Source organism: Haoranjiania flava (genome assembly GCF_025631005.1).
Classification (GTDB): Bacteria; Bacteroidota; Bacteroidia; order Chitinophagales; family Chitinophagaceae; genus Haoranjiania; species Haoranjiania flava.
The window spans coordinates 1-115,343 of sequence record NZ_JAOTPL010000004.1; the positions used below are offsets into that span (position 1 = coordinate 1).

Annotated in this window: 88 protein-coding genes and 1 tRNA gene (1 of these 89 running past the window's edge); 61 read left to right on the top strand and 28 right to left on the bottom strand. The window is 40.1% G+C overall.

Features of this window, described 5'->3' with window-relative positions:
* The first annotated feature begins 157 nt into the window (after nucleotides 1-157).
* A complete protein-coding gene (locus OD355_RS03885; protein WP_263037142.1) occupies nucleotides 158-2,761 on the top strand; it encodes a TonB dependent receptor in 2,604 nt (867 codons plus the stop codon).
* A 125-nt stretch (nucleotides 2,762-2,886) separates the two neighbouring features.
* Here OD355_RS03885 and OD355_RS03890 read toward each other — a convergent pair whose 3' ends face one another.
* Together OD355_RS03890 and OD355_RS03895 are read right to left on the bottom strand one after the other, a co-directional pair.
* The gene (locus OD355_RS03890) at nucleotides 2,887-4,263 is read right to left on the bottom strand and encodes an exonuclease domain-containing protein (RefSeq protein ID WP_263037143.1); all 1,377 of its coding nucleotides are present in this window, start codon (nucleotides 4,261-4,263) and stop codon (nucleotides 2,887-2,889) included.
* A gap of 60 nt (nucleotides 4,264-4,323) precedes the next feature.
* Nucleotides 4,324-5,232 carry an AraC family transcriptional regulator gene (locus tag OD355_RS03895; RefSeq protein ID WP_263037144.1) on the bottom strand — a complete coding sequence of 303 codons (909 nt, stop codon included), beginning with the start codon at nucleotides 5,230-5,232 and terminating at the stop codon, nucleotides 4,324-4,326.
* Between the two features lie 217 nt (nucleotides 5,233-5,449).
* On the opposite strand from OD355_RS03895, the gene OD355_RS03900 reads away from it, so the two are divergent.
* The 22 genes from OD355_RS03900 (at nucleotide 5,450) to OD355_RS04005 (ending at nucleotide 45,501) form a co-directional block, all read left to right on the top strand.
* On the top strand, nucleotides 5,450-8,671 hold the full coding sequence (locus tag OD355_RS03900) for a SusC/RagA family TonB-linked outer membrane protein (protein WP_263037145.1): 3,222 nt from the start codon (nucleotides 5,450-5,452) through the stop codon (nucleotides 8,669-8,671).
* A gap of 105 nt (nucleotides 8,672-8,776) precedes the next feature.
* Nucleotides 8,777-10,663 (top strand): RagB/SusD family nutrient uptake outer membrane protein, encoded by a 1,887-nt coding sequence (locus OD355_RS03905; RefSeq protein ID WP_263037146.1) that lies wholly within the window; start codon nucleotides 8,777-8,779, stop codon nucleotides 10,661-10,663.
* 30 nt (nucleotides 10,664-10,693) lie between these two features.
* Nucleotides 10,694-11,884 (top strand): DUF5000 domain-containing lipoprotein, encoded by a 1,191-nt coding sequence (locus OD355_RS03910; RefSeq protein WP_263037147.1) that lies wholly within the window; start codon nucleotides 10,694-10,696, stop codon nucleotides 11,882-11,884.
* A 14-nt stretch (nucleotides 11,885-11,898) separates the two neighbouring features.
* Nucleotides 11,899-13,515 carry a DUF4998 domain-containing protein gene (locus OD355_RS03915; protein ID WP_263037148.1) on the top strand — a complete coding sequence of 539 codons (1,617 nt, stop codon included), beginning with the start codon at nucleotides 11,899-11,901 and terminating at the stop codon, nucleotides 13,513-13,515.
* 42 nt (nucleotides 13,516-13,557) lie between these two features.
* Nucleotides 13,558-14,670 carry a DUF4998 domain-containing protein gene (locus OD355_RS03920; RefSeq protein ID WP_263037149.1) on the top strand — a complete coding sequence of 371 codons (1,113 nt, stop codon included), beginning with the start codon at nucleotides 13,558-13,560 and terminating at the stop codon, nucleotides 14,668-14,670.
* A 546-nt stretch (nucleotides 14,671-15,216) separates the two neighbouring features.
* Complete coding sequence (locus OD355_RS03925) at nucleotides 15,217-16,845, top strand: family 43 glycosylhydrolase (RefSeq protein ID WP_263037150.1); 1,629 nt, start codon at nucleotides 15,217-15,219, stop codon at nucleotides 16,843-16,845.
* Between the two features lie 49 nt (nucleotides 16,846-16,894).
* On the top strand, nucleotides 16,895-18,970 hold the full coding sequence (locus OD355_RS03930) for an alpha-glucuronidase family glycosyl hydrolase (protein ID WP_263037151.1): 2,076 nt from the start codon (nucleotides 16,895-16,897) through the stop codon (nucleotides 18,968-18,970).
* 115 nt (nucleotides 18,971-19,085) lie between these two features.
* On the top strand, nucleotides 19,086-20,315 hold the full coding sequence (locus tag OD355_RS03935) for a DUF2264 domain-containing protein (protein WP_263037152.1): 1,230 nt from the start codon (nucleotides 19,086-19,088) through the stop codon (nucleotides 20,313-20,315).
* Between the two features lie 375 nt (nucleotides 20,316-20,690).
* Nucleotides 20,691-21,158: a transposase gene (locus OD355_RS03940; protein WP_263037153.1), complete on the top strand. Its 468-nt coding sequence runs from the start codon at nucleotides 20,691-20,693 to the stop codon at nucleotides 21,156-21,158.
* Between the two features lie 278 nt (nucleotides 21,159-21,436).
* Nucleotides 21,437-23,434: a glycoside hydrolase family 127 protein gene (locus tag OD355_RS03945; RefSeq protein WP_263037154.1), complete on the top strand. Its 1,998-nt coding sequence runs from the start codon at nucleotides 21,437-21,439 to the stop codon at nucleotides 23,432-23,434.
* 125 nt (nucleotides 23,435-23,559) lie between these two features.
* On the top strand, nucleotides 23,560-24,759 hold the full coding sequence (gene uxuA / locus OD355_RS03950) for a mannonate dehydratase (protein ID WP_263037155.1): 1,200 nt from the start codon (nucleotides 23,560-23,562) through the stop codon (nucleotides 24,757-24,759).
* 11 nt (nucleotides 24,760-24,770) lie between these two features.
* Complete coding sequence (locus tag OD355_RS03955; RefSeq protein WP_263037156.1) at nucleotides 24,771-25,586, top strand: SDR family oxidoreductase; 816 nt, start codon at nucleotides 24,771-24,773, stop codon at nucleotides 25,584-25,586.
* Between the two features lie 112 nt (nucleotides 25,587-25,698).
* Nucleotides 25,699-28,812, top strand: a complete 3,114-nt coding sequence (locus OD355_RS03960) for a SusC/RagA family TonB-linked outer membrane protein (RefSeq protein WP_263037157.1) — start codon at nucleotides 25,699-25,701, stop codon at nucleotides 28,810-28,812.
* 306 nt (nucleotides 28,813-29,118) lie between these two features.
* Entirely contained in the window at nucleotides 29,119-30,906 is a 1,788-nt protein-coding gene (locus OD355_RS03965; RefSeq protein WP_263037158.1) for a RagB/SusD family nutrient uptake outer membrane protein, read from the top strand.
* A gap of 10 nt (nucleotides 30,907-30,916) precedes the next feature.
* Entirely contained in the window at nucleotides 30,917-32,275 is a 1,359-nt protein-coding gene (locus tag OD355_RS03970) for a glycosyltransferase WbsX family protein (RefSeq protein ID WP_263037159.1), read from the top strand.
* Between the two features lie 12 nt (nucleotides 32,276-32,287).
* Nucleotides 32,288-35,185 carry a glycosyl hydrolase 115 family protein gene (locus tag OD355_RS03975; RefSeq protein WP_263037160.1) on the top strand — a complete coding sequence of 966 codons (2,898 nt, stop codon included), beginning with the start codon at nucleotides 32,288-32,290 and terminating at the stop codon, nucleotides 35,183-35,185.
* Nucleotides 35,186-35,211: 26 nt separating this feature from the next.
* Nucleotides 35,212-38,142: a glycosyl hydrolase 115 family protein gene (locus tag OD355_RS03980; RefSeq protein WP_263037161.1), complete on the top strand. Its 2,931-nt coding sequence runs from the start codon at nucleotides 35,212-35,214 to the stop codon at nucleotides 38,140-38,142.
* A gap of 57 nt (nucleotides 38,143-38,199) precedes the next feature.
* On the top strand, nucleotides 38,200-39,699 hold the full coding sequence (locus tag OD355_RS03985) for a sulfatase (RefSeq protein ID WP_263037162.1): 1,500 nt from the start codon (nucleotides 38,200-38,202) through the stop codon (nucleotides 39,697-39,699).
* 2 nt (nucleotides 39,700-39,701) lie between these two features.
* Entirely contained in the window at nucleotides 39,702-41,213 is a 1,512-nt protein-coding gene (locus tag OD355_RS03990) for a family 43 glycosylhydrolase (RefSeq protein WP_263037163.1), read from the top strand.
* 19 nt (nucleotides 41,214-41,232) lie between these two features.
* Nucleotides 41,233-41,508 (top strand): hypothetical protein, encoded by a 276-nt coding sequence (locus OD355_RS03995; protein ID WP_263037164.1) that lies wholly within the window; start codon nucleotides 41,233-41,235, stop codon nucleotides 41,506-41,508.
* 16 nt (nucleotides 41,509-41,524) lie between these two features.
* Nucleotides 41,525-43,507: a glycoside hydrolase family 127 protein gene (locus OD355_RS04000; RefSeq protein ID WP_263037165.1), complete on the top strand. Its 1,983-nt coding sequence runs from the start codon at nucleotides 41,525-41,527 to the stop codon at nucleotides 43,505-43,507.
* Between the two features lie 14 nt (nucleotides 43,508-43,521).
* The gene (locus tag OD355_RS04005) at nucleotides 43,522-45,501 is read left to right on the top strand and encodes a sialate O-acetylesterase (protein ID WP_263037166.1); all 1,980 of its coding nucleotides are present in this window, start codon (nucleotides 43,522-43,524) and stop codon (nucleotides 45,499-45,501) included.
* A 75-nt stretch (nucleotides 45,502-45,576) separates the two neighbouring features.
* On the opposite strand, the gene OD355_RS04010 is transcribed toward OD355_RS04005, so the two are convergent.
* On the bottom strand, nucleotides 45,577-46,359 hold the full coding sequence (locus OD355_RS04010) for a response regulator transcription factor (protein WP_263037167.1): 783 nt from the start codon (nucleotides 46,357-46,359) through the stop codon (nucleotides 45,577-45,579).
* Nucleotides 46,356-49,385, bottom strand: a complete 3,030-nt coding sequence (locus OD355_RS04015; RefSeq protein WP_263037168.1) for a ligand-binding sensor domain-containing protein — start codon at nucleotides 49,383-49,385, stop codon at nucleotides 46,356-46,358. Before OD355_RS04015 ends, OD355_RS04010 begins: the two co-directional genes overlap by 4 nt.
* A 210-nt stretch (nucleotides 49,386-49,595) precedes the next feature.
* Between OD355_RS04015 and OD355_RS04020 the strand changes: the two genes are divergently transcribed.
* The 9 genes from OD355_RS04020 (at nucleotide 49,596) to OD355_RS04060 (ending at nucleotide 61,934) form a co-directional block, all read left to right on the top strand.
* Nucleotides 49,596-52,610 (top strand): SusC/RagA family TonB-linked outer membrane protein, encoded by a 3,015-nt coding sequence (locus OD355_RS04020; RefSeq protein ID WP_382303456.1) that lies wholly within the window; start codon nucleotides 49,596-49,598, stop codon nucleotides 52,608-52,610.
* Nucleotides 52,611-52,661: 51 nt separating this feature from the next.
* Entirely contained in the window at nucleotides 52,662-54,188 is a 1,527-nt protein-coding gene (locus tag OD355_RS04025; protein ID WP_263037169.1) for a RagB/SusD family nutrient uptake outer membrane protein, read from the top strand.
* 7 nt (nucleotides 54,189-54,195) lie between these two features.
* Nucleotides 54,196-55,365: a sialidase family protein gene (locus OD355_RS04030; protein ID WP_263037170.1), complete on the top strand. Its 1,170-nt coding sequence runs from the start codon at nucleotides 54,196-54,198 to the stop codon at nucleotides 55,363-55,365.
* Between the two features lie 2 nt (nucleotides 55,366-55,367).
* Nucleotides 55,368-56,444, top strand: coding sequence for a family 43 glycosylhydrolase (locus OD355_RS04035; RefSeq protein ID WP_263037171.1), 1,077 nt, complete (start codon nucleotides 55,368-55,370; stop codon nucleotides 56,442-56,444).
* 119 nt (nucleotides 56,445-56,563) lie between these two features.
* The gene (locus OD355_RS04040) at nucleotides 56,564-57,715 is read left to right on the top strand and encodes a cellulase family glycosylhydrolase (protein ID WP_263037172.1); all 1,152 of its coding nucleotides are present in this window, start codon (nucleotides 56,564-56,566) and stop codon (nucleotides 57,713-57,715) included.
* Nucleotides 57,712-58,653 carry a glycoside hydrolase family 43 protein gene (locus OD355_RS04045; RefSeq protein ID WP_263037173.1) on the top strand — a complete coding sequence of 314 codons (942 nt, stop codon included), beginning with the start codon at nucleotides 57,712-57,714 and terminating at the stop codon, nucleotides 58,651-58,653. Before OD355_RS04040 ends, OD355_RS04045 begins: the two co-directional genes overlap by 4 nt.
* A gap of 48 nt (nucleotides 58,654-58,701) precedes the next feature.
* The gene (locus OD355_RS04050; RefSeq protein WP_263037174.1) at nucleotides 58,702-59,736 is read left to right on the top strand and encodes a glycoside hydrolase family 43 protein; all 1,035 of its coding nucleotides are present in this window, start codon (nucleotides 58,702-58,704) and stop codon (nucleotides 59,734-59,736) included.
* A gap of 5 nt (nucleotides 59,737-59,741) precedes the next feature.
* Entirely contained in the window at nucleotides 59,742-60,704 is a 963-nt protein-coding gene (locus OD355_RS04055; protein ID WP_263037175.1) for a glycoside hydrolase family 43 protein, read from the top strand.
* Between the two features lie 66 nt (nucleotides 60,705-60,770).
* Nucleotides 60,771-61,934, top strand: coding sequence for an aldose epimerase family protein (locus tag OD355_RS04060; protein ID WP_263037176.1), 1,164 nt, complete (start codon nucleotides 60,771-60,773; stop codon nucleotides 61,932-61,934).
* Nucleotides 61,935-62,023: 89 nt separating this feature from the next.
* Here OD355_RS04060 and OD355_RS04065 read toward each other — a convergent pair whose 3' ends face one another.
* From OD355_RS04065 to OD355_RS04075, 3 genes are all read right to left on the bottom strand, one after another.
* Nucleotides 62,024-62,731: a hypothetical protein gene (locus OD355_RS04065; RefSeq protein ID WP_263037177.1), complete on the bottom strand. Its 708-nt coding sequence runs from the start codon at nucleotides 62,729-62,731 to the stop codon at nucleotides 62,024-62,026.
* A 171-nt stretch (nucleotides 62,732-62,902) separates the two neighbouring features.
* Nucleotides 62,903-63,280: a hypothetical protein gene (locus tag OD355_RS04070; RefSeq protein ID WP_263037178.1), complete on the bottom strand. Its 378-nt coding sequence runs from the start codon at nucleotides 63,278-63,280 to the stop codon at nucleotides 62,903-62,905.
* A 684-nt stretch (nucleotides 63,281-63,964) separates the two neighbouring features.
* Nucleotides 63,965-64,348: an acyl-CoA thioesterase gene (locus OD355_RS04075; protein ID WP_263037179.1), complete on the bottom strand. Its 384-nt coding sequence runs from the start codon at nucleotides 64,346-64,348 to the stop codon at nucleotides 63,965-63,967.
* An 80-nt stretch (nucleotides 64,349-64,428) separates the two neighbouring features.
* Here OD355_RS04075 and OD355_RS04080 point away from each other — a divergent pair, with 80 nt between their 5' ends.
* Together OD355_RS04080 and OD355_RS04085 are read left to right on the top strand one after the other, a co-directional pair.
* Nucleotides 64,429-64,836 (top strand): DUF134 domain-containing protein, encoded by a 408-nt coding sequence (locus tag OD355_RS04080; RefSeq protein ID WP_263037180.1) that lies wholly within the window; start codon nucleotides 64,429-64,431, stop codon nucleotides 64,834-64,836.
* A 101-nt stretch (nucleotides 64,837-64,937) separates the two neighbouring features.
* On the top strand, nucleotides 64,938-65,276 hold the full coding sequence (locus OD355_RS04085) for a NifB/NifX family molybdenum-iron cluster-binding protein (RefSeq protein WP_263037181.1): 339 nt from the start codon (nucleotides 64,938-64,940) through the stop codon (nucleotides 65,274-65,276).
* A gap of 169 nt (nucleotides 65,277-65,445) precedes the next feature.
* Here the strand turns inward: OD355_RS04085 and OD355_RS04090 are convergent.
* A tRNA-Asp gene (locus OD355_RS04090) sits at nucleotides 65,446-65,519 on the bottom strand.
* A 133-nt stretch (nucleotides 65,520-65,652) separates the two neighbouring features.
* Here OD355_RS04090 and OD355_RS04095 point away from each other — a divergent pair.
* From OD355_RS04095 to OD355_RS04115, 5 genes are all read left to right on the top strand, one after another.
* A complete protein-coding gene (locus OD355_RS04095; protein ID WP_263037182.1) occupies nucleotides 65,653-66,627 on the top strand; it encodes an acetyl-CoA carboxylase carboxyltransferase subunit alpha in 975 nt (324 codons plus the stop codon).
* A gap of 13 nt (nucleotides 66,628-66,640) precedes the next feature.
* Nucleotides 66,641-67,522: a 4-hydroxy-tetrahydrodipicolinate synthase gene (dapA, locus tag OD355_RS04100; RefSeq protein WP_263037183.1), complete on the top strand. Its 882-nt coding sequence runs from the start codon at nucleotides 66,641-66,643 to the stop codon at nucleotides 67,520-67,522.
* Nucleotides 67,523-67,701: 179 nt separating this feature from the next.
* A complete protein-coding gene (locus tag OD355_RS04105) occupies nucleotides 67,702-68,460 on the top strand; it encodes an MlaE family ABC transporter permease (protein WP_263037184.1) in 759 nt (252 codons plus the stop codon).
* A 12-nt stretch (nucleotides 68,461-68,472) separates the two neighbouring features.
* Complete coding sequence (locus OD355_RS04110; RefSeq protein ID WP_263037185.1) at nucleotides 68,473-69,273, top strand: undecaprenyl-diphosphate phosphatase; 801 nt, start codon at nucleotides 68,473-68,475, stop codon at nucleotides 69,271-69,273.
* A 9-nt stretch (nucleotides 69,274-69,282) separates the two neighbouring features.
* Nucleotides 69,283-70,578 (top strand): MFS transporter, encoded by a 1,296-nt coding sequence (locus OD355_RS04115; protein ID WP_263037186.1) that lies wholly within the window; start codon nucleotides 69,283-69,285, stop codon nucleotides 70,576-70,578.
* 151 nt (nucleotides 70,579-70,729) lie between these two features.
* Here OD355_RS04115 and OD355_RS04120 read toward each other — a convergent pair whose 3' ends face one another.
* Genes OD355_RS04120 through mqnC form a run of 3 tightly spaced genes read right to left on the bottom strand, consistent with a single transcriptional unit; the run spans nucleotide 70,730 to nucleotide 73,507 of the window.
* On the bottom strand, nucleotides 70,730-71,746 hold the full coding sequence (locus OD355_RS04120) for a glycosyltransferase family 9 protein (RefSeq protein ID WP_263037187.1): 1,017 nt from the start codon (nucleotides 71,744-71,746) through the stop codon (nucleotides 70,730-70,732).
* Nucleotides 71,746-72,345, bottom strand: coding sequence for a DUF4254 domain-containing protein (locus tag OD355_RS04125; RefSeq protein WP_263037188.1), 600 nt, complete (start codon nucleotides 72,343-72,345; stop codon nucleotides 71,746-71,748). Before OD355_RS04125 ends, OD355_RS04120 begins: the two co-directional genes overlap by 1 nt.
* Nucleotides 72,346-72,355: 10 nt before the next feature.
* A complete protein-coding gene (mqnC, locus tag OD355_RS04130; protein ID WP_263037189.1) occupies nucleotides 72,356-73,507 on the bottom strand; it encodes a cyclic dehypoxanthinyl futalosine synthase in 1,152 nt (383 codons plus the stop codon).
* A 172-nt stretch (nucleotides 73,508-73,679) separates the two neighbouring features.
* Between mqnC and OD355_RS04135 the strand changes: the two genes are divergently transcribed.
* From OD355_RS04135 to OD355_RS04160, 6 genes are all read left to right on the top strand, one after another.
* Entirely contained in the window at nucleotides 73,680-75,992 is a 2,313-nt protein-coding gene (locus tag OD355_RS04135; protein ID WP_263037190.1) for a glycoside hydrolase family 20 protein, read from the top strand.
* A gap of 124 nt (nucleotides 75,993-76,116) precedes the next feature.
* Nucleotides 76,117-77,697, top strand: a complete 1,581-nt coding sequence (locus OD355_RS04140) for a calcineurin-like phosphoesterase C-terminal domain-containing protein (protein ID WP_263037191.1) — start codon at nucleotides 76,117-76,119, stop codon at nucleotides 77,695-77,697.
* Nucleotides 77,698-77,823: 126 nt separating this feature from the next.
* On the top strand, nucleotides 77,824-79,467 hold the full coding sequence (locus tag OD355_RS04145; protein WP_263037192.1) for an ArnT family glycosyltransferase: 1,644 nt from the start codon (nucleotides 77,824-77,826) through the stop codon (nucleotides 79,465-79,467).
* Nucleotides 79,468-79,477: 10 nt separating this feature from the next.
* Nucleotides 79,478-80,095, top strand: coding sequence for a phosphatase PAP2 family protein (locus OD355_RS04150; protein ID WP_263037193.1), 618 nt, complete (start codon nucleotides 79,478-79,480; stop codon nucleotides 80,093-80,095).
* 330 nt (nucleotides 80,096-80,425) lie between these two features.
* The gene (locus OD355_RS04155; protein WP_263037194.1) at nucleotides 80,426-80,899 is read left to right on the top strand and encodes a 23S rRNA (pseudouridine(1915)-N(3))-methyltransferase RlmH; all 474 of its coding nucleotides are present in this window, start codon (nucleotides 80,426-80,428) and stop codon (nucleotides 80,897-80,899) included.
* Between the two features lie 48 nt (nucleotides 80,900-80,947).
* On the top strand, nucleotides 80,948-81,607 hold the full coding sequence (locus OD355_RS04160; RefSeq protein ID WP_263037195.1) for a rhomboid family intramembrane serine protease: 660 nt from the start codon (nucleotides 80,948-80,950) through the stop codon (nucleotides 81,605-81,607).
* Here OD355_RS04160 and OD355_RS04165 read toward each other — a convergent pair.
* The 4 genes from OD355_RS04165 to OD355_RS04180 form a co-directional block, all read right to left on the bottom strand.
* A complete protein-coding gene (locus tag OD355_RS04165) occupies nucleotides 81,578-82,132 on the bottom strand; it encodes an NUDIX domain-containing protein (RefSeq protein ID WP_263037196.1) in 555 nt (184 codons plus the stop codon). The two genes, OD355_RS04160 and OD355_RS04165, sit on opposite strands and share 30 nt — an antisense overlap.
* 25 nt (nucleotides 82,133-82,157) lie before the next feature.
* On the bottom strand, nucleotides 82,158-82,577 hold the full coding sequence (locus OD355_RS04170) for a hypothetical protein (protein ID WP_263037197.1): 420 nt from the start codon (nucleotides 82,575-82,577) through the stop codon (nucleotides 82,158-82,160).
* A 115-nt stretch (nucleotides 82,578-82,692) separates the two neighbouring features.
* The gene (locus OD355_RS04175; RefSeq protein ID WP_263037198.1) at nucleotides 82,693-83,799 is read right to left on the bottom strand and encodes a S1C family serine protease; all 1,107 of its coding nucleotides are present in this window, start codon (nucleotides 83,797-83,799) and stop codon (nucleotides 82,693-82,695) included.
* Nucleotides 83,799-84,371 carry an RNA polymerase sigma factor gene (locus tag OD355_RS04180; RefSeq protein WP_263037199.1) on the bottom strand — a complete coding sequence of 191 codons (573 nt, stop codon included), beginning with the start codon at nucleotides 84,369-84,371 and terminating at the stop codon, nucleotides 83,799-83,801. The genes OD355_RS04175 and OD355_RS04180 overlap by 1 nt, the downstream gene beginning before the upstream one ends.
* A 240-nt stretch (nucleotides 84,372-84,611) precedes the next feature.
* Between OD355_RS04180 and OD355_RS04185 the strand changes: the two genes are divergently transcribed.
* The 3 genes from OD355_RS04185 (at nucleotide 84,612) to OD355_RS04195 (ending at nucleotide 86,542) form a co-directional block, all read left to right on the top strand.
* A complete protein-coding gene (locus OD355_RS04185) occupies nucleotides 84,612-84,836 on the top strand; it encodes a hypothetical protein (RefSeq protein WP_263037200.1) in 225 nt (74 codons plus the stop codon).
* A 449-nt stretch (nucleotides 84,837-85,285) separates the two neighbouring features.
* On the top strand, nucleotides 85,286-85,426 hold the full coding sequence (locus tag OD355_RS04190; protein WP_263037201.1) for a hypothetical protein: 141 nt from the start codon (nucleotides 85,286-85,288) through the stop codon (nucleotides 85,424-85,426).
* Between the two features lie 105 nt (nucleotides 85,427-85,531).
* The gene (locus OD355_RS04195) at nucleotides 85,532-86,542 is read left to right on the top strand and encodes a PDDEXK nuclease domain-containing protein (RefSeq protein WP_263037202.1); all 1,011 of its coding nucleotides are present in this window, start codon (nucleotides 85,532-85,534) and stop codon (nucleotides 86,540-86,542) included.
* Nucleotides 86,543-87,268: 726 nt separating this feature from the next.
* On the opposite strand, the gene OD355_RS04200 is transcribed toward OD355_RS04195, so the two are convergent.
* Nucleotides 87,269-87,613: a hypothetical protein gene (locus OD355_RS04200; protein ID WP_263037203.1), complete on the bottom strand. Its 345-nt coding sequence runs from the start codon at nucleotides 87,611-87,613 to the stop codon at nucleotides 87,269-87,271.
* A 382-nt stretch (nucleotides 87,614-87,995) separates the two neighbouring features.
* Between OD355_RS04200 and OD355_RS04205 the strand changes: the two genes are divergently transcribed.
* Nucleotides 87,996-89,246 (top strand): competence/damage-inducible protein A, encoded by a 1,251-nt coding sequence (locus tag OD355_RS04205; protein WP_263037204.1) that lies wholly within the window; start codon nucleotides 87,996-87,998, stop codon nucleotides 89,244-89,246.
* Here the strand turns inward: OD355_RS04205 and OD355_RS04210 are convergent.
* Together OD355_RS04210 and rbfA are read right to left on the bottom strand one after the other, a co-directional pair.
* Nucleotides 89,243-90,463: an FtsX-like permease family protein gene (locus tag OD355_RS04210; RefSeq protein WP_263037205.1), complete on the bottom strand. Its 1,221-nt coding sequence runs from the start codon at nucleotides 90,461-90,463 to the stop codon at nucleotides 89,243-89,245. The two genes, OD355_RS04205 and OD355_RS04210, sit on opposite strands and share 4 nt — an antisense overlap.
* 27 nt (nucleotides 90,464-90,490) lie before the next feature.
* Nucleotides 90,491-90,862: a 30S ribosome-binding factor RbfA gene (rbfA, locus tag OD355_RS04215; RefSeq protein WP_263037206.1), complete on the bottom strand. Its 372-nt coding sequence runs from the start codon at nucleotides 90,860-90,862 to the stop codon at nucleotides 90,491-90,493.
* 78 nt (nucleotides 90,863-90,940) lie between these two features.
* Between rbfA and OD355_RS04220 the strand changes: the two genes are divergently transcribed.
* From OD355_RS04220 to OD355_RS04270, 11 genes are all read left to right on the top strand, one after another.
* Nucleotides 90,941-92,752 (top strand): ABC transporter ATP-binding protein, encoded by a 1,812-nt coding sequence (locus OD355_RS04220; RefSeq protein WP_263037207.1) that lies wholly within the window; start codon nucleotides 90,941-90,943, stop codon nucleotides 92,750-92,752.
* Nucleotides 92,753-93,337: 585 nt separating this feature from the next.
* A complete protein-coding gene (locus tag OD355_RS04225) occupies nucleotides 93,338-94,276 on the top strand; it encodes a hypothetical protein (RefSeq protein WP_263037208.1) in 939 nt (312 codons plus the stop codon).
* 1,080 nt (nucleotides 94,277-95,356) lie between these two features.
* Nucleotides 95,357-95,905 (top strand): hypothetical protein, encoded by a 549-nt coding sequence (locus tag OD355_RS04230; RefSeq protein ID WP_263037209.1) that lies wholly within the window; start codon nucleotides 95,357-95,359, stop codon nucleotides 95,903-95,905.
* Between the two features lie 174 nt (nucleotides 95,906-96,079).
* A complete protein-coding gene (locus tag OD355_RS04235) occupies nucleotides 96,080-96,826 on the top strand; it encodes a fimbrial biogenesis chaperone (protein ID WP_263037210.1) in 747 nt (248 codons plus the stop codon).
* Nucleotides 96,819-97,922: a hypothetical protein gene (locus OD355_RS04240; RefSeq protein WP_263037211.1), complete on the top strand. Its 1,104-nt coding sequence runs from the start codon at nucleotides 96,819-96,821 to the stop codon at nucleotides 97,920-97,922. The genes OD355_RS04235 and OD355_RS04240 overlap by 8 nt, the downstream gene beginning before the upstream one ends.
* Nucleotides 97,923-97,969: 47 nt before the next feature.
* Nucleotides 97,970-100,768, top strand: a complete 2,799-nt coding sequence (locus tag OD355_RS04245; protein ID WP_263037212.1) for a COG1470 family protein — start codon at nucleotides 97,970-97,972, stop codon at nucleotides 100,766-100,768.
* A gap of 998 nt (nucleotides 100,769-101,766) precedes the next feature.
* Nucleotides 101,767-102,345, top strand: coding sequence for a hypothetical protein (locus tag OD355_RS04250; protein WP_263037213.1), 579 nt, complete (start codon nucleotides 101,767-101,769; stop codon nucleotides 102,343-102,345).
* Between the two features lie 55 nt (nucleotides 102,346-102,400).
* Nucleotides 102,401-102,943: a hypothetical protein gene (locus tag OD355_RS04255; RefSeq protein WP_263037214.1), complete on the top strand. Its 543-nt coding sequence runs from the start codon at nucleotides 102,401-102,403 to the stop codon at nucleotides 102,941-102,943.
* 105 nt (nucleotides 102,944-103,048) lie between these two features.
* Nucleotides 103,049-103,852 (top strand): fimbrial biogenesis chaperone, encoded by an 804-nt coding sequence (locus tag OD355_RS04260; RefSeq protein WP_263037215.1) that lies wholly within the window; start codon nucleotides 103,049-103,051, stop codon nucleotides 103,850-103,852.
* Nucleotides 103,853-103,880: 28 nt separating this feature from the next.
* The gene (locus tag OD355_RS04265) at nucleotides 103,881-105,305 is read left to right on the top strand and encodes a hypothetical protein (protein ID WP_263037216.1); all 1,425 of its coding nucleotides are present in this window, start codon (nucleotides 103,881-103,883) and stop codon (nucleotides 105,303-105,305) included.
* Complete coding sequence (locus tag OD355_RS04270; RefSeq protein WP_263037217.1) at nucleotides 105,305-108,097, top strand: hypothetical protein; 2,793 nt, start codon at nucleotides 105,305-105,307, stop codon at nucleotides 108,095-108,097. Before OD355_RS04265 ends, OD355_RS04270 begins: the two co-directional genes overlap by 1 nt.
* Nucleotides 108,098-109,082: 985 nt before the next feature.
* On the opposite strand, the gene OD355_RS04275 is transcribed toward OD355_RS04270, so the two are convergent.
* From OD355_RS04275 to recA, 5 genes are all read right to left on the bottom strand, one after another.
* Nucleotides 109,083-109,370: a hypothetical protein gene (locus OD355_RS04275; RefSeq protein WP_263037218.1), complete on the bottom strand. Its 288-nt coding sequence runs from the start codon at nucleotides 109,368-109,370 to the stop codon at nucleotides 109,083-109,085.
* Nucleotides 109,371-109,391: 21 nt separating this feature from the next.
* Complete coding sequence (locus OD355_RS04280) at nucleotides 109,392-109,913, bottom strand: hypothetical protein (RefSeq protein ID WP_263037219.1); 522 nt, start codon at nucleotides 109,911-109,913, stop codon at nucleotides 109,392-109,394.
* A gap of 2 nt (nucleotides 109,914-109,915) precedes the next feature.
* On the bottom strand, nucleotides 109,916-110,203 hold the full coding sequence (locus tag OD355_RS04285; RefSeq protein WP_263037220.1) for a hypothetical protein: 288 nt from the start codon (nucleotides 110,201-110,203) through the stop codon (nucleotides 109,916-109,918).
* A 42-nt stretch (nucleotides 110,204-110,245) separates the two neighbouring features.
* Nucleotides 110,246-110,785, bottom strand: a complete 540-nt coding sequence (locus OD355_RS04290; protein WP_263037221.1) for an RNA polymerase sigma factor — start codon at nucleotides 110,783-110,785, stop codon at nucleotides 110,246-110,248.
* Between the two features lie 116 nt (nucleotides 110,786-110,901).
* A complete protein-coding gene (gene recA, locus OD355_RS04295; protein WP_263037222.1) occupies nucleotides 110,902-111,933 on the bottom strand; it encodes a recombinase RecA in 1,032 nt (343 codons plus the stop codon).
* Nucleotides 111,934-112,157: 224 nt separating this feature from the next.
* On the opposite strand from recA, the gene OD355_RS04300 reads away from it, so the two are divergent.
* Entirely contained in the window at nucleotides 112,158-112,553 is a 396-nt protein-coding gene (locus OD355_RS04300; RefSeq protein WP_263037223.1) for a hypothetical protein, read from the top strand.
* Between the two features lie 17 nt (nucleotides 112,554-112,570).
* Here OD355_RS04300 and OD355_RS04305 read toward each other — a convergent pair whose 3' ends face one another.
* From OD355_RS04305 to OD355_RS13880, 5 genes are all read right to left on the bottom strand, one after another.
* Complete coding sequence (locus tag OD355_RS04305; RefSeq protein ID WP_263037224.1) at nucleotides 112,571-112,900, bottom strand: helix-turn-helix domain-containing protein; 330 nt, start codon at nucleotides 112,898-112,900, stop codon at nucleotides 112,571-112,573.
* On the bottom strand, nucleotides 112,887-113,267 hold the full coding sequence (locus OD355_RS04310; protein ID WP_263037225.1) for a type II toxin-antitoxin system RelE/ParE family toxin: 381 nt from the start codon (nucleotides 113,265-113,267) through the stop codon (nucleotides 112,887-112,889). Before OD355_RS04310 ends, OD355_RS04305 begins: the two co-directional genes overlap by 14 nt.
* Before the next feature lie 58 nt (nucleotides 113,268-113,325).
* Nucleotides 113,326-113,679 carry an arsenate reductase (glutaredoxin) gene (gene arsC, locus OD355_RS04315; RefSeq protein WP_263037226.1) on the bottom strand — a complete coding sequence of 118 codons (354 nt, stop codon included), beginning with the start codon at nucleotides 113,677-113,679 and terminating at the stop codon, nucleotides 113,326-113,328.
* 114 nt (nucleotides 113,680-113,793) lie between these two features.
* Nucleotides 113,794-115,119, bottom strand: a complete 1,326-nt coding sequence (ahcY, locus tag OD355_RS04320; protein WP_263037227.1) for an adenosylhomocysteinase — start codon at nucleotides 115,117-115,119, stop codon at nucleotides 113,794-113,796.
* A gap of 46 nt (nucleotides 115,120-115,165) precedes the next feature.
* Nucleotides 115,166-115,343 carry the end of an FKBP-type peptidyl-prolyl cis-trans isomerase gene (locus OD355_RS13880; protein ID WP_317619104.1) on the bottom strand. Its footprint extends 533 nt past the window's final position, so only the last 178 of its 711 coding nucleotides appear in the window; the start codon falls outside the window, past its right edge; the stop codon is at nucleotides 115,166-115,168.

Genomic DNA, 115,343 nt, shown 5'->3' on the forward strand with positions numbered 1-115,343 from the left:
GCACTACATTGTCCATTGCCAATTCTCCGTTGTCAATTAATTGTCGTTTACCTAATATTTCGGGTGTTTAACCGATTTGCCAAGCGCCGATTGCCATAAAGCCGTGCTAACTTTTATCTTTGGCACCGCACCAAACTAAAAAAGGCAACTGATTTTTATGCGCAAATATCTATTTCTAAACGTATTATTTATTTTTTCTTGTCTATATACATATGCACAGATGCCACATGGCGCCGGCCGGCCGCCGGGCGCTATGGCTGGGCCGTCTCAAAACATTGGTAAAGTGTTCGGACGAGCCGTAGACAGTACTAACAAAGGTATTGATGCAGCAACGGTGCATGTGTTCAGGATCGTGACGGATTCTGCTACCAGAGCTAAACGTCAAATGCTACACACTTCAGCCATCACCAAAGCCAACGGAGATTTCTTTTTTGAAAATTTACCTACCGGTCAAAGGCTGATGGTACAGATAAGCGCTGTGGGTTACGATACCTACGACTCTCAGGAAATAATGATTTTACCTATGAACGCTGATGTAAATCTTGCGACTATACGCATGACAAGGAATGTAGCCAACCTGCAGGATGTGGTGGTTACTTCCAATGCAAGGCAGTTTATGGAAATGGGCGTGGACAGGAAAATATTCAATGTGCAGGACAATGTAATTACCGCCGGGCAGACAGCACAGGAGGTAATGAAACAAATACCATCCTTAAATGTGGATATTGATGGCAATGTAACCGTAAGAAATGCGGCGCCGCAGGTGTTTGTAGACGGCAGGCCTACGACGCTTACGCTGGAGCAGATACCGGCAGACATCATTGATAAAGTAGAGCTGATAACCAATCCCGGTGCCAAGTTTGATGCATCCGGCGGCGGGGCAGGCATACTGAATATTGTGCTTAAGAAGAACAAACGCATTGGCTACAACGGTGGCTTAATGGTTGGCGCAGACACACGCGGTAGTTATAATTTGGGTGGCGACATCAACCTGCGCCAGGGCAAATTCAACGTATTTGCCAGAGGCATGTACAGGAAAAGAAGCGGCCTCAGCAGGAACGAACTGGAAAGGAACAACCTCAACGATACCAGCCTGGTTCAAAAAGGTGAATCTGTCAATGGAGGTGAGTTTAAGTTCTTTAACCTGGGTACAGATTATTTTATAGACAACAGGAATACAATCACGCTTTCAGGGAATTATGTAAACGGTGTGTTCAACAACAGCAACAGCCGCTTTATTGATTCATTGTACCGTAAAAACCCATATGCTTATAATTTGGTTGAATCAAACTCAAATCATGAGTTTACAAATGTAGGCGGGCAATTCAGCTTCCGTCATAACTTTGACAGCGCCAGCCATTTTATATCTTTCGATGCTAACTACAACGAAGCTACTTCTACAAATTCATCGGATATCAATACAGGCATGTATTCCGATGCTGACAGAAAGATCCTGCGCCGGCCCCAGGTACTGCAATACAACAATGGCAAGGGCTACAACAAATTTTCTACCTTCCAGGTTGATTATGAAAACCCATTCAGCGCCAATGCTAAAATTGAAGGCGGCGTTCGCGCTAATTTCTCAAGTTTCGGAAACGATAACCTGCAATATGTAGATTCTACAGGTACCGGCGGCAACAGCTATATTTTCCAGCCGCTTATCTCGAGCAGATATAAATTCAATGATCAGGTGTATGCTGCTTATGCTACTTTTTCTTCAAAGATTGGCGATAAATTTAAATACCAGCTCGGGCTGCGTGCAGAAAGTTCAAAATATAATGCAGAGAACAATGCATACACAAGAAACGCTAAAGATACGCTCACTACTTTTCAGATTGATTATCCCATCAGCCTGTTTCCAAGCGCCTATCTTACTTACACTATCACCTCCTCGCAGGACCTGCAGTTAAATTATTCCCGCCGTATCAGGAGGCCAAACTTCTTCCAGTTGTTGCCGACTCCTGATCTTTCAGACCCGTACAATGTGCAGGTGGGTAATCCCGGGCTAAAACCGGAGTTTACTGACTCTTATGAATTGTCTTATAACAAAACATACAAAAACAGGGGAAATTTCCTGGCAACTGCATACCTCAGGAAAGGCAATGACCTGATCATCAATTACCAGTACATGGACACTACAATCAGCACAAGCCCGGTGACTTCGTACCTGAATGCCTCTAGCAGCCTTACTTACGGCCTGGAGCTCACCAATAAATTTAATCCCGCCAGGTTTTGGGAGCTTACTGTGAACCTGAATTTCTACAATGCCCGGATCAACAGTAAGCTTAACAGCAGTTCTATTTCCAGTGAGAGGTTCAGCTGGTTTGGCAAGATCAATAACAATTTCAAACTGCCTAAAAACTTTACCGTTCAGCTTTCTGCCGATTACCAGGCAAAAAGTGTGATACCGGTTTCAGGCGGCGGTGGCAGAGGCTTTATGGGCGGTGGCAATGCAGGCACTGCACAGGGGTATATTCTTCCAAGGTTTGATACAGATCTTGCTATCAGGAAAGATTTTAAATTTAAGAACAACAACACGCTTACAGCGTCCATGTCTGTGAGTGACCTTTTCGGCACTGCCAGGTTCAGATCCTACACAGAAACGCCGTTTATGACACAAACAAGTACCCGTTACAGGCAGCCGCAGGTAGTGAGGCTCAACCTCAGCTACCGCTTCGGAAGAATGGACACGTCCATATTTAAGCGCAGGAGCAAAGGCATCTCCGGCGATGACCGGGGCAGCATTTCATCAGAAGATTAAAACAACCAGACATAGACAACAACAAGAGGCTGCACGAAAAGCAGCCTCACAATTTTTATTAAACCTAATTACTATTTGCTGATACTACGCCTGTATGTTTTTGAGCTGCAAGCTTGGGAGGGTCTTTAATCATTATCTGCTGAAAGCGGTTGTTCGTGTTTGTGTATGATGCGGGCTTTGTCACATCCTTCCCGGTGTTTATCTATCAAACACATGATGTAATCAGTGGAAGGGTAGTTTTTAAGTTGTTGTTTTATATCTTCAAAGGATACGTTGTCATTGTGTGCAGAAATATAACCCATACCGAAAAATATTCCTTTATCAACGAGTATACAACTGTATTCATCATTGCTGCGGCCGTTTTCAATGATACAATAAGATGGCGCTTCGTGTGTAAGTGATGCTACCGCCTGCATCACCACCTTATTGTACAATTCCTGTGAATGCTTTTTACACTTTGCATCCCGGCAATTATCACAGCTGCCCATAAAACACAATTCATAACAAAGGCCAAACTTTTTTACCAGGTAATGAAGCCTGTTATATGCCTGTACCCGGTTTGAAAATATTTGTACGGGAATGTGGCTCTTGTTGAATTTACCGATTGCCAGCCTTGCAAAGCCGTTGAGGTCTTCATAAAGAAATAATCCGTACTTAGGCTCGAAGCGCTTGATGGCACGATTGTACTGCGGCCAGACGCGTTGTATTTCCACGGCTTCCAGGATCAGCGCCATGAGCTCTGTACTGCAAACTTCAAAATCTATTCGATGGATATATCTTAAAAAATGTTGACGCTGTGCCTGGGGATTAGTACCCGTAAAATGCGATAAAACTCTTTTGCGGAGATTTTTTGCTTTGCCAATGTATATAATTTTTCCCCTGCGGTCTTTAAAATAATATATACCAGGCGAAGAGGGCAGTTTATCAAAATCTTCTTTGACCACGTAAGGGGGCAATTGTTGTTCCTTAGAACCTTTCTTAAGCATCATGCTTATATGGCCATCTTTATCTCCCTCCAGCAATTTTGAAAAAAGTACGGCAGTAGCTTCTGCATCTCCACCGGCACGGTGCCGGTTGATAACCGGGATATTCAAAGCATGGCATAATTTACCCAAACTGTAGGTCAACATACCGGGAAATATTTTTCTTGCCATGCGTACAGTGCACAGTTTGGGTGCAGTGTAATTATAACCACTTTTTTCAAGGAAATGTTTTATGAAGGAATAATCGAAATTCACATTGTGAGCCACAAAAATTCTTCCTGAAAGCAGGTTGAAAATTTTAGCGGCTACATCCTCAAATGCAGGCGCATCTTCAACCATTTCGTCTGAAATGCCCGTCAATGCTTCTATATAGCGGGGGATACGTCTTTGCGGGTTTATCAGCGTTTCGTATTTGCCTACAATACTTTCACCATTGTGTATAAGAATGGCTATCTCGGTTATACCGCTTCCTGCAGCATATCCGCCTGTTGTTTCAATATCTACTATGGCATATTCCATGTTTAAAGAATCAGAAACAAAAATACTAATTATTTTAGTACGGAAGGTATTCTGATTTATTTATTGGCCTATCAGTATATTGGCGCTGTTTTCTTCTTCTTTTTTAAATTTCGCGATATATTCTTTAGGAGAAAGGCCGGTTATTTTTTTAAAATGCCTGTTGAAATTGGCTATATTGTTAAATCCTGATTCATAGCATATTTGCGAGATAGCCAGGTTGCCTTTCAACAATAATTTGCAGGCGCATCCTACTCTGAGCTCTGTAAGATATTCCATCAATGACTTGCCGGTTTTATTTTTAAAGAACCTGCAGAAGGAGGTTTCATTCATACACGCTACCTGTGCTACGGAGCTGAGTTTTACTTCATTTACATACTCCCGGTTTAAATAGGCCAGCACATTCATCAACCTGTTGCCTTCTGTATCTATCTGCTCATTATTTTCTGTAAAGTCTTCGCTTAACAATCGTTTTGTATTGGATGATGACATGAGCGATAATATTTTCAAACATTCCAGGAGCCTGCAGAGTCCATCCATATTTACGAGAGATAATATCCTTTTCCTGATTTCTTTATTTTCAGCATTATCAGTGAAATTGATACCATATTTAGCGTCTGCTAAAAGCGTTTTTATTTTAAGAAATTCCGGATACTTGTTAATTGCATCTTCAAACATGTGGCGTGAGAACTGAACGGTTACAGCATGTACACGCAACTTCGGATTTTTGTGGTAGTAAATATCATCGTTTCTATACATGTGCGGTAAGTAGCTGCCGAGTAAAGTAAGATCCTGCGGACCAAAGGATTCTATACTGTTTCCTACGAAACGTGTACCGATACTTTTTAAAATATACACGATTTCATATTCAGCATGAAAGTGCCATGGATATTTGAAATGGTCATAGTCGCACCACTTTATTTTCAGGGGTGTACCTGTAGGCATTTCGAGTTGTTCGTGCATTATTTTCATGCTGAAACAGTTTTTTTGCAAAGATAATAGCAATACTTGCAAATATAATACTTGTTAGCATTTTATTTGGATACTAACTTTACATAAATGTTAAAAACGTAATCTCTTTCTCAAAATTAACATAAATCAAAGGCTAATAATTCAGTTTTCAATTTAAAAAATTAAAAGGTTTCAAATAAATATAACAAACAAATATTCACCGCATATGAAACGAAGCATGGCAAATAAGACTCATTCCCTCAATGACCGGAATAATAGCAGAGCGTTGAACACAAAAGATAATCCGACATTTTCTGTGATCCGGCGGCCTGTAATGTTGCTTGTATTTATTTTTTGCATTACACTCGTTAATGCACAGATAGTAAGAGACACAACTGTAAGCGGCAAAGTCTTTAACGAACTAGGGGAGCCTTTAAACGGCGCTACTGTTTTGCACCCGGCTACCAATAGAGGAACGTTTACCAATAGTTTGGGAGAATTTTTTATAACTGTTCCTGATACAGCAGCTGTCAACATCTCTTATTCCGGTTATCAGCCTGTGTATGTTTTTATCAGGGACACCGCCATAAGGAATGTAGTACTTAACCCGGTTCTTGATGATGGAGAAATAGTGGTAGTAGCTTACGGCACACAGCGCAAACGGGAAGTAGTTGGTTCAGTTACCACCATTCAGCCCGAAGAATTGAAAGTGCCTTCCAGTAACCTTACAACAGCACTTGCCGGCAGGCTGGCGGGGGTAATTGCCTACCAGCGTACCGGCGAACCCGGTGCAGACAATGCGGAATTCTTTATAAGAGGTGTTACCACCTTCGGATATAAAAAAGATCCGTTGATTTTAATTGATAATATTGAACTAACCACAACCGATCTTGCCAGACTCAATCCTGACGACATTGCCAGCTTCTCTATCATGAAAGACGCGACGGCAACAGCCCTTTACGGTGCGCGCGGTGCCAACGGTGTTATAATGGTTACCACCAAAGAGGGCAGGGAAGGTAAAGCGAAAATATCATTCCGCTCAGAAGGGTCTTTTTCCATGCCTACTAAGAATGTAGAGCTGGCAGACCCTGTTACATACATGAAGCTGAATAATGAAGCCATTCTTACACGTGATCCGCTCGCTCCAGTTCTATATTCTGATGAAAAAATCGCGAATACGGTTCCCGGTTCCGGCTCTTATATCTTTCCTGCTACTGACTGGAGGCAGCAAATGTTCAAGGACTATGCTTTCAACCAACGGTTTAACCTGAATGTTAGCGGCGGCGGTAATATTGCCAGGTACTTCATCGCCGGGAATTTTAACCAGGACAACGGAGTATTAAAAGTGGACAACAAAAATAATTTTAACAACAATATCAACCTGAAAACTTATTCTCTGCGCTCCAACATCAACATTGACCTGTTTAAATCTACTGAAATGATCGTACGCCTGTCTGGTGTGTTCGATGATTACACAGGACCCATTCATGATGGTGGAGACTTTTATACCCGTGTTATGCGCTCTAATCCGGTGCTTTTTCCGTCATATTATCCACTGGATGATGATCATCCGTTTGTTACGCATACCATGTTCGGTAACTATGGGGTCGGCAATTATCTGAATCCATATGCAGAAATGGTGCGTGGTTATAAAGATTACAGCCGTTCGAATATGAATGCTCAGCTTGAAATCCGGCAGGACCTTAGTGCTATAACTCAGGGATTAAGAGGACGTGCACGTTTCAACACCACCCGCATATCTTTTTTTGACGTAGTGCGTAAATATGATCCTTTTTATTATGCATTGGGCAGTTACGACAGGCGTAATAACAGTTATCATGTAAATATTATCAATCCGGATGCAGGCACCGAATATCTTGATTACCAGGAAGGAGAAAAAAGGATCAATTCCACGGTTTATCTGGAGGGGGCACTGGAATATAACAGGCTGTTCGACAAAAAACACAGCATTAGCGGGCTGGCTGTTTATACTCTCCGCCAGTCATTAAACGCCAATGCAGGTAACCTGCAGAACTCTCTTCCATTCAGGAACCTTGGTCTTGCAGGAAGAGCTACATACGGTTACGATAACCGTTATTATGTAGAATTTAACTTCGGTTATAATGGCTCCGAGCGCTTCTATAAAACTCATCGCTGGGGTTTCTTCCCGTCTGCGGGTTTAGCGTGGAGTGTATCTAATGAGAAGTTTTTTGAGCCTATAAAAAAGACGGTTAATAACCTGAGGTTAAGAGCTACATACGGTTTAGTTGGTAATGATGCTATTGGCAGTGAAAATGAACGCTTTCTCTACTTGTCGCTGGTGAACATGAATAATCCTGTGAGGGGCGCTACTTTCGGAAGAGACCTTGCCTACAGCCGTTCTGGCATTTCTATTGCCCGCTATTCAGACATTGACATTACCTGGGAAACTTCCGTTAAATCCAACTTCGCCGTGGAAATAGGCATCTTACGCAAGCTGAACATCATTGCGGAGTATTTTCGTGAATACCGGTACAATATCCTTCAACCACGTGCATCCACACCTGCATCTATGGGTTTATGGGTTACCCCACGTGCTAACGTAGGAGAAGGCTTAGGGCACGGTATGGATATTTCCTTAGATTTTAACCACAACTTTAACAAAGACATGTGGCTACAGGCAAGAGGCAATTTTACCTACGCAACCAGCAAATACAAAGTTTTTGAAGAATATGATTTTCCCAATGCTCCCTGGAGGTCAAGAGTAGGCTATCCGATGAGTCAGCGGTGGGGATATATTGCAGAGAGCTTGTTTGCAGACGATGCCGAAGTAGCCAACTCTCCGGTACAGGGTTTTGGACAATATGCGGCCGGCGACATCAGATTCAGAGACATTAATGGCGATGGTAGGATTACGGAACTCGACATGGTGCCGATCGGTTATCCGACAGAACCTGAAATTGTATATGGCTTTGGCTTCTCTTACGGTTTCAAAAGTTTTGATGTTTCAGCCTTCTTCCAGGGTTTGGCAAGAGAATCATTCTGGATTGATCCGGAAGCAACCGCACCCTTTATTTCATTCAGGTATCAGAAGGAAATCGATAACGGCATACTCAGCAATACCGTTCTTACCAACCAGTTGTTAAAAGCCTATGCAGATAGTTACTGGTCAGAAGATAATCGTGATCTGTATGCCCTTTATCCCAGATTAAGCACTTACCCTATCGCCAACAATACACAATCCAGCACATGGTTTATGCGCAACGGCGCCTTTTTAAGACTAAAGCAGGTGGAGCTTGGCTATACATTCCGTAAATCGTTAACCCAAAGAGCAGGCATTTCCTCTGCACGTATTTATGCCAATGCTACCAACCTGTTTACTTGGAGCAAATTTAAACTGTGGGATATTGAAATGGCAGGCAATGGTCTGAGATACCCAATACAGAAGGTATATAACTTAGGCATCACTCTTTCCTTATAATAAAATCTATTACAATGAAATAGCCATAATCAAAGTTGCATACCAACTGTTAATGAATAAAGGCTATTCGATGTGGCAACTGAAAAACAAATAAAATATACACAAATGAAAAAATACATCATCCTTTTATTAATAGCGGCGGGCAGTGCCTCCTGTAACAAGTATCTGGATATTGTGCCGGATAACATCGCTACCATTGACTACGCATTCAACATGCGTACAACCGCCGAAAAATTTCTCTTCACGTGCTACAGCTATATGCCCCAGCACAGCAACATGAGCATGAACCCGGCATTGACAGCAGGAGATGAAATCTGGCTGCACGATTATTACACCACTCAGGGATTTCAGATACACCGTGGTTTTCAGAACGTGGTTAATCCATACCTCAACTTCTGGCAAGGCAACAACGGGGGCATAGACTTGTATCAGGGCATACGCGACTGTAATATTTTTCTGGAAAACATCGGCAGAGTACCCGATATGGAACAATATGAAAAAAACCGCTGGATAGCTGAGGTGAAATTCTTAAAAGCATATTATCACTTCTACCTTCTGAGGATGTACGGGCCGGTTCCGATTATTAAACAAAACCTACCCATAACAGCCAAACTGGAAGAGGTAAAAGTTTACCGCGACCCCGTTGATGAAGGATTTGCTTATGTGGTACAACTGCTGGATGAAGCAGCTGCAGAACTGCCAAAAGTAATTGTTTCAGAAGCTACGGAATTGGGCAGAATAACACGACCAATTGCGCTGTCCATAAAAGCATATGTGCTTGTAACCGCTGCAAGTCCATTGTTTAATGGTAATACTGATTATTCCAATTTTAAAGATAACCGAGGTGTGCAGTTATTCAGCCAAAAGGTTGATCCGGAAAAATGGGTGCGCGCTAAAAACGCGTGCAAAGAAGCCATTGATGCATGTGAAGAAGCAGGCAATAAATTATATTATTATAGCCAAAGCTCGCCACAATACAATGTTACTCCCCAAACAAGGGTAAAGATGAATGTGCGCAATACACTCGCAGCGAGATGGAATTATGAAGTTATCTGGGGAAACTCCAACAGCATGACCAACAACCTCCAGCTTCAGTCTACACCTCGCGGTTTAGACCCCGCCAAAAGGGCTAATAATAAAACGCCTGGCAACGCAGCAGTGCCTCTTAAAATTGCAGCATTATTCTATTCAAAAAACGGGGTACCTATCGAAGAAGATAAAAACTGGGATTATGGCCAGCGCTTCGCATTAAGGGTAGGAGATGCCGAAAATAAATACCTTATTAAGGAAGGTTATACCACCGTTAGACTCAACTTCGACAGAGAGCTGCGTTACTACGCAGATCTTGGCTTCGATGGAGGCATCTGGTACGGCCAGGGTAAATTTGATGACAATAACACCTGGTTTGTATCTGCTAAAAGAGGCGATCCGGCTTCTAACATTACCAACCAAACCTTTAACTCTACCGGAATTTGGCCCAAGAAATATGTGAATTATGTAAACGTAATCCAGGAAAACAGCTATACGGTAGAGCAATACCCATGGCCGGTAATGCGCCTGGGCAACCTGTACTTACTCTATGCAGAAGCGCTCAATGAGGCGGAAGGTCCCTCGGAGGAAGTATATAAATACCTTGATCTGATCAGGGAAAGAGCAGGATTAAAAGGAGTGGTTGAGTCATGGGCGAATCATTCTGTGAATCCTTCGAAGCCCACTACGAAAGAGGGTTTGAGGGAAATCATTCACAGGGAACGCACCATTGAAATGATGTTCGAAGGACAGCGCTACTGGGACCTCAGAAGGTGGAAGAAGGCAGTAGATGAGTTGAATAGACCGATCACCGGATGGGATATTGACCAGAAAACTGCGGAAGCCTACTACCGTGAAAGATTCCTTTTTCAACCTACTTTCTCAACCAAAGACTACCTGTGGCCGGTCCGCGAAAATGAAATCTTCGCCAACAGGAATACCGAACAGAATCCAGGATGGTAATCTCTGAACAATTAATAAAATAATTAATCTATGAAAAATTTAGTGATATTATACGTGCTACTGCTCTCTGTGTTATTCTTTTCCTGTTCAAAGGAAAAGTATGTAGAGCCACTGGTGAGCGACACGGCTCCCGCACCGGTAACTCAGGTAACCGTTGAACCCTTACCCGGAGCGGCAAAGATATCTTATAAACTTCCCAAGGACGAGAGTCTCCGCTATGTGAAAGCGGTATATGAAATAAGAAAAGGAGTGGAAAGAGAGGTTATCGGTTCACAATACAATAACTTTATTGTAGTGGATGGCTTTCCATCAACCAATGAATACGAGGTGAAACTTTATTCGGTAAGTTTCGGTGAGCAATACAGCGAACCTGTAAGCGTAAAAGTACAGCCCTCTACACCTCCCTTGTTAGAAGCTTACAATACTGTGAAGTTTTCTGAAACATTTGGCGGTACTACCCTAACATTTGAAAATAAGGGTGCGGCAAGCCTGGCAGTGATGATTCTTACACCGGATTCTTCAGGCAGGCTGTCTGAGGTAGAAACCTATTACACAAAGTCAACAGAAGGAAGAGTTTCGGTAAGGGGGTTTCCTGCGCAGCCAAGGCTTTTTGCAGCCGTCGTCAGAGACCGTTACGGTAACCTTTCTGATACCATAACCCAAACGGTTACACCTGTCTTCGAGGAAAAAATACCCAAAGATAAGTTCGTAGAAGTGCGTCTGGCCAATGATACTTATGAACCACATATTCCCAATGGTCAGATGTTTCAAATATGGGATGACCGTATTGCTCCCAATGGCGGTATAGGCGTTTTTCATACAAAACCCGGCTCCGGCATACCTCAATCTTTCACCTTCGACATGGGAAGGATAACTTTGCTTAGTCGCTACAAACTGTGGCACAGAGGTCCGGGAACACAATGGGCATACCAGCTGGGAGCACCTAAAAAATGGGAAGTGTGGGGCAGAACAACAGCGCCTGATCCCCAAGGCTCCTGGGAGGGCTGGACGAAGCTTATGGATTGCAACTCCTATAAACCTTCTGGCGAAGGTCCCGTAACCAATGAAGATGCCTTGTATGCTACTTCAACAGGAGAAGATTTTATTTTTCCTAATGACATACCACCCGTAAGATACCTGCGCTTCAATATAGTGGAAACCTGGGGATATCTGGATTATATTTATATACAGGAGCTAACGTTATGGGGACAACTGCAATAATTAAATTATTATCTATGATGAACAATCTATCAGGCGGATTCCTTTTTTTTCTTTTGCTGTTGTCGCTGGTTGTTGGATCGTGTGATAAAAAGGACCTGGAACTGGTCGATGAAGGGAATAACAAGCCTCATGTAACAAGAGCAGATCATGCCAAATTGTACGCAGGCAGAAACAGGGCGCTGATCTCCTGGCCACACAACAACAAAGAAGTGGTATTGACAAAGGTCTTCTGGAATAAACATGCAGATTCACTTGTGCTGGCTTTGACCCCTGAAATGGATTCGGTAAAATTAATGGTCAACAACCTTCAGGAAGGAGATCATTTATTCGAAATCTTTACTTACAATAAAGACAACCTAAATTCAGGAAAAACTTTGGTATCAGGTTTCATCTATGGCGATAGTTATGCCTCTAAATTGGTTAACCGCTCGCTATACCATTTATCCTACCTGGATAATACCCTGAAATTCAGTTGGAATAATCTGGATGATAAGGCCATCATAGGATCTGAAGTGGTTTATAAAGATGTAAATGGGATAGAGCGAACCGTACTGGTAGATAATGCACCAACCAATATTATCCACGGAGTATCTTCAGACAAGAGGGGTTTCATCAAGTACCGGACTGTGTATGCTCCAAATCAATTTGTGATTGATACGCTGTATACAAAATTTACCAGCTTACCTTACATCAACCGGAAAGCTGTATTTGATAGCCTGCCTGGTTGGAAATTCAGATGCAGGGTGATGGCAGAAGCAAAAACAATCGCAGATTACGGCGGCTCAGTAGCGTTTGCGCAAAAAATGGATGAGGCAATGGTAAAAGCGAGTAAGAAGTTTCAGGTGCAAGGGTTAAATGATGCGGGTAACAACGAAATTCATTTCTATATGATCGAAATGAACCCCTTTGAAGGAAGATCGAGCCAGTTTACCACCAAACAGTGGCTGAACGATAACACCTTAGACCTGATGCTGGTAGTGAACGACAATGCGGCACCGGACGATGACTCCTGGGGTTGGCGAAGATCGCCATACCTGACGCTAGGGCACGATTATAAAGGCTTGTTTGGTGCCAGTGCGATTGACGCCCTGGCGCATGAGTTTGGCCACGCCAGAGGAATGTACGACCTCTACCTCGGTGAAGTGCCCAAAGCATCTAATAACCCCATCAGTGGAGAGGCTTTTGAGTCAAAGACATGCATTATGAACTATCCCTACGGCGAAACCGTATGGTCTGAGTTTTCAAGATTCATCATCAATGCATCTGCCGGAAGTAAAGTAGCTAAAAAATACTGGGATTATTTTCCTGCAGTATTTAAGATTACCATCAAGCAAAAGAACGGTGCTGTAGCAAAAGATGCTAAACTCAGTTTCTATCCTGTTTTTGGAAACAGTAATGCGGTAAGAGAAACCGATGTAATCAAGTACAGGGGCACTACCGGTTCAACAGGCACATATACATTTCCGGATAACCCCTATGCCATTGATGGAAATCCTGCTAACAATGTGTATAATTATGTTGTGCAAATAGAATACAATGGGAAAAAGGAATACAGATTGATGCCTATGGATGATGCTCTGATTGCAGGTAGTAAAAACCAGGACTTTGTTCTTAATGTAACTTTAAAATAATTAGTAACCAGTCTTTCTTAATAGAAAGGAAAAAAAATTACAATGAAAAAAATATTTAAAAAAATTGGTCTGCTGACGCTGGTAGCAATGCTGGCAATTGCCTGCTCAAAGATGGACGCTACATACCGTCAATTCATCGAAAGTGGCCAGCTGAAATACGCAGGCAAGGCCGACTCTGTACAGGTGCTTTCAGGCAGAAACAGGATGATGCTAACCTGGAGGGCATCAGCTGATCCAAAAGTGAACCGTGCTGTGATTTATTGGAATAACAGGGCTGATTCCGTAGAAATCCAGATTAATCCGGAAGAAAAATTCATTTCTGTTCCCTTTAATGATATGGCAGAAGGAAAATATGTTTTTGAGATTATCACTTATGATAATGTTGGAAATCGCTCTTTGAAAGTAGAAAAGGTGGGAAAGGTATATGGAGATAAGTATCAGGCATCGCTGCTCCCCCGGCCGATTGAAAGCACCGTATTTTTAACAGATACCCTGCAGGTGAAATGGGGTAGCGCACCCGATACTTCAATAGTTAGAACTGAACTCATTTACAAAGATGCAAGAAATGTAGAACATACTATTCATATAACAAGGCAGGAGACAGTATCTTTTTTAATGAATTTTACCGGAGGCACTTTACAATACCGAACCCTCTACCTTCCGGACCGGCTGGCAATTGATACATTTTATACCCCATTTGAAAGCCGAAGAATTAAAGGAGCTCCAATTGAGTTAAGCAAGCAGGGATGGACGGCTACTGCTTCCAGCTATGATATCGCAGGTAACAGGCCGCCATCCAATGCTATTGATGACAAACCGTCTACTATTTGGGTAAACCAGACGAAAGATCCGGCCTACGTATATCCACACACCATAACTGTAGATATGGGAGTTGTTAAAGAGGAACTAGAAGGATTCGCTATAATCACCAGGGTAGGCGATGCGTCTGCAAGGCCAAGAACCATTGAACTTTACACCAGCGAAGATGGAAACGAGTGGGTAAAACATTTAACCTATGTCCTTGAAAATACAGGAGACAAACAATTCATCAATCTAAGCGCACCCGTGAAAGCTCGCTACTTCAGAATGATAGGCAAAGATGCCTTTAGTGGAAGTAATATTGCTCTTGCTGAAATAGGAATGTTTACACGTTAAGTTAAGTTGTTTGATTTCTAAATCTACTACATCAAATAACAACCAAAAAACAAATAAAATATACACATGGAAATAGCCATAAACAAATTTGCATACCAACCGCGAATGAATAAAGGCTATTCCATGTGACCATAAAGAAAAATAAAATATACATATGAAATAACCATAAAGATTAGGAATCTATACCAACCGTGAATGAATATTGAATCTAAAAAAAATGGTTATTCCATGTGGCAACTGAAAAACAAATAAATATATACACATGAAATAGCCATAACCAAAGTTGCATACCAACCGCGAATGAATAAAGGCTATTCCATGTGACCATAAAGAAAAATAAAATATACACACATGAAATAGCCATAAGCCAAGTTGCATACCAACTGTTGATGAATAAAGGCTATTCCATGTCACGATTAAAAACAGCCGCAAATCGGCGCACTAAAAATTATACACATGAAATAGCCATAAGCAAAGTTGCATACCAACCGCGAATGAATAAAGGCTATTCCATGTGACCATAAAGAAAAAATAAATTATATACACATGAAAAAATCATGGTTCAATATCACTAATTTTTTTCTGATTATACTCTCCATTACCTTTAGTGGGAATTGTAGAAAGAATGCAGTAATAAACGTTGACGACGCAAAAAAAGGTCCATACGTAACCCGGGCAGACGGCGCACATCTCTACTCCGGCCGCTACCGTGCCCAAATTCTTTGGCCCAATAAAGATCCCAATGTAAAAACTGCTAAAGTGTATTGGAACAATTATCAGGACTCCTTGACTTACCCGGTAACTGCCTCAATGGATTCTGTTAAGATCATCATCAACAACCTGGAAGAAGGAGATCATAAATTTGATATTTTTACTTACGATGCCAACCAGGTCAGCTCAGGCAAAACGGTAGTATCCGGGTATGTTTTTGGTGATTATTACTCAAAACTACGAAATAAGCCACTTAGCGACACATTGTATTATTCTAAGAAAAATACAGTAGAACTTACCTGGTCAAAGGAAAAAATCACTGATGCCATTTTTGCAGAAGTAATTTATAATGACACAGAAGGAAAAGAACAGCGGTTACTGATTAACAATAATGATTCTCTGACTGTTGTACCAAACATATCCAAAATATCCGGAGGATCTGTTAAATACCGTACAGCCTATTGGTTAAAAAATGTAATTGATACTCTGTATGCTCCTTATACCACTTTGCCGCCGGCGTCAACCACATTTACCAATCCGATTTTTAGAGGCGCCGATCCGTGGATTGCACAGAAAGACAGCATGTATTACATGACCTACACTGGCGGTCTCAGTATTTTGATTCGTGCTTCTAAAAAAGTATTCGGGCTGGGTAATGCCGAACCAATAAGGGTGTGGACACCACCTTCCGGCACGGCGTATTCTTCCAACATCTGGGCACCCGAATTGCATGAAATCAATGGAAAATGGTACATCTATTTCGCCGCAGATGACGGCAACAATGCCAACCATCGGATGTATGTGATAGAAAATGCTTCCGGCGATCCGCTTAGCAACAATTGGGTTTTTAAAGGGCAACTAACCGATCCAACCAATGAATGGGCGATTGACGGTTCCATATTCACTTATAAAAACCAAATGTACACTGTTTGGTCAGGCGGCATTGCAGGTGCGGCACCCCAATACATTTACATTGCTAAGATGAGCAATCCGTGGACAATTTCAGGCAATAGAGTAGCCATTTCTTCACCCACTTTAAGCTGGGAGAAAAACGGATCAGCTATCAATGAAGGCCCCCAGCCATTATTTAACCCATATGGAAAGCTGTTTATTGTTTATTCCGCCAGCGGCTTCTGGACTGACAACTATTGCCTTGGCTTGCTCACCCTGAAAGATAATGGTGATCCGATGAAAGCCTCTGATTGGACTAAAACACCTACGCCTGTGTTTGCTATGAACGCTGCCAGTAAGGCGTATGGGCCTGGCCACAATGGCTTCTTCAAATCTCCTGATGGCACAGAAGACTGGATTATTTATCATGCGCGTACGGATCCCGGCGGTGGCGACACCAACTACCGGAATATCAGGATGCAGAAATTCACGTGGAGTTCCACCGGGGCACCTGTATTTGGTACGCCGGTAGCCGTTGGTGTTCCTGTGGCAAAGCCCTCAGGAGCTTATTGATAAAGTCATAGGTAAAAATTATAACAGGAAGTGTTTTATGTTTCAATGTATGATAATAAAAAACCTCAGGCAGATTTTGTTTCTCACAGCCATGCTGTTTATGGGAGCCGGCACAATAGCCAGACAGAAGACTCCAACCAATGAAAATGGCTACAAGTTGTGGCTCCGATATGCGCCTGTTGCGGGTAAAAAAATTCAGGAACACGAAGAGACATTATCAAACATTTTCATCAGCTCACATGTATCAACTGCCGGAGTAATAGCTGAAGAACTTAAGAAAGGTCTTTCAGGGATGCTTGGAATAACCCCTGCCATTCATCAGTCTAAAAAAGATAGAAGCTATCTACGGATTGTAAAACAGCCGGGCAGTGAACACCTGAAAAATCTGGGAAAGGAAGGGTATACAATAAAAACAATACAGCAGAAAAACAATAAGATCATTTTTATCAAATCAGCCGGCGACGCAGGGCTTGTCTACGGCACTTTTCACCTGCTGCGACTGATACAGACACAGCAACCCCTGCACAATATCCATATTACTGAAAAACCTCAGATCATTTTTCGTATGTTGAATCATTGGGATAACCTGGACGGCAGCGTAGAAAGAGGTTACAGCGGGGCATCTATTTTCACATGGAACGACTTAACTAAAGACAATCTGCAGCGGATAAAAGATTACGCCCGCGCTAATGCATCTATTGGCATTAATGCAGTGGTGTTGAACAATGTAAATGCAGATCCGCGCATTCTGCGGAATGATTATTTACAGAAAATAGCCAGAGTTGCTGATGTTCTCCGGCCCTACAACATCCGGATATTTTTATCAGCCAATTATGCCAGTCCTTTACCGCCTTCTTCCACACCCGATGTGATCAAGAAGCAAGGTGGTATTGGTAATTTGGCTACTGCCGATCCCCTCAATGAACAAGTGCAACAGTGGTGGAAGCAAAAGGTTGATGAGATCTACCGGCTTATACCAGATTTCGGAGGTTTTCTGGTAAAAGCCAATTCGGAAGGAATGCCTGGCCCGCAGGATTATGGAAGAAGCCATGTGGAAGGCGCTAACATGCTGGCAAGGATCCTGCAACCACACAACGGTATCCTGATCTGGCGAGCGTTTGTCTATGCCCACAACAATAAGGAGCCCGATCGTGTCAAACAATCGTATGCAGAGTTTCAACCGCTGGATGGTCAGTTTGATCAGAATGTCATCCTTCAGGTAAAGAATGGCCCGCTTGATTTCCAGCCGCTCGAGCCGCCGCATCCCCTCTTCGGCGCTTTAGAAAAAACCAATCTTTTTGCTGAGCTACAGATCACCCAGGAATATCTGGGTCATTCTACCTATCTTGTCTATCTGGCACCTATGTGGAAAGACTTCCTGAACTTTGAAAATCATCAGCAAAAAATAGCCCATATCATCAGCAAAAAGAAAACAGTAAGAATTACAGGCATTGCTGGCGTCGCCAATATTGGAGACGATGAAAACTGGACAGGCCACCACTTTGCACAAGCCAACTGGTATGCTTACGGCAGGATTGCGTGGAATCCTGATTTACTTATAGACAGCATCACCAACGATTGGCTGAAGATGACCTTTTCACTGGATCCATCAGGCAATAAGAAACTACTGAATATAATGAATTCCTCCTGGATGCATTTTGCTGATCTTCAAACGCCTATTGGTCTGCCTGTCACCACAGATCCGGGTATGCATTATTATCCTGCATTGAAACAAAGGACTAATATGTACTGGAAAATCAATGCAAAGGGTATTGGCTACGACCGAACCGCTTCGGGCTCCGGTTACGCCAGCCAGTATGATGCTGTTAATGAACGCCTGTTCAATAATATACAAACCTGTCCTGAAAAATATCTTTTATTTTTTCATTTTGTGGATTGGAATTACAGGCTGCAGAACGGAAAAACGCTTCTGGAAAATTTGCTCCAGGGGTTTCAGCAAAGCATCAACAGTATTGACCGGTTGAAATTTACGTGGCACAGTTTAAAAGATCAGGTCGATGAACAACGTTATAAGGAGGTGCAGCAAAAAATTGACCTACAAAAGAAAGATGCTCTTGAATTTAAATATTATTTTGTTGGTTTTCTGCACACATTTCTTCAGTAGTTTTTTGATTGAAATATTACTGGTGCACATGATGCAATGTATATTTGGATTTAAAAAAAATTCCAATCGTATAACAAATTTGTGAATTTCCGAAATCATCTTAAATAACTTCAATATGAAGAGGTTTTTATTTTTCAGCAACTTCCTTATTTTTCTATGCTTTTACAGCTATGCGCAGCAACCATCGGTTTATTCTAACAATGCACAATTACAGCGGGAATATCTTGTAAACACACTGGTGAAGATTGCAGATCCCGTTTTACAAAATCTTGCAAATAACCAGTTGAAAAAGAATATACCGGTGAATGGTAAAAGAAATGACCGGCACAATTATACCTATCTCGAAGCATTCGGCCGGTTGCTGTCAGGTATGGCGCCGTGGATGGAGCTTGGTGCTGGTAACACGCCTGAAGGAAAATTGCGTACAAAATATATTCAAATGGCACGAGCAGCTTTAAAAAATGCTACCGATTCACTCTCTCCTGATTTCATGAATTTCAACAAGGGAGGGCAGCCGCTGGTTGATGCCGCCTTTCTTGCCCAGGCATTGCTGAGAGCGCCTACGCAGTTGTGGGAGCCACTTGACAGCCTAACTAAAAAAAATATTATTCGTGCGTTGCGTTCAACACGAGTTATCACACCAAGCCAAAGCAACTGGCTGCTATTCACGGCCATGGTGGAAGCAGCATTGCTGAAGTTCGATGGCGATTATGACAGGACCCGGATAGAATATGCGCTTAACATGCACCAGCTTTGGTACAAAGGCGACGGTGTTTATGGGGATGGAGCTAACTTTCATTGGGATTATTACAACAGCTTTGTTATACAGCCCATGCTGTTGGAAGTTACAGCTACATTAAAAGAGAAAAAAGGTTCCGCTAAAACAGACCAGCTTTATGCTCTGTTTTTAAAGTGTGCAAAAAGATATGCTGCTATTCAGGAAAGACTTATTTCTCCGGAAGGAACATATCCGCCAATCGGACGCTCCCTTGCATACAGGTTTGGCGCGTTTCAGCATTTGTCTAAAATGGCATTGATGCACATGTTGCCGCAAGAATTAAAGCCACAGCAGGTGCGGGCTGCATTATTCACTGTAATAAAAAAACAAGTTGAAGCCGAAGGCACATTTGATAAGAACGGATGGCTGCAGCCTGGGTTTTACGGCTATCAGCCCGGGCTTGGCGAAAATTATATTTCTACCGGAAGTCTTTATTTGTGTGCCCAGGCTTTTTTATTTTTAGGGCTTCCGCCTGATGATCCGTTGTGGAAAGGAAATGACCTCGATTGGACAGCCAAAAAAATATGGACAGGAATAGACGCAGAAGCAGATCATGCAATTGATTAATGGTAAGGCTTTTAAGAATTTTGTAAATACATTGAGATAGCGCTCCTGCGGAGCGCGCCAACAATGATTGGAAATTCTACACAGATTAGATTTCTCCGGAATCTTAAATGAAAGGATGTGGCCGTATAATCATTATTGTATAGAAAAATTGAAGAAATTATGAACTATATTTCTGCTCGGTAGGAACATATCTGTATAGAAAAACGATTAATAATAATCCGCTCTGTAGGAGCTACACGGTTTGATTGCTCCGGAATTATTGTATAGAAGTTGTTTGCTCCGCAGGAGCATAATCTGCGTAGAAAAATGTTGTAAAATAGACCCGCTCCACAGGAGCGGTATAATCATCTATAAACGATAAATAATACCACGCTAATGCCAAATACATATACACAAATATATATTCAACTGGTTTTTGCAGTAAAAGGGAGACAAATAAAAATACCCTCTTTTAACCGTGAAGAAATTGAAAAATACATTTGCGGTATTTTTAATAATAAGGAGCAAAAAGTTTTGGCTATTTACGCCAATCCTGATCATATTCATATATTTTTCAGCTATAAAAATCTGCGCATTTCTTTACCTGAATTAGTAAAGGTCGTCAAAACAGAATCTACAAAATTTATAAATGAAAAAAAATTGTCTTCAGGAACTTTTTTCTGGCAGGAGGGCTATGGCGCATTTTCATATAGCAAGAGTCAAAAAGATGCTGTAGTAAAATATGTATTAAACCAGGAAGAGCACCACCAAAGGAAAAGTTTCAAAGAAGAGTATATGGCATTTTTAGAAGCTTTTGAAATTGAATTTAAAGATCAATATTTATTTGATTTTTATGAACAATAAAGTAGCATTTTTTTTGAAGTTTATTTAAATGAATGTATAACTCTATGCATGATCATTAACTATGAAATAGCCAGAAAGATTAAACAATCTTTACCAATCGGGAATGAGTATTGAATCTAAAAGGATGGTTTTTCCATGTGGCAATTGAAAAACAAATAAAAATATACACATGAAGGAGCCATAAAGATGACGCATTTTTACCAACTAAGGATGATAATAAAGAATTAAGGTTTTGGTTATTCCATGGTGATCATAAAGAAAAAATAAAAAACCCACCCATGAAATCAGTAAAAAAAATTATTTTATTACTTATCATTTGTTCTCAGCAGGAAGCAAACGCCCAAAAGATAAAGCCCATAGAATTTAATGAAGTTATTATCCATGATAATTTCTGGAAACCTAGAATGGATATTCAGCAAAAAGTATTGTTGCCACATGCCTTTGAAAAAACCAGGCCTGCAGTTGAGAACTTAATCAAGACCGGGAACTTTTTAAGAGGAATAAAAGATGATTTGCCTTTTCCACACAGGTACGTGGTTTCAGACTTTTATAAAGTAATGGAAGGCGCATCTTATCTATTGATGAACAGGCGCGATAGCTCTCTGGAGAAAAAAATGGATGAGCTTATTACTATTATCGCATTGTCTCAGGCGCCGGATGGTTATATGTACGATGCCCACATTACGGGTTCATCGTCAAAGCATGAGCATTGGGGCGGTGCAGGTATGGGAGATAAGCCCTATTCCTGGGTGCTGCACAGCCACGAGTTGTATAACATGGGTCACATGTACGAGGCGGCTATTGCCTACTACAATGCCACAGGCAAAAGAAAATGGCTGGACGTGGCGGAGAAAAATGCACAGCACATCAATAAAGTTTTTTTTATTGGCGATAAAAATTACAACAACGGCAAACCTGTCATGCAGGCTCCGGGCCATGAAGAAATTGAATTAGCGCTTGTAAAATTATATCATGCTACTAATAACACTCTTTACCTGCAAATGGCAAAAAAGTTCCTGGATATACGCGGTGTTACTTATAAACCACAAGGTACAGGTGTTATGAGTGCAGCGTATGCGCAACAGCATGCTCCTGTTAGAGATCAGCGCAAGCCCACAGGCCATGCTGTTAGGGCTGCTTATCTGTATGCAGGCATGGCAGATGTAAGCGCTGCTGCCAGCAACGGATCTTACCTTATAGCATTAAATAATATCTGGAAAAATATTACAGATACACGCATGCACATTACCGGTGGGTTGGGAGCGGTACATGGCATTGAAGGCTTTGGTGCTGAATATGAATTGCCTAATAAAGAAGCTTATAATGAAACCTGTGCGGCTGTTGGGAATGTATTGTTTAACTACAGGATGTTTTTAATGACCGGCAACGCCAAATTTATAGATGTTGCAGAGGTGGCGCTTTACAACAATGTACTTGCCGGGGTAAACCTGGATGGTAATAAATTCTTTTATGTAAATCCTTTAGAATCTGATGGCGTTACTAAGTTCAATATGGGGTTAAGCGGGCGGTCTGAGTGGTTTGAGACTGCGTGTTGTCCCACAAATTTATCGAGATTAATTCCACAGGTTTCCGGTATGATGTATGCATTTTCACAGAATACGCTTTATTGTAATCTTTACGCAGGAAATACTACGACTATCCAGCTTGGCAGTGGAAAAGTTTTTTTAGAACAACAAACGAAATATCCGTTCGGAAATAAAATAGTTATTAAAGTTTATCCGGAAAATCATACACAAAAATTTTCATTAAACATGCGCATACCAACCTGGGCTACAAATCAGTTTGTGCCGGGAGAGCTTTATCAATATGTAAATAAAACCAATGCAAAATATACGGTTCGTGTGAACGGCAGAGTAATGGAGACAAAGAAAGAAAATGGATTTATTACGCTCCCACGTGTATGGAAAAAAGGTGATGTTATAGAGTTGGAACTGCCGATGCCGGTACGCTTTAACCAGGCGGATAGCCGTGTAAAAGCGAATGTTGGGAAGATAGCCGTAACGAAAGGCCCGCTGGTATATTGCGCAGAAGCGATAGACAATGCCGCGTCACCTCAAAAATTCATAATTAATCAATTTCCAGATATGGCACAAACAGGTTTTTTTAAAGACGGAGAATTGAAGAATATTCCATTCATCACGCTTCCCGCCGGGGTGGAAGGTAAAACCAGTGCATTAACATTAATACCTTACTATGCCTGGAACAATCGCGGCGATCACCCGATGGCTGTTTGGTTCTCTTATAAAAGTTTTTGACCGGACTTAAGGAAGATTAAGAGCCTATTTTTATTATTTGCAAAGAAAATACATGCAATTGCAAATATCGTATCTGTTATAGAAAAATTCATTCTGTAATTTTGATATTGATAAAACAATTGAATATGGCTCTTCTAAAAACCTGGCGTTGGTTTGGCCACGGCGATAAGGTTAGGTTAAGTGATCTTAAGCAAATGGGTGTACAAGGTGTTGTTACTTCATTGTATGATATTCCTGCCGGGGAAATATGGCCTGTAGAAAGAATACAATCTTTAAAAAATGAGATCAACGCGCATGGCATGGAATGGAGCGTGGTAGAAAGCCTGCCTGTATCTGAAGAGATAAAACTCAATACACCGCAAGGCAGGCAACACCTGGAAAATTATAAAGTATCACTTAAAAATTTAAGCAGCTGCGGTATATATATCATTTGCTACAACTTTATGCCCGTGCTGGATTGGGCAAGAACTGATTTGCAATTTATAGATGATAACGGATGCGAATCTATGTTGTTTGAATACGTAGTATTTGCTGCCTTTGACATGTACATTTTAAAGCGTGCCAATGCAGAAAAAGATTACCCGGAAAAAATAATAAAGCAGGCATATGCTCACTATAAAATGATGAGTGAAGAAGATAAGCGGGAATTGGCCCACAATATTATTGTCGTTACTCAGAAGTTTATAAACAGCGGCGTCGGAGATGTAGAGAACTACAAAGAAATATTCCTTCAGTTTTTAAAAAGATACCATCACGTAAGCAAAGAGGACCTGAGAAACAACCTGATGATTTTTTTGAATGACGTGATACCGGTAGCAGAAGAATATGGTGCTCGCCTTTGTATCCATCCTGATGATCCGCCATTCCCTCTTTTAGGATTACCGAGAATTGCAGGTACCGAAGAAGATTTTGACTGGATATTTTCTCGCAATACCTCACTTGCCAACGGCCTGACGTATTGCACAGGTTCTCTTTCTGTAAGGGAAGATAATGACCTGGAAAAGATAGCCTCGAAATTTGCAGACAGGATTCATTTTATTCATTTAAGAAATATAAAGAAAATCGACGATAAAAGTTTTTATGAGTCGCCGCATCTTGATGGAGTGGTTAACATGCCTGCTGTAGTAAAAATATTTTTACAGGAACAATTGAGGAGAAGAAAAGAAGGCAGGAAAGATGATCAGTTGCCTTTTCGTCCGGATCATGGCTTAAAAATGCTGGATGATTTTTCGAGACAGGCAAATCCCGGATATCCGCTCATTGGCCGATTGAAAGGTTTGGCAGAAATAGATGGTATACAAGCTGCAATGAAAGATAATTTATAAATATACAATACATGCAAAATAATTTTGACATTTCAGGCCAGGTAGCAGTAGTTACCGGTGCCGGCGGCGTGCTTGGCGGAAGCATTTCGCGCAGTCTTATGGAAGCCGGGGCTAAAGTAGTAGCCATAGACATCAGGGAAGAAAACCTGAATAAAAGAGTGGAAGAATTAAAAACCATTCACGAGCATGTTGTGGGGCTGATTGGCAATGTGCTTAATCTTGAGAGCCTGAAAAGCGTTGCAGAAAAAATCAAAGAAAAATGGGGCCGCATTGATATATTGGTGAATTGCGCAGGTGGTAATATTCCCGGTGCTACACTAACAGAAGAGCAAACAATCTTCGATATGAAAATAGAGGATTGGGAACAGGTTACTGATTTAAACTTGAACGGATCTGTGTATCCCTGCCTGGCATTTGGTGCAGTAATGGCAGAGCAGGGAAAAGGTTGCATGGTCAATATTTCTTCTATGGCTACTTACTCCTCTATTACAAGGGTTCCTGGCTATTCTGTTGCCAAGAACGGCATCAACATTTTTACGCAGTGGATGGCAACCGAAATGGCTTTAAAGTTTGGCGAAGGTATCAGGGTCAATGCGATAGCTCCTGGATTTTTTATAGGCGATCAGAATAGAAAAGTATTGATAAATGATGATGGCAGCTATACCGAACGAAGCGTAAAGGTATTAGCGAAAACGCCCATGAAAAGATTCGGAAATATTACAGAGCTCAATGGCGCAGTTCAATTTTTATGTTCCCCTGCTGCCAGCTTCATCACCGGCGTTATTTTGCCTATAGATGGCGGATTCTCTGCGTTTAGCGGGGTGTAAGGATTGCTTGCGAACTTGTTTATAAGAAGGGCGCTTATAATGTATAAATGACTTTAGACAATATTAAAGTCGGTTTATGATATATATATACTTCATCATAAAATTAATTCTTATGAAAACCTGTAAAAAGAAAAGACCAACACTTTTGTACTTTGGAATTCTTGGTGTTTTTATTTTGAGTTCTGTTTCTGCAACAGCACAGATTGCAGAGGATTTTACCGGAACAGTTGTTAATGCGCAAAATCAACCATTGGAAGGTGTTGCTGTTCAGGTTCAGGGGTCAGGTACGGGTGCTATTACCGGCGCATCCGGAACATTTTCCATACGTGCACAAAAAGGAAAAACCCTCATATTCACTATGCTGGGATATAATACACATTCTGAAGTGTTGGGCAACATAAAAGAACTAACAATTCAGTTATCCGAAGCTGGTGCCCAGGATTTAGATGAAGTAGTAGTAATCGGTTATGGAACAGTAAGGAAAAAAGATCTTACAGGCTCTGTAGCACATATTGGTCAGGAAGTAATGGAAACGCGTGTGGCTACTTCTGTAACAGACTTTCTCAAAGGCAGTATAGCCGGAGTAAATATCGGAGTAAATAACAATGCCTCTGGCGGCGGATCTATTCAGGTGAGAGGCCCTGCATCATTGCAGGCATCTACTTCTCCACTGATTGTGCTTGATGGAAATATTTACTATGGAAGTATGAGTGATATCAATCCCAATGACATTGAAAGTATTGATGTCTTAAAAGATGCAAGCTCTACAGCTATTTATGGATCTAAGGGTTCTGCCGGTGTAATTATGATTACGACAAAGAAAGGTAAAACAGAAAAACCAATTATTACATTCAACTCAAAAGTGGGATTTGCAAATCTTCTTAAAATTCCTGATCTTCCTACACCTGATCAATATGTTCAAAGAAGAGCTGATTATTGGAAAACAATTGATTATTTCAAACCTTCAAATACACAGAAAGGTAAAGGCTATTATGATAATCCGGACAATCTTCCGCAAGGAATTACGAGAGAACAATGGGCTGCATACGACAACGTTTTTTCTGGAGACTATGTTGAAACATGGCTTTCAAGATTACAATTTGCACCAGTTGAAATACAAAATTATAAAGCGGGAAAAACAGTTGACTGGCGTGATCAAGTTTATAGAACAGGATTGCGTATAGACAACAATATTTCTTTTTCGGGGAGATCTCCTAAAACAAATTATTATACATCATTTGGATACTTAAAAAATGAAGGGTTTATTAAAGGTGATAATTTTAATACCTTCAGAGGTAGAATTAATCTTGAAACCAATATTACAGATTGGCTCAAAATTGGCACAAATACACAGTTTTCAAACAGAGCTGATAATGATATTACAGTAAATGTCACAGATGCAGATGTAATAAGTCCTTTCGGTGATTTATATAATGAAGATGGAACTATAAAAAGATTTCCTACTGGTGATGCAAGAATCGCCAATCCGCTCCTCTCAGCTTCGGTTGATAAGTATTTTTACAGAGTACAGACGTTGAACTCTACTATTTTTGGAAAGTTGACACTACCATATGGTTTTAGTTTCCAAACAAACTTTAATAACAGATTTGGTTGGAGAAAAGACTATTATTATCATTCCGATGAAAAACCTGGTATTACAAAAGGTGGTCAAGCGAGCAGGAACGATTATTCAGATTATGAGTGGATAATAGATAATATTTTAAACTGGAATTACAGAATAGGCAAAGTACATAGTCTTGACGCTACTTTTGTTGCTACAGCAGAAAAATATCAATTTTGGAATAGTACAGGATCTAATGAAGGTTTCATTCCTAATAGTAATTTAATTTATCATAACCTTAATGCAGGCATCAACCCGGTTATTAATTCCGATGATCAAATGCAAACAGGCAATGCTATTTTGGGAAGAATCAATTATAGTCTGTTGAACAAATATTTATTTACTGCATCTCTAAGACGTGACGGTTTTTCTGCATTTGGTATAAATAATCCATACGGTGTTTATCCGGCATTTGCTTTTGCGTGGAGAATTTCTCAGGAAAAATTTATGGAAAACTCTGCTTTCAATGATTTGAAACTGCGTTTATCCTGGGGTGAAAGTGGTAATAGAGATATTGGACGATATGCAGCATTATCCAAATTAAATGTTACCGATAATATTATTGGTGGAGAGAATGTCAAAGGGATCTGGACAGATAATTTATCAAACCCCAATTTAAAATGGGAGCGTACACGAGCTGCCAACATTGGACTGGATTTCGCATTATTGAATAACCGGCTGAGTGGTATTATTGATGCTTATTATAACAAAACCACCGATTTGATATTGATGCGTTCATTGCCAACTATTACAGGATTTAGAAGTATAATCACGAATCTAGGCCAGGTGGATAACAAAGGGTTAGAGGTGACTTTGTCAAGCATTAATTTAAATATCCCTCACAAGTTTTTTTGGAAAACTTCGTTAATATTCAGTACAAACAAAAATGTGATCAGGCATTTGTACGGAGAAATGGTTGATGTGCTGGATGCGAATGGAAAGGTTATTGGTCAGAGAGAAGATGATGATGTTCAGAACGGCTGGTACATCGGTCATGGTATTAATGACATTTTTGATTATAAAATGATTGGTATTTGGCAATTAGGAGAAGAAGCAATTGCCAAAAAATACGGTAAAACGCCCGGAGATCCAAGAGTATTTGATGCAAATGGAGACAGTGTTCTTAATCAATTGGATAAGCAATGGCTTGGTTCTTCTGTCCCCCTGTTTAGAGCCTCTTTCAGAAGTGATCTTACTCTGTGGGAGAATATTGATTTTTCATTTGTTTTAAGAGGGGACTTTAATTATTTGGCAATAGACAATATGGCCAGAAATGAGGACAATAGGTTTTTTGACCGTTCCAACTCAATATATACAGAGTATTGGATGCCCGAAAAACCATCTAATGAATATGCTAAGTTAGGTGCAAATACATCGAATCCTAATATTAATATTTATAAAAGGAGGGATTATCTCAGGCTGCAAAATGCATCACTTTCATATAGAGTTCCTGCTGTTTATTTAAAAAGATTTTCTGTGCAAAGCTTACGGCTAAGCGCCAATGTGGACAATGCTTTCGTGATCAGTAACTGGACCTATTTCGATCCTGAAAACCGGGGCAGAACACCACGTATATTTACACTAGGACTTGATATTACATTGTAGTTTGCTACACTCATAATTATTAATACAGAGAAAATCGGCCATAAATAGCTCGCATACAATAAAAATGATTGAGCAAATTCCATCTGATAACAAAGGAAAAAAATACACACATGAAATAACCATAAAGATTAGGAATCTTTACCAACCGGGAATGAGTATTGAATCTAAAGAGCTGGTTATTCCATGTAACCATAAAGAAAAATAAAAAATACACACATGAAATAGCAATAAGCAAAGTTGCATACCAACCTCGGATGAATAAAGGCTATTCGATGTGAAAAATTAAAACAAATAAAATACACACACATGAAAAAGATAATAATTCCATGTTCAATATTGATTTTATTTTTAGAAGCTTCTTGTGTTAAACTCAATCCACAGCCTCTATCTTTTTTTGCACCTGAGAACACATTGGTAGACAAAGCAGGTTTAGAAGCACTATTGGTTACGTCTCGCAAGCAAATAAAATGGGAATGGTTCGGAGATGCGTTTGATGCAGGCACTTGCCGTACACCTTTGGTTTATGAATATGCATTTTCAGATATGCATGTAATGGGTGGACCGGAAGCCAAAGAAATTCATAATCTCGAAACACAACTTACACCTACTACCAACCAGAATTTGCATTTAACTTATTGGGATTTGGGTTGGAATGGTATAAAATATGCCAATACAGTGATTAGTAGAATTGATAATGCAACATTCGATACAGAAGCTGATAGAAATGCTATTCTTGGAGAAGGATATTTTCACAGGGCTTATTGGTATTACCTTCTTACACATCAGTGGGGAGATGTACCTCTTATCTTAGAAGAAATAACCGGGCCAAAACTCGATTTTGTTAGTAGCGCAAGAAAGACTGTACTTACACGAATGAAAGAAGATATGGAGTTTGCTGTTCAATGGCTGCCTAAAACAGTGTTACCCGGGGCAGTAAACAGAGCAGCAGGCGAACACCTGCTGACTAAGATTTATTTATCATTAGGAGAGTTTCAAAAAGCTGTGGAATCTGCAACAAGATGTATAAACGATTATGGTCTCAAGCTTATGGACACACGTTTTGGAGTAAACGCCGGCAGAACTGATCTGGATGTATTTAATGATCTCTTTAAAGAAGAAAATATTAGTGCTTCAGAAAATAAAGAAGCCATATTTGTTGTTCAGGAGCGTTTTGGAATACCGGGAAATGTATCCGACAATGGCTCAGCCAGAAAAAGAAATTTTGTGCCATACTGGAGCAATGGCGCCGTTGTAAAAACTCCCGATGGGAAGCAAGGAACTACTTATGATGCAGCCCCATATCCGGGCTATGAGTTATTGGATAGTTTAGGAAGAGGAATTGCTAAAATAAGACCATCCAATTATTATCAGTACGAGGTTTGGGTAAATGCTGCAACAGATATCAGATATAATAAAAATAATTGGTACGATAAGTCAAGGCTTTGGTATAACAGACCGGCATCAAATAATAAAGGTGGAAGTGCTACATGGTTTGGTAAGCCTATTCAACGACAATATGTACAGGATACTATGCGTTGCTATTTTTCTTTTCCAACAGTAAAAGTACTTATACATAAAGACGATATTAATAAAGGAAAAACACCTAGCGGCGGATTTACAGATCAATATGTTTTTCGTTTGGCAGAAACATATTTAATGCGAGCTGAGGCATATTTATGGCTCAACAAAATCAGTAATGCTACAAATGATATTAATACAGTCAGGGCAAGAGCAAAAGCTCAATTATTGTCAACAATTACTTTGGAAGACATTTTGGATGAAAGAGCGCGTGAACTTTTTCTTGAAGAGCATCGTAAAGTGGAACTTACAAGAATAGCTTTTATTATGGCACAATTGAATAGAGATGGCTATACTTTAGAGAATTTCAGTACAAAAAACTGGTATTATGACAGGGTAATGAAAAAAAATAATTTTTATGCAACCCAATATTTCTATTCAACGAATGCTTTTGTAATGAAGCCTTATCATGTTTTATATCCTGTGCCATTAACGGCTATTACCTCTAACAGCCAGGGACATATCAATCAAAACAAAGGTTATCCCGGTTCAGAAACAAATATTCCTGTAGAATAAATTACTTATAATGCATAGAAGAAAATTTCTAAATCAAACCAGCAAGACGGGTATAGCATTGGCGCTAGGCACTTCCGGCATCCGTTGGATGGCAAAAGCATCTGACAAAATTGAGCTAAGCAGGTTGCCCAAAGTGGTTTCAAATATGCCGGATGAAGCTCTGCGCCTGCCCCGCGACCTGGAGAAACTGGCCGGCAACAAAGCTTTGTTACAAAAGCCGCAGGGCCTCACTGTTGCTGCTTATCTTTTTCCTAATTATCATGCATCTGCTATTCATGACAGGCTGTATGGCAAAGGATGGACGGAATACAATTTGATCAGGAGCGCTCGCCCGTGGTTCCAGGGGCACCAGCAGCCGCGTACACCCTTACTGGGTGAGCTGGACGAAAGCCTGCCTTCAACCTGGGAAACATATAATAAACTGGCAAAGCAAAGCGGGATTGACGCGTACATATGGGATTGGTACTGGTACAACGGTGAGCCTGCTTTGCATGAAGCATTGGAAAATGGATTCCTCAGAGCTTCCAATACAAACGATGTAAAGTTCTGCTGCATGTGGACCAACCATCCCTGGTATATTTTATATCCCACGCTTCGAACAGATGGCAAGCCCAACTACCCGCCAAGCTATCAGCCTCCCGATGTTGACCTGCAGGAATGCTGGCGCAGCATGTCCTATATTATTTCCAGGTACTTTCATCAGCCCAATCACTGGAAAATTAACGGCAAACCGGTACTGTGCATTTGGGATCCCAACCGGCTTGAAAAGAATATCGGCGTACCGGCTACCAAAAAATTATTTGCCGACCTGCGTGCTTATGCAAAAACTTTAGGCCACAAAGGCATTCATATACATTCGTCAGGATTTTATACACCCAACAGTAAAGAAGTGGGCTACGACACAGCAGGTTCCTATAACCCTCTTGATTGGACCACCCGCCGTTTTCAACCCAAAGAAAATGAAATTTCTGATTATGAAGTAGCGGCCGCTGATGTAGCTTTTAAATTATGGCCGGAACATCATAAAGATTTTAAAGTGCCTTACATTCCTGCCTTGTCACCCGGCTGGGATTCCACACCGCGTTATGTGATGCCGCGTAAACGTCCTTCCGTTCCGAATCGTGATCAATGGCCCGGCTGTGTGATTTATGATAATGAAAGCCCTGCTGCCTTCAAAGCCTTTGTACAGGCGGGCTTCGCGTATCTGAATAAATATACCGATGTTCCTAAAATTATGACTATCGCCTGTTTTAATGAATGGTCGGAAGGGCACTATCTTTTACCCGATAACAGGTTTGGCTACGGCATGCTCGATGCACTGGCAGAAGCGCTGGAAATTAAAGGAAACCATTTGCTTCACGGGAAATAAAGTGATGATCGTATGAGAAAGTTGTACCTATTGTTATTTTTTATCAGCGCAACTGCTGAAGCACAGGTTTTAGTTTCCGGCAGCGCCGTTGGAAAAAATATTTTTCCCTTGGCAAGCGCATCGGTTGCAGCAATATATTATGATTCCCGCGATGCAGAACTTGTAAGAAGAACAGCATGGTTATTTGCACAGGATGTGTATAATGTAACAGGCAAAAAAATTGATGTTTTGAGTGAAAACGCGCGCCCGCAAAAGAATATGGTCGTTGTTGGAACGATCGGGCACAACAGGTTGATCGATCAGCTGGTTCATCAGAAGAAAATTGACGTCGGTAAAATAAAAAATGGCTGGGAGCAGTATGCAATAACGCTTGTTGAAAAACCATTTAAAGGAGTAGATAAAGCATTGGTAATTGCCGGCTGCGACAGGCGCGGTGCCGCTTACGGGCTTTTATCTGTTTCCGAGGCAATAGGGGTTCATCCCTGGTACTGGTGGGCGGATGTGCCGGTGAAAAAACATTCTTCCGTAAATCTTGAAGTTAAAGCATTTTCATCAAAAACTCCATCCGTAAAATACCGTGGTATTTTTATTAATGATGAAGACTGGGGATTGTTTCCCTGGTCGGCAAAAAATTTTGAGCCAGAGTTAAAAGACATAGGGCCTAAAACGTATGCTAAGATTTGTGAGTTGCTATTACGATTGAAAGCAAATTATCTCAGCCCGGCCATGCATTCCATCACCGGTGCTTTTAATAAATATCCTGATAATAAATTGGTGGCGGATAGCTTTGGAATTGTGATGGGTTCTATTCATGCAGAGCCTTTGCTGTTCAATAACGCTTCGGAATGGGATAAAAAAACAATGGGCGAATGGAATTATGTAAAAAATAAAGAAGGTATCAATAAGGTTTTAACACAGCGGGTGCAGGAAAACGGCATGTTCGAGAATGTTTATACGCTTGCATTACGCGGCATTCATGATGCAGTAATGGAAGGCGACTTGAATATGCAGGAGCGTGTGGAAGTATTGGGCAAAGCATTAGAGGATCAACGCGATATTTTGAAAAATGTATTGAAAAAACCGGTGGAAGAAGTGCCGCAAATATTTTATCCTTATAAAGAGGTACTGGATGTCTATAACGCCGGCCTTAAAGTTCCGGATGACGTAACCATTGTGTGGACAGATGATGATTATGGTTATATAAAGCGACTCAGCAATTCTCAGGAACAAAAGCGAAAAGGCCGTGCAGGCGTTTATTATCATATATCTTACTGGGGCCCGCCTAATGATAATTTATGGCTGTGCACCACCCCGCCGCAATTAATGTACCAGGAGTTAAGAAAAGCCTATGAAACCACGGCAGACAGGCTTTGGGTGGTGAATGTAGGCGATATTAAGCCCGCTGAATATCATATTTCGCTCTTCATGGAAATGGCATATGATATCCATCAATTCAATGACAAGAATATTGTAGAGCACCATGCGGATTTTCTTTCAGGTATTTATGGCCAACAATACCGCAATGATTTTTTAGATATTTCAAAGGTATATCACCAATTGGCTTTTGCACGCAAACCTGAATATATCAAAAACACAAGAAGCGATGCATTTTCTCTTTATAATTATAACGAACTTGATAATCGTGTGAATGAGTACACCCGTATTGCCAATAAAGCAAAAGCTATAATGAATAAGCTGGACGAAACGCAATACCCTTCTTACTTTCAGCTATTGTATTACCCAGTGAAAGGTTCTGCATTATTTAACCAGATTTGGCTGGGCGCCCAAAAAGTAAATGATTATGCTTCAAAAAAGAATGTAACAGCAAACCAGTTACGGAAAAACGTTATTGCTTACGGAGATACTTTACAAAAGATAACAGATGAATACAATTCCTTATTAAACGGCAAGTGGAAATACATGATGTCGTTGAGTAATGGCGGCGGGCGTTTCTCCATCCCTGAATTAGCAACGGTTGCTCCTGCCTCTTCACCGCAATTAGGCATTTCGGCAGAAGGTGAAGTGAACACAAAAGGACGTATCCATCAGCATATATTGCCTGCGTTCAATAAATATGTGCGCCAAACCTACTATATAGATATTTTTAATAAGGGCAATGCATCTTTGAACTGGGCAGCAACAACATCACACCCCTGGCTGGTCTTAGATAAGCACAACGGCAATGCTGCAACGCAGGAAAGAATATATGTTTCCATAGACTGGAATAAAGTTCCGGCCGGTGAAAATATCAAAAGCGAAATTATTTTTTCAGCAAACGACATGCATGAAAAAGTGCTTGTCTCGGTTTTCAACCCTGCAAATCCATCAGTAAATGAATTAAAAGATTTATATGTGGAGGATAACGGCGTAGTATCCATTGATGCAACGCGCTATCACCGCAAAAAAGAAACGGCTGATATAAAATTTAAAGTCCTGGATGGATTGGGTTTCGATGATAAAGTGGTGCAGCTTGGCGACCCTTTTGCAAAGTACCAATTTTACCCCTCGCTTGAGCTAACTTCTAATTACGTAGCGCCGGTGCGATCCAGTGATTTTCCTGTGCTTGAATATGATTTTTATTCCTTCAACAGCGGCCCGGTTGATGTGTACACGTATATGGTCCCGGTTTTCCCTTTAAATGATGAACACGGTTCGCGCTACGGTGTTATGGTAGACAACAGCCCGGTATATTTACCCGAAGCCTCAGCGCCGTATTACAGCACTTTATGGATTCAAAGTATTTTGCGCAATACAAGGATCAATAAAACCACGCACATGATTGATAAACCGGGGAAACATACCGTAAAAATTTATGCAGCACACCCCGGCGTGTTGTTACAGAAAGTTGTGGTTGACTTTGGCGGCATGAAAAAGTCGTATATGGGGCCTGAATGTAGACAGAGTAAATAACATTGATGACAAAAAATTATTGTAGTATGGATATTAAATGCAAGATAACTTTAGTAGTATTTTTCTTAATTTTTAGTAATGCCAGAGCACAACTGTCAGTTTCAGACAGGAATACAAGAAATTCTTTTGATATTACTACAGCAAATATTTTATTTGATGCTGATGATGAACTGTCTGTTAAACGTGCTATTCATCTATTTGCCGATGATATAGAAAGAGTATCAGGTAAAAAGCCAGCTCTGACCACTACAGTGTCTAAGGCGCACCATATCATTATCGCGGGCACGGTGGGTAAAAGCAAAGTGATTGAACAGCTAATGAAAAATCGCAAGCTTCATGTAAAAGAAATAGAAGGCCAATGGGAGAGGTATAAAATTCAGGTTGTTGATAATCCGTTTCCCAATGTGAAACAGGCATTGGTTATAGTTGGGAGCGACAGGCGTGGTACGGCTTACGGTCTTTTTTCTATATCAGATGCTATCGGGGTTTCGCCCTGGTATTGGTGGGCAGACGTGCCCGTAAAGAAAAGGAATAATATTTTCCTGGATATAAAGCCTTATACCTCGCCTGCGCCTGCTGTTAAATACCGCGGCATTTTTATCAATGATGAAGATTGGGGTTTATTGCCCTGGGCAAAAAATACATTCGATCCTGAACTGAAAGACATAGGGCCTAAAACCTATGCAAAAGTTTTTGAATTGTTGCTCCGGTTGAAAGCTAATTATTTATGCCCTGCCATGCACGAGGCAAGCGGCGCATTCAATAAATATCCTGCTAATAAACTGGTTGCTGATTCATTTGGTATCGTGATGGGAAGCGTACACCCCGAGCCCTTGTTATTCAACAATGCCAGCGAATGGGACAAGAAGACAATGGGCGAATGGAATTACATGACCAATAAAGAAGGTATTTTAAAAGTCCTCGACAAACGCGTAAAAGAAAATTCGCCTTACGAAAATGTGTATACGCTGGCATTACGCGGCCTGCACGATAAAGCGATGACTGGGAATTATACTTTGGAACAAAGAGTACAACTCGTGGGTCAGGCATTAAAAGATCAACAGGCAATCCTTAAAAAATATATAGATAAGCCGATTGAACAAATTCCGCAGGCATTTACGCCTTACAAAGAAGTGCTGGATATTTATCTCAAAGGTCTGGAAGTGCCAGATGAAGTTACCATTGTATGGCCCGATGATAATTACGGCTATATGAAACAATTGAGCAACTCCAAAGAGCAAAAGCGTTCCGGTAGATCGGGAGTATATTACCATGCTTCATATCTGGGCATGCCTCATGATTACCTGTGGCTGGCTTCCACGCCGCCTTCGCTGATGTATGAAGAATTGCATAAAGCCTACAACACGGGCGCAGACAGGATATGGCTGCTGAATGCAGGCGATATCAAATCATGTGAATTTCCTGTCACCTTATTTTTGGATATGGCTTATGATATCAGCCAATTCAGTTTTGAAAATATAGCAGATTACCAGCCAAGCTGGCTGAGTTCTATCTATGGAAAAAAATATTTTAATGACCTGAAAGAAATAACCAGGGAATACAATCGTCTTGCATTTTCACGTAAACCCGAGTTTATGGGTTGGGGTTATGAATGGAATACTTTTAAGCACGGACGTGAAAGGCCCACTGACACTGACTTTTCTTTTGCTAATTATGGCGAAGCAGAAAAGCGGATGACTGATTATCACCGTATAGGCGCTAAAGCCGAAAGCATATTGAATCAATTGCCAGAGGAGGAAAAAGCTTCTTTCTTTCAACTGTTATATTACCCTGTAAAAGGCGCTGAACTGATGAATAAAAAATGGCTAACAGCACAGCAGAACAGGCTTTACATTGCACAGGGAAGGTCCGCCGCCAACTTATTGCGCGACCGCGTAAAGCATTATTACGATACTTTGTATGAAATTTCCCACGATTATAATGACCTGATGAATGGTAAGTGGAAACGCATGATGTCTTTACGCCAGGGCGTTACTGCTTCTTATTTTGAACTGCCAAAGCTTGACTCTGTCAGCATTCCGGTATCATCCGCCATGAAATTATTTGTTGAGGGTCAGGAACCTTTAAAAGGTGTTACCAGTTATCATCAGTTACCCGCCTTCAATAAATATATTGACAAAAAATATTTCATAGATATTTTTAACACAGGTATGGGATCATTTAACTGGTCACTGAAGGCTTCTCACGATTGGATACATGTGAATAAAACAAAGGGAACTGTAATACACGAAGAGAGGATATGGGTCTCTGTTGACTGGAATAAAGTTCCGGCAGGAGACAAGGTGGCTGGTGAGATTGAATTCACCAGTGGAAATACAACAGAAAAAGTTTTGCTGTCTGTCTTTAACCCAACGCTGCCTTTACGTGCTGAAGTCAAAGGGTTATACATAGAAGATAATGGTGTAATCTCTATTGCAGGCGCAGCCTTTCACCGCAAACGCGAAACGGATGAAATTAAAATGCAGATCATACACAACCTTGGTTTTGAAGATCAATCGGTGATGATCGGCGATCCTGTTGCCAGGGTGCATAATCCCCGCGACAATAATTCCCCGGGTGTGGAATATGATTTTTATACTTTTCATCACGGCCCGGTTGATGTGTATACCTACGTATTGCCGGTTTTCCCATTGAGTTCCGATCGTGATTTTGGTTTTCACGAACAGGGTACTTCTCAAACAAGGTATGCTGTTTGTATTGACGATGGCCCTGTGGCTTTGCCTTCATCATCAGCGCCGGAGTATACGCAAGCGTGGTCAGATAATGTTTTGCGCAACGCGGCTATCAATAAATCTACATTTTACATTGATAAGCCCGGCAAGCATACACTTCATATCAAATGCGGCGATCCCGGTATGGTGATACAAAAAATCGTACTTGATTTTGGTGGTATGAAAAAGTCGTATCTTGGACCGCAGGTTACTAAAGTAAAATAGGAAAGCGTATTAAAATCTGTAAGCCTTCAAGGTATATAGATTAATATTCACGTCTCAATGATAAAAAAAGCTATTTATTTTCCCGGGTTAATGACAGTGCTGTTGTTATCCTGCAATCCACGTGCCGGCAGCAGCCTTTCTGCATCCGGACAACCAAACATTCTTTTTATTGCTGTTGATGATCTTCGTCCCGAAACAAATGCTTACGGGAACTGCCACATGGTTACGCCTCACATGGACGCGCTTGCATCACAGGGCAGGTTATTCCTCAATCATTATGCAAATGTACCTACTTGCGGTCCCTCAAGGTTTACATTGCTCACGGGAAAATATCCGCAAACCAAAGCGCAGTTGTCAAATGCAGTGTTTGAGCGGCTTACAGCAGGGAGACAAAGACAGGCATTGCCCGAGTCGATGGTTGAAGCCTTTCGCCGTAACGGATACACTACAATTGGTATCGGCAAAATCAGTCATGCCGCCGATGGTAAAGTATATGGTTACAATCAACCGGTTTCAGACAAGATGGAATTGCCAAATAGTTGGGACAGTTTCCTGTTCGATGCAGGCAAATGGCAAACAGGATGGAATGCATTTTTTGGCTATGCAGATGGAAGCAACAGGCAGAGCAAGAATGGAGATGTAAAACCTTATGAATCCGCTCCTGTGGAGGATAATGGATATGTGGATGGGTTAACTGCCGATCTTGCAGTGAAACAAATCGAAGCCCTCAAAAGCAGCCCGTCGCCCTTTTTTCTTGCAGTCGGTTTTTTTAAACCGCATTTACCGTGGAATGCTCCTCAAAAGTATTGGGACCTCTATAAAGAAGACGAATTGCCGGTTTCGCCTGCAGCAGATCTTCCCGCTTTCGTGAACAATACAGGTTGGCATAACAGTGATGAATTTAATCAGTATAAAAAAGGCGAAGAAAGACCTTCTCTTAAAAACCCTGTATCAGCTCAGTATGCAAGAAAGCTGCGACATGCATACTATGCTTCCGTTAGTTACGTGGATGCGCAAATCGGGAAAGTTTTAGATGCGCTGAAAGAAAGCGGGTTAGATAAAAATACGATTGTTGTTTTGTGGGGCGATCACGGCTGGCATTTAGGCGATCAGCGGGTTTGGGGCAAACACACTTTATCAGAATATGCTTTGAGAAGTGCATTGATTATACGTGCTCCCGGTATGAAAAAGTCAGGAACAGCTACCTCAGTAGTTGTTCAATCCGTGGATATTTATCCTACCTTACTGGAGCTTGCCGGCGTCAAACAGCCTTACCCGCTTGATGGTAAATCATTTCTACCATTGCTTAAAGAACCGCAGAGTAATACAGAAGGAAGGGCATATGGTTATTTCAACAATGGGATCACACTGCGCACTAATCGTTACCGTATCACAAAATATTTCAGGAAACAGCAGCCGGTGATAGAATTATATGATTATACAAATGATCCCCTTGAAACAAAAAATATAGCAAAAGAAAACCCTGAATTGGTCCGCCGGCTTCTGGCTTTGCTGGAAGCAGGAAACACAGGTTTATATAAACAACAAAAGATATAAAGATGAAGATTTCACAATTTAAGAATTACTTAGTTATTGCATTTTGCGTTGCCGCTTTTCTTGTAAACGCACAAATACCCAACGTTCCAGGCGATTTTGCAGATCCTTCTGTGATCAAAGTTGGTGATACTTATTATGCCTCTGCCACCAGCAGCAACTGGTTGCCGGCATATCCTGTTTTGAAATCAAAAGATCTGAAGAATTGGCAATGGACAACAAATATTTTTCCGGAAAAGCCTTCCTGGGCTGAACATTATTTCTGGGCGCCCGAATTGAGCTATGAAAATGGTAAAGTATACGTGTATTATACTGCACGCCGCAAGGGTGGAACGCTTGCCGTAGCTGTAGCAAGCGCCGACCGGCCTGAAGGCCCCTATACAGATCACGGGCCATTGGTAGAGCAGCCGATGGGTTCCATAGACGGTTTTCCCATGCGCGATGAAAATGGTAAATTATTTTTGATCTGGAAAGAAGATGGCAACAGCCAGCGCAAGCCAACCATTATGTGGATACAGGAGATGAACGAGGAAAGAACACAGTTGCTTGGAGAAAGAAAGGAAATGTTCAGGGACACAGATAAGTGGGAGCGCAACCTGGTGGAAGGCCTCAGCATTCTCAGGCACAACAATTATTTCTATGCAATATATGCAGCCGCAGGATGTTGCGGTTCAGGATGTACCTACGCCACAGGCGTTGCGCGTTCGCGGTCTTTGCACGGGCCGTGGGAGAAGTATGATAAAAATCCGTTGCTCACAGAAGAAGGCGATTGGAAATGCCAGGGTCATGGCACCGCTTTTAAAGAAGGCGATAAATATTATTTCCTATACCACGGCTATCATAAAATGGGAGGCGTGTACACCGGCAGGCAGGGCCTGTTAAAAGAATTTCGCTTTACTTCGGATAATTGGATCGAATTTGATAAAGGATTTATTTACAGCGAAAATAATTACCGGAGTAAGATACATTTTTCCGACAATTTTAATAAAAGAAAGCCTGGCGTATCCTGGAACTGGTCAGTATTTCATGAGCCGGAAATTACAATTGCATCTAATAAATTAAATTTGTCAGTTGGCAGTGGTACTAAGCCCGCAGCCATTCTCGCTCAGAAAACGTACACGAAAAATTATAAAATGTCTGTAGATGTATTTCCGCGTAAAAGCAATACAGATGCGGGAATTACAATTATAGGCGATGATGATAATTATGTAGCGGCAACGGTTAAAGTAAACAAATTATCATTGATTCATATGGCGAAAGGGAAAGAAACTGTAATAACAGAAGTGCCTGTCAGCAACAAAAGAAAGATCGGTTTACAAGTTACGGTTACAAATAGTACGGAGTTACAGTTTGCTGTAAAGGACGGCAATAATTTCAGGAATATTGGAAATATTATTTCAGGGAAACAGCTGCCGCCATGGGACAGGGCGCTGCGTGCGGGACTTATTGTAAAAGGAGATCGGCAGTCGAAAGGAGTTTTTGATAACTTTACATTGATTTCAACAGGAGATTATTAGGTATCATAACTTTTGTTCGATGGTTAAAAACTTTTATTCATCTGCGTTTTTGCTCCATGTGCATGTATTGTATGCGCAAACTTCCCGGCGGGAAATACAACCTGGTAACAGCATCATCTGGCACATTGATCAGCGGCTCCCACACGCCGGTGATATGGAGATGCGCGGAAAAAAGGTCTTGTTATGGATGCAGTATAGCGTTGACGAAAATCAGCAGTTGGAGATACATGTAATAACTTCAACCAAAAGAAATTATCTAATCAAAGATGGCGCTGCGGTTTCTGTACGCTTGTAAACAATAAATTCAGTGTATGTACAAATTATTTTTTTTAAGCAGCTTTTTAATGTTCATTATCATGAATACGATGGCCCAGCATTCTTTCAAATCCAATAGTATGTATAAAGAATTGCCACTCGGCGCCATTAAGCCGCAAGGCTGGCTGCATGAAATGCTGATGAGGCAAAAGCATGGATCAACCGGCAGGCTTGATGAATTGTACCCTTTGGTCATGAATAAGCGAAATGGTTGGTTAGGCGGTGATGGCGATCAGTGGGAGAGAGGCCCATATTGGATAGACGGCCTTGTGCCGCTTGCTTATATACTGAACGATAAAGAGCTGATAGCAAAAGCGAAGCCATGGATTGAATGGACTCTGCAAAGCCAGCGTGCAGACGGCAACTTTGGCCCTTCAAAAGATTATGGGCCGGAGGCTGGCATCCAGCGCAACAATAGCCTGGATTGGTGGCCCAAGATGGTAATGCTCAAGGTGCTGATGCAATATTATTCCGCCACGCGGGATAAAAGGGTTATTAAATTGATGACTGATTATTTTCGATATCAATTAAAGACCTTGCCGGAAAAACCGCTCGGGCATTGGACATCCTGGGCACATTACCGCGGTGGAGATAACCTGATGGCTGTTTATTGGTTGCATGATATTACCAAGGATGATTTTTTACTGGAGCTCGGTGATCTGATTCATCAGCAGACATTTGATTATACCCATGCATTTTTGCATACAGATCTTTTATCAACCAAAGGCAGCATTCATTGCGTAAATCTTGCACAGGGCTTTAAAGAGCCGGCAATTTATTATCAGCACCATCCGGACAAAAAATACCTGGAGGCCCTGGAAAAAGGTTATAATGATTTAATGAAGTTTAACGGTATGGCACATGGTTTATATGGTGGCGATGAAGCCTTGCATGGCAGTGATCCTACGCAGGGCTCCGAACTCTGCTCGGCGGTAGAGATGATGTTTTCGATGGAAAAAATATTATCCATTACCGGGGATAGTAAGTTTGCTGACCGGCTGGAGAAAATAGCCTTTAACGCTTTGCCGGCGCAGGTTTCAGATGATTTTATGAGAAGGCAGTATTTTCAGCAGGCTAACCAGGTAATGGCTACAAGGCATATCCGTAATTTTGATATAAACCATCATGGTACAGATGTATGCTATGGGTTGCTTACCGGCTATCCGTGTTGTACAGCCAACATGCACCAGGGCTGGCCGAAGTTTACGCAAAACCTCTGGTATCAAACAGATCAGGGAGGCCTGGCAGCGCTCATTTACGCTCCTTCTGAAGTTACGGCAAAGGTTGCCAATGGCGTGCGTGTGACCATTGCAGAAGAAACTAATTATCCTTTTGAGGAAGAAATAAGATTTGTAATCAAAGATATTGAAGCCTATAAAAAAGCACAATTTTCCTTGCAGCTTCGTGTGCCTGAATGGTGTAGGGAAGCGCGTTTCAGGATTAATGGAAAGGAGTATACACCGGCAAAAGCAGCCAAAGTGGTAACGATTGATCGTGTATGGAGTAAAGGTGATGTGGTTGAATTAAGATTGCCGATGCATGTATATAAAAACCGCTGGCACGAAAATTCTGTTTCTGTTGAAAGAGGCCCTTTGGTTTATGCTTTAAAAATGCAAGAAAAAATTGTACAGGTAAAAAATACAAAAGACCCCTTGGTGTATGGCGATTCATATGAAGAAGTTGTAACTCCTTCTCCCTGGAATTATGCATTGTTTAATAAAAATGAAGCAGATAATTTCAAAGTGGTAAAGCACAAACAGCCGGCAGCCTTTCCGTGGAACACCGCCAACGCGCCCATCTCCATTAAAACCGCGGCCAAACGTATTCCTTCCTGGAGTTTGTATAATGAAATGACGGGGCCAATTCCGTACAGCAATATTTATCAGATGGAAACCTCAGAAGATACAGAAGAGATAGAATTGATCCCTTACGGCTGTACGCAGCTGCGCATATCCCAATTCCCCTTACTTAGAAATTAATTAAATTTATAATAATGAATAGTTTTTTTAAAACATCCGGTCTGCTTTTAGCATTGTTCTTTTTTTCAGGTATCTGCCTGGCAGAAGTAAAATTACCTGCTATTTTCAGTGATAATATGGTACTGCAACAAAACAGCGATGCCGCCATTTGGGGCACAGCCGGGAGAAATAAGACCATAAAAATACATACATCCTGGAACAATAAAAATTATACTGCCAAAGCAGATGCGAAAGGCGACTGGAAGCTGCACGTAAAAACACCAAAGTACGGAGGGCCTTATACCATCCGTGTTTCAGAGGACAATACCATTACTTTAAAAAATGTACTGATCGGCGAAGTATGGCTTTGCTCCGGCCAGTCAAATATGGAAATGCCTTTAGCCGGATGGGGAAAAGTCAACAATTATGAGCAGGAAATTGCGAATGCCCATTTCCCGGAAATACGGTTGTTACAGGCAATACATGTTACAGCTAATCAACCCCAGGCAGATCTAAAGGTTAGAAACAATGGCTGGGATATTTGCTCACCTGCTACTGTTGCCGATTTTTCTTCTACTGCTTATTTCTTCGCCAGGGAAATTTATAACCAAACAAAAATCCCTATCGGGTTAATTCATTCATCTTGGGGCGGCACGGTAGCTGAAGCATGGACAAGTTATGAAACCTTAAGCAGGATGAAAGATTTCGCCGAAGCTGCAAAAACAATAAAGTTTACACCACCGATGAGTAAAGAGGAACTGAGTACAGCAGAACAGAATTGGGAGGCGCTTGCCTTACAAAAAGATCCGGGATATGTAGCCGGAAGCCCCGTCTGGCATAAGCCTGATCTGGATGTAACAGGCTGGAAAGCTATGCAGTTGCCGGGTTTCTGGGAAGAAAAAGGTCTGAGAGGCTTTGATGGTGTGGTATGGTTCAGGAAAAAAATATCTGTACCCGCAGACTGGAACGGCGAAGATGCCGTGTTGCGTTTTTATGCAGATGATAATGATATCACCTGGTTTAACGGCGAGCAAATTGGCGCTGTTAATAAATGGGATCAGCAAAGAGTGTATGCAATTCCTGCGCGCTTACTGCATCAGGGAGACAATTATATCACCATTCGTGTAGATGATGTAAGAAGTAATGGCGGTATTCATGGAAATGCTACTGAATTTACTATACAGAATAAATCAGGTACTAAAACAATTCCTTTAGCCGGAGATTGGCTGTACAAGATAGCTTATTCTTTAAAAGATCTTCCGCCAAAACCACAATCGCAAACCGGGCCCAACAGGGCTGCCGTCTTATACAATGCCATGATCAACCCGGTCATAAACTATAAAATCAAAGGCGCTATCTGGTACCAGGGCGAAAGCAATGCGACAAGAGCATTTCAATATCAAACTTTGTTTCCAGCGATGATCAAAGACTGGAGAAGTAAATTCTCTTCCGGGGATTTTCCATTTTATTTTGTGCAGCTTGCTAATTTTATGAAGCGTGACGAGGCGCCCGGCGCATCACAATGGGCAGAACTCAGAGAAGCGCAGTTAATGGCCACAGGCCTGCCAAATACCGGCATGGCAGTAACAATTGATATTGGAGATGAAAAAGATATTCACCCGAAAAATAAGCAGGAAGTAGGGCGGCGGTTAGCCTTGATTGCGCTGAATAAAACCTATGGAAAACAAACAGGCTATTCCGGGCCCATATACAAAAGTCATGTAGTGAAGGGAAATAAAATCATTCTGTCTTTTTCGCATGATAAAGGCCTGAAAGCTGCTGGTGGCGCGGCGCTCAAAGGTTTTGCCGTTGCCGGAAAAGACAAAAGGTTCTATTGGGCAGATGCGAAAATAGAAAGAAATAAAATAATTGTTTCTTCAAAAAATGTAGCCGATCCGGTTGCGGTTAGGTATGGTTGGGCAAATAATCCTGATATAAACCTGTACAACGGCAGCAGCCTGCCGGCATCTCCTTTCAGGACAGATAGCTGGGCAGAAAGTACAGAAAGTAAGTAGTCGTTTTTGAGAAAAGCCTTGCAGCGAGAAGCAAGGCTTTATCAATGCCGCACTACAAGCTATGTTATGAAATTATCAATTGGCATTCCGGAGCGATCTGATGTATTCGGAAGGCGTCATTTTAAATTGTTTCTGGAAGTTTCTGCCGAACTGTGAAGGCGAGCTGTAACCAACAACGTTGTAAATTTCATTGATTCGCAGGTTGTCCTCAGCTAATAAAACCGCAGCCTGTTTGAGCCTTGTAATGTTGATCATCTCGTTGGGAGTGAGATCCGATATGGATTTAATTTTCCTGTACAAAGTGGGCCGGCTCATATTCATGAAAATAGCAAGCTGATTTACATCAAGGTTTATATCCGAGATGTTTTCTAAAATAATGCGGTTAAGCTCCTCTAAGAATATTTCATCGGATCTGGAATGCGCAATGCTTTTAATATGTGTAAGCGGTGAATTAATAAAATATTCTTTTATTTTATTCCTGTTTTTAAGCAAACTCCCAATTTGTGCACGAAGATATTCGGGAGAAAAAGGTTTTTCTACATAAGCATCTGCGCCGGAATTAAGCCCGCTGATTTTAGATTCCAATGTATTTTTAGCGGTGAGCAATATTACGGGAATATGGCTCATCTCTACATCATTTTTTATTTTTTCACAAAGTTCCATTCCGTCCATTACGGGCATCATGATATCACTGATGATTAAATCAATACAATGCTCTTCCAGCATCTTCAGCGCTTCGCTGCCATTCGTGGCTACCAATACATTATATTCCTCAGCAAGATCGTCAGATAAGAATTCCAGCAGATCTTCATTGTCGTCTATCAGCAAAATGGTGCTGAATGCTCTCGCTTCTGTCATGATTCTTTTTCTTTGTTAATGTGGTCAGGTATTATGAGTTCGAATGTGTTTAAATTTTCCCGTAAATTAATGAAATTTAAGGAACCGTTGTGCAATTCAGCCAATGATCTGGCCAGTGTAAGCCCTATGCCGCTGCCCGTTTCTTTGGTGTTTTTTGTACGGAAAAAAGGTTCAAATATTCTGTCTTTCAACTCAGCGGGAATTTTTTTGCCGTCGTTGCTGACACTTATATAAACTTCATTTTTTTTGTCTGAATGGTTAAGTGAAACAACGATCAGGCTTTCACCGTATTTCAAAGCATTATTCAATAAATTGCTGATGATCTTTATCAGCGCTTCCTGGTCTGCAAAAGCAAATATATCCTTATCCGGGATGTTGCGTTTGAGCATGATATCCTTCTGATCTATGGCATCCTGGTATCTTTCAATTACCGATAATACTATGTCTGTAATGTTGAGTTTAGTAAATGTCAGCGAGAATTTATTGGTCTCTATTTCCCTGAAGTTCAATAATTCGTTGGTAAGAGATAAAAGCCTTTGTGTGTTGCGATCCATGATCACGATATATTTACCCACATCATCCGGGATATTGCGTTTTTTCATTATTTTTTCCAATGGTCCTTTGATCAGGGTCAGCGGTGTACGGATCTCATGCGCTACCTGTGTAAAGAAATCTATTTTTGACTGGTACAGTTCTTTTTCTCTTTGTATATTCAATATGGCCATTTTTTGCAGATTTTTTTCTCTGTAGAAAGTATAAACCAGGTACAGAGAACCCGCTACCAGCAGCGTGTAAATTAAATAGGCAAAGTTTGATTTCCAGAAAGGCGGCAGGATATTGAGTTGCAGGCGTCTTTCATTATTACTCCAAATGCCGTTGCTGTTGGTAGATTTCACTTTGAAATTATAGACGCCTGCAGGAAGATTGGTATAATAAACTCTTCTGTTCTCATCAAGATAAGTCCATTCCTTATCTAGTCCTTCCAGCATATAAGCATACTGAATATTTTCTGATGAGGAAAATTCAAGAGCGGCAAAGTCAATGCTAAAAGTAGATTCATCATGTTTAAGTGTTATATTGTCTGTAAGGATAATAGATTTTTTAAGTTTGGCATTTTCCTCATTCCCGATGCCAACTTCTTTATTGGATATCTGGAAACCTGTAATATACAAAGGAGGATTAAATGTATCAATCATAAAGTTTTCAGGGTTGAATCTTATCATGCCTTTTATGCCGCCGAAATACATATCTCCGTTATCATCCTTAAAAGATGATTTGTAATTGAATTGTTCGTATAAAAGATCGTTATTTCTATTGTAAATTTTTATGCTATTATCAGCCAGGCCAAGGCTGGCAAGGCCTTTAGAAGTGCTTATCCACATCACTTTATTGTTGTCTTCTTTTACTGAATAAATAAGATTAGCCGGTAAACCGCTTCTGGTTGAATATTCTTTAAATACCTTTTTTGCAGGATAATATTTGTACAGGCAGGACTCGGTTGCTATCCAGATATTGCTTTCGCTATCCTGGTAAATATCTGTAATTCTTTTTTCAATAAGTATATCGTCTTTATTGTTCAAAGGAAATCGCACCCTGTTTACAACCTTATTTTCCATATCAATCGTGTACAAGCCATTATTGAAAGTTCCGCTCCAGATCTTGCCTGTACTGTCTACCAGCAAAGAAGAATAAAATATATCGACAGGCATATGCGGTATAATGTCAAAGTTATTATTGTCTTTGTTATATGTGAAAATGGCATTGGTGGTAGCAACTATAATTTTTTTGTTTTTTGTTTTAGCTAATGAGTGTACAAAATTACTTTTCAAATCATTTTTCCCTGGACCATACTGGTAATGCCTGATAATCTTTTCTGAATGCAGATCCATAACGTCGAGCCCCTGATCAAAAGTTCCTATCCATAACTCGTTATCTACCACAACCAGACCGTGAATGTTAGAAGAACTTATACCATTTTTACCTGACCTGTAATGAGTGAACTTATTTGTCTTCGGGTCAAATTTATTAAGTCCGTTATCTTCTGTTCCTATCCATAAATTGCCGTTGTAATCTTTTACTATTTCTCTTACTGCGTTGCCGCTTACAGAGTTTTCTCTTTGTTTCGGAAAGAATTTTTCAAATTTATTATAGGGCTTTGGAAAATAATTTACACCACCGAAATAGGTGCTTGCCCATATACCGCCTTCTTTGTCTTTGATCAGGCCGTATACTGCATTATCGCTAATTGAAAAAGGGTCATTGTAATTTTTTACAAGATTTATATAGTTGTTGGTTTTGGGATATAAAATATAAATACCATTTTCCGTAGCTATCCATATTTCCTCGTCAGATACCTTTAAAAAGTCTCTTATATACAGGTTTTTGCCGTTGGTGCTCTTGGAAATAATATCTGTAGATTTTTTTGTTTTGGTATTAAATGCTTTGGCCCCATGTGCTGTAGTGCCTGCCAGTAAAATGCTGTCGTTGAGCTTATACAGTTTTTCTATCCACATGCCATTGTTGATAATGCCATTGTGGGTCAGATCGTATTGCTCTGCTGAATTGTCTATAAAATTGTATTTGATTAGTTTACTGTTGGTATTACCTATCCATACCGTATGCTTATCAAAACTGCAAAGAGTAGTTAGCGGCGTTTTTAAATCTATTTTGTTTACAACATTATTTTTTATTTTGAACAGGCTAAAGTCGGCGATGAATAAAATATTGTTATCATGCAGGTCTTCGGTTATCGAAAAGATATTTGTATTCACTGTCTCTTTAACGAGGTTAAAGGTTTCTTTGTTTTCGTTATAAGCATACAAACCGTTTTCTGTGCCCACCCATAATATTTTTTTAGAATCTTCGTACAAGTGTCTTATGGAAGAAGTAAGGAAGGGCTCTAAGGCAAAAGTTTTAAATTTTGTACCATCATATCTGTTTACCATATCTTTTGTTCCTATCCATACAAAGCCTTTGGAATCTTGTAGTAAACACATAGCCGTATTGTTGGATAAGCCGTCTTTCATTTCAAAGTGTTTGCAATAATAAGGTTGAGCATACCCGCTATAAAAACTAACGATAAGGTATATGTTGAAGCAATATTTTAAAAATCTGTTCAAGTTAGGTTTTGGTTGAGACAAATTAATCAATAAATGAGACAAAATGTATATTAAATATTTATTAAAAAATAGAAATTTGATTGTTAAATTAAAAAATTAAAAGTTAAAATAAATTTTATGAAGAATTCTACCAAACGTTGGATAATTAAAATAGTTTTTGGTACGTTTTGTTTGACTTGTTGTTCTTTTTCAATTTTTGCGCAAAATAATACTAATAGCTTAAATTATGAAGGTACGGTAACCAATCAAAAAAAAGAACCGCTTCCTGGAGTATCTGTACAAGTGGTAGGCACAAGTAGAGGAACTATCACAGATAATAACGGTAATTTTTCTATACCTGCAAAGTCTGGGAATACTTTGTCTTTTACAATGATTGGGTATGCTACACAAACAGTTACTTTAACAAACAGTAAATCGCTTGCTATACAGCTTACTGAAGAAGAAGCCTTAGATTTAAATGAAGTAGTAGTTGTAGGGTACGGAACACAACAAAAAAGAGATCTAACTGGTGCAGTTTCTGTTGTGAAACCGGAAGAAATAAATAAAAGAAGAGCTACTACAATAGCAGAAGCTTTGCAAGGCTTGTCTTCGGGTATAAAAGTTAGAGGCGGTGGACAGCCGGGTTCTGAGGCACAAATACAAATCAGAGGATTAAAAAATGTATCGGGCACTAATCCTTTATATGTTATTGACGGATTAATTACAACTGCTAACAGAGATTTTAATCCCGATGATATAGCATCTATTCAAATTCTGAAAGATGCATCTGCAGCGGCTATTTATGGTTCAAGAGCAGCTAATGGCGTTATAATAATTACAACCAAAAAAGGAAAAGAAGGGCCAATGAAAATCAGTGTATCTGCCAATACCAGCTTTCAGATAATGCCCAGGTATAAACTTGCAGATACTAAAGAATTTGCCGAACTTAACTATATGGCCTATGACAATGCGGGTAAGCCAAGGCAAAATCTTGATATGAATATAAATACTGATTGGCAGAAAGAAACATATAGAGTAGGCAGAATAAACGATATAAATACAAGCTTTTCAGGAGGTAGCGCCAATGGGTCTTACTATACCTCTGTAGGGTACTTTGGAAATAAAGGTGCAGTGATAGGCACAGCGTTTGACCGTTTCAATGTAAGAGTAAACTCACAGGGCAGTAAAGGTATATTCAGCATTGGTGAGAACATAGCTATAAGCAATGCGAAGAGCGATGAGATGGAAGGAAATCCTATTTTAGATGTGGTAAGACTGTTGCCTACCATTCCGGTATACAATGAAAATAACCCAGGCGGATATGGATACGGAGATGAATCGAAAGCAAGAACATTTGGTACTAATCCGGTTGCGATTTCAAATTTAATAGACAGGACTAATCAAAATTTAAGATTAAAGGGAAACTTGTGGGCAGAGTTAAAATTATTCAAGTTGCTAACCTACAGACTCAACTTGGGCTACGAAACTAGCCGGGATCATTATAAATTTTTTAGAAAACCCGGAAACTGGACCCTCAATCAGGATTATGAACCTTCTATAGCTAATGAAAACAGAGCAGAGTCTGAAAACAAACTGATAGAAAACACATTGACATTTAAAAATACATTCGATAAGCACAATGTGACACTTATTGGCGGTCAATCTTACCAGCGTTCTACCTATGCACGAATATGGGGACAAAAAAGAAATCTTCCTACATCACTAGGAAAGTATTTCGATGTTTTAGATCAGGGAAATGATGCTTCCTTAGGAGGATGGAGAGACAGATCTGATTTATTGTCTTACTTCGGAAGGTTGGAGTACGACTATAATAATAAATATTTGATAAATGTAGTTTTTCGTGCAGACGGCTCTTCTAAGCTATCGCTTCAAAACAAATGGGGATATTATCCATCAGTATCTGCTGCATGGAGAGTCAGCAATGAGGCATTTTTCAATTCTGCCGTCATCAACGACTTTAAAATAAGAGCAAGCTACGGCACTCTGGGAAGTTCTAATATCGGGTCATACGAGTATATGGCATTTGTCAATACATTACCCACCATTGCCATAGGCAGCGATCAGCATTCAGAGCCAACAGGCACTCAGGTAAGATTATCAAATCCTGTTTTAAAATGGGAAACATTAAAACAACAGAACTATGGATTTGATATGGCATTATTAAACAATAAAATTACATTGAATGGCGAATACTTTATTGCTACTACTTACGATGTGCTTTATGCATCTCCTATACTCATGACTACCGGCAATGACGGCGGAAATCCAAGAACCAATGCATTAACATTGAGAAACTCAGGTTTTGAATTTTCAGGTAATTATAGAGAAACCAAAAACGATTGGGGATATAATATAGGATTAAACTTGACCACACTGAGAAATAAAGTCACAGAGCTCGGTTACGGCAGAAAAGAACTATACGTAGGCAATACAATTACGGCACTAAATAATCCGATAGGCATGTGGTATGTATTGAATACCGATGGTATATTTCAAACCACAGAAGAAATAAATAATTATAAAAATTCTAAAGGCATAGTTATACAACCCAATGCCAAACCCGGAGATATCAGGTTTAAAGACAATAATGATGACGGAAAAATAACTAACGAAGATAAAACAATAACCAGTAGTCCCTGGCCAAAACTGGAATTAGGCTTAAACACAGGATTCCAATATAAAAACTTTGATTTTACAATGGATTGGTTCGGTTCATTCGGCTCTACAGTATTTAACGGCCCAAGAAGTGTAATGGACAGGTTTGACGATAACTCCAATTATAGAAAAGGAATACAGCCTTGGACAGAGCAAAACAAAAGCACTACTACACCCCGTGCTATTTATGCATCTACGTTAAACTCAAGAGGCGATATTGACAGGTGGCTGGAAAATGGAAGCTTCTTTAGATTAAAACTATTGAGTCTGTCATATGCTGTACCTCAAACATTATTGAAAAATGTAGGCTTCAGCAATGCCAGAATATCTGTAAGCGCCCAAAATATCATCACATTTACAAAATATACAGGTTTAGATCCAGAATTTAGCAACGGAAGCATTTTTGAGAAAGGTTTTGATTATGGAGCTTTTCCCAATTTGAAACTATATTCTGTAGGAGTTCAATTTGACCTGTAAATAAACAACTCATTACTTATACTCTTTTGAAAAACTAATAAAAATATACCAATGAAAATCAAATATATTATAATGGTTTGCTCTATTGTTACAATCCTCTCCTGTAATAAAGATGTGTTGAATCAGTCTAATCCAAATGCACTTACAGTTGAAGATTTTTGGAAAACCGAAGACGATGCTAAAAGAGGCGTAAATGCCATATATGCCATGTTCTATCAGAATGGTGGATGGAGCAGATGGATGTATTTTAGATTAGACCTTACATCTGATGAAGGATTTAGCAATAGTCCTTGGGTAGAGCTGGCAGACTGGACCAGATTTAATTACATTAATTATAATTTTTGGGAAGGGAACAATTGGACATGGAGAGACACATATAAGGCTGTATTCAGATGTAATCAGGTTTTAGAGAATGTTCCTGCTATAGAATTTAAAGATGCAGGCTTGAAATCAAAAATTTTAGCGCAGGCAAAGTTTATGAGAGCTTTCTATTATTATTATGCAGCTCTCTTGTGGGAAAATGTACCTTTGGTATTAAGTGTTCCGACAGATCCCGGTGTTCAACATACCCAAAATACACTTGCCGAGGTTTGGGTACAAGTTGAAAAAGATTTAAGGGAGTCTCTTGCAGATTTACCAGAACAATGGGATGCGGCCAATACAGGAAGACCCACAAAAGGCGCTGTATATGGTATGTTAGCAAGATGCCTCATGCAACAGCATAAATGGAGCGAAGCCAAAGCAGCGTTAGATTATTTCTTTACAGGTAATGGAAAGAACTTATACGGGCTGGTAGATTTTAAAGACAATTTTAGAGCTGATAATGAAAACAATAAAGAATCTGTTTTTGAAATTCAATTTTCAAACGCTAATAAAGGTGGCGATGGCGATGAAGTTAATAATAATATGGGTAGCAACCGAGCACAGTTTTTCGCACCACGTGGTATTGGTTGGTCCGATGGACAGGCAAGATATTGGCTAGTAGAAGAATTTAAAAAAGAAAAAACTACAGACAATAAAATAGACCCGAGACTACAGTACTCTTTATTCTACAAAGAATCCTTAGAAGATTTTGGCGTAAAAACCTATGGAAGAAACTGGGAGTGGGGTGATAAAGAAGCATGGTTCAAAAAATACTCCAGAGATTATTATAGAAATAATGAAGACTATTATTCTGAAGTAAATAATAGAATTTTAAGATATGCGGATATATTGCTTATGTATGCCGAAACACTTAATGAGCTCAACCAAACAGGCGATGCATACCAATATGTAAACATGGTAAGAAATAGGTCTAACCTTAGAAATCTGGCAGAAGCATACCCTGCAATATCAAACAATAAAGATGCTTTTAGAGATAGGTTAAAAATAGAAAGAGCTCTTGAACTTTGTGGCGAAAGTGTACGATGGGCAGACTTGAAAAGGTGGGGAGATTTAAATTCTCAAGCAAGTGTTGATAAAGTAAAGCTGCGTGACCCTGACTTTGATAATTTTATTATAAACAAACATATAAGACTACCTATACCTCAAATAGAAGTTTTAAACAATCCGAATTTAGAGCAAAATCCTAATTATTAAATTTGTAATGAAATATTTATATGTACTATACATGGTACTGGTCTCGGTTGGATGTGGTAAGTATGTTAGCCAGAAATCACCTGTTGAAAATTCCAGCCATTTGCTTCCCGAAATAGAATGGCTGGAAACCTCCCGTAAGCAATTAATGAATAGCAGTTTTTCTCAGGGTTATTATTCTTATCCGCGCATGATACAGTTGTCTAACAACGATTTAATGTATGTATATGAATGCAATGGAAATGTGTATATGAATAGCAGCAACGACCTGGGCGAAACCTGGCAGAACGACCAATTGATTGCCCAGCGTAGAGATAATATAAATGCAACAGTACCGGAAATTATAGCACTTAAAAACGGCGAAATAATAATTGCCTATAATTTGCGCCCCGCACAAAACAGCAATAATGGATATGATCCGGCCAAACAATTCTCCATTGCTATAAAAAAAAGTAGTGATAAAGGCAAAAACTGGTCTGAAGAAAGAATACTTTACAAAGGCGGGTATCATTTTGAAAACGGATGCTGGGAGCCGGCAATGGTACAGCTTCCCGATAATAGTCTTTATTTGTTTTTTTCCAATGAAGCCATTTATACGGAAAGCAACGAACAAAATATATCGGTACTAAAATCATCAGACAATGGCAATACCTGGAGCAGCACGCCGGGTATCATAAGCTTTGCAAAAAACGCAAGAGACGGCATGCCTGTGCCGATCATAGACAATAGCGGTAAGTTGATCTTTTCGATTGAGGATAACTCCGATGGCGGTGAATTTAAGCCATCTGTACTCACGACAGGTTTACCCTGGACAGGAGAAATAATAAATGAGCATAGCCAAAAAAGAAAAAAGCTGCTAAGAAATATTTTTTCAAAAGAGGTATATGCAGGAGCGCCTTTCCTGCGCCAGTTAAATACCGGAGAATTTTTTTTGTCTTTCCAGACAACGTATAAAAGAACCCATAAATGGAACTTGTCTACTTTTTATATGGTATCTTTCGATAAAGAATTTAATAAATTCAGGATACTCGATCCGCCTTTTCGCATTCCCAACGACAAAGCAGCACTGTGGAATTCATTCGTAATATTAAATGACAATAAAACCATTATTGCCCTTACAGCTACCAATGCATTTAATGATTATAATGCAATTTGGATGATAAAAGGAAAAATAAAATAATTATGAAGTATTATCTAAGTCAAATCTTATTACTAACTACTATTCTGCTCAGTTGTGGCAAGGGCGTTAGTTCTAAAGCCAAAGACACTATTCCCAATAATCCTAATCCGGTCGAATTACAATATCGAAATCCGGTCTTTAAACCAATACTGGCAGATCCCACCATTATAAAAGATCCTAACTCAGACTACTTTTATGCATATGGCACTGAAGATTATTGGAGTATGGATGGCAAAAACCACTTAGTTGCGATCATTAAATCAAAAGACTTAATTAATTGGAAATATATTGGTGATGCTTTTACTCAGAAACCGGGTTGGAAGGCTGCGGGAGGTATTTGGGCGCCTGATATTCAGTTTATTAATGGTAAGTTTCATTTATATTATTCATATTCTGTATGGGCAGATCCAAATCCTGGTGTTGGTTTAGCAATAGCGTCAAATCCTGAAGGACCTTTTGAAGATCAGGGAAAAATGTTTTTTTCCGACGAATTGGGCGCAAAGAATTGTATAGATCCATTTTATTTTGAAGAAAGCGGAAAGAAATATTTATTTGTTGGTAGTTATAGTAATGAACCAGGAAATGGTACTTTTGGTGTACAGCTTTCTGATGATGCAAAATCAGTTCCCGACGTTTCAAAAAAGTTCAAAATAGCAGCCGGTGATTTTGAAGCTACCGTGATCCATAATCGAGGAGATTATTATTATTTTTTTGGATCAAAAAATAATTGTTGCAATGGTGCGAACAGCACTTATCAAATAAGAGTAGCAAGGGCTAAACAGCTTATCGGGCCATATCTTGACAAAAATGGGAATGATATTATTCATGCAGGTAATGGATCTTTAGTTTTACAGAGGAATACTTCTTTTGCTGGACCTGGACACAATACAAAACTTATAACAGATAAAGATGGTTCAGACTGGATACTATATCATGCTATGGACGTAAAAAATGCTTTGATAGGAACTGTAAATCAAAGAGCATTAATGCTAGATAAAGTGCATTGGAGCCCAGATGGGTGGCCTACCGTAAATGACGGATTTCCTTCTTCTTCCTCGGTTATAAAACCTCATTTTTAAGCACGATTCTTTAAAAGTAAACATATGAAGCATTAAAAGAGAGAAGTAATACTTCAATATGTTCTTTAAGACCTTATAGGTAGCAAACTCGTAAACCTCACATTTAAATAAAAACGATTATGCAAAAAACGTATTTCCATTTTCTATGGGTATTCATGCTTTTATTAAGCGCTTCGTGCAATACTGCAACACATACAGATCAGGTAAAAGACTCTACAGCTCCGAGGCAGGTGTGGACAAGCGAAAAAGCCAATGAGTGGTATGCTTCTCAACCCTGGTATGTAGGCGCTAACTTCCTGCCCAGCACTGCGATCAACCAGCTGGAAATGTGGCAGGCCGATACTTTTGATACGGCAACGATTGACAAAGAACTGGGATATGCAGAAAGCATCGGCATGAATATGATGCGGGTATATTTACATGACCTTGTTTTCCAGAATGATTCTGCAGGTTTTTTTAATCGCATGGATCAATTTCTTCAGCTTGCACAGAAACACAATATAAAGATTATGTTCACCATATTCGATTCTTGTTGGGACCCTTTCCCTGTGGCCGGAAAACAACGGGCGCCTAAGCCTTTTGTGCATAATTCTGGTTGGGTGCAAAGCCCGGGACAAAACATCCTGAAAGATTCTACAAAATATCCGCAACTGGAAAGATATGTAAAAGCCGTTGTGGGAAAATTTGCCAATGACAACAGGGTTGCTGTATGGGACGTGTGGAATGAGCCTGATAATATGACCGGGCCCTCTTACGAAAAAGTAGAGATTGCTAATAAAGCAGACCTGGTATTGCCACTTTTAAAAAAGACTTTTGAATGGGCACGATCCGCTAATCCTTCACAACCCTTAACTTCCGGGCTTTGGGCCGGCAACTGGGAAAGCGACAGTACATTGAAACCAATAGAAAAATTGCAGGTAGAGGAGTCAGACGTACTATCATTTCACAATTACGATAAGCCCCAAGATTTTCAAAAAAGGATAGAACAGTTGATGCGTTACAATAAGCCACTGTTCTGTACCGAATATATGGCAAGGCCCAACGGTAGTACATTCCAGGGATTTCTGCCTGTTGCTAAAAAGTACAAAGTTGCTATGATCAATTGGGGATTTGTTGATGGTAAATCTCAAACTATTTATCCATGGGATAGCTGGACAAAGCAGTACACTGCAGAGCCGCCATTGTGGTTTCACGATATTTTCAGAAAAGACGGCACACCTTATAAACAGGAAGAAGTTGATTTTATTAAACAAATGACCGGCAAATCATGATGAATATAAAAGTATTAAAATTTATACTCATCAGCCTTATTTTTTGTAGCTGCAAAAGCCGGCAACCACAAAACGGTACAATTATTTCCCTCGCTGATCCTACCATATTCGCAGACAAAGGAATTTATTATCTTTATGGTACTGCAGAGCCTGACGGGTTCCGGGTGTATACTTCGCGCGATAAACTCAATTGGAAGAAAGAAAGCTACGTATTGAGAAAAGGTACAGCATACGGCACACACGGTTTCTGGGCGCCGCAGGTATTTTCATACAATAGTTTATACTACATGGCTTACACGGCCAATGAAAATATTGCTATTGCTTCGGCTCAAAAGCCTACAGGAAATTTTACCAACAAAAATAAACCGCTGCCTGCTCCGTTGAAACAGATTGATCCTTTTGTTTTTTTTGACGGGGGAAAAATATATCTTTATCACGTGCGGCTCAATAATGGCAACAGGATCTATGTAGCAGAACTCAATGCTGATCTTTCTTCCATAAAAGAAGAAACTTTACGTGAATGTATAGCAGCAGAAGACGGATGGGAAAATACGCAACAGGTGGCATGGCCTGTAGCGGAAGGCCCTACGGTTTTTAAACATGAAAATCTGTATTACCTTGTCTACAGCGCCAACGATTTTCGCAATCCTGATTACGCAGTAGGTTATGCTGTGAGCGCATCTCCGGTTGGGCCATGGAAAAAGTATGAAGGCAATCCTGTCATTTCAAAATCAATAGTAGGCATTAACGGAACCGGCCATGGCGATATACTGTTTGAGCGGAATAAAATGCAATATGTGTTTCATACACATGCATCCAATGAAAAAGTCGGCAATAGAAAAACAGCCATCATCGATCTTGCATTCAGAAATGTGCATGGTAAGAAAATCCTTAAGGCAGATAAAAAATCATTCAGGTTTTTAAGAGCCACAGATTAGTTTCTGCCTGACACAAAAAATAATTCATCAAAAAAAATAAAGTATAGAATGAGATTTAGGATTGCCTTGTTTTTTTTACTTGGCTTAGCAGCATGTACTGCACCGCATACTTCACAGCGTGTAACAAAGACCTTCACAAATCCTTTGTTGCCTTCCGGCGCAGATCCTTACAGCATTTACAAAGATGGGTATTATTATTATACACATACCACCGGCACAAACCTTACCATCTGGAAGGCAAAAAATTTGTCAGACTTAAAAACTGCTGAAAAGAAAGTTGTATGGACACCGCCTCCGTCTACAATGTATTCCAAACAAATCTGGGCGCCTGAAATACATTTTATTGATGGCAAATGGTACATGTATTTTGCGGCAGATGACGGCAACAACGTTAATCACAGAATGTATGTAGTGCAGAATAGTGAAGCCGACCCGCTGAAGGGCACGTGGATATTGAAAGGGAAAGTTGCAGACGCGTCTGATAAATGGGCGATTGACGGGAACCTTATTCAGCACAAAGGAGTCTGGTATATTGCCTGGTCCGGTTGGGAAGGTGATGTGAACGGTATGCAAAATATTTACATTGCTAAAATGGAAAATCCATGGACTATCAGCGGAGAACGTGTAAAGATCAGCAGCCCGGACTTGCCCTGGGAAAGAAATGGCAGGCTTGGAGACGCTTATGTGTATGTCAATGAAGGCCCGCAATTCCTGCCTTATAAAAATAAATTGCATATAGTTTATTCGGCCAACGGTTGCTGGACAGATGATTATTCTTTGGGTTTGCTCACCGCAGATGCCAACGCAGATCTGCTTGATCCTGCAAGTTGGAAAAAACACCCGAAACCTTTGTTTGTAAAATCTCCTGAAAATGGTGTGCACGCACCGGGGCACAATTCTTTTTTTAAGTCCCCGGATGGCAGGGAAGACTGGATACTGTACCACGCCAACGATAAGCCGGGCCAGGGTTGTGGCGGACATCGTTCTCCGCGCGCACAAAGATTTAACTGGAACAGGGACGGTACGCCGAATTTCGGTAAGCCAATAAGGCCAGGCGTTCAGCTTCAGTCACCTTCAACATAAAATATATGTACAGATATTTCTTTACGGTTTTGTTCCTTATTTTTTCTCAATACACTTTTGCCCAGTCAGATGCTGTTATCAAAAGTGATTTTCCTGATCCTACAGTCATTATTGCTGATGGCAAATATTATGCTTATGCAACAAATAGCAGTTATAACGGCAAGCCTGTAAATATACAGGTAGCAGTTTCCGATGATTTGAAAGCCTGGAAAATTATTGGAGATGCGTTGCCGCAAAAGCCTTCTTGGGGATACAAAGATTTCTGGGCGCCGCATGTTTTGTATGATTCGTATTTAAAAAAATATGTTTTATTTTATTCTGCAGAAACAGTTGCTGAAGAAGAAGGAAAAGCGCTCGGTATAGCTTTTTCAGATAAGCCGCAAGGGCCTTTTGTTGATAAAGGAACGCCTCTTTTAGCCGGGCCAGGTTTCAGAGAAATAGACCCTTTCGCGATCACAGACCGTTTTGGAAAAAATTATCTGGTCTGGGGATCTGATTTTCAACCATTGAAAATCCAGGAGATGAACAAAAGCTGGACTGCGTTTCAGAAAGGCTCATCACCAACGCCATTGATTTTTCCCGGCAGAGAAAAAGAGTATACGAATTTACTGGAAGGCGCATGGATAGACTATCACAAGGGATATTATTATTTATATTATTCTGGGGATAATTGTTGTGGAAAAGATGCCCGTTATGCAGTCCTTGTGGCAAGGGCTAAAAAGCTTACAGGGCCGTATACAACACTGGGAGAATATTATAAAACCGGTAAAAGTGTTGTTTTAGAGAAGAATGCCAACATAATTGCTCCCGGGCATAATTCTGTGATCAAAGACAAAGCCGGCAGAAAATGGATAGCATATCATGCAATCCCGCAATCGGCTTTTAATAACAAAAGCTATGGCAGGCATTTTTACCTGAGCAAAATTATTTATAGAAACGGATGGCCTGTAGTATTGTTGGAAAAATAAAATGGTCATCTGTTTATAATAACTGTGATATCATGTATATTTAAAATCAAAATCAAAATCACACATATGCAACATCTGTTAAAAATCATGTTTTGCTCTGCTGTCTTTGCAGGCACTGTATCTTGCGCGGGAAACGAAGCGCAAAAAAACAATGAAAACAATGATACTGTTTCTGTTGATACAGCCAAATTTTCCACAACCATTGACGGAAAGCAAACACATCTTTACACGCTCAAAAATAATAACGGGATGCGTTTGGATATTACTAACTACGGCGGACGTTTTGTAAGGTTGCTGGTTCCGGATAAAAACGGAAAATTTGTAGATGTAAATCTCGGTATGGAAAGTGTAGATGCCTATGTAAACTCCGCAGAGCCGTATTTCGGCGCTACAATTGGAAGATACGGCAATAGAATTGCCAAAGGCAAATTTACACTCGATGGCAAAGAGTATTCGCTGTTCTTAAATAACGGTCCCAACACGTTGCATGGCGGTAAAAAAGGATTCCAGGCAGTTGTATGGGATGCCGTTCAGCCAAACGACAGTACCTTAGAACTTAGTTATACCAGCCCTGATATGGAAGAAGGATATCCTGGCGAGCTGAAAGTAAAAGTGGTATATAGCCTTACCGCAGACAATGCGGTAAAAATGGAATACAAAGCGCAAACAAATAAGAACACAGTAGTAAATCTTACCAATCATGCTTTCTTTAATTTAAATGGTGTAGGTTCGGGCGATATATTGCAACATACGCTGCAGTTGTATGCCAATGAATATACACCCGTTGATTCCACCTTGATACCAACCGGCAAATTAGCATCTGTTTCAAATACACCATTCGATTTCTTAAAGCCCACCACAATTGGTGCCAGAATAAATGATGAACATGAACAGCTGAAAAACGGTAAAGGTTACGACCACAATTTTGTACTCAACGGTACAAAAGGAGCCTATGGATTAACGCATGCAGCCACTGTAACAGGCGACAAGTCAGGCATTACAATGGATGTGTATACACAGGAACCCGGCATACAATTTTACAGCGGTAACTTTATGCAGAGTAAGAATGTAATGTTGGGCGGCTACAAAGATGATCTGCGTACATCTTTTGCTTTAGAGACACAACATTTTCCTGATTCTCCCAACCAACCTTCATTCCCTTCAACCGTATTAAAGCCGGGAGATACCTATCACACCATTTCTTATTATAAATTTTCTGTGAAGAAGTGATGTGGTTTTAGAAGATGTTTTTTACGAATAAAAATAATTGCCCTGCCATTTTGCGGGGCTTTTTTATATATTGCCTTTGCTTGTTACCATCAACCGCCATGCTGCCAGCAATAGCCTCCCCCGATCACACGTCTCCTACACGCTCCGCCTTTTTTGGTTGGAGCCCCACAATATCCTGAACTATTACTTTTCCGGTAACTTGTTTGTGCTTTGTAGGTTTTTGCAATTGAAGTCTTTGAAGATGTTTTTTTGGCTGACTTATTTGATAGAGTTTTACTTACTAATGCTTGGGTTATTATTGTCTTAGTAGGTGATTTTGTTGTGGTTTTATATTTGTATTTAAGTTTTTCTATTTCTTTAAAAACTCTGTCTGTGGAGTCAAACATTGCAAGAGTATTTAGTTGCTCTTTTATACTGTCCTGTTGCGTCTGGCGGATGACAACAAGTTGTCCGGAATTATCTTGAAGCTTAAAATCTACCGGTATTCCAGCTCCTAAAGCAAATTTTCTAACTTTAGTTAAGTTTTTAGATTTATTGTAAATTGTATCGGCAGCCTTAAGCACTGCATTAAGATTTGCAGTATATGTTTTGTATGCTTCATAATAGGCACTTTCATCATTTGCAGCCGATATAATAATTGTATCATTTTCTGTTGAAGTATAGTTGGCTGATAGTACCGGCCGGCTTCTCTTTTCAATGATTGCCATGTACTGCCTGGCATTTTGTGAATTTTCCTCATGAATTCCAGTACATGCTAAAACAAAAAATACGCAGGCAAAAAATAAATATTTTGTCATACCAAGAATAGTTTACAATATTATTAATTCTACACGATATTCAAATATATCTTAATAAACCTGCATTAGAAAACTTTTTAATGTATAAATTTATTTATTGGCATGACTTCCACTAAGAGAAAGTTTTTCTTTCCATGATTGTGAGTGGTTATTTTATGGTTTAGCAAAAGATTACTGGAACTTTAAATAGTTCAATTCAATGTTGGTATTTACCGCATCAGCTTGGTCTGAAATTATTAGAATACGGCCACCGAATTTTACGTTTCTGGCTTTTCCTTCCGTCATCTGGAAAGTAGCAGGCATGTTACAAACTACCATAGGCAAATGACCGGAAGACTCGATGACAAACTTGTATCCTGATAAAGAAACATTTTTAATATTATCTGTATACCTAAGCAACCCGTTTAAGTGGTTAACAACTTCCACTTGAGAAGCTGAAAAGCTACAGCCATCAGAGAATATTAAATCGGAACTGTCATTCTCCTTTTTACAGGAAAGTAACACGGCTAAAATGACCATGCCCCAAAACATATTGATCTTGAACGCCATAATATTTTACATTTTAATTAGGTTAAGCAGAAGATAATTAAGTAGCAGCACTTTCTACAGCATCGCATCGACAATCAAATTTAGCATAGTTTGGCATAATTCCAAAAATTATCCTTTACGCTAATAAATGGAAGAACGACCTGTATATACTTTTAAACACTATAAAGATATTTGCCTTCAAATAGATTTCCTCCCAGGCGCCAAGCCAGACATATGACGCATTTCTATTCTCCAGGATTGCGCACAGTGAACCCCGGAATTGTCCGCATCAAACACGTCCTTCGAGGCCTGCAGCGAATTTGCCTACAGTTTGTGCGGCATAAGGCACGCCTTTGGAAGGTGGTTAGGCCGTCATTGCTCACACACCGAATAGCGCCGGATTTTAATTTTTATAACTGATACATCAGCAGGAGGTTTTTTGTACCGCTTTGTGCGTACCATCTCAGCTTAAAAAAGCGCAAAACTAATCAGTAACATTCATGCCTTTAAAAACTCTGTCTGTGGAGTCAAACATTACTGTCCTGTTGCGTCTGCCGGATAAGAATAGAGCTGTAGCTGCACACAGGGAGTTTTCCAGCAGGATTTTTCAATGATAACTGTAGCAGGCTTTTAATCTACCCGTGGTATTTATAGTTTACATTCTTGTATTGGGTTTTAATTATCATGAATAGCCCTTTTTTCGAGCTATTCCTTTATCCTAACCCTCTGTGGCCTTCTGTTTTCACCTAAAGCTGCAAACACAAAAATACCTTCCACCGCCTTTATTCCTGATTCGTCAGAGTACATGTCTTCAACAAACATTTCTACCAGTACCTTTAATTTAACGGCACTGACTTCCACAACTTTACCAATCACTTCCACAAAAGAAACCTTGTATGCAGGCTTCTTAAACTGTATCTCTTCAATTTTTACCGTAAACATTTTTTGCCTGGTGTAACGTGTGGCAGTAATATAAGCAACCTCATCCATCCATTTTAAAGCTTCTCCACCAAACAATGTTTCATTTGCATTCCATGTATTAGGAAAAATTGCTTTACTCTGCCTTGTTTCACCATTTGCTGTATTCATTTCATTATATTTTAAGACGAAATTATTAATTTATTTTGAACATATGTTCATTAATTTTACATTTGAAAAAAATATAAGGTATGGGTAGGCGAAAGAAAACACGGGTTATACATATGGCGCCACATATTGCAGGCTTCACACCTTGGGGAGGCAAAAGAAAATCAACAGGACGCGTGATTATATTATTTGAAGAATATGAAGCTATTAATCTTTGTGATTATGAGCTTTTATCACAGGCGGAAGCCGCTGAAGTTATGGGTATTTCGCGACCTACTTTCACGCGCATATACGAAACCTGCAGGAGGAAAATAGCCAGGGCAATGGTTGAAGGATGTGAAATCATTTTTGAGGAGGGCAATACCTACACCGGCAATTGGCATGAATGTAAATCCTGCGGTATTAGTTTTACCATTACTGCTGATGTACGGCCTCAATGCCCGGTTTGTAAAACCGGGTTAACTGATTACATTGATACACACATAGCATAACCATTATAATTGAGCATCTGCTCCAACCGGGAATGAGTATGGTATTTTAAAAGATAGTTTACTCTATGTGGTAACTAAAAAAACCAATAAAAAATATACATATGCAAATAGGTATAGCTACAATAGAAAATCATTTAAGGTCTGATATTGACATGTATTTTGGGAGGGCAAATTGTTTTTGCATATACAACCGTGATGCAGGAAATTATGTATTTATAGAAAACCCGGCGAAAAATGATAAAGCAAACCACGGACTAATAGCTGCGGAAGTTATGATTGCTAACGGGGTGAAAATAGTTGTTGCCGGAAGATTCGGCATCAAGGTATCCGATTTCTTCAGGAAAAATAATATCCAGATGGTTATTCCAAACAAAGATATCACACTGCTCAAGTTTATTAACAAGCTAACCAAAGATCAAACAGGGTTCAATACACCATAAGACACTTTATGGCAGCTGCCGAGTATAAGTAGTGTAAAAATAACTTTATAGTATAATGATAATGGAGCGGTGGTATTTATAGACTTTTCAGCGCAATGGTATTCTACTTATATGTGATTTTCAGCAATATACATAAAACAAAAAACCCATGATAATACATGGGTTTTTGCGGACCGGACGGGACTCGAACCCGCGACCTCCGCCGTGACAGGGCGGCATTCTAACCAACTGAACTACCGATCCTTAAACTTCTGAAACTTGCGTTCTGTCCGTTTGGGAGTGCAAATATGGGATGAAAAAAAATATCCACCAAATTTTTTTACAAAAATATCTTGCCACTCAATTTCTCCTTATCTTTGAAACTTAAAAATTTGATATGCCTGAATATCCAAACAGACAGTTTCTTGATTTCGAACTTCCTATAAAGGAATTGTATGAACAGATCGATCAGACAAAAAAGCTGGCAGAGAAAAATAAAAAAATAGATTATTCTGCGAATATTACACAACTCGAAGAGCTCATCGTTCAGAAGAGAAAAGAGATCACAGACAACCTTACTCCATGGCAGCGTGTACAGTTGAGCCGTCATCCCGACAGGCCTTATACGCTGAAGTATATTTATAAAATGACCACCGATTTCTATGAGCTTTACGGCGACCGCAACTTCAGCGATGATAAAGCAATGGTCGGCGGATTTGCAAACCTGGAGGGCGAGACAGTAATGTTCATCGGCCAGCAGAAAGGCAGCAATACCAAGCAAAGACAAATGCGCAACTTCGGTATGCCCAACCCCGAAGGATATCGAAAGGCCTTGCGCCTTATGAAACTTGCAGAAAAATTCAATAAGCCAATAGTCACGCTTATTGATACGCCGGGCGCTTTCCCCGGTATGGAAGCAGAAGAAAGAGGGCAGGGCGAAGCCATTGCACGCAATATTTACGAGATGTTTACCCTCAAAGTGCCCGTGATCTGCGTGATCATTGGTGAGGGCGCCAGCGGCGGGGCCCTGGGCATTGGCGTGGGCGATAAGGTGTTTATGCTCGAAAACTCCTGGTACACGGTGATATCACCCGAAAACTGCAGCTCCATTTTATGGCGCAGCTGGGACCAGAAAGAAACAGCAGCAGCACAGCTGAAGCTTACATCAGAAGATATGAGCGGGTTTGGCCTGGTAGACGGAGTAGTGCCAGAGCCGATAGGCGGAGCACACTGGAACTATACCGAAGCTGCCGAAATTTTGAAAAAAATATTAATAGACAACATTCGGGAACTAAAAAATATTCCTGCTGAAAAACGCATAGAAGACAGGATCCGCAAATTTGAAAAAATGGGAATATTTACCGAAGCATAAATTTTTAAATAAAATGTCACTTAGAAAAGTTTTAAGAGGTACGGGCGTTGCAGTTGTAACCCCTTTCAATGATAACGGTTCCATCGATTTTGATTCATTGGATAAAGTAATAGATTTCTTGATTGATGGCGGTGTTGATTTCTTAGTAACGCTGGGTACAACCGGTGAGACACCTACCATACAACACGAGGAAAAAATACAGATAATCAATTTCACCTACGATAAGGTGAATGGCAGAGTGCCCGTGGTTGTCGGCGTTGGCGGCAACGACACGCGTGCAGTACTGGAAGACCTTAAAAATTTACCGCTTGATAAAGCTACAGCTATCTTAAGCGTATCGCCTTACTACAGCAAGCCTTCACAGGAAGGAATTTTTCAGCACTACAAACTGGTAGCTGAGCATTCCCCAAAACCTGTATTGTTGTACAACGTTACAGCACGTACAGGCAGAAACCTGGAAGCAGCTACTACCATACGCCTGGCGAATGAAGTGCCCAATATAGGAGGCATTAAAGAAGCCGGCGGTAACTTCAGGCAGATAGCAGAAATTCTCAGAAGCGTGCCGGAAGATTTCCTGGTTACCAGCGGAGATGATGATCTTATCATCGGGCAGATGGCGCTCGGAATGGATGGTGTAATCAGCGTTGCCGGGAACGCATTTCCGGAAGAAATGAGCAGCCTGGTAAACCATTGCCTCAGCAATGACTTTAAAGGAGCTAAACAGGTGAATGACCAAATGATAGATGCCTACGATATGATGTTTGCTGAAAACAACCCTGCCGGCATTAAGGCATTCATGAGCGAGAAAGGGCTGGTGAAAAATAACCTGCGCCTGCCTGTAGTACCCGTGAGTAGTGGATTACACGAGAAAATAAAAGCATTTTTGGCTAAATAAAATATTTTGGCGCCGCTTTCTCTATGTTAAAAAAGCAGCGCCTTATTTTTTCTGTTTACGTTGTTCATTACAGTGAATAATTGTAAACAGTTTTATTTATAAAGCCGGCAACATTTTCTCAAATAATATTTGTAGCGCCTGCGCGCCTTTTTAGAATTAAAATGTAATTTGCATCCGGTTTGAAAGTTTTAAAATCATTCATAAAAACCATTGGGGATTACCTCCTGCTGCTTAAAACGGCTTTTTTTTCAAAGCCGGAGAATTTTAAATTATACCTGAAAGAATTTTTTGATCAGGCAGCTTTCATGGGCATCAATACCATTCCGATTGTACTGGTAGTGTCTATATTTCTCGGAGCAGTAACGGTAGTACAGATCGCTTACCAGCTGGTGAGCCCCCTGGTGCCCTTAACCAGTATATCGCAGGTGGCAAGAGATATCATCCTGCTGGAGCTTTCCCCTACGATCCTTTCGATTATCCTGGCTGGCGTTATCGGCAGTAAAATAGCCTCAGAAATAGGAAATATGCGGGTTTCAGAGCAAATAGATGCTTTAGAGATCATGGGTGTAAACTCTGCATCTTATCTGATTACACCCAAAGTGCTGGCAAGCTTATTCGCTATTCCCATACTGGTTATTTTTTCGATCATTGTAGGTATTATAGGCGGCAGGATTGCAGCAACCATGTCAGGAATTGTTTCGGGCGATATATACGATATGGGTTTGCAGATAGGATTTAAAATGTTTAACGTGTGGTATGCACTTACCAAAGCTTTTACTTTTGCCTTTATCATCAGCACGGCATCGGCTTATTACGGGTATAAAATACAGGGAGGTTCAGGTTCGCTGGAGATTGGCGAAGCTACTACCCGCGCGGTCGTTACCAGCGCCATTCTTATTCTCATTGCCGACTATGTGATAGCTACGGTATTACTTTAATTTAAAATTTTTATGGATTTATTTCAGGCAATTATTTTGGGTATCATTGAGGGGTTGACAGAGTTTTTACCGGTTTCTTCCACGGGGCATTTAATCATCGGCAGCGCATTGTTAGGTCTTGATCCCAATGATCCTTTCGTGCAACTATTTAACGTGTCTATTCAGCTTGGTACTATTTTGTCGGTTGTGGTACTCTACTTCCGCCGCTTTTTCAGGTCCATGAATTTTTATTACAAATTGGCCATCGCCGTGATACCTGCCGTGGTACTCGGCATACTTTTTAATAAGCAGATTGATAAGTTCCTGGGCAGTGTTGCAATTGTAGCTGTAATGCTGGTTGTAGGAGGTATTTTTTTATTGTTCATTGAAAAAATATTTAAAACGCCTGTACACGACGATTCGGACAATATCTCTTACAAGAGCGCTTTCAAGATTGGTATTTGGCAGTGCCTCGCTATGGTGCCCGGCGTCAGCCGCAGCGCAGCCAGCATTATAGGCGGGCTGCAGCAAAAACTTACTAAAAAAGCTGCTGCCGAATTTTCTTTCTTTTTGGCGGTGCCCACCATGTTTGGCGCTACTTCCAAAAAATTGTACGATTATTTTACAGACAGCTCCTTGCAGCTTACCCCGCACGACTGGCAGATGCTTGGCGTAGGCAATGTTGTGGGTTTCATTGTTGCCATTGTTGCCATAAAATCGTTCATAACATTTGTTTCTAAAAATGGCTTCCGCGCATTTGGCGTTTACCGGATCATTGTAGGCATGGTAATACTTGCTTTACTATTGAGTGGACAATCATTGCAAATGATGTAATATTACCGTATGTCTAAAGAATCAAACAGGATTGTCAATGGATGGGCTATGTACGACTGGGCTAACAGCGCATACAATCTGGTAATCACTTCTACAATTTTTCCTGTTTATTATACAGCTATGACCACGAGCAATGTGAGCGGCCACTTTGCAGACAAAGTAAAAGTTTTTGGCATTACTTTTAAAAGCGCTGCTTTGTACAATTACGCACTTGCCGTAGCATACCTGGTAATAGCTTTCCTTTCACCCGTGCTTTCTTCTATTGCAGATTACCGCGGCAACAAAAAGAATTTCCTGAAGTTTTTTACGTATATCGGTGGCGGCGCCTGTGCTATGTTGTTCTTTTTTACGAAAGATACGGTACCGTTTGGTCTTGTGATGTTTATCCTGGGAACTATTGGTTTTTGCGGTGGCCTGGTATTTTACAATGCCTACCTGCCGGAGATCGCGCCGATGCGTGCAAGAGACAAGATCAGCGCCAAGGGATTTGCTTACGGCTATGTGGGCAGCGTTATTCTGCAGTTGATATGCTTTATATTTGTCATAGGCCTGCCTTTCGGTATGGACAGCGGCATGGCATCCCGTATTTCTTTTCTATTGGTAGGCTTATGGTGGATAGGCTTTGCCCAGATACCGTTTCGCCGGTTGCGGCAGTCTACGATACCGAAAGATAAAAATGTAAATGTGCTCACCAAAGGGTTTGCAGAATTAAAAATTGTGTGGAGCCAGGTAAAAAAAATGCCGGTATTGAAAAATTTTCTTGCTGCATTTTTTTGTTACGGCATGGGCGTACAAACCGTGATGCTGGCAGCTACCTTATTTGGCAGCCAGGAAATGCAGCTGTCTACAGATAAACTGATCATCAGTATTCTTACTATTCAATTGGTGGCTATTGCGGGGGCCTTCCTTATGGCGCGGTTGTCTAAAGCTATAGGCAACATTCAAACGCTGATGATTGTTGTATGTGCATGGATAGTGATTTGCATTGGCGCCTATTTTACTGTGACAGAATACCAGTTTTACATACTGGCATTTTCAGTTGGTTTGGTAATGGGCGGTATACAGTCGCTCAGCCGTTCTACTTACTCTAAGATAATGCCTGAAACCCGCGATACTACATCATTCTTCAGCTTCTATGATGTTACTGAAAAAATAGCTATTGTATTAGGCATGTTCAGCTTTGGTTTTATACAGGAGCTTACAGGCACCATGCGCAGCTCTATCATTGCACTGGCTGTTTTCTTCTCGCTGGGCTTTATTTTTTTAGGCCTCACTTTACACAAACAAAAGATAGCAAACAGGTAATTATTGCAGTTATTGTGTCCAATACATAAAATTTTTTGAAAGGAAATAACCATCTCGCCTAAGAAAGTGACAACCGACCATACATTTTCTCCTGCATGGGGCGGTGAAGAAGCGCAAAAAGAATTGGATAAGATGCAATGATGCTTGCTACTTACTGTAATGCCGCAACGATTTTTTCAGGTGGCAGATCTTCCATGCAGGCGAAATCGCCGCGCCAGCATGGTTTATTGCCATAGACAGAACAGGGGCGGCAGTGCAGCTCAATTTGCATACAATCTTCATATTGCTGGCCTATGCCCAGGAAACCGGCATACGGATGGGTGGCGCCCCAAACGGAAATGCAGCGGACACCAAACAAAGACGCCATATGCATTCCGGCCGAATCCATCGTAAGCATCTTATCCAGGTGGGAGATAACGCTGAGTTCTTCTTCCAGTGATAGCTTGCCGATGAGTGATACCACATTTGTAAATGCTGATGCCCACTTTTCTGCAATCCTTTTTTCTTCAGGCCCGCCGCCGAAGATGAATATTCTTTTACCCGTTTGTTGATTCAGGCGGGTGATCACTTCCTGCATTTTATTCAGCGGATATACTTTCCATGGATGTTGTGCAAAAGGGGATACGCCGATCCATTCCATGTTTTTTTCACCGGTGAGCGATATGATTTTTTCTGTCAATGGAAGCGTTGTTCTTACCGTGTGGTTGTTGAGGTCAAAATCGTAGCCAAGCGCGTTAAGAACATCTGCATAGCGTTGGGGCGTAGGTTTCAGCTGCTTAAATACTTTGTTGTTTTTACGTGTCAATGCTTTTTTTTCGCTGCGGCCTTTGTCTAAAGAAGCTATTTTTATCGGCAGCAGGTTAAAGAAAAAGCAAAGTATCCTGCTACGGAGGCTGTCGTGCAAGTCTGCTATAGCTGTAGGTTGCAGCTCTTTGAGCTCGCTGTAAAACCTGTAAAGCCCCCACAAACCTTTGTACCTGTTTTTGTCAAAAGCATAAAAAGACTTGTTATGGACACGGTCAAAAAATATTTCAAATTTTTTATGGGTAACTATTACCAGTTCGGCTGACGGGTATTGACGGGAAAATTGCTCCAATACGGGAGCAATCATAGCTACGTCGCCCATTGAAGAAAAACGTATCACAATTATGCGTTCCCTGGCAGGCATTATTTTTTGTATAAAACCGGGTTAAGACTGGGGTCATTGTACATTTTCATTTGCTTGTACACCTTCATGTACTTATTGCCTTGCTCAATATCAGAAAGCAGTTCATCAATGCTCTGCGAAAGATCTTTACGCTGTTCCAGCAATACATTCAGTTTTTCACGGCATTTGTTTTTGTGGTCTTCACCGGCGTCTTCCCGCAGCACTTCTTCCTGCATGTGGTATATCTTCAATGCTAAGATCGACAACCGGTCTATGGCCCAGGCAGGGCTTTCGGTATTTATTTTTGCATTTGCTTTCGGCTCTATGTTTTTGTATTTATCCAGGAAATAGCTGTCAATATATTCCACCATATCTGTTCTTTCCTGGTTAGAAGCGTCAATTCTTCTTTTCCAGTACAAGGCCTGTGCTGCCTCAATTTCAGGATTGCGTACTACGTCTTCCATATGCCATTGTGCATTGTCGATCCAATTCTTAATGTACAGCAGGTGTTCCAGTGAATCCTGTGGATAGGGGTTGTTACATACCTGGTCAATATTGTCATGTACGTGGTAATCTGCAATGGCTTTTTCAAAGACCTTGTTCGAAAGTTCGCTTATCATTTTTATTAATTTAATAGTTCACAACCTGTTCCTGTATGGTTTCAGGAATTTCGCGCCACTCATATTCCTGGTTGCGCAGTTGAGGTACAAATCCTGCTTCACGAATGGCATCCTGTATGGTTTTGTAGGTAAACCTGTGCGGCGCGCCTGCTGCGCTTACTACATTTTCTTCAATCATGATGCTGCCGAAATCATTGGCGCCGGCATGCAGGCAGATCTGTGCTGTTTGTTTGCCCACCGTAAGCCAGCTGGCCTGTATATTTTTTATGTTGGGCAGCATGATTCGGCTAAGTGCGATCATGCGGATATATTCATCTGATGTGGTAAGGTTCTGTACGCCTCTGATCTTGGTGAGCAACGTATCCACATCCTGGAAGGTCCATGGTATAAAGGCAAGGAAGCCTTTTGCTGATGCGGGTTTCATGGCTTGCACATCCCTGATCTTTACCAGGTGAATAAATCTTTCTTCAATAGTTTCTACGTGGCCAAACATCATGGTAGCGCTGGTAGTTATATTCAGTTTATGCGCTTCGTGCATAATGGCAAGCCATTCATCGGCGCCACATTTTCCTTTGCTTATCAGGCGCCTTACCCGGTCTATGAGTATTTCTGCTCCGGCTCCGGGCAGGGAGTCCATTCCGGCTTCTTTCAAAGCCTTCAGCACATCGTGGTGGCTTGCTTTTTCCAGTTTGCAGATATGTGCTACTTCAGGCGGTCCCAGTGCGTGCAACCTGATGTCAGGAAATTCTGCTTTGATGGCTTTAAAAGTATTTACATAAAAATCAAGCCCGAGCTCGGGATGATGTCCCCCCTGTAATAAAAGCTGATCACCGCCGTATTGAATGGTTTCGGCGATCTTGACGCGATAGGTATCCATATCGGTGATGTATGCTTCGGGATGACCGGGTATGCGAAAGAAGTTGCAGAACTTGCAATTAGCTACACATACATTTGTTGTGTTGAGGTTTCTGTCTATCTGCCAGGTGACTTTACCATGCGGGACCTGTTTTTTTCTCAATTCATCAGCTATGTACATCAACTCGCTCAAAGGTGCATGGTGAAATAGTTTCATGCCTTCTTCCACGCTGAGGAATTCAAAGTTCAGCGCTTTTCTGTATAGATCCTGTAGCTGTTCAGTATCGGTTTGTATCTCCTGGTGCATATTATGCGAAGATAGATCATTTAGTGTACTTTTTCAGACATGTATTTGTAAGCATTATTGGAAAAAAAAGATAAATTTGTGTCCTTATATTCTTACCATTAAAAATTTCTTTAGAATGCGCTATTTTTCTTGTATTTTCCTATGTATGTTGATTTTTTTGTTTTCGTGCGAAATGAGTAAAAAGACTACAAAATCAGTTACCACCGGTTCTCAGGCCGCCGTTGAAGTTAACAAAGCCTGTTATGATGTGGTGCCATTGCCCAAACACACACAATTAACAAGCGGAGAACCTTTTGTATTGTCATCTTCAGTAAAGATAGTATACCCCACAGCTAATGAAAAGATGAGGAAGAATGCTGAGTTCCTCGCAGAGTACCTGTACCAATTGGTTGGCTACAAGCCTGCAACAACAACTGTAAAACCTGCTGATAAATATATTGAGCTAAACAACAGCCTTCGTGATAATAATACAGAAGCCTATGAGCTGCATGTTGACAGCAAATCTATACAAATCAACGGTGCAAGCGAGGCGGCAGTTTTTTATGGCATCCAGACTTTGCGCAAAGCAACACCGCTGGTTCAGGGAAATGTTGTTTTCCCCGCTGTGGATATCAAAGATCATCCGAGGTATGCATACAGGGGAATGATGCTCGACATTGCCCGGCATTTCCAGCCTGCATCATTTATAAAAAAATATATTGACATTCTCGCTTTGCACAACATCAACACTTTTCACTGGCATCTTACAGACGACCAGGGCTGGCGTATAGAAATAAAAAAATACCCTAAGCTTACAGAGATTGGTTCTAAAAGAAGCGAAACGGTCATAGGTAAAAATTCAGGCAAGTTTGATGGTACGCCCCACGGAGGCTTTTATACTCAACATGAAATTAAAGATATTGTACAATATGCGTCAGACAGGCACATAACCGTGATACCTGAAATTGATTTACCGGGCCATATGCTGGCGGCAATGTCGGCATATCCTGAGCTTGGTTGTACAGGCGGCCCTTATGAAGTAGAAAAACAATGGGGCGTGTTTGACGATATACTTTGCGCTGGACAGGAAAAAACGTTTACTTTCCTGGAAGGAGTACTTTCCGAAGTGATAACATTATTTCCTTCAAAACTCATACACATCGGCGGAGATGAAGCTCCTAAAGTGCGTTGGGAAAAATGCCCGCGTTGCCAGGCAAAAATTAAAGAATTGGGCATCAAAGGTGATGAAAAACACGGTAAAGAGTTTTACCTGCAAAGCTATGTAACCGAACGTGTGGAAAAGTTTTTAAATAGGCACGGCAGGAACATTATAGGTTGGGACGAAATACTGGAAGGCAAACTGGCGCCAAATGCTACAGTGATGTCCTGGCGCGGCATTGGCGGTGGTATAGAGGCTGCAAGGCTTGGCCACAATGTAATTATGACGCCAACTTCTCATTTGTATTTTGATTATTACCAGACCACCGAGACCGATAAGGAACCGTTCGGCATCGGCGGCTATGTGCCGGTGAAACAGGTGTATAGTTTTGAGCCCGAGCCCGACCAGCTTACAGCAGCACAGAAAAAATTTATTTTAGGACCGCAGGCTAATCTCTGGACAGAATATATCAAAACACCTTCGCATGTGGAATACATGACCATGCCGCGGATTGCAGCTTTGAGCGAAATCCAGTGGCTGGATGCTTCACAGAAAAACTATGATAATTTTTTACACAGGTTACCCCGGTTGATTGATGTTTACAACCGCCTGGGATATACCTACGCTTCACATGTGTTTGATGTACAGGCGGTATTGCAACCACACCCTGCAAATGGCGCACTGTCTGTAAACCTAAGCACCATTGATAACGCGCCTGTGTACTATACTCTTGATGGCTCAGACCCTACAGTTAATTCCACTGCATACACAGCGCCATTTCATATAAAAGAAAATGCAACTTTACAGGCAGTAGCTATAAGAAAAACAGGGAGTAACAGCAGGATATTCTCACAGGAAGTAAAAGTGGCAAAGTCAAGCTTCAAGCCGGTAACCCTGCTTACCAAACCCGACCTACAATACAGTTATTCAGGCGCCACTATGCTGGTTGATGGCTTGTACGGAGATAAAACAAATTACAAAACCGGCCGCTGGATCGGGTTTCACGCGCAGGACCTGGTTGCAGTCATTGATATGCAACAGCCTGCACAGGTTTCCGAAGCATCTTTACGCAATTATGTAGAAACCGGTGAGTGGATATTTGACGCTGCGGAAATAATAGTAGAATCATCAAACGATGGCAAAAACTTTACAAGCGTTGCTGCTGAAAAAATAATGGATAAACATACAACGCATTGGGCTGAAGTAGTTACACACACGCTGAAATTCTCACCTGTTACCGCAAGATATTTTAAGGTAACCATGAAGCCTGTATCAGCAATGCCAGACTGGCATCCGGGCAAAGGCAAACGTGCGTATATTTTTGTAGATGAGATAGCTTTAAATTAATAACCCGGCATTAAGATTGAAAGCGTGTCACACATTGATGCGCTTTTTTATTAACAATGAGGAAATATTAAATTAACCTGCAAGTCACACACTAAACCTATTCTTGCATTTAAAATCACAAGAAATGATTCATAGAATTTTATTTTTATTAGTGTTCAGTTGCCTGTCGCAATTCATTTTTGCACAATCTGTTATTACAGGCTTTGTCTTTAATGATCAGAATAGCAACCGCAAGAAGGACCGTAACGAAAAAGGAATTGCCAATGTTTCTGTTTCGAACGGCAGGGATGTAGTTGTTACGGATGCGCAGGGGAAGTATAGTATTTCTGTGGGCAGCGATAACATTGTTTTTGTGATAAAGCCCTCCGGTTACCAATTTCATATGGATAGATATAATTCGCCTCAATTTTTCTATATACATAAACCGGCAGGATCACCAGCATCTTTCAAATACAAAGGTGTGAGCAGGACCGGCGGCATACCCGCTTCAGTAGACTTTGCTATGCGGCCTGTTTCAGAAAGCACAAAATTTTCTGCCCTTGTTTTCGGCGATCCGCAGCCCTACAACCTCAGAGAGCTTGATTATTTTAATGAAAGCATTGTACAAGACATTCGAAATGCAGGCAATTACTCTTTTGGCATCAGCCTGGGAGACCTGGTGGGAGATGACCTTACATTGCACGAGCCTTATAAAAAATATATTTCCACGCTGGGCATTCCCTGGTACCATGTGATGGGCAACCATGATATGAACCTGGATGCTGTTGCAGATAGCTTGTCTGATGAAAGTTTTGAAGAAAACTTCGGCCCGAATAATTATGCCTGGAATTATGCTGATGCACATTTTATCATCCTGGATAACATTATCTACCCCGACCCCCGCGATGGAAAAGGTTATATAGGCGGTTTCAGGCAAGACCAGTTGGACTTTCTGGAAAACAACCTCAGGCATATTGATAAAAACAACCTGTTGGTGATTTCATACCACATTCCCCTGGATAACGCCGCAGGCGGCAGCAACCACTTCAGAGATGCAGACAGAAAGCGGTTTTTTGCTATACTGAAAGATTTTTCGAATGTATTGCTTATGTCGGCACACACGCATTTCCAGGAGCAGATCTATTACACCGAAAAACACGGATGGTTTGGTAAACAACCGCTTCATGAATACAATGCAGGCACCACATCGGGCGACTGGTATTCCGGAAGTACCGCAAATAAAGCGTTTCCTGATGGTACCATGCGCGACGGCACACCAAGAGGTTATGCTTATCTCAACATCAAACAAAATACATATGATATTCAATACCAGGTAATGGGTAAGCCGGCAGATTACCAGATTGAAATTTATGCACCCAAAGTAATTGCCCAAAACAAAAGAACCTCTGCGCTGATCTATGCTAATTTCTTTATGGGACATAAAACTGACCTGGTAGAATTCAGGGTGGGGGATGGTAAATGGAAAAAAATGGACTACACAGAATCTGCGGATCCTAACTATATGAAATCACTGATGGATTGGGATGCTTCTGAAACCGTAGTCCCCGGCCGCCGCCCTTCAAATGCTTTATTGAGCACACACTTATGGTCTGCGGGTATTCCTTTTAAACTGGATGCGGGCGAACATATCATTGAAGTGCGCGCTACCGACAGGTACGGGAAGCAACATACCGCGAAGAAAACCTACAGGGTGGTGGCAGACTAACCACATAACCGGTGATCTCTGTATGTACGCTTTAATAATTATGTTGTAGTAATGCTATGATAAATATCAGCCTGTAAAGCTGAAATAAAGTATGCGCAATTGCTTACTTTTGCGCGTACTTTTATTATGGACAGATTCCTTCAACAATATTTCCGGCCACTGTTGGCCTTAGGCATTGTGTTGAATGCAACAGGCATTTTTACGCAGGTTTTTACGGGCGACAGCATTCTGTATGCTGATATTGCCAAGAATATGGCCCAAAGAAATGACTGGCTGAATCTTTTTGCCTACGGAAAAGACTGGCTGGATAAACCGCATTTTCCTTTCTGGATGGCCGCCATAAGCTTTAAGATTTTTGGCATTAATGCATTTGCCTACAAACTCCCTGCGTTTCTTTTCTGGCTGGCAGGCATTTATTATACTTACAAAATAGCTGCTAAACTTTACAACAATGTTGTGGCAAAATGTGCAGCCCTGGTGTATGTGATTGCATTGCATGGCGTAATCAGTAATTTTGATGTTAAAGCCGAGCCGTATCTTACAACACTTATTATAGCTGCTACATATTATATATTGCTGGCTTACCGTGAGGATAAACTAAGCTATATCTTAATGGCTGCGCTGTTTTCAGGCTTTGCCGTCATGACCAAAGGCATTTTTGTACTGCTCACCATTGCAGGCGGGCTGGCGCTGTACTTCATCCTAAGCAGGCAGTGGAAAGAATTTTTTAAAGTGAAATGGTACCTGCTCATCGTGCTGATACTGGTGGTGATTTTCCCTGAGCTTTATGCGTTGTATACTCAATTTGACCTCCACCCCGAAAAAGTTGTGTTTGATAAGCAAAATGTTTCCGGTATACAATTTTTCCTGTGGGATAGCCAGTTCGGCAGGTTCTTCAATACAGGGCCTATCAAAGGCAGTGGTGACAATTCCTTCTTCCTGCATACAACGCTGTGGGCTTTTCTGCCATGGAGTGTAATATTTTTATTTGCGTTGTTAAAAGGTGCAAAGCAGTTAAAACTTACCGGTGAGAGATGGATACTGTATGGCGCGGCATTGCTGACTTTCCTTATTTTTTCTGTATCTGATTTTCAATTACCGCATTATATTATTATCCTGTTTCCGCACTTTTCCATCGCAGTAGCGGCTTATTTGACTGCGTTAGCAAAAACACAAACAGCCAGGAACCTTGCTATTGTTCAGTTTGTGCTGTTTTGCCTGAGTCTGGTATTTATTATTTTGCTGAGTTGGCTGATCAATAACCCCGGTAAATACATAGTCATGGCAGCAGGTATCATCATTGCAGGCGTATGTTTCTTATTTACCGTGAATAAAAAAGACAGCCTGCATAAGACCATGTTGTATTCTTTTGCATTTGCCTGTGTGCTTTACCCGTTCATGAATCTTTATTTCTATCCTTTTCTTATGCAGTACCAGGCCGGTATGAAAGCCGCGCAGGATGTCAATCTTACGCAGCAACGTTATGAGCATGCAATGGATCATTATTCTACACAATACAGGTTTTATGCAGATAAGGAGCCTGTAACTTTAACTAACATGCGGGATGTATCGGCTTTTCTGGAAAAAGAAAACCCGCGCATTTTTATAACGCAGCCTACACTCGACAGCCTGCGAATGATGTATACAAAATTTAATATACTGAAAGCGTACAACGATTTTCATGTAACTAAATTATCTTTGAATTTTTTGAGGGATCATACAAGGAAAAATACTCTGAATAAATGCTACATCATTACATCTGTCAAATAGAAACTGTTTAATGTTTATTGAGGCTATCATAACAAGCGATATACTTCAAATCCTGGAAAAATGGGATACCTGGTTGTTCTTAAAGATCAATACCCAATGGACTTCCGCAGCTTTCGATGGCATTGCACCTTTACTCCGCAATAAATACACCTGGGTACCTTTTTACATTTTCATGCTGTTGATGGTGTTTTATAATTTTGGAAAAAAATCGTGGTCCTGGCTGCTATTTGCTATTCTTACCGTTATCATTTCAGACCAGATCAGCAGTTCATTTTTTAAAAATACTTTCGATAGGATACGCCCCTGTAATTTAGCAGGCTTGCGTGAGCAGGCACGCCTGCTGCTGCCACATTGCTCGGGAGGCTATAGCTTTACTTCATCCCACGCGGCTAACCATTTTGGTATTGGCTACTTCTTTTTTCTCACACTGCGGCCTTATCTCAGGGATTGGGCATGGTTATTCCTGGTATGGGCAGCTTTAGTCAGCTATGCGCAGGTGTACGTGGGCGTACATTTCCCCGGCGACGTTTTAGGTGGTACTGTGGTAGGCCTATGCAGCGGCTGGCTTACCAATTTTCTTTTTCAAAAATATTTTGGCATGCCCGAACTTAAGAAGCTACCTGGTTGACACAATGCAAAGTGTATCAACTACTAAAATAAAAATTTTATATAAATGTAATATCCATAAGCAAAGTTGCATACCAACCGTGGATGAATAAGCTTATTCCATTTGACCATTGAGAAACAAATAAAATATACACAGATGAAATAACCATAAAGATTAGCAATCTTTACCAACCGAGGATGATAATAAAGATTAAGGTTTTGGTTATTCCGTGTGGCAAACAGAAAAATTAAATATTAACACATGAAATAGCCATAAGCAAAGTTGCATACCAACCGCGAATGAATAAAGGCTATTCCATGTGATCATAAAGAAAAAATTAAATATACACACATGAAAATCCTGCTCCTGTCTATTGGTAAAGCACATGAACCTTATATCCGGGAAGGAGTGGAAGATTTTACCAAAAGGTTGAATAAATATTTTCCTGCGGAATGGAAGATCATTGCCCCTGTAAAAAATGCAGCGGCATTGTCAGCAGATGAACTGAAATCAACAGAAGCCAAATCAGTGTTATCGGTCATTCAGCAGGATGATGTTTTGGTATTGCTGGATGAGCGGGGCAAAAATTTATCATCGCCCGAGCTGGCCGCTTACATTCAGCATAAAGCCAATGCTTCGGCAAGGCGCCTGGTATTCCTTATCGGGGGCGCTTTCGGGGTAGACCAATCCATTTTTCAAAAAGCAGATTTTACCTGGAGCATTTCCAGGCTGGTATTCCCGCACATGCTGGTAAGGTTGATACTTTCAGAGCAACTTTACCGCGCCTGCACCATTTTAAAAAATGAAAAATACCATCATGTTTAGGTCGGTTTTGATTTTTATTGTTATTTTGCCCTAAATAACCCGTGCTAAATGATCACGATTATAATTATAGCTATTACCAGTATTATCTCTTTCATGGCTTTCAACAACCAGAATTTGCTGGATAAGCTTATTTTTTTTCCGCCGGCAATTTCAAAAAGGGGAGAGTGGTACAGGTTTTTTACCTGCGGCTTTATACATGCAGATATGGCTCACCTTTTCTTTAATATGTTTACGCTTTTTATTTTCGGCCGGGAAATAGAAGACGTTTTCAAAGCTATATTCGGTATTGGACTGGGCTCTGTGTTGTATTTACTGCTCTATCTTGGCGCTTTGTTTTTCTGCCTGCTGCCTACCTATAGTAAAAACAGCGACAATTATTATTACAGGAGCTTGGGGGCATCAGGCGCAATCTCGGCGGTAGTATTTGCTTACATGCTTATCAATCCAATGAATTACATGGGTATTGTGTTTATACCATTGTACATGCCTGCATTTTTATTTGGTTTTATTTACATTGCCATATCTTATTATCTTGATAAGAAGCAGGCAGGCAATATCAACCACTCAGCGCACCTTTTCGGCGGATTTTTTGGGCTGATATTCACATTTGCGGTTTTTGCCTTGCTGGCAGATATCAACCTGATTAATGAATTTATACTGAAGGTAAGATCAACGCCTTTAAGAGGGCTGATTAAGTTCGGGTACTGATACAGCCATTTTTAATATAGCTGCAACCGTGATGGCATCCGTGATTTCACCGGCCAATACTTTATTTAAAGCTTCAATAAACGGGATTCTTACAGCGGATATATCTTCAGTTTCTTCCAGGTCATTGTCGTGTTGTGTAAGCTCTTTTGCAACATATACAATTGCCAGCTCATCGGTAACGGAATTGGATAAATGCAGGCGCATCAACTCCTGCCAGTCAGCCGCCTGCAAGCCTGTTTCCTCAAGAAGCTCACGCCTGGCTGCTTCCAGCGGCGCTTCATGTTCCGGGCATCCGCCTTCAGGAATTTCCCAGGAGTAACTGTTCAGTGTAAAGCGATGCTGGCCCACCAGGTATATATTATTTGACCTGTCTAATGCCACGATGCCGATGGCAATGTTCTTAAAATGTACTTTGCCGTATATGCCTTTGCCGCCCGAAGGGTTTACTACATTGAACTCGGTGAGCTTTATCCAGGGGTTATCATACAAGTCTTTTGCGGATATTATTTTCCATGGGTTTTCCATCAGCCAAAAGTAAACTTTTTAGCTGTTACAACCTACGGCTGCGCTGCTGCCGTTTGCGGAGCTGGTTCATATAATCCTGTTCTGTGAGGTAATAGCCCGGATCATCGTATTTTTGTACGTAGACTGTGGTAGATTTCTGAATTTCAGGATTTGACTTCAGTGAAGCAGTAATTTTTATAGCATTAAGATTGTCTTTCTTATCAATCAGCAGGCAGTTGCCCTTCCATCTGCCGTAGTCAGAGCTAAAGCTGATCTCTTTTTCTGTTAAAGGAATATACCTCCCGTTAGAAAGTTTTCCTTCTACATTTATATAATTATCAATCGTGGTTTTTACGCTGTCGGCATACAGATTAAATCGAATGTCAACAATTTGTTGACTGTTTGCATTATGAAAAAATAAGAAAAAAGTTGCTGATAAAAGAGATGGTATAATGGTTGATTTCATGAATGGTTGATTGTAAAAATTACATACTTAAGACGTTGCGTGTGTTGTAAAGTTTATTGTGCATATACAAAAAGTGCGCCTTTCGGGCCCACTCTCACATCAATAACCATGTATATTAATTGTATGCCTTTACCATGAAAACGTAATCATCCAGCTTTTTCAGCAGCTCAACCCTGTTGTCTGTGATCAGCTTATTGTTCTGCACAATCGGCAGTTTCAGGTTGTTGGCAACTGTATCGCTGGTTTTCCAGTCGCGGATAACCTGGAATACTTCGTTAGATTTAATGGCGAATACCACACCTTCTGCTTTTGCCTGGCGGGTGCTTAGTACGCCTACAACTTCCCCTTTTTTATTAAAAACCGGCCCGCCTGAGTTGCCCGGGTTGGCCAGCAGGGAGAGCTGGAAGGAAGACGTATCGCCGTCATAGCCTGTTTGTGCGCTAATGTATCCTGAGTTGTAGGTAACTTCGTTGCGCGGATATCCTAAAGTAAATACTTCTTCACCCAGGTCCATATTCTTACGTTTTAAAGAGTAGGGCAGCGCTTTTACATTTCTGTAATCATTGTCTTTGATCTTTAAAATTGCCAGGTCTTTGGTATGATCCACATGAACGATGACGGTGTTGAATTCTTTACCCATGTTGTCAACCACGATAGCTCCGGTACCTTTCAGCACGTGAGCATTGGTGATGAGGTATCCTGCATTGTCTATGAGGAAAGCAGAGCCCCCGCCGGCAAGTACAGCGCCTTCCGGTATTTTGGAGTCAACTTCTTTTAATTTCCTGTATTGATAATTTTGCGTTTTTTTAATTTGTGCAATGTCACGGCTCAGTTGCTGGATCTTAACATCATTTTTATGAGGAGAGATAAAAGTGACCAGCCCGCTGATGAGCAGAGCGGTAATGCCTGCTATGGAGGCCGCGATGCCGGTAGTTTTTTTATATTTTTTATAAAGCGCTACGATCTTAGGTTGTTTAGGTGCCTCAAATTCGTAGATTTTGCCATCGGAAACGAGCTGATTGTGGGTAGCCTGTAAAGCCTGACGCAAGTTTCTTTTTTTGCCAAATCCCTCCAGTTTAGACAGAAAGAACCTGTGTTCTACTACCATCATATCAACATCAGCAGAAGTTTTGCGCAGTTCTTCAAACTTCGCCAGTTCTTCTTCGTTCATTTCATTGTTGAGGTATCGTTCAATGGATTCTAAAAGTTTTATTCTGTCCATCACTCTTTTATATTATGATAATTAGCAAAAAATAGTTTCTTCAGTCTTACAAGGCATTTATATTTCTGGTTTTTAGCATTGTCACTGTTTGTGTAGCCAAACATCTCAGTCAATGCGGTCATATCCTTATTGTTTAGATAGAATTCTTCAAGCAAAGTTTTACAAGGTTCCCCCAGGCTGTTGAGCGCATTCATCATAATATTGTATTCCTCGTTTTTTTGCTCGTGCAATTCCAGGTCATCCTCTACTGCAATGGTTTCTTCCAGTCCCGTCACTTCTGCGCTTACATACCTGTTTTGCTTATAAAGTTTTTTCAACCAGAGGTTTCTGGCAATTGAATACAAATAAGTTCTTATCTGGCTGGTGAGTACAAAATCCTTATCATTCGCTTTTTCATACAATGTAATCATCGCCTCCTGGAAAATATCCCTTGCATCGTCCTGTGTGCCGCTGTTGTTGATAATAAAGGATTGAATAATGCCGAAATTTTTGGTATAAATCTCTTTTATTGCAGCAGAATCATTCTTTGCCAGGCCTTCCAATAAATCTTTGTCGTCCAGTTCCGGTATCACAGTGATATTATTTAATACGAATTGATGTGTAAAAGTAACCCATTTTGGTAAACCTTTTTTTAATACAGGTAATTTAATATATTTTAAAGAAATTGAGGTTTAGATACTTATTGCACATGCCTGTTTTCAGACCACCTGAAAAAATTTTTAAAAATATTTTTCAGGCAGCGGGTTACCTTTTTTTATTTTCCGTATTAAATAGCATAATCATTAAATTTAATAATTAAAACAAAACGAAAAATGAAAAAATTATTTTTAGTATTAGCTATCGGAGCAACTTTTGCAGCTTGCAACACTTCTACAACTAACGATACTGCTGATTCAGTAGCTAACGTTCAAACTGAAGCAGTTGCTGATTCAGCTGATGCAATGGTTGATTCTGTAAATGCTGCTACTGATGCTACTTTAGATTCAGCAAAACAAGTTGCTGAAGCAGTTAAAGATTCAGTTAAAGCTGCTCATTAATTGACATTAGAAAATTAAATAGAATGCCATTGTTTTACAATGGTATTTTATTATTAGTTTCTATATATTAAAACATTATTTCGAGAGACTGTCTTTGAGGCAAAGGGTCCTAGATACGACTCCTGTAACTCACACACAGCCTAAAAGCCCTGTAAACCAGTATGTTTCAGGGCTTTTTTATTTACAAGAATTTTTAAGAAGTTTATAAATTTGCCCCACAATTTGCCTACAAAATTTATTTTTTCTTATTTTTAGTTGAAAAACATCCAAAATTCAATTATGCACACACATTTGTTTGAATTTACTCACAGTAGCTTATAAAATGTCTGAAATTACACACAATAGAAGTTAGGATTTGCGCACAGTCATCTCCTTAAAAGTTTGGATTTGCTCACACAAATTAGCATTTACACACAACAACCTGACTTAATTAATTCAACTACATTATCTTGGAAAATATAAACAGTCTTGATTTTGAAAAGATTTTATCCTTACTATCGGAAATTAAAGAACGGGAGAATAAAAATATGATCAAAGAAAGTGTTGCTGCTTGTGCGGTAGAAGCGATACAAAATATATTTAAGAATTAATCCATGAATACTCTGGCGCGTTAGTTGGCAGGACTCTATATTGTATCAAGATAAAGAAATATTATTAAAATTTGTATCTTTACTTCTCTAATACTTTTTTTAACAATGCTTATTAATCAGTCTATTATATCTGATATAAAAGCAATTATTTCCCAATCAAGAGATAATGCTATTCGAGCCGTTGACCATCAGCGAACTCTGATGTACTGGCATATTGGCAAAAGAATTTTTGAAGAAGAACAAGAGGGAAAAGAGCGTGCAGATTATGGAACGTTTCTTATCAAATATCTTTCAGAACAACTGCAACCTGAATTTGGAAGCGGCTTTTCTTCTCGGCAGCTGCATTGGTATAGACAGTTTTACCGTACTTTCCCAATTGTGTCTACACTGTGGACACAATTAAGTTGGAGCCAATACAAACTACTTTTAAGCGTTGATAATCAAAATAAAAGAGAATTTTATATTGCTGAAACCATTAAAAATAATTGGACGGTACGTCAATTGGAACGGCAGATTTACAGCAGTTTGTACGAGCGACTATTGTTGAGCAATGATAAAGAAAGTGTTTTAGCAGTTGCCAAAAACGAAAAACAACCATCGGATGCTAAGGAAATCATCAAAGACCCGATGTATTTAGAGTTTTTAGGATTAAAACGTGAGGCATCTTATTATGAAAAAGATTTAGAAGGTGCAATCATTTCACATCTTCAGGAATTTTTATTGGAGTTAGGCAACGGATTTTCTTTTGTAGCAAGACAAAAAAGAGTGCATATTGAAGGCGATGAGTTCTTTGTAGATCTGGTATTTTACAACCGTTTATTGCAATGCTTTGTCATTATAGAAATCAAAACGCACAAGCTTACGCATCAGGATATTGGCCAGTTACAGATGTATGTAAATTATTATGACCGCATAGAGAAACTACCACACGAAAACCCAACAATTGGAATTTTGCTTTGTGCCAATAAAAACGATGCGGTAGTAAAATTTACTTTACCCGAAAATCAAAAACATATTATTGCAAGCCAATATAAACTTTACTTACCCACAGAAAAGCAATTGTTGGACGAGGTAAATAAGGAGTTGGAGAGTTTTGAAGGAAAGGATAATGAATGAAGAATTTAAGATGCTGAGAAATGAATACTATAACCAAATAGAAAATGCTTTAAAAAGCAATTAATCAGGCAAGTTTTCAGACCTTATATTATACTTGCAAGGAAACAAATTTATTGGCGCTCCAGGTGCTGTTGTTGGAAAAGAGAAAACAAGTTTGCGAACGCCGGATTCTTTTTTTTGCCGTGTCAGGTGTTTTCAGCTGACATCATACAATCTTGTTTCTTTGCGTGAACCTTTGCGGCCTTTGCGTGAAAAAATTCGCAACATGCTTCTTTCGAATTTAGGGTGCGAGGTTTCTCCAAACAATACGATTCTTTGTAGAATCTACTTTTTTTGCGTGAACCTTTGAGTAAAATAGAAATTGTTCTTTTTGCCATTGCCGCAAAAAGAACCAAAAAGGTCTAGCCTGCCTGAAGGTGAGCTGCGCACATGGCTCTGCCCCGGAAGCAATTTGCACTTCAGGAACAATTGCTTCGCCGCAATCACTTTGAAATTCATAACATTTTTCGGGCGAATCAATCACCTTCCGTGCATTGCTTCCTGTCACTGACAGGCAGGCGTTAAGTGCAGGCAGTCCTTTTTGCCGTGTCAGGTGTTTTCAGCTGACATCATACAATCTTGTTTCTTTGCGTGAACCTTTGCGGCCTCTGCGTGAAAAATTCGCAACATGCTTCTTTCAAGTGTAGAGTGAGAGGCTTCTCCACAAAATACGATTCTTTATAGAATCTACTTTTTTTGCGTGAACCTTTGAGTAAAATAGAAATTGTTCTTTTTGCCATTGCCGCAAAAAGAACCAAAAGGTCTAGCCTGCCTGAAGGTGAGCTGCGCACATGGCTCTGCCCCGGAAGCAATTTGCACTTCAGGAACAATTGCTTCGCCGCAATCACTTTGAAATTCATAACATTTTTCGGGCGAATCAATCACCTTCCGTGCATTGCTTCCTGTTACTGACAGGCAGGCGTTAAGTGCAGGCAGTCCTTTTTGCCGTGTCAGGTGTTTCTCACTGACATCCTGGATTCTTTTTTCTTTGCGTGAACCTTTGCGGCCTTTGCGTGAAAGAATTCGCAACATGATTCTTTCGAATGTAGGATGCGAGGTTTCTCCAAACAATACGATTCTTTTTTGTCTACATTTGCTCTGAAAATTTATTAGCAAATAGCCATAAGCCAAGTTGCATACCAACCGCGAATGAATAAAGGCTATTCCATGCGACCATTAAAAACAGCCGCAAAGCGGCACACTAAATATATATATACATGAAATAGCCATAAGCCAAGTTACATGCCAACCGCGAATGAATAAAAGGCTATTCCATGTGACCATAAAGAAAAATAAAATATACACACATGAAATAACCATAAAGATTAGGAATCTATACCAACCGGGAATGATAATAAAGAATTAAGGTTTTGGTTATTCCGTGTGGCAAACAGAAAAAATTAAATATTAACACATGAAAAATAAAATATACGCCTCCATCATTACTATAGGAGATGAATTGCTGATTGGCCAGGTGATTGACACAAACAGCGCTTTTATTGCTGCGCAGCTCAACAAAATAGGTGTGTGGATGCGGCACCGCGTTGCGGTAGGTGACCAATGGGATGATATTTGGGAAGCATTGGACGACTCTGCACGTGTCTCTGATATTATTCTTATCACAGGAGGCCTGGGGCCTACTGCCGACGATATTACAAAGCCATTGCTGAATAGCTACTTTGGCGGAAAGATGGTTGTGGACGAACAAACTTTGCAACATGTAAAAAATATTTTTCAATCAACTAACCGTCCTTTACTGGAATCTAATTACAAACAGGCGGAAGTGCCGGATGTCTGCAAAGTAATACCCAATAAAAACGGCACTGCACCCGGTATGCTATTTGAAAAAAACGGGAAAATATTTGTAAGCATGCCCGGCGTTCCGCATGAGATGCAGGCTATCATGCAGGAATATGTAATTCCACTTATTAGGGAAAAATATGAGTTGCCAGTAATTTTTCATAAAACACTCACTACATTGGGAATCGGCGAGAGTTTTTTATCAGAAAGATTAAAAGATTTTGAAGCTGCTTTGCCTGGTAACATTAAGCTTGCCTATCTGCCGAATGTGCGCTCTGTGCGGCTGCGGCTGACAGCTACAGGTGAAGATGCTGCCGAAACTCAATGCCTTTTAGATACCCAGTTTGAAAACCTCAGGCATACAATTGAAGATGTAGTGGTAACCCTGGATGATAAAACCCTTGACCAGACCATAGCCGAACTTTTAAAACAAAGAAAAAAAACGCTCTCAACCGCTGAAAGCTGCACGGGCGGTGCACTTGCGGCTATGTTTACAGAAAATGCGGGTGCAAGCCAGTTCTTTTCAGGCAGCGTTGTATGCTATTCCAACGACATAAAGAAACAGGTTTTGCATATCAGCCCGGAAGATATCGCAACCTATGGCGTTGTGAGTAAAGAGGTTGCCACGCAAATGGCTGCAAATGTACGTGAGCTCATGCAGACCGATTACACGATCGCTACTACAGGTATTTTAGGGCCGGATGGAATTGAAGGCAAGCGTGTAGGTACGGTGTGGATAGCTGTAGCCAATAATAAAAAAGTGATGGCAGAGGAATTTAGTTTTCAGTACAACAGGCAACGCAACAAAGAAGCTGCTATAAAATTCGGGCTCAATATGCTGCGCAAGCTTATCCTGGAAGATTAGCTTTTTAAACTGAAGAATTTAGTGGCTGCCTTTCTAGCAGGTACCCACGATGCTAAAACGGCTACAACAAAAACAGTGGCACCCACCAGCAGGAAATCAAAAATATTTATTTTCACAGGATAGTAATCTACGAGAAAAGATCCGCCGGTAAGTTTGACCGGTTTATAAACGATCTGTATCAGGCATACTATAAATGCAACTATCATCCCCAGACCGCCACCGATAATGGCCAGTAAAAACCCTTCTGAAAGGAAAATATTTTGTACCAGCTTATCATTGGCGCCAAGCGCTTTCAGGATGGCAATATCTTTCCGTTTTTCCAGTACCAGCATCGTAAGTGCGCCTATCATGTTAAAAGCGGCAATCACCAGTATTAGCGAGAGGATTATGTAAATAATCCATTTTTCCATTTGCATCACACTGTACAGGCTCTGGTTCTGCTCATACCTTGTCTGTAGTTTAAAGCTGTTGCCCAACACTGCACTCAGTTCTTTTTTTACTTTGTCTGCGTTGACGCCGGGTTTCAGTTTTACATCAATATTACTGTAAACATTTTCCGGCAGATCCAACATGTACCTGACAAATCCGATGTTTGTAAAAGCATATTTATTGTCAAACTCTTCCTGTATTCTGAATGTGGCTGAATGCCTGATGTTAAAGGAATTCATGGCAGTCTGCAGATCTGTAAAGCTTGATGCATTTCTGTTAGGTAAATAAATGGTCAGCGGATGTTCCATGTTGACATAAGACTGAATGGAGTTTTCTATGCCCCCTCCCAGAACAATGGCAGGCGTATCTACTGTACCCAGATCAAAATTACCTGCGGCATCCAGGTGGTTTTTTACACCGGAAAGATGGTTGTAATTGCTGTCTACGCCTTTTATAAGCACAATTGTCTGTATCTCACCATTTACCAATACCGCTTTTTCTTCCAGTAACAAGCTTGTTTTATCCACAAGTTTATTTTGCCTGATTGCAGCGAGTTGTGCGGGTGTAATCTCCATAAACTTTCCCTGTGCAGGCATTACTTTTACATCAGAATAAAAATCACCGTACATAGATTTGATCAGTCCTTCAAAGCCATTGAATGCACTGAGTACAATAATCAGCGCGGCTGTGCCCACCATGATGGCAATAATACTGATCCACGAAATAATATTAATTACGTTGGTTGATTTCTTAGACCTGAAATAGCGCCATGCAAATAAAAAGTTCATATTGTGTGCTGCCGGGAAGCAGAAGTATTACGCTTCGTTATTGTCTTCTTCTTTTTTTATTTTATCGAAAACTTCTTCCATTTTAAATACGTAGTCAAGGGTATCGTCTTCGTAGAATTTCAATACCGGCATTCTTCGGAGTTGGTTTTTTACTTTTACAGCCAGCTCTTTTTTTATTTCCCATTCTTTTTGCTGAATGGTTTTTAACGCCTGTTGCTTATCTTCTATCTGGAAGAAACTCAGGTATACTCTTGATTCCAGCAGGTCAGGCGTAATTTTTACGGAAGATATAGATACCATGCCGCCATGGATCATGTTGATGCCCAGGTGACGGAAAATATCATTCAATTCCTGTTGAACTACACCTGCTACCTGCTTTTGACGTTTTCCTTCTACCATAATTTTGAGTATTTTGTAAAATGTAAAAATAATGATTATGATTGAATTATCTTTGCCGCAAATGTTTAATTTAGTTTGATGAAGAAATATTCGAGAGTTTTTTATTATCTGAGCAGGTACAAAGGAAAAATAGTTCTTTATTTTGTTTTTACTGTATTATCCATCATTTTTGCGCTTGCCAGTTTTGGAATGCTCAAGCCATTCTTTGACCTGATTTTTTTAGAAAAATCAGATATCTTCAGCAAGCCTGCAGATTTCCGACTGCTCGATGATCTGCGCTTGTTTGCTTTGCAGAAAATAAAAAGCTATTCCAATATACAACTGCTGGGCATCATCTGCATCATACTGGTGATTGCTATTTTCCTGAAAAATCTATTCCTGTATTTATCGGTTTACATATTAAACCCTATGAAAAACAGGATTGTGAATAATCTCCGCGCAGACCTGTACGATAAAATCCTGAACCTGCCTATCGGCTATTTTACCCAGAAGCGTAAAGGCGACCTGATCAGCCGTGTAACCAACGATGTGAATGAAGTGGAAGCTTCTGTAGTAGGCGCGCTGGAAGGCTGGGTAAGAGACCCGTTGACAATTATCCTTACTTTTTCATTCCTGGTATACCTGAGCCCGCAGCTTACGCTAGCCATTGTTATTGCCATTCCCTTCATTGGCTTTATTCTTGGCCGCATATCCAAGTCTTTAAAGAAAAGTTCTAATGAAGCGGCCATCAAACATGGGGAATCTCTATCTGTGCTGGATGAAACGCTTAACGGATTGCGGGTGATCAAAGCATTTAACGTAGAAAATATTCTAAGGGGAAAATTCCATGCTATCAATGATGAACTGCTTGCGGCACGCAATAAGATCTCCCGCCGGCGCGACCTGGCATCGCCTGTTTCAGAGTTTATGGGCGTGATGGTGTTTGTGGGCATTCTGTGGTTTGGCGGCAGGCTGATTATCGGCCGTGAGATAGACCTGGATGCTTCTACTTTCTTTACCTACCTTGCCGTTTTTTACAACGTTATCAATCCCATCAAAACCCTGAGCACCTCTTTCAGCAACCTCAACAAAGGCTCGGCAGCTATTATGCGCATCGAAGAGGTATTGCGCACGCCTGTGACGGTGGATGATAATATAAACGGAAAGGTGCTTACAGGTTTTAATGATAAAATTGAATTCAGAAATGTTGATTTTGCTTACGATGAATTTACCATCCTGAAAAATATCAACCTCACGATAGAAAAAGGCAAAACAGTGGCGCTTGTAGGGTCTTCGGGCGCCGGCAAGTCTACGCTGGCAGACCTGGTGCCCCGTTTTCATGATGTTACCGGTGGAGAGGTGTTGATAGACGGCGTGAACATTAAAGATTATTCCCTGCATTCTGTCAGAAGGCTCATGAGCATTGTGACACAGGAGCCTATACTTTTTAATGATACGATTGCTAATAATATTGCACTTGGCCTGGAGAACCCTTCACAGGAAGCCATTGTGCAGGCCGCAAAAATTGCCAATGCCCATAATTTTATCATCAAAAAGGAAGATCAGTACAATGCTAATATCGGCGACCGCGGCAGCAAGCTCAGCGGTGGTGAAAAGCAAAGATTAACCATTGCACGCGCTGTGATTAAAAACCCGCCCATACTGATTCTCGACGAAGCTACTTCTTCGTTGGATACAGAAAGCGAAAAGCTGGTACAGGACGCTATCAACAACATGATGCAAAACAGGACTTCCATAGTTATTGCACACAGGTTAAGCACTATCCGCAACGCGGATGAAATCGTAGTTCTTGATAAGGGAATGATCGTAGAACGCGGCAACCATGATGAACTTATCAGGATTGAAAACGGCAGGTATAAACGCCTGGTGGAGTTGCAGGAGCTGAAATAATTTATTTTGAGCAGTAAGACGTGTGACAGTTAAATATTTGAGATTGCTTCGCTCCGTCCGATGGACTTCGGAACTGTCGGAGTACGGCGCTCGCAAAGACGAACTCGGAAGGTGCTTCATCGGGAAAAACGTAGCGTAGTTTTAGAAGCCATTTATTTATATCCTTTTTGCCATTGCCACAAGAATCAAAAAAGCCTAACCCGCCTGAAGGTGACCCGCGCGCATTGGCCCTGACCCGTAAGCATTTTTCACTTCAGGAGCAAAATCTATACACTGCCAGCCTGGCATTAGGCGCGGTAAGTGTTTGTTACAGAATCTTATTGGGAGATGCATTTGCCCTACAGGTGTTATTGGCTTCGTAGAATGTTGTTTTCTTGGCGAAAATCTTGGGGGGACTTCCTCACAAGACATGTTGCTTACGTTTTGTTTCTATAAATCACTTATTACGCGTGTCACCCGAATCTATGATAATTTCTTAACCAATTAACAATTTGTTATTATTATAATTATATATGTGGAAAAAATAAATCATGTACGTTGTATAATTATACTTTTTGATTCTATATTTACAGCGAAACATTCGTTATGCAATTCAAAAAAATCCTATTTGTCCTATTAATTGTTGCGATAACCAATTATTTCTGCGCTAAAGACAGGTTTGAAAAAGAAAACTTAGATACAACATCCACAAGCGAGGTTAATATAAATATAGCTTCGGAAGGGAAGTATCCTGATGCAGACGTAGTGTATTTAAACGGCAATCTTCAATCAACTACTAAAGACAAAGCCAAGTACTACCTCAAGAAACAGTTGCTAGGCAGGCAGTTGGTTCCTAATGACGCTGTAACTTATGATTACTGGAAAGACAAACAGTATTTCAAAAACACACCTATTATTAATTATATATATAATTATCATGATGTCAAAGACAATAAGCTTTACTTTTCATCTAATGCCAGTGAGCTGGAAGGCTTTACCGATTATATCTTTCACGGACTGGCTATGTGGGTGCAGAAAAACGGTAAAATAAAGCTTCATGGGGGTTATTATTACGGTAAACTGCATGGCAATTTTGCCTTAGGCGATGAGAGTGGTAATGTGGTAGAAAGATTTTGGTATACACACGGTAAAAAAGGAGCTGTTGTATTAAATAAAGAAGATTTTTACACTCCGGTTTTTGGTAAATGGGAGGCTGAATTAAAAAATGATGGTTACTATCGTAACACTCAGGTATATAATTTAAAGCCAGACGGAACTTTAGAGTTTTTTCAAAATAGTTATGTTAAAGTAAATAATAGCTGGGGGCTATGGACAAGCGAAACTGAGCCCCCGACCGGTTTGTGGAAATATATTAAAAATACTGATGATACTGGAACCCTTGAGTTTTATTATAACGGGCTACTTGCTATGAAGAGCAATCTAAAATTTTTGAATAAAAAGGAAATATTGTTGAAAAGCACTTATTTAGATAAACAATTCGATCAGAAAGATCTCGGTAAAGAGTTGAGGTTCCGGCTTCCTTAATAAATGCTTAATGATTTTTAGATTTTTTTTCTTGCGCAAGTCGTTGCCTGTTTATACTGCGTGAAATGTGTAGTTTATTTTTTCGCTGTTCTCGTTGATTTGTAATTCCCTGTAACTTATGCAGGGTTGTATATAGGAGAAATAAAGCGAAAACATCGCTCTTCGGGATTTGTAATCCCGAAGCCATATCGTGATTTGTAATCTCAAGATAGCTTATCCGGAGCTACATATGACACAGATCGGAACCATCATTGCCGAAAAAACTTTTGTCAACAAAAAACATAGTTTCTTCTTTGTTTTGAATAAAAAATACGGCTTTCAAAACCTACTCCCATTAAAAAATCAAGGGAAACAATTGAAAAACTTAACATAGGTTATTAAATTTTACTATTCTAACAAAAAACTTTGCCATATAGTACATCCCATTTAACTTCGCACCACCAAAAATAAAAGATGAATTGTATATAATTAAAAATACAAAGATTTAAGCTTCAGTTCTGAAATTAAAAAAAATTATAACATTTCTATTTTCTATTGTCCCGGTTATCACTTTCTCTCAGGTATAGGCCAAAACTGAAATAAATATTATAGTAGGGATTTTTCCGGTTAACCTCTCAGAGAATTGGTGACCAAAGAGTGGATATGATTTTTAAGAATAGCAATGATTTTACGAATGGCGTTTCTACATTGAAACAATCTCGCCTTTGAATATCTTCCGCAGTTATTATCATTTGGTAGCAAGGGCGGCTTTGAAAAAGTTCAGATCTGGTAGTCATTTAACCTTCCCAGGTTCTGTAAATAAAAGTAAAAGTTGATAATACAGATGTGAAGGGCAAAAGATGTAATACCAATTGTATAGAGTAACTACAAATAAACAATCAGCCTTATTACAAACGGTCATCCGCAATTATACAAAATATAAACATTAAATATTCTATATCTCCGGAAAAATCGCAGCAGCATATTTTACGAGCTGACCCCCGGGAACGTACTCGAATACAATAATTTATACAATTACATCACGATAACAGGCATATAAAATAAAAAAAATGAAAAAACAAAAAATTAAAAAAAATTAAAATGAAAAAAATCTTAATCTTAGCTGCTGTTTCTGTATTTGGATTCATCAGCGTTGCGCAAGCTCAAACAGCCAACGCAACTTTAAATGTTGTTCTGGAACCTCTTCTTTCCATAGCAGTACAAAATGGAAATGGCGGTAGTGCTACAGATGTTAAACTAGTGTATGATTCCAGGCAGAAGTATAATGACGGTGTTACAGAAAATATCGTAGACCACTTAAAAGTATCTTCTGCGCACGCCTACCAGGTAAAAGTTAAGGCCTTGGGAGATCTGCAGAATGTAAGTAGTTCCGATGTTATTGCTCTTGGCGCAACTGAAGGGATTTCACTGAAGGCAACTGCCGGGACCGGTACTACAAGACTTACATCTGCGGGAAATGTTTCTCTTTCTACTTCCGAGCAGACTCTTATTTCAGGACCTGCTGTCTTTGATGGATTGATAAACGTAGCTTATAGAGGCAAAGGGCGTAATGCATATTTAACCAAATTCAAACAAGATGGCGGAACTACCTATACCACTACCTTAACTTATACGATTACTGTAAACTAAAAATTTTAAGTAACCAATGCTGTACAAAAAGCTGAGAGCGTCAACAGTTCTTGGCTTTTTTTTAGCACCACATAATCAATACATTTTTCAGTACCTTGTAATTATTATAATTTTGAAGCATATATCCATTATTGTATGAAAAAAATCTTTATTTTATTTTTTCTAATTATTTCTTTGCATAAAATAGCTGCACAAACCGGAATGACAGTTACTGCACCACGGTTGTATTATGAAGTAGTACCGCGCGAAACCGGCAATGTATCCTTCAAAGTTATTAACGACAGCAAAACCAACAAGCTGGATGTTGCGGTTACCTTAGGTGATTGGAATTATGATTCGCTGGGAAACAATATGTTTTACAAAGCCGGTGAATTACCACAAACCTGTGCAGACTGGATCAGTACCGACGCTGGAAATATATTCACCTTAGCGCCGGGCGAAAGTCGTGTGATTAATGTGCGCATGACGGTACCTTCAACATTAGATCCTAATATTAATGTAAGAACGGCAATGCTTTACCTAACGCAAACAAACGCTGTAGAAAACACTGAGAAAATGGTGAAGGAGAGCGTGCGGATTGGTGTCAAGATTTTCCATAGAATACCGGGAAATAAAAATTATAAAATAAACTTTAACAGCCTAAGTTTAGATAAAAAAAGAAATGCGTTAAAACTAAACTTCAGCAATGCCAGCAATACGTGGGTGGAAGGAACAATATACTCCGATTTATTCAATAGCAGCAACGGATCACAGGCTAAATTGCAGGATATTTCTATCTATACGTTGCCAGGTGACCAAAGGTTTGTATATATACCTCTAAGAGACGATTTACAAAAAGGCAAATACACTGCAACCGTGATGATGGATACCGGCGATAAAGAGAATCTGGAAGTTGCTGAACTAACTTTTAATTATGAATAATTACAAAACAATAATAGTCGCGTTTTTTCTTTTAATAGTTGTTTCGGCAAAAGCGCAATTTACTACCATTGGATGGGGTGGAAATTATGTTGATGTGAAATCTTATCTTGGCAAACGGGCAGTAGAACATATAGTAATTGTTATCAGGAATTATAACTGGTCAGAAGCCTTAACAATACGAAATTGGAAAATTTCTGCTGAAATCATTGGTTCGCTGTATTCCCCCGCACAAGGCGGCACTTCTGCCGGAGCTGGCATAGACTGTCCATCGCTGAAGCATTTTCCTCCGGACAAAATAAGGTTATCATTGCGTAGGATAGTTTCGGAGAATGCTGGCAATCCTACAAAAGCATCTCTCGGAATACCCAATTTCACCTCTTTGGGAATTAATCCAGTTTTCATTGTTCCCAATGCTTTACAACCCATGGTAAAGAAAGCCAATTCAAATTTTGTCATAACTACATATTGGGATTTGGAAATAGCCGGCGGCGATTATCTGGGTGAGATGTTGAAATGTTCTGATTACAATGCACGCCGCTATGAAGGCGATATAAAATATACACTGTTTGATGACCATAATAACCAAGTGGGAATGCCGGTAATCATACATGAAATGATAGATGTCGGGCCGCTGGCAGGCATGTCCGATGTGCCATCTTACGATGAATCCGGAACTCCAATTTTTGAAGGTCTCTCTCTTACTTTCACAACGGCTCCGGACGTTACTTTTCATTTTTCTAATCCGGAATCGTACAATTCAGGCCAGGAAACCACATTGAATTCTGCACTGTCCATTAAAGCCAAGGGAACAGCGTGGGCCGTTTATTGCAAATCTTTATCACCCGCTTTAATGTCTAATACCGGTAATACCCTGCCTTTAGATATCGTTACCATTTCAACTTCGGGAGAAGGCAGTGTGGGAGCCTCACCACAGACTTTAAGCACTCAAGAGCGCTTGCTTTTTATGGGTGTTGTGCCTGATGAAGGTGTAGTTACCAGAAATCTGGGAAATATTACCTATCGTGTATCCCCCAGCATTAATGCTGTAAAAGATACTTACTCTGCAACGATACAATATTTTATCGTGCCTTATTAGTCTGCCGAAAACTATGACAAAAGGTATCCTGAATAAAATACAATAAATTGAAAGGAAAGAGTTTGTTATTTACTATATTATTTACATTTGGTTTTTCCCTTTTGAAAGGCCAGGTTGTCCCTATGCCAACTTCACAGGTTTTTTTAGAAGTTCCGGAACAGATTGAGCAGGGAAAAAGTCCGGTGATTTCTATAGTAGTTAAAATTGGAAGCAAAGATCACAATAATTTCCAGGGATTTCTCAGGATAGTTCTGCCGAATGGCATCAAAGCTATCTCCCCTCAAAGCTTACCGGTTAGTTTTTCGGACAGTATGTTTGTCGCAGTAAAATTGCTTGCGCACAATGTGCCTGCGGGAAAAAACGTAATACGCTTTGAATTGGAAAATAAGCAAAACGAGACGGTTACTCATTCGGAAACTTTTTACACTGTTGATGAAAAAATGTTGCTGAGGCTGATCAACGAGCAGGCCAACATAATCTATAGTAATCCCAATGACTCCGTAAGAGTAGCGGTTACATTGGCCAATTTAGGAAACGTCAAAGTGAAGTCAACCGTATTATTCAATATCCCGGATCTGATGGGGCAAAAGAACTCTTTTGAAAAAACATCGGAAATAAATGCAGGCGAAAGGAAACAAGTGCTTTTCACATTTTTCCCCAGCAAAGAGCTTGTAGAACGAAGCGAGTATAATGTGGATATTACGGCGAGCTACGGTACCGAAAAAATCTTAATTGGAGCATCAAAAGTTCAGGTGCAGAATTTATCATCCTCCAAACGATTTATAATTTGGGATAATAATGTTGTTTCAAACAATTTACTCACTAAAGGCATTTCTTTGAACTACCGTACATCCGGGAAAAACTCTGAACTCTACCAGGTTTTTGGTGGTGGTAATTTAGATTTGCCTACAGGGTACCTTTCTTTTTCCGGACAACTCTACAGTCAAAACCCGGACTTTAAGAATGCCGTGCTTACAAATACCAAACTTCAGTATTATTATAACAACAACGTTTTTTCGGTAGGAAATATAACGAAAATGACAGAGATTACTTTATACGGAAGAGGTGCGGAAGCGCAGCTTGTAAGCGAAGACAATAAGAAACAACTGGAAATCGGTGTAATAGACCAGAATTATAACATCATTGATAATGTTGGTTGGTTTCAGGATTCATACGGTGCGTATGCTATTGGAAGTTTGGCCTTTACCAAAAGTACTCAGCAAAAATACACAGGAGGTTATGTAATTAAATATGATCCTTATCTTCAGGCGCATCACAACGTTGGATTGGCACAAGGCAGTTATGTTTTTAATAAACATTGGGCTGTTTCCGGTAAAATTTCTTCAGCTTTCAGCAAGTATAATTCATTAAACATGAATAAAAACTCAATCGCAGAAGAATTTAGTTACAATGGAAAACTAGGAAAATTCTTGCTAAACGGGAATATTTTTAACAGTTCAGATTATTTTCCAGGAAACAGGCCAGGGGTACTCCAAATTCAACAATCTGTTTTCAGATACAGCCAAACAGGCTATAACTTTTCTGCAAATTTTACATTGAGCGATTACTCACCCCAAACAGTTTTTAACAGTATCAATTTCCAAAGCAGAAATATTTATACCAATGCGAATTTAGCTTTTCCATCAAACACAAGTTGGAGGTTTAATGCAGGTTATCAGAATCGTTACGAAAAAGGCAATTCATATTTTAAGTTTGGCGAAGTCATAAATGGTAGCAGCCATGTTTTGACAGAACAGGTTTCATGGGCAAGTTATGGCAGGAAGCATTCTTTGATGTTAAATTTAGAGAATGGCTTAGCGTGGTTTGAAAAAAGGAACAAGCCTCAGCTCCAGTTCAGAGGAAGAATTGTTTATGGTTTTTATTGGTTTAATGTTATGGCTGCGTATCAGTCTGGAAGCAGCAATTTAAGTGAATATACACATTCCATACATTCAGCAATTAGTGATTTTAATAAAGTTTCTGCCGGTTTCTATTTCAATAAGAGTTTTGAGAAACTGAATTTAGCCTCGAGTTTAGGCGGCAACTTCAGCAAAGACCAACTTTTGGGTATCTACTATAATTTTTATTCTAATTTAAAGTATACTCCCTCAAAAAGGATTTATGCATTCCTGAATTTAGGATTTAATCAGTATAGGTATACGAGTTATTTCGGAGAAAATTCATTGTCCAAAATGTTTTCTACAGAGATTGGCCTGAGTTATATCTTGCAGAGAACTATTCCAAGCAGTAAAAAGAAAGGCAGGGTAGATATTTTTATATTTCAGGATAATAATAGCAATAATATTTTTGATGAAGGAGATACGCCAGCCTATGATTATCCCTTAGAATTCAACAAAGTGGTTTTTGTTTCGGACAGAAACGGCAAGATTAGTTATACCAATTTACCTTATAAAGAATACCAAATAAAAGCCGGCGCCAATAAAGGTTGGTTTAATGAAGAAAATACAGTACAACTTGATAAGACACGAATGGAAATACAAATTCCGCTCCATCAGACTGGTATTGTAAAGGGAGAAGTAAAGTACAGTTATGATAAAAGAATGACTGTAGGGTTCACTCCAAAATATGGCGGGATTGTATTTAAATTTACTTCTGCCACAGGGAAAGTCACTGATGTTTATACCGATGACTCGGGAAACTTTTTAGTTTTTTTACCGAAAGGAAGTTATCGGATCGAACTTGATATTACCTCCCTCCCTGTTAATGCGCTTTATGAAGAGCCGCCACGAGAAATTTCTGTAATTCAGGGGGGAATCACAAACGTGCCACAGTTTATTGTGGGAGCAAAACAAAGAAAAGTAAACATAAAAAAATTTGTGGAATAACTTCACTTGGGCAAAGTGGTTGAAGGAGATTGCTTCGCTCCGCCCGAAGGACTCCGCAACCGTAGGAGTACCTCGCTTGCAATGACGGTCCCGGAGGTTGCATCATTGAGATAAACCTTACCGCAGCGGTAGTTTAGAAGTCTCACACAGATCAACAAATACACAAATCCACAAAAACCTCATCACTTGATCACAATATCACATCAACAAATCCACCCCTCCACTTCTTTGCGCAAGTCTTGGCGCACTCTGCGTGCAATAAGTTGATATATTTTTATTGCCGGTATAGTTTTCACGCTAAGGCCGCAGAGAACTCACGCGGAGATTGCAGAGCAGTTTTAATCTGACTTAGGATGAACGATGAGTTTTGACCGGTGAGAGATAACCCTAAGACTTACACAGATCAACAAATACACAAATCCACAAAAACCTCATCACTTGATCACAAAACATCACATCCACAAATCCACACCTCTACTTCTTTGCGCAAGTCTTGGCGCACTCTGCGTGCAATAATTTGATATATTTTTATTACCGGGGTAGTTTTCACGCTAAGGCCGCAGAGAACTCACGCGGAGATCGCAGAGCAGTTTTAATCTGACTTAGGATGAGCGATGAGCTTTGACCGGTGAGAGATAGCCCCAAGACTTAAACAGATCAACAAATACACAAATCCACAAAAACTTCATCACTTGATCACATCGCTCTTCGGGATTTGTAATCACGAAGCCATATCGTGAGATTTGTAATCTCAAGACAGCTTATCCGCAACTACATATGAAACAGTTCGGAAAATTAATTGCCGAAAAACTTTTAGTCAACAAAATAAAAAATAGTTTGTTTTGAATAAAAAAATACCGCTGCTTAAAAGACCTTCTATATTGAAATAGAAGGCAACAAATGAAAAACTTAACATAGGTTATTAAATCTCACTATCCTAACAAAATACTTTGCCATATTGTACAACCTGTCTAATTTTGCACCACCAAAAATAAAAGATGAAATTGTATATAATTAAAAATGCAAAGATTCAAGCTTCAGTTCTGAAATTAAAATATTCATTATCCTTTTTATTTTTTATTGCTCCGATTATCTCTTTCTCCCAGGTAGAGGCCAAAGCTGAAATAAATATTATAGTGAACGATTTTTTCCAGTTAACCTCTCAGAAAATTGATGGCCAAAGAGTGGATATGATTTTTAAGAATAGCAATGATTTTACGAATGGCATTTCTACATTGAAACAATCTCACTTATTATTATCTTCTACCGTTTATTATAATTTGGTAGCAAGAGCGGCCTTGGAAAACTTCAGGTCGGGCAGTCATTTAACCTTTCCGGCTTCTGTAGTAAAAGTGGAAGTTGATAATACCGATGTGAAGGCAAAAGATGTAATACTCAATTCTATTGAAGAGCTACAAACAAACAACCAGCCTCTGATCACAAACGGCCATCCGAATTTGTACAAAAATATAAACATTAAATATTCTATATCTCCGGAGAAATCGCAGCAGCATATTTTAAGAGCTGGCCCGGGAACGTACTCGAATACTGTAATTTATACATTGACATCACGATAAAAGGCATACCAAGCAAATAATAAAAATAAAAAAACAAAAATTAAAAAAAATTAACATGAAAAAAACCTTAATCTTAGCTGCTGTTTCTGTTTTTGGATTCATCAGCTTTGCACAAGCACAAGCAACATCTTCTACTAACGTGAAGATCAACCTGACTGACTTTATCACTACAGAGCCAGGTAATCAAACTGTTCCCGGACAAACGCCTGGTGCTGCAGCGGTTGAATTTAGCTATCCCAATGCTGCTTCATACACAGTTGATCAGGTAGTATCTCTTGCCGGACATTTGAAGGTGACCGCTACAAAAATTTTCCAGGTGACTGTAAAAGCTGCTGGAGCTAATTTTGTAAATGGTACAAATAATATTCCTGTAGGTGTTATGGACATTACCCCCACCGTACCCGCCGGAAGTGGTGGTACTGCTACAAAAGTAACTCTCACAGCAGCGGAGCAACCTATATTAACAGGTGTAAAAGCGGGGATACAAACAATTGATGTAAAGTATAGCATCCCTGCCGACAGAGCACAAAAAGATATTCTTGGAAAGCCTCAGGGCACTTACCAGCAAACTATAGTGTATACTTTTACACAACCCTAAACCGGTGATAAAAAAAAGAGTCTCATACAAAACTTTATTTTATTTTTACAGAGTAAAGTTCCAGGAGACTCTTTTTTTTAATCAAATTATTATATAACAATGTATATGCGCAGGTCGTTATTAATTCTAACTGTTTTGGTTGCCGGTATTGTAAGTAGTTATGCCCAGGGTATCACTGTTTCTCCTACCAGGTTGTTTTTTACGGGCGGGCCCGGCAGCAGCGCTACTCAAACAGTCACAATTACAAACGGGGGTAAAACGCCTTTTGCTTTTAAAGCGGCCTTGAGTGACTGGTATAGGGATTCTACCGGAGAAAAAGTGTATGCAAATGCGGGTACATTACCCAGGTCGAATGCCGGTTGGTTAAAACTTTCAGAAACCAATGTAACCGTGCAGCCCGGCGAATCAAAACAATTAAATGTGATGATGAGCGTTCCGGCAAATGCAACTAATGTAGTAACCAACTCTATGCTGATGCTTACACAAATAGCTCAGCAGAGCGATGAATACATAAAAAATAATAATATCGGTATAAAAGTTTTATTTGAATTTGGTTTACATGTTTATTACACACCTGAAAACAATACGAAAGAAGATCTTGACTTTACGGCTATTAATCATATAGGCAAAGTAACAATTGCTGATAAGGTATATAACAGAATAGCTGTGAAGGTGAAAAATATTGGCAACACCACCAGCGACTCATCTATAGATTTTGAAATTACCAATAAATCAACAGGTGAGGAAACCAAACTTGAGCCTGTGCCAGTTTCTATGATGCCGGATGCAGAACAAATTGTATTCTTCGATATTCCCGAAAAATACAAAGGCGAATTTGCGGGTGTAGCTATTTTAAGAGTAGGAAGCGCTGCAAACGTAAGGGTAGGTGAAAAGAATCTAAGTTTATAAACGCGAAATGAAAAAGGTTTTACAATGCTTGGCAATCATCTATTTTCTGTTTCAGTCTTTTAATGGAAATTCCCAGTCAATTGATCTTAATCTAACTCAGGATAATATTTTAAACGAAACTGAGTATTTTGCAACACTTAATTCCGGTTATTTGTTTATGGGTGGATTAGGTTGGAGAAGAACTACTATTAATAGATTTGTAATGCTGCGTTCTACCAATCCGAATTTCATACACAATAACGGTATCTATAGTTTGCCTACTTCCCTGGTTAATTTTCAGTTATCAAGTATAGCCGGTTATTCACCCGGAAGCTCAGGATTAAGTACACAATGGCCAATACCGGAAAAATACATTACCACAAGTTTCCAATCCTTTCTTCAACCGTTATACGCTGGTAGCCGTGCTTATCCAGGTGATATAATGATTAATTATCGAATAGCAGCAAATAGTTTTGTATCCAATATGTTTATAGCCGGTACCTATTCTGCGGATATTGTTCATAATCAGCCTCATTCTTTAATATATAATTATATAGATCCGTCCGACGGAGGAAAGATGAACATTAACGTTCCTGCTTTTAGTGTTTGGAACAGCGGCACACTAAATTATTCGGTAGCTTTAAATGCGGAAAATTTTACCGGCACAGATTACGAAATAACATTAAATAACTTAGAGATAGGGCATACGGTTCCTTCATTTGTAGAGATTAAGGGACAGGCGCCCATCACTTTTACTCCGGCTGGGGGAGGAGTTACTTCCACCAGGCCTTTATCTGCTTTACAAATTACAAGTAACAATACAGTTTTTAGTACTAAAACGCTTACAAATGCTTACCAGGCTTTAAATTCAACTGCCTTGCCGGTAGCAGTCGGCAACAAAACCTCTGTTCCGTTAAAAATAAAAATACTGTCGGCTCAGCTGGCAAGCAATTTTTTTGAAGCAGGTACCTATACATTTAATTTGGATGTACGTACACGCAGCAACGATAATTCAGTTGCCGATGTTAAGACAATAGCTGTAACCATTGTTACCAATGCTATAAGCTATATACGGCTTAAAGATGAAAACCAGTCAGTGGTATTTAATTTTTTAACCGCCGCAGACTACCAGACCGGGAAAAGTGTAAATATGCCGGGACATCTCAATATCACCAACAACAAACCGTTTCAGGTGTATGTGAAAAGCACCGGTAACTATTTTACGCTGAATTCTACGCCTACATCTATTCCTGTGTCCATTGTAACTGTTGAAAACGGTACGGGCGAAACACAGGTGATTTCGAAGCCCTTATCAGCCACGTCTCAAAACATTATCCGTAATGCCACGCCTGTTTTAAACAAACAACTATCCATAAAATACACAATACCACCATCACAAACCGGTATTTTGTTTAATAAACCCACAGGTGTAACTTACCTGACTAATGTGATTTATAGTTTTACGAATTTGTAATGATCAAAAATATTATTAGAGTAATCCCGGCTATAATTTTGTTTATTATTTTGAGTGTTAACCTGTCGGCTCAACATAAAAATATTTATGCTTTTTTTACCCAGGATAGTATTTTATTAGAACCGGGAAAAACTTTTTCCAATACCTTGCGCATTCAAAACAACCAGGCTAAAAATGTCACGATTGAAAGTATTCGTCCTGCAAAGTCATATCCGAATATGCTATTCTTCCCGGGTTTTAGAGGAAATGTAGATGCCGGCCAGGCTCTGAACCTGCAAACAAAAATGATAGCAGGCATTGAGTTGCTTATGTCCGGCGATAACTACATAGATTTTATTGTAGATTATACTACTACAGGCCAGCTTAAAGATACGCTGCATGCAAGATATTATCTAAGCAAAGAAAGCCAGGATTATATTGCTATCATCAGCTCAGGTATCGATAATTTCTACAATCCCGATGCAAGAGAAAATGCCGTAAGTTTTTTTATTGAAAATCCGGGTTATGATATCAAAAACCTACGATTGCATCTTACATTAAGTCCTTCGCAGAATTTGGTTATAAGGCAGCAATCCATAAATGTGATTTTGCAACCACGTGAAAGAAAACTGGTAAAGATAGATCTGCAGCAAAAAGGCAATACAACTTTTTTTACAGATTATTCATTGTCGGTAATGGCATATGAGATTGCCAAAGACAGGCTTATAGCTAATTCCAATATTCCTATCCGTACGCTTACCAGCAACAGGCAGGTATTGCAAAATAATTTTTTGAATACGAAAATAAATTTTATTGAGGCTGCCTACAACAGACTGAATAAAAATAATGATATATACAGGCTCAGAGGCAATGTGCAGCAGCAAATAGCATCGAATGTAGCGATGGAATTCAACACGGTAACAGATTATTTCTCACAATATAAATATGTAAATATCTATGATACAAGGTTAACGCTACGATCGAAAAAGATGCTTGCTGAACTGGGGAATATTTACGGCTCTGACTATGATTTTAATATGAACGGCAGAGGTTTAAAGTTGGGATATAATGTTACCGGTAACAGCAGCATAGAAGTGCTGGGTATAGATAATAATTATATGCTTTACAGCAGCCTGGATAATATGGTTGACTTTGGTAAAACAATCGGTACAAAGTACCAGAGATCTATGCGTAACGGTTCACCCGCACAGGTAAATTATTTATACAATACAAATCCGTTATTAAACACAAAAACACATCTTGGTAGTTTCTCCACTTCCTTTAAGATAGATTCTGCCAGCCGCGTAAAAATAGAAGGCGGTGTTAGCCATGAAGCTTCACTTGGTATTGAGAGTAGCGCCAAAGGCTTTGCCAATGCAGGTTTTGCAGGAGGCATTTCCTATGAAATGATCGGGGAAAAGATTTCTTTATTTTCAAATAACTATTTTTCTTCACCATATTACGCAGGTTTAAGAAGAGGGCTTTTATCTCTTGATGAAGCAGTTACTTACCGCCTTACGCAACAAAAAAGTTTATTGTTCAAATACAGTGGTTTAATAAACAAGCCTAAATATGTGAATGCACATTTTATCTATCATCCTTCTGAATTGATGATATATGAAAGCAGTTTTGTGAATCATACTGTAGAAGCGGGTTTTAATTATTATACAGATGGTTTCAGCTATTCCATCTTGCCAAATTATACCTATCAATATATAAACAACTCTTACCTGAATGTAGATTACAGGGCATATCGTTTAAAGCTTGATGTTAGTAAGAGTTTCAGCAACCATTATTTCAATTTTATTGCAGATGGTGGTATTTCTTTTATCAATCAAAATACAGATCCGTTTTATGCAGCAAGGTTTTTATTGTCTTACAGGTTAGGCATGTTCAATGTAAATGCTTTGGCAGATATAAACCCGGTAAATGCCTACGATCTTATCAACACACAAGAAAAGAATTTCAGAAACTACTCTTTGAATACGAATTACAATTATGCTACTCGTGATCAAAAATTGAAAGGAAATATTTCCGGGGGTATAAGCTATGTAAACAGTTATAATGGTTTTAACCAGTTTATAAATAACCAGCTGGAATATCGTATTGCTAAAGATTGGTTTGCTACCGCCAATGTTTTCTTTACAAGATATTCCAAAAACAACAATACCCATACTTACAACAATACCCAGTTCCAGGTTGGCATCAAGAAAATATTTGGTACGTTAAGTTCATCTAATTCAAGCAAAGTTTCATTCAGGGTCTTTGAAGACCAGAACCAGAACAATATATTAGATGGCGATGAAAAAGTATTGGATAATGTACTGGTAAATTTAAACGAGCATGTAGCCATAACAGATAAGAAGGGCTTTGTGAAGTTTGCCAATCTTCCTAAACAGGAGTATAATATTGTGGTGAAGAAAAACGGGCAAAAACTTAGTCTTTTATCAAACAACAAAGTACTCATTTCTAAAAATAAAAAATATGAGTTGCCGGTTGTAAAAGTCAACACTGTCACAGGCAGCATGATTGAGACTAAGAAGAAATATGATGTGGAGCAAACAGATGTTTCAGGCATAAGCATATATGCAGAAAATCTTTCAACTAAGGAAATAACCACAACGGTAACAGATTGGGGAGGCGGTTTTATGCTGCACCTGCGCGAAGGGAATTACCGGATTTATATACTGAATAACCGGTACGAAATAACAAACAACGCTCAAATCATTACCGTAAAAAACAATGTGCCTGCTAAAGAATTAAAGTTCAACTACATAAATACTGAGGTAGAAATCAAGGTAAAGAAGTTTTAGGTAGTGAGGCCCCTGAAGTGGGCCTCGCTATTGTTGAATGACTGCTCAAGGAGACTGCTTCGCTCCCGAAAGACTCCGGAACTGTAGGAGTACATGGCTCGCAATGACGGTTCTGCAGGTTGCATCATTACAATAAACCTTAGCGCAGGGGTAGTTTAGAAGTCTCTTACACAGATCAACAAATACACAAATCCACAAAAACCTCATCACTTGATCACAATATCACATCAACAAATCCACCCCTCCACTTCTTTGCGCAAGTCTTGGCGCACTCTGCGTGCAATAAGTTGATATATTTTTATTGCCGGTATAGTTTTCACGCTAAGGCCGCAGAGAACTCACGCGGAGATCGCAGAGCAGTTATAATCTGACTTATGATGAGCGATGAGCTTTGACCGGTGAGAGATAGCCCCAAGACCTTAGCAGATCAACAAATACACAAATCCACAAAAACTTCATCACTTGATCACTGATAACAAATCCACACCTCTACTTCTTTGCGCAAGTCTTGGCGCACTCTGCGTGCAATAAGTTGATATATTTTTATTGCCGGGATAGTTTTCACGCTAAGGCCGCAGAGAACCACGCGGAGATGGCAGAGCAGTTTTAATCTGACTTATGATGAGCGATGAGGTTTGACCAGTGAGAAATAGCCCAAGACCTAAACAGATCAACAAATACACAAATCCACAAAAACTCCATCACTTGATCACTGATAACACATCCACACTCCACTTCTTTGCGCAAGTCTTGGCGCACTCTGCGTGCAATAAGTTGATATATTTTTATTGCCGGTATAGTTTTCACGCTAAGGTCGCAGAGAACTCACGCGGAGATCGCAGAGCAGTTTTAATCTGAGTTATGATGAGCGATGAGGTTTGACCGGTGAGAGATAGCCCCAAGACTTAAACAGATCAACAAATACACAAATCCACAAAAACCTCATCACTTGATCACAACATCACATTAACAAATGTCGTACACATTATTTATTTCTTTCCAGGTTATCACAGATGCCATTTTTATTGGTGTCTGTAAAATACCTTCCCTGGTTCTGGCTGTTGCGTCCCTGCGCTTTTCTTGCGGAAAAATTACCGCAATTAGCTCTGCGCGGGCCGCGCAGAGTGTAGTTGTCACAGATTCCGTCATTGTTCTTATCTACAAAATTCGGAGCATTTTTACTGGTTCCCTGTTGATTGCGCTGTGGCGCATTTTGTGCTGGCAACTGCGTGAATGCACACAGTATGAGTGCTGCCATGAAAAGCTTTTTCATTTTTTTGGTATTTTATTGTTATTAATTTTTGGTATTCCTATTATTACCTCTGCCACGCCGGTTTTGGCAACGCGGGCCTGCTTCATTGGCAAAAAGCGGGTAGAATGCTTTATTTAACGCCTGCTTCTGTTCTTCGGTTGCTGTTTCTTTTATTTGTAGGTAAAATTTAGCGGTTACTTCTTTCAAAGTGCCATGCAGGTCGCCTATTTGTGTAGATAGGTTTTTTATGATCAGCGTATCAGGATTTTCTTCCTGTAACTCTTCGAAAAGCCTGCTTTTTAAAGAATCAATTGCCACCACTATTTCTTTTGTGTGAACCCTGAAAGGATGATAATAAGTCCTGAAATTTTCCATCTGTTCATTGTTGAAGCCTATTTCGTTTCGGAAAAACCTGCCGTTCAGCATATTTCCGTTCCCGGTATTTATGGCAGGCAGGTTCTGCTGTTTTTCCTGCACCACATGGAAAATAATAGTACTTATTGTAGCAATATTGAGTAGTGCCAGCGCTACTATTAACCATATTAATAATTTTTGCCTGCTCATTTTTATTCATTTAAATAGTAAGAAAGATTTTCTATGTGGGCATCGTTGATGCCCAGGCTCATTGATGTATAGTTGTAATAAAGATCTCCGAGCTCTATACCCACAAAAATCAACATGATCATACCCAGAACTATAAATGCATTTTGCCACGCTGGCAGAATGAGTGCCGGTTCTTTTGTATTGATTTTAGAAGTTACCCGCGCTGCAAGAAAAGGATTGGGTTTTATTTTCTTTTGAGCGTCAACGTAGTTGTCGATGAGACTTTCTATATGTTTATTGAAATTGTCCATTGTTTATTATTAAGACAGTTTTATTATTTTTTTCCTATGCTGCTATAATCTTTTTACCAGGTAATTACGCAGATTATTTTTTGCCCTTACCAGTAGCTGTTCAACTGCTCCTTCTGATATTTTCATGATAGATGCAATTTCCTTTTGCGATAATTCATTGTACTTGCTTAATACGAATGCCGTATTTTGTTTAGGGGGCAATAAACTTATGGCTTTTTCAATCAACTCGCTTTCGTCTTTGTTTTCCAGGGCTTTCTGGGGGTTGGCACTTTTATCGGCAAGAAAATTAAGCGTTGAAATATCCATAATTGCATTATGCAACCTGCGTTTTTTCAGTTGATTCTTGCAGAGGTTTACAGCAATTCTGTATATCCATGTAGAAAAAGCAGCGTCGCCTCTGAATGTAGGTATAGCATAATATGCTTTGATAAATACATCTTCTGTGATCTCTTCTGCATCTTCCTTACAGTGTAAAAATCCTAAAGCTGTATAAAAAATCCTTTCATAGTATTTCTCTACCAGGTGGCGGTATTCTTCCTTTTGCCCGCTCTTTATATGTTGTATAATTGCTGATTCCGTCATAAATGGCAGTCCTATACATTCGACAACAAAGTTCTTAAAATCCTACGTTTGAAATATAAATAAAAAGGAGCTGCTCAAAAAGCAACTCCCGTTATTAAAAAGCTATTAAAAATATTCTATTTCTTTTCTTCTTTCTCTTCCGCTTTTGGTGCAGGGGGCAGTGGTGCAAGTTTTGCGCGGATCTTTGCTTCCAGCTCGCTGGCAAGTTCAGGATTGTCAAGCAGCAATTGCTTTACGGCTTCGCGTCCCTGGCCGAGTTTGGTAGATTCGTAGCTGAACCAGCTGCCGCTTTTGGTAACCACATCCAGCTCTACGCCCATGTCTATGATCTCTCCGATCTTGCTGATGCCTTCGCCGAACATAATGTCAAACTCCGCTGTACGGAAGGGAGGCGCCACTTTATTTTTTACTACTTTTACGCGCACACGGCTTCCCAGGGTAGAGTCGCCGTCTTTGATCTGCGAAATACGGCGGATATCCAGGCGCACGGAAGAGTAGAACTTCAAGGCGTTACCACCGGTTGTCGTCTCCGGATTACCGAACATAACACCGATCTTTTCGCGCAACTGGTTGATGAATATACAAACGGTATTTGTTTTGGAAATGGTAGAGGTAAGTTTACGCATTGCCTGGCTCATAAGCCTGGCCTGTAAGCCCATTTTGCTGTCGCCCATTTCGCCTTCCAGTTCACTTTTGGGTACAAGCGCTGCAACAGAGTCTATCACCAATACATCGATAGCGCCGGAAAGGATCAGCCTGTCAGCGATCTCCAATGCCTGCTCACCGTAGTCGGGCTGAGAGATGTATAGATTTTCTACATCTACGCCCAGCTTTTGCGCATAGGTGGCATCAAAGGCATGCTCCGCATCAATCATGGCGCAAATGCCGCCTTTTTTCTGAGCCTCTGCAATAACGTGGGTAGCAATGGTGGTTTTACCGGAAGACTCCGGTCCAAAGATCTCTATTACACGTCCTCTTGGCAATCCGCCAATGCCCAATGCTGTATCAAGGCCGATGGAACCCGTGGAGATCACGTCAATGGTGCGCACGCCTTTTTCATTCATCATCATAACGCTGCCCTTGCCGTAATCTTTATCTATTTTGTCGATGGTTAATTTTAATGCTTTTAATTTTTCTACGTTGCTCATATGATTAATTAATATTTACGATTTTATAGAACAAATTTACTACTTATTTCTCAATAAACTAATATTTTTAGTATTTTTTATGACAAATTTTTTAGCGTAGTTATTTACATTTAAAATTAAGTATTATAATTAATATGAAATAAAATCTTTCAAAATAATTTTTCGTTTAAGGCCATGCTTACAAAATTATTAGTTATTTTGTAAGATAAACCATTGAAGTAAATATGCGGTTAGAAAGTAAAGATAATGTAGTCAATAAGCCTGTGAGTGAATTATTCAGCTTTGTAGAGAACCCTGAAAAAATACGTTCGGTAATGCCGGATAATGTAAATAAGTTCGAAGCTACGGCAGACGGGTTTATATTTGGCATACAGGGCGTGCCGGTAGACATCAAGCTAAAAATAAAGGAAAAGGTGGCCAATGAAAAGGTAGTATTGGTATCTGCAAATCCGAACCTTGATTTTACTTTATCTATTTTTATGCAGGGCCTCAATGCGCAACAGACCATGATGAATATGGTATTTGAAGGCGAGTTTAACCCGATGATAAAAATGATGATCCAGAAACCGTTGCAGAAATTTCTGAATGATTTTTCAGGTAAGGCTAAGCTGTTGCAATAATCGGCAGGAAACGATTATTAAATTTTAATCGGCAATTTATTATTGTTGAGCTCCACGTTGAAATTAACCTTAGCGCCGAGCGCATCAAACACTTTCAGGATAGTTTCAAACCTTGCATTTTTTACGCTGTTTTCTATTTTGCAAATCTGAGCTTTTTGCACGCCTACCAATGTTCCCAATTCTTCTTGTGTCAGGTTGCGTTCTTTTCTGGCCTGTTTAATGGCATTGCCCAAGAGATCGATTCTTAATTCATTCTCAAATGCTTCGCGTCTCTCTGTGCCCGGCTTTCCAATGTGCTTGTCGATCATTTGATCGAGAGAAACTGTTTTAAATTTATTTGTTGACATGTTGTTTATTTTGTGTTTTATTATTTAAATACTGAAATCTAATTTCCTCGGCTTTTCTAATTTCTTTTAATGGTGTTTTCTGCGTTTTTTTCAGAATTGCATGTGTAGAAAGAACTATAGTCTTTTTGACATCAGTTTTATCCCAAAATGCGAAAAGTCTATATGCTTTCCCGTTATAAAAAGTTCTAAATTCCCAAATGTGTTCGTTTAGCTTTTTAAAAAGTTCATTGTCATATACCCATTGAGATCTTCTAATATTATAATATATTTTTTCTCTTGCTTTATCATCAAGATTTTCTAAAAACTCAATGGCATCAGGTAGTAATTCAACCTCAAAATTTGGACTCATTTTAGAATCTTTTTTCAAAGATAAATGATTTCCCTATAGGGAAACATTATTTTAGCTATTATTTTTAAATTGCTGATCACTTAGCTTCATTCATAAAAGCAGCAACCTTCTCAAACGGTCTGCCGATAATGGCTTTATCATCTTTGATAATGATTGGGCGTTCTATCAATACCGGGTTTTCCGCCAGAATGCTTATCCATTCTTCATCAGAATAATTGTTCCCTTCAAAATTCTGTTTGTACAGCTGCTCATTCTTCCGGACAAGCTGCTCAGGTTGTATGCCTAATTTATCAATGATATCTTCAAGCTCATCAACAGTCAGGGGATTGGTGATATAATTGCGTACAGAAACCGGGTAATTTAAATCTTGCAGGTAATCCAGGGAACAATTGCTTTTAGAGCAATGGGGATTGTGTATAATCGTGATCATACGGTAAAGATAAGTAAATGGATATTGCAGCCAACAGTTTCGGCATACATTCAACTAAAAAAGAGATCACCACTTCTGCGGTAATCTCTTTAAAATATTTGAACAGGATAAGGATTAGTACCTGTAATATTCCGGTTTGAACGGCCCTTGCACCTGTACACCAATGTATTTAGCCTGTTCTTCTGAAAGTGTTTCCAGCTCAACGCTCAATTTTTTCAGGTGCAATGCTGCAACCTTTTCATCAAGGTGTTTTGGCAGCATGTAAACTTTATTGTCGTACCTGTCTGCATGGTTCCACAACTCAATCTGGGCAAGCGTTTGGTTTGAGAATGAGTTAGACATTACAAAGCTGGGATGGCCGGTAGCACAGCCAAGATTTACCAGGCGTCCTTCAGCCAACACGATGATGTCTTTACCTTCTACCTGGTACATATCTACCTGTGGTTTGATTTGTTTTTTTGTGCGTCCGTAGTGGTTATTCAGCCAGGCCATATCAATTTCATTATCAAAATGCCCGATATTGCATACAATGGCTTTATCTTTCATTCTCAGGAAATGCTCACCACGAACAATGTTGAAGTTGCCTGTTGTAGTGATAATGATGTCTGCATTTTCTATAACGGTGTTTAGCCTTTTCACTTCATAGCCTTCCATGGATGCCTGCAGTGCACATATAGGATCAATTTCAGTAACAGTCACAATAGAGCCTGCACCACGGAAAGAAGCGGCAGTACCTTTACCCACATCGCCGTAACCACACACTACCACACGCTTTCCTGCAAGCATAATGTCAGTTGCCCTGCGGATAGCATCTACAGCCGATTCGCGGCAACCGTATTTATTGTCGAATTTAGATTTGGTAACAGAGTCGTTCACATTTATGGCAGGCATTGGTAAAGTGCCTTTTTCCATCCTTTCGTACAAGCGGTGCACGCCTGTAGTAGTTTCTTCGGAAAGGCCTTTGATGTTGGCTACCAGTTCAGGGTATTTGTCAAACACCATATTGGTAAGGTCGCCGCCGTCGTCAAGAATCATATTCAACGGCCTGTCATAACTGCCAAAGAATAAGGTTTGTTCAATACACCAGTCGGCTTCTTCAAGGGTTTCTCCTTTCCAGGCAAACACGGGTACACCTGCTGCTGCCACTGCTGCTGCTGCATGATCCTGTGTAGAGAAAATGTTGCAGGAAGACCAGCGCACTTCCGCACCAAGTGCAGTAAGCGTTTCTATCAATACGGCCGTCTGGATGGTCATGTGCAGGCAACCGGCTATTCTTGCACCTTTCAGCGGCTGTGCTACTCCGTATTCTTCGCGCAGGCTCATCAGCCCGGGCATTTCTGCTTCTGCAAGCGTAATTTCATTTCTGCCCCAGTCAGCAAGACTGATATCGGCAACTTTATATGGTAAGTTTAATTCAACGTTTTTTATTCCTGTTGACATATAGGTTTATTTAATTAAAAAAAATAACTGCAAAGGTACTGCATTTTTATTTAATGCTTATCAGTTCCACATCAAATATCAGTGCGGCTCCCGGGGGTATTTCGCCACCGCCTGCCCCTCTTTCTCCATAACCCAGTTGGGCAGGTATGAACAGGCGCCACTTACTGCCAACAGGCATTAGTTGCAAAGCCTCTGTCCAGCCTTTGATAACACCGTTAACGGGG

Coding starts and splice junctions, on each gene's coding strand:
- OD355_RS03920 (WP_263037149.1), top strand. CDS start 13,558: ATGAAAAAAATATTTAAAAAAATTGGTCTGCTGACGCTGGTAGCAATG.
- OD355_RS04205 (WP_263037204.1), top strand. CDS start 87,996: ATGAAAAATAAAATATACGCCTCCATCATTACTATAGGAGATGAATTG.
- OD355_RS04200 (WP_263037203.1), bottom strand. CDS start 87,613: ATGTTGCGAATTCTTTCACGCAAAGGCCGCAAAGGTTCACGCAAAGAA.
- OD355_RS04270 (WP_263037217.1), top strand. CDS start 105,305: ATGATCAAAAATATTATTAGAGTAATCCCGGCTATAATTTTGTTTATT.
- OD355_RS04135 (WP_263037190.1), top strand. CDS start 73,680: ATGAGTAAAAAGACTACAAAATCAGTTACCACCGGTTCTCAGGCCGCC.
- OD355_RS03970 (WP_263037159.1), top strand. CDS start 30,917: ATGCATAGAAGAAAATTTCTAAATCAAACCAGCAAGACGGGTATAGCA.
- dapA (WP_263037183.1), top strand. CDS start 66,641: ATGTCACTTAGAAAAGTTTTAAGAGGTACGGGCGTTGCAGTTGTAACC.
- arsC (WP_263037226.1), bottom strand. CDS start 113,679: ATGATCACGATTATACACAATCCCCATTGCTCTAAAAGCAATTGTTCC.
- OD355_RS04075 (WP_263037179.1), bottom strand. CDS start 64,348: ATGAATACAGCAAATGGTGAAACAAGGCAGAGTAAAGCAATTTTTCCT.
- OD355_RS04030 (WP_263037170.1), top strand. CDS start 54,196: ATGAAATATTTATATGTACTATACATGGTACTGGTCTCGGTTGGATGT.
- OD355_RS03915 (WP_263037148.1), top strand. CDS start 11,899: ATGATGAACAATCTATCAGGCGGATTCCTTTTTTTTCTTTTGCTGTTG.
- OD355_RS04250 (WP_263037213.1), top strand. CDS start 101,767: ATGAAATTGTATATAATTAAAAATGCAAAGATTCAAGCTTCAGTTCTG.
- OD355_RS03890 (WP_263037143.1), bottom strand. CDS start 4,263: ATGGAATATGCCATAGTAGATATTGAAACAACAGGCGGATATGCTGCA.
- OD355_RS03980 (WP_263037161.1), top strand. CDS start 35,212: ATGGATATTAAATGCAAGATAACTTTAGTAGTATTTTTCTTAATTTTT.
- OD355_RS04025 (WP_263037169.1), top strand. CDS start 52,662: ATGAAAATCAAATATATTATAATGGTTTGCTCTATTGTTACAATCCTC.
- OD355_RS04045 (WP_263037173.1), top strand. CDS start 57,712: ATGATGAATATAAAAGTATTAAAATTTATACTCATCAGCCTTATTTTT.
- OD355_RS04035 (WP_263037171.1), top strand. CDS start 55,368: ATGAAGTATTATCTAAGTCAAATCTTATTACTAACTACTATTCTGCTC.
- mqnC (WP_263037189.1), bottom strand. CDS start 73,507: ATGCACCAGGAGATACAAACCGATACTGAACAGCTACAGGATCTATAC.
- OD355_RS03910 (WP_263037147.1), top strand. CDS start 10,694: ATGAAAAATTTAGTGATATTATACGTGCTACTGCTCTCTGTGTTATTC.
- OD355_RS04230 (WP_263037209.1), top strand. CDS start 95,357: ATGAAAAAAATCTTAATCTTAGCTGCTGTTTCTGTATTTGGATTCATC.
- OD355_RS04085 (WP_263037181.1), top strand. CDS start 64,938: ATGCAAATAGGTATAGCTACAATAGAAAATCATTTAAGGTCTGATATT.
- uxuA (WP_263037155.1), top strand. CDS start 23,560: ATGGCTCTTCTAAAAACCTGGCGTTGGTTTGGCCACGGCGATAAGGTT.
- OD355_RS04170 (WP_263037197.1), bottom strand. CDS start 82,577: ATGAAATCAACCATTATACCATCTCTTTTATCAGCAACTTTTTTCTTA.
- OD355_RS04005 (WP_263037166.1), top strand. CDS start 43,522: ATGAATAGTTTTTTTAAAACATCCGGTCTGCTTTTAGCATTGTTCTTT.
- OD355_RS04140 (WP_263037191.1), top strand. CDS start 76,117: ATGATTCATAGAATTTTATTTTTATTAGTGTTCAGTTGCCTGTCGCAA.
- OD355_RS04290 (WP_263037221.1), bottom strand. CDS start 110,785: ATGACGGAATCAGCAATTATACAACATATAAAGAGCGGGCAAAAGGAA.
- OD355_RS03985 (WP_263037162.1), top strand. CDS start 38,200: ATGATAAAAAAAGCTATTTATTTTCCCGGGTTAATGACAGTGCTGTTG.
- OD355_RS03900 (WP_263037145.1), top strand. CDS start 5,450: ATGGCAAATAAGACTCATTCCCTCAATGACCGGAATAATAGCAGAGCG.
- OD355_RS04175 (WP_263037198.1), bottom strand. CDS start 83,799: ATGGACAGAATAAAACTTTTAGAATCCATTGAACGATACCTCAACAAT.
- OD355_RS04145 (WP_263037192.1), top strand. CDS start 77,824: ATGGACAGATTCCTTCAACAATATTTCCGGCCACTGTTGGCCTTAGGC.
- OD355_RS03940 (WP_263037153.1), top strand. CDS start 20,691: ATGCCAAATACATATACACAAATATATATTCAACTGGTTTTTGCAGTA.
- OD355_RS03930 (WP_263037151.1), top strand. CDS start 16,895: ATGATAATAAAAAACCTCAGGCAGATTTTGTTTCTCACAGCCATGCTG.
- OD355_RS04150 (WP_263037193.1), top strand. CDS start 79,478: ATGTTTATTGAGGCTATCATAACAAGCGATATACTTCAAATCCTGGAA.
- OD355_RS04080 (WP_263037180.1), top strand. CDS start 64,429: ATGGGTAGGCGAAAGAAAACACGGGTTATACATATGGCGCCACATATT.
- OD355_RS04115 (WP_263037186.1), top strand. CDS start 69,283: ATGTCTAAAGAATCAAACAGGATTGTCAATGGATGGGCTATGTACGAC.
- OD355_RS03885 (WP_263037142.1), top strand. CDS start 158: ATGCGCAAATATCTATTTCTAAACGTATTATTTATTTTTTCTTGTCTA.
- OD355_RS04155 (WP_263037194.1), top strand. CDS start 80,426: ATGAAAATCCTGCTCCTGTCTATTGGTAAAGCACATGAACCTTATATC.
- OD355_RS03960 (WP_263037157.1), top strand. CDS start 25,699: ATGAAAACCTGTAAAAAGAAAAGACCAACACTTTTGTACTTTGGAATT.
- OD355_RS04065 (WP_263037177.1), bottom strand. CDS start 62,731: ATGACAAAATATTTATTTTTTGCCTGCGTATTTTTTGTTTTAGCATGT.
- OD355_RS04060 (WP_263037176.1), top strand. CDS start 60,771: ATGCAACATCTGTTAAAAATCATGTTTTGCTCTGCTGTCTTTGCAGGC.
- OD355_RS04260 (WP_263037215.1), top strand. CDS start 103,049: ATGCGCAGGTCGTTATTAATTCTAACTGTTTTGGTTGCCGGTATTGTA.
- OD355_RS04195 (WP_263037202.1), top strand. CDS start 85,532: ATGCTTATTAATCAGTCTATTATATCTGATATAAAAGCAATTATTTCC.
- OD355_RS04220 (WP_263037207.1), top strand. CDS start 90,941: ATGAAGAAATATTCGAGAGTTTTTTATTATCTGAGCAGGTACAAAGGA.
- OD355_RS03975 (WP_263037160.1), top strand. CDS start 32,288: ATGAGAAAGTTGTACCTATTGTTATTTTTTATCAGCGCAACTGCTGAA.
- OD355_RS04055 (WP_263037175.1), top strand. CDS start 59,742: ATGTACAGATATTTCTTTACGGTTTTGTTCCTTATTTTTTCTCAATAC.
- OD355_RS04000 (WP_263037165.1), top strand. CDS start 41,525: ATGTACAAATTATTTTTTTTAAGCAGCTTTTTAATGTTCATTATCATG.
- OD355_RS04275 (WP_263037218.1), bottom strand. CDS start 109,370: ATGAAAAAGCTTTTCATGGCAGCACTCATACTGTGTGCATTCACGCAG.
- OD355_RS03935 (WP_263037152.1), top strand. CDS start 19,086: ATGAAGAGGTTTTTATTTTTCAGCAACTTCCTTATTTTTCTATGCTTT.
- OD355_RS04095 (WP_263037182.1), top strand. CDS start 65,653: ATGCCTGAATATCCAAACAGACAGTTTCTTGATTTCGAACTTCCTATA.
- OD355_RS04010 (WP_263037167.1), bottom strand. CDS start 46,359: ATGACAGAAGCGAGAGCATTCAGCACCATTTTGCTGATAGACGACAAT.
- OD355_RS04015 (WP_263037168.1), bottom strand. CDS start 49,385: ATGAAAGACGGCTTATCCAACAATACGGCTATGTGTTTACTACAAGAT.
- rbfA (WP_263037206.1), bottom strand. CDS start 90,862: ATGGTAGAAGGAAAACGTCAAAAGCAGGTAGCAGGTGTAGTTCAACAG.
- OD355_RS03990 (WP_263037163.1), top strand. CDS start 39,702: ATGAAGATTTCACAATTTAAGAATTACTTAGTTATTGCATTTTGCGTT.
- OD355_RS03895 (WP_263037144.1), bottom strand. CDS start 5,232: ATGAAAATAATGCACGAACAACTCGAAATGCCTACAGGTACACCCCTG.
- OD355_RS04120 (WP_263037187.1), bottom strand. CDS start 71,746: ATGCCTGCCAGGGAACGCATAATTGTGATACGTTTTTCTTCAATGGGC.
- OD355_RS03955 (WP_263037156.1), top strand. CDS start 24,771: ATGCAAAATAATTTTGACATTTCAGGCCAGGTAGCAGTAGTTACCGGT.
- OD355_RS04110 (WP_263037185.1), top strand. CDS start 68,473: ATGGATTTATTTCAGGCAATTATTTTGGGTATCATTGAGGGGTTGACA.
- ahcY (WP_263037227.1), bottom strand. CDS start 115,119: ATGTCAACAGGAATAAAAAACGTTGAATTAAACTTACCATATAAAGTT.
- OD355_RS04255 (WP_263037214.1), top strand. CDS start 102,401: ATGAAAAAAACCTTAATCTTAGCTGCTGTTTCTGTTTTTGGATTCATC.
- OD355_RS04070 (WP_263037178.1), bottom strand. CDS start 63,280: ATGGCGTTCAAGATCAATATGTTTTGGGGCATGGTCATTTTAGCCGTG.
- OD355_RS04050 (WP_263037174.1), top strand. CDS start 58,702: ATGAGATTTAGGATTGCCTTGTTTTTTTTACTTGGCTTAGCAGCATGT.
- OD355_RS04240 (WP_263037211.1), top strand. CDS start 96,819: ATGAATAATTACAAAACAATAATAGTCGCGTTTTTTCTTTTAATAGTT.
- OD355_RS04160 (WP_263037195.1), top strand. CDS start 80,948: ATGATCACGATTATAATTATAGCTATTACCAGTATTATCTCTTTCATG.
- OD355_RS04185 (WP_263037200.1), top strand. CDS start 84,612: ATGAAAAAATTATTTTTAGTATTAGCTATCGGAGCAACTTTTGCAGCT.
- OD355_RS03905 (WP_263037146.1), top strand. CDS start 8,777: ATGAAAAAATACATCATCCTTTTATTAATAGCGGCGGGCAGTGCCTCC.
- OD355_RS03945 (WP_263037154.1), top strand. CDS start 21,437: ATGAAATCAGTAAAAAAAATTATTTTATTACTTATCATTTGTTCTCAG.
- OD355_RS04285 (WP_263037220.1), bottom strand. CDS start 110,203: ATGGACAATTTCAATAAACATATAGAAAGTCTCATCGACAACTACGTT.
- OD355_RS04040 (WP_263037172.1), top strand. CDS start 56,564: ATGCAAAAAACGTATTTCCATTTTCTATGGGTATTCATGCTTTTATTA.
- OD355_RS03995 (WP_263037164.1), top strand. CDS start 41,233: ATGGTTAAAAACTTTTATTCATCTGCGTTTTTGCTCCATGTGCATGTA.
- OD355_RS04020 (WP_382303456.1), top strand. CDS start 49,596: ATGAAGAATTCTACCAAACGTTGGATAATTAAAATAGTTTTTGGTACG.
- OD355_RS04280 (WP_263037219.1), bottom strand. CDS start 109,913: ATGAGCAGGCAAAAATTATTAATATGGTTAATAGTAGCGCTGGCACTA.
- OD355_RS04305 (WP_263037224.1), bottom strand. CDS start 112,900: ATGTCAACAAATAAATTTAAAACAGTTTCTCTCGATCAAATGATCGAC.
- OD355_RS03965 (WP_263037158.1), top strand. CDS start 29,119: ATGAAAAAGATAATAATTCCATGTTCAATATTGATTTTATTTTTAGAA.
- OD355_RS04300 (WP_263037223.1), top strand. CDS start 112,158: ATGCGGTTAGAAAGTAAAGATAATGTAGTCAATAAGCCTGTGAGTGAA.
- recA (WP_263037222.1), bottom strand. CDS start 111,933: ATGAGCAACGTAGAAAAATTAAAAGCATTAAAATTAACCATCGACAAA.
- OD355_RS04125 (WP_263037188.1), bottom strand. CDS start 72,345: ATGATAAGCGAACTTTCGAACAAGGTCTTTGAAAAAGCCATTGCAGAT.
- OD355_RS04165 (WP_263037196.1), bottom strand. CDS start 82,132: ATGGAAAACCCATGGAAAATAATATCCGCAAAAGACTTGTATGATAAC.
- OD355_RS04210 (WP_263037205.1), bottom strand. CDS start 90,463: ATGAACTTTTTATTTGCATGGCGCTATTTCAGGTCTAAGAAATCAACC.
- OD355_RS03925 (WP_263037150.1), top strand. CDS start 15,217: ATGAAAAAATCATGGTTCAATATCACTAATTTTTTTCTGATTATACTC.
- OD355_RS04225 (WP_263037208.1), top strand. CDS start 93,338: ATGCAATTCAAAAAAATCCTATTTGTCCTATTAATTGTTGCGATAACC.